The 83188-nt window shown below is 71.1% G+C and carries 76 protein-coding genes and 5 pseudogenes (1 of these 81 running past the window's edge); 35 read left to right on the top strand and 46 right to left on the bottom strand.

The window, feature by feature from the left end; all coding sequences use genetic code 11:
• Positions 1-206: 206 nt before the first annotated feature.
• Positions 207-1013: a glycoside hydrolase family 75 protein gene (locus ACIBK3_RS22040; RefSeq protein WP_399367793.1), complete on the bottom strand. Its 807-nt coding sequence runs from the start codon at positions 1011-1013 to the stop codon at positions 207-209.
• 366 nt (positions 1014-1379) lie between these two features.
• On the opposite strand from ACIBK3_RS22040, the gene ACIBK3_RS22035 reads away from it, so the two are divergent.
• Positions 1380-1925, top strand: coding sequence for a hypothetical protein (locus ACIBK3_RS22035; protein WP_399367791.1), 546 nt, complete (start codon positions 1380-1382; stop codon positions 1923-1925).
• A 30-nt stretch (positions 1926-1955) separates the two neighbouring features.
• Here ACIBK3_RS22035 and ACIBK3_RS22030 read toward each other — a convergent pair whose 3' ends face one another.
• The 3 genes and pseudogenes from ACIBK3_RS22030 to ACIBK3_RS22020 all read right to left on the bottom strand — a co-directional run bounded on the left by ACIBK3_RS22030 (position 1956) and on the right by ACIBK3_RS22020 (position 5352).
• Positions 1956-2507, bottom strand: a complete 552-nt coding sequence (locus tag ACIBK3_RS22030) for a PadR family transcriptional regulator (protein ID WP_399367789.1) — start codon at positions 2505-2507, stop codon at positions 1956-1958.
• A gap of 31 nt (positions 2508-2538) precedes the next feature.
• Positions 2539-4553 (bottom strand): annotated as a pseudogene (locus tag ACIBK3_RS22025) (FAD-dependent oxidoreductase).
• Between the two features lie 430 nt (positions 4554-4983).
• Positions 4984-5352, bottom strand: a complete 369-nt coding sequence (locus ACIBK3_RS22020) for a hypothetical protein (RefSeq protein WP_399367787.1) — start codon at positions 5350-5352, stop codon at positions 4984-4986.
• Positions 5353-5539: 187 nt separating this feature from the next.
• Between ACIBK3_RS22020 and ACIBK3_RS22015 the strand changes: the two genes are divergently transcribed.
• A complete protein-coding gene (locus ACIBK3_RS22015; protein ID WP_399367786.1) occupies positions 5540-5764 on the top strand; it encodes a hypothetical protein in 225 nt (74 codons plus the stop codon).
• Here the strand turns inward: ACIBK3_RS22015 and ACIBK3_RS22010 are convergent.
• Positions 5734-7018 (bottom strand): annotated as a pseudogene (locus tag ACIBK3_RS22010) (cation:proton antiporter). The gene ACIBK3_RS22015 and the pseudogene ACIBK3_RS22010 sit on opposite strands and share 31 nt — an antisense overlap.
• Positions 7019-7369: 351 nt before the next feature.
• Complete coding sequence (locus ACIBK3_RS22005) at positions 7370-8245, bottom strand: hypothetical protein (protein ID WP_399367784.1); 876 nt, start codon at positions 8243-8245, stop codon at positions 7370-7372.
• Between the two features lie 261 nt (positions 8246-8506).
• Between ACIBK3_RS22005 and ACIBK3_RS22000 the strand changes: the two genes are divergently transcribed.
• A complete protein-coding gene (locus ACIBK3_RS22000) occupies positions 8507-10594 on the top strand; it encodes a SpoIIE family protein phosphatase (RefSeq protein WP_399367782.1) in 2088 nt (695 codons plus the stop codon).
• A 144-nt stretch (positions 10595-10738) separates the two neighbouring features.
• Positions 10739-11461 (top strand): hypothetical protein, encoded by a 723-nt coding sequence (locus ACIBK3_RS21995; protein WP_399367780.1) that lies wholly within the window; start codon positions 10739-10741, stop codon positions 11459-11461.
• A gap of 12 nt (positions 11462-11473) precedes the next feature.
• On the opposite strand, the gene ACIBK3_RS21990 is transcribed toward ACIBK3_RS21995, so the two are convergent.
• Positions 11474-12730: an MFS transporter gene (locus ACIBK3_RS21990; protein ID WP_399367778.1), complete on the bottom strand. Its 1257-nt coding sequence runs from the start codon at positions 12728-12730 to the stop codon at positions 11474-11476.
• A gap of 169 nt (positions 12731-12899) precedes the next feature.
• On the opposite strand from ACIBK3_RS21990, the gene ACIBK3_RS21985 reads away from it, so the two are divergent.
• Complete coding sequence (locus tag ACIBK3_RS21985) at positions 12900-13826, top strand: LysR family transcriptional regulator (RefSeq protein ID WP_399367776.1); 927 nt, start codon at positions 12900-12902, stop codon at positions 13824-13826.
• On the opposite strand, the gene ACIBK3_RS21980 is transcribed toward ACIBK3_RS21985, so the two are convergent.
• Entirely contained in the window at positions 13710-14732 is a 1023-nt protein-coding gene (locus ACIBK3_RS21980) for a LysR family transcriptional regulator (protein WP_399367846.1), read from the bottom strand. The two genes, ACIBK3_RS21985 and ACIBK3_RS21980, sit on opposite strands and share 117 nt — an antisense overlap.
• Before the next feature lie 84 nt (positions 14733-14816).
• Here ACIBK3_RS21980 and ACIBK3_RS21975 point away from each other — a divergent pair, with 84 nt between their 5' ends.
• The gene (locus ACIBK3_RS21975; RefSeq protein ID WP_399367774.1) at positions 14817-15578 is read left to right on the top strand and encodes a sulfite exporter TauE/SafE family protein; all 762 of its coding nucleotides are present in this window, start codon (positions 14817-14819) and stop codon (positions 15576-15578) included.
• A gap of 238 nt (positions 15579-15816) precedes the next feature.
• Here the strand turns inward: ACIBK3_RS21975 and ACIBK3_RS21970 are convergent, their stop codons facing one another.
• Positions 15817-16668, bottom strand: coding sequence for a putative protein N(5)-glutamine methyltransferase (locus tag ACIBK3_RS21970; RefSeq protein WP_399367772.1), 852 nt, complete (start codon positions 16666-16668; stop codon positions 15817-15819).
• A gap of 244 nt (positions 16669-16912) precedes the next feature.
• Here ACIBK3_RS21970 and ACIBK3_RS21965 point away from each other — a divergent pair, with 244 nt between their 5' ends.
• Positions 16913-17356 (top strand): MarR family winged helix-turn-helix transcriptional regulator, encoded by a 444-nt coding sequence (locus ACIBK3_RS21965; protein WP_399367770.1) that lies wholly within the window; start codon positions 16913-16915, stop codon positions 17354-17356.
• 16 nt (positions 17357-17372) lie between these two features.
• Here the strand turns inward: ACIBK3_RS21965 and ACIBK3_RS21960 are convergent, their stop codons facing one another.
• Both ACIBK3_RS21960 and ACIBK3_RS21955 read right to left on the bottom strand, forming a co-directional pair.
• Positions 17373-18236, bottom strand: coding sequence for a GNAT family N-acetyltransferase (locus ACIBK3_RS21960; RefSeq protein WP_399367768.1), 864 nt, complete (start codon positions 18234-18236; stop codon positions 17373-17375).
• Positions 18233-19159: an NADP-dependent oxidoreductase gene (locus ACIBK3_RS21955; RefSeq protein WP_399367844.1), complete on the bottom strand. Its 927-nt coding sequence runs from the start codon at positions 19157-19159 to the stop codon at positions 18233-18235. The genes ACIBK3_RS21960 and ACIBK3_RS21955 overlap by 4 nt, the downstream gene beginning before the upstream one ends.
• 292 nt (positions 19160-19451) lie before the next feature.
• Between ACIBK3_RS21955 and ACIBK3_RS21950 the strand changes: the two genes are divergently transcribed.
• The 4 genes from ACIBK3_RS21950 (at position 19452) to ACIBK3_RS21935 (ending at position 22865) form a co-directional block, all read left to right on the top strand.
• Positions 19452-20057: a sulfite oxidase-like oxidoreductase gene (locus tag ACIBK3_RS21950; RefSeq protein ID WP_399367766.1), complete on the top strand. Its 606-nt coding sequence runs from the start codon at positions 19452-19454 to the stop codon at positions 20055-20057.
• Positions 20050-20820: a ferredoxin reductase gene (locus tag ACIBK3_RS21945; RefSeq protein WP_399367764.1), complete on the top strand. Its 771-nt coding sequence runs from the start codon at positions 20050-20052 to the stop codon at positions 20818-20820. The genes ACIBK3_RS21950 and ACIBK3_RS21945 overlap by 8 nt, the downstream gene beginning before the upstream one ends.
• A gap of 244 nt (positions 20821-21064) precedes the next feature.
• A complete protein-coding gene (locus ACIBK3_RS21940) occupies positions 21065-21646 on the top strand; it encodes a hypothetical protein (RefSeq protein WP_399367842.1) in 582 nt (193 codons plus the stop codon).
• 250 nt (positions 21647-21896) lie between these two features.
• Positions 21897-22865, top strand: a complete 969-nt coding sequence (locus tag ACIBK3_RS21935) for an acetylxylan esterase (RefSeq protein WP_399367762.1) — start codon at positions 21897-21899, stop codon at positions 22863-22865.
• 42 nt (positions 22866-22907) lie between these two features.
• Here ACIBK3_RS21935 and ACIBK3_RS21930 read toward each other — a convergent pair whose 3' ends face one another.
• The 5 genes from ACIBK3_RS21930 to ACIBK3_RS21910 all read right to left on the bottom strand — a co-directional run bounded on the left by ACIBK3_RS21930 (position 22908) and on the right by ACIBK3_RS21910 (position 27411).
• On the bottom strand, positions 22908-23585 hold the full coding sequence (locus ACIBK3_RS21930) for an HAD family hydrolase (protein ID WP_399367760.1): 678 nt from the start codon (positions 23583-23585) through the stop codon (positions 22908-22910).
• Complete coding sequence (locus tag ACIBK3_RS21925; protein WP_399367758.1) at positions 23585-24199, bottom strand: hypothetical protein; 615 nt, start codon at positions 24197-24199, stop codon at positions 23585-23587. Before ACIBK3_RS21925 ends, ACIBK3_RS21930 begins: the two co-directional genes overlap by 1 nt.
• 149 nt (positions 24200-24348) lie before the next feature.
• A complete protein-coding gene (locus ACIBK3_RS21920) occupies positions 24349-25722 on the bottom strand; it encodes an extracellular solute-binding protein (RefSeq protein WP_399367756.1) in 1374 nt (457 codons plus the stop codon).
• 43 nt (positions 25723-25765) lie between these two features.
• A complete protein-coding gene (locus ACIBK3_RS21915; protein ID WP_399367755.1) occupies positions 25766-26674 on the bottom strand; it encodes a carbohydrate ABC transporter permease in 909 nt (302 codons plus the stop codon).
• A 5-nt stretch (positions 26675-26679) separates the two neighbouring features.
• Positions 26680-27411, bottom strand: a complete 732-nt coding sequence (locus tag ACIBK3_RS21910; RefSeq protein WP_399367753.1) for a carbohydrate ABC transporter permease — start codon at positions 27409-27411, stop codon at positions 26680-26682.
• A 433-nt stretch (positions 27412-27844) separates the two neighbouring features.
• Here ACIBK3_RS21910 and ACIBK3_RS21905 point away from each other — a divergent pair, with 433 nt between their 5' ends.
• On the top strand, positions 27845-28588 hold the full coding sequence (locus tag ACIBK3_RS21905) for an MgtC/SapB family protein (protein WP_399367751.1): 744 nt from the start codon (positions 27845-27847) through the stop codon (positions 28586-28588).
• A gap of 196 nt (positions 28589-28784) precedes the next feature.
• Here the strand turns inward: ACIBK3_RS21905 and ACIBK3_RS21900 are convergent, their stop codons facing one another.
• Together ACIBK3_RS21900 and ACIBK3_RS21895 are read right to left on the bottom strand one after the other, a co-directional pair.
• Positions 28785-29837 carry a LacI family DNA-binding transcriptional regulator gene (locus ACIBK3_RS21900; protein WP_399367749.1) on the bottom strand — a complete coding sequence of 351 codons (1053 nt, stop codon included), beginning with the start codon at positions 29835-29837 and terminating at the stop codon, positions 28785-28787.
• Between the two features lie 210 nt (positions 29838-30047).
• The gene (locus tag ACIBK3_RS21895) at positions 30048-30773 is read right to left on the bottom strand and encodes a methyltransferase domain-containing protein (RefSeq protein WP_399367747.1); all 726 of its coding nucleotides are present in this window, start codon (positions 30771-30773) and stop codon (positions 30048-30050) included.
• A gap of 148 nt (positions 30774-30921) precedes the next feature.
• Here ACIBK3_RS21895 and ACIBK3_RS21890 point away from each other — a divergent pair, with 148 nt between their 5' ends.
• Positions 30922-31380 (top strand): nuclear transport factor 2 family protein, encoded by a 459-nt coding sequence (locus tag ACIBK3_RS21890; protein ID WP_399367745.1) that lies wholly within the window; start codon positions 30922-30924, stop codon positions 31378-31380.
• A gap of 28 nt (positions 31381-31408) precedes the next feature.
• Here the strand turns inward: ACIBK3_RS21890 and ACIBK3_RS21885 are convergent, their stop codons facing one another.
• The gene (locus ACIBK3_RS21885) at positions 31409-34717 is read right to left on the bottom strand and encodes a SpoIIE family protein phosphatase (protein ID WP_399367743.1); all 3309 of its coding nucleotides are present in this window, start codon (positions 34715-34717) and stop codon (positions 31409-31411) included.
• 146 nt (positions 34718-34863) lie between these two features.
• Between ACIBK3_RS21885 and ACIBK3_RS21880 the strand changes: the two are divergent.
• The 3 genes and pseudogenes from ACIBK3_RS21880 to ACIBK3_RS21870 form a co-directional block, all read left to right on the top strand.
• Positions 34864-35226, top strand: a pseudogene (locus ACIBK3_RS21880) (IS110 family transposase); the annotation flags it as partial.
• 307 nt (positions 35227-35533) lie between these two features.
• Entirely contained in the window at positions 35534-36673 is a 1140-nt protein-coding gene (gene rho, locus ACIBK3_RS21875; protein ID WP_399367741.1) for a transcription termination factor Rho, read from the top strand.
• Positions 36674-36783: 110 nt separating this feature from the next.
• Positions 36784-37611: pseudogene (locus ACIBK3_RS21870) on the top strand (D-alanyl-D-alanine carboxypeptidase family protein); the annotation flags it as partial.
• A gap of 83 nt (positions 37612-37694) precedes the next feature.
• Here ACIBK3_RS21870 and ACIBK3_RS21865 read toward each other — a convergent pair.
• Together ACIBK3_RS21865 and mptB are read right to left on the bottom strand one after the other, a co-directional pair.
• On the bottom strand, positions 37695-39056 hold the full coding sequence (locus ACIBK3_RS21865; protein WP_399367739.1) for a glycosyltransferase 87 family protein: 1362 nt from the start codon (positions 39054-39056) through the stop codon (positions 37695-37697).
• Positions 39053-40447 (bottom strand): polyprenol phosphomannose-dependent alpha 1,6 mannosyltransferase MptB, encoded by a 1395-nt coding sequence (gene mptB, locus ACIBK3_RS21860; protein ID WP_399367737.1) that lies wholly within the window; start codon positions 40445-40447, stop codon positions 39053-39055. Before mptB ends, ACIBK3_RS21865 begins: the two co-directional genes overlap by 4 nt.
• A gap of 102 nt (positions 40448-40549) precedes the next feature.
• On the opposite strand from mptB, the gene ACIBK3_RS21855 reads away from it, so the two are divergent.
• Entirely contained in the window at positions 40550-40906 is a 357-nt protein-coding gene (locus ACIBK3_RS21855; RefSeq protein WP_399367735.1) for a hypothetical protein, read from the top strand.
• A 9-nt stretch (positions 40907-40915) separates the two neighbouring features.
• Here ACIBK3_RS21855 and ACIBK3_RS21850 read toward each other — a convergent pair whose 3' ends face one another.
• From ACIBK3_RS21850 to ACIBK3_RS21795, 12 genes are all read right to left on the bottom strand, one after another.
• On the bottom strand, positions 40916-41839 hold the full coding sequence (locus ACIBK3_RS21850; RefSeq protein ID WP_399367733.1) for a glutaminase: 924 nt from the start codon (positions 41837-41839) through the stop codon (positions 40916-40918).
• A gap of 45 nt (positions 41840-41884) precedes the next feature.
• Positions 41885-43294, bottom strand: a complete 1410-nt coding sequence (aspA, locus tag ACIBK3_RS21845; RefSeq protein WP_399367731.1) for an aspartate ammonia-lyase — start codon at positions 43292-43294, stop codon at positions 41885-41887.
• Between the two features lie 134 nt (positions 43295-43428).
• Positions 43429-44445, bottom strand: a complete 1017-nt coding sequence (locus ACIBK3_RS21840) for an asparaginase (RefSeq protein ID WP_399367841.1) — start codon at positions 44443-44445, stop codon at positions 43429-43431.
• 29 nt (positions 44446-44474) lie between these two features.
• On the bottom strand, positions 44475-45917 hold the full coding sequence (locus ACIBK3_RS21835) for an amino acid permease (protein WP_399367729.1): 1443 nt from the start codon (positions 45915-45917) through the stop codon (positions 44475-44477).
• Positions 45914-46591 (bottom strand): FadR/GntR family transcriptional regulator, encoded by a 678-nt coding sequence (locus tag ACIBK3_RS21830; protein WP_399367839.1) that lies wholly within the window; start codon positions 46589-46591, stop codon positions 45914-45916. Before ACIBK3_RS21830 ends, ACIBK3_RS21835 begins: the two co-directional genes overlap by 4 nt.
• Positions 46592-46860: 269 nt before the next feature.
• Positions 46861-47697, bottom strand: a complete 837-nt coding sequence (locus tag ACIBK3_RS21825) for an undecaprenyl-diphosphate phosphatase (protein WP_399367727.1) — start codon at positions 47695-47697, stop codon at positions 46861-46863.
• A 96-nt stretch (positions 47698-47793) separates the two neighbouring features.
• Positions 47794-48168 carry a fluoride efflux transporter CrcB gene (crcB, locus tag ACIBK3_RS21820; protein WP_399367725.1) on the bottom strand — a complete coding sequence of 125 codons (375 nt, stop codon included), beginning with the start codon at positions 48166-48168 and terminating at the stop codon, positions 47794-47796.
• On the bottom strand, positions 48165-48545 hold the full coding sequence (locus tag ACIBK3_RS21815) for a DUF190 domain-containing protein (RefSeq protein ID WP_399367723.1): 381 nt from the start codon (positions 48543-48545) through the stop codon (positions 48165-48167). Before ACIBK3_RS21815 ends, crcB (ACIBK3_RS21820) begins: the two co-directional genes overlap by 4 nt.
• Positions 48542-49003 carry a fluoride efflux transporter CrcB gene (gene crcB / locus ACIBK3_RS21810; RefSeq protein WP_399367722.1) on the bottom strand — a complete coding sequence of 154 codons (462 nt, stop codon included), beginning with the start codon at positions 49001-49003 and terminating at the stop codon, positions 48542-48544. The genes ACIBK3_RS21815 and crcB (ACIBK3_RS21810) overlap by 4 nt, the downstream gene beginning before the upstream one ends.
• A 164-nt stretch (positions 49004-49167) precedes the next feature.
• Complete coding sequence (locus ACIBK3_RS21805; protein WP_399367720.1) at positions 49168-50130, bottom strand: SMP-30/gluconolactonase/LRE family protein; 963 nt, start codon at positions 50128-50130, stop codon at positions 49168-49170.
• Between the two features lie 164 nt (positions 50131-50294).
• A complete protein-coding gene (locus ACIBK3_RS21800) occupies positions 50295-50582 on the bottom strand; it encodes an ArsR family transcriptional regulator (RefSeq protein WP_399367718.1) in 288 nt (95 codons plus the stop codon).
• A 203-nt stretch (positions 50583-50785) separates the two neighbouring features.
• On the bottom strand, positions 50786-52807 hold the full coding sequence (locus ACIBK3_RS21795) for a beta-galactosidase (RefSeq protein WP_399367716.1): 2022 nt from the start codon (positions 52805-52807) through the stop codon (positions 50786-50788).
• Positions 52808-53208: 401 nt separating this feature from the next.
• Here ACIBK3_RS21795 and ACIBK3_RS21790 point away from each other — a divergent pair, with 401 nt between their 5' ends.
• Both ACIBK3_RS21790 and ACIBK3_RS21785 read left to right on the top strand, forming a co-directional pair.
• Entirely contained in the window at positions 53209-54240 is a 1032-nt protein-coding gene (locus tag ACIBK3_RS21790) for a LacI family DNA-binding transcriptional regulator (protein WP_399367715.1), read from the top strand.
• Between the two features lie 82 nt (positions 54241-54322).
• Positions 54323-54709, top strand: coding sequence for a MarR family winged helix-turn-helix transcriptional regulator (locus tag ACIBK3_RS21785; protein ID WP_399367713.1), 387 nt, complete (start codon positions 54323-54325; stop codon positions 54707-54709).
• Between the two features lie 72 nt (positions 54710-54781).
• On the opposite strand, the gene ACIBK3_RS21780 is transcribed toward ACIBK3_RS21785, so the two are convergent.
• Positions 54782-55630, bottom strand: a complete 849-nt coding sequence (locus ACIBK3_RS21780) for a LysR family transcriptional regulator (protein ID WP_399367711.1) — start codon at positions 55628-55630, stop codon at positions 54782-54784.
• Positions 55631-56007: 377 nt separating this feature from the next.
• On the opposite strand from ACIBK3_RS21780, the gene ACIBK3_RS21775 reads away from it, so the two are divergent.
• The 9 genes from ACIBK3_RS21775 to ACIBK3_RS21735 are packed head-to-tail and all read left to right on the top strand — an operon-like array spanning position 56008 to position 64731.
• The gene (locus ACIBK3_RS21775) at positions 56008-56712 is read left to right on the top strand and encodes an alpha/beta hydrolase (RefSeq protein ID WP_399367709.1); all 705 of its coding nucleotides are present in this window, start codon (positions 56008-56010) and stop codon (positions 56710-56712) included.
• The gene (locus tag ACIBK3_RS21770) at positions 56709-57548 is read left to right on the top strand and encodes a sulfurtransferase (RefSeq protein ID WP_399367707.1); all 840 of its coding nucleotides are present in this window, start codon (positions 56709-56711) and stop codon (positions 57546-57548) included. The genes ACIBK3_RS21775 and ACIBK3_RS21770 overlap by 4 nt, the downstream gene beginning before the upstream one ends.
• The gene (locus ACIBK3_RS21765; RefSeq protein ID WP_399367705.1) at positions 57545-58435 is read left to right on the top strand and encodes an ABC transporter permease; all 891 of its coding nucleotides are present in this window, start codon (positions 57545-57547) and stop codon (positions 58433-58435) included. Before ACIBK3_RS21770 ends, ACIBK3_RS21765 begins: the two co-directional genes overlap by 4 nt.
• Before the next feature lie 5 nt (positions 58436-58440).
• Complete coding sequence (locus tag ACIBK3_RS21760) at positions 58441-59157, top strand: ABC transporter ATP-binding protein (protein WP_399367703.1); 717 nt, start codon at positions 58441-58443, stop codon at positions 59155-59157.
• The gene (locus tag ACIBK3_RS21755; RefSeq protein ID WP_399367701.1) at positions 59154-60119 is read left to right on the top strand and encodes an ABC transporter substrate-binding protein; all 966 of its coding nucleotides are present in this window, start codon (positions 59154-59156) and stop codon (positions 60117-60119) included. Before ACIBK3_RS21760 ends, ACIBK3_RS21755 begins: the two co-directional genes overlap by 4 nt.
• Positions 60120-60142: 23 nt before the next feature.
• On the top strand, positions 60143-61240 hold the full coding sequence (locus ACIBK3_RS21750) for an LLM class flavin-dependent oxidoreductase (protein WP_399367699.1): 1098 nt from the start codon (positions 60143-60145) through the stop codon (positions 61238-61240).
• A 10-nt stretch (positions 61241-61250) separates the two neighbouring features.
• Positions 61251-62255, top strand: a complete 1005-nt coding sequence (locus ACIBK3_RS21745; RefSeq protein ID WP_399367697.1) for an ABC transporter substrate-binding protein — start codon at positions 61251-61253, stop codon at positions 62253-62255.
• Positions 62252-63358, top strand: coding sequence for an acyl-CoA dehydrogenase family protein (locus ACIBK3_RS21740; RefSeq protein ID WP_399367695.1), 1107 nt, complete (start codon positions 62252-62254; stop codon positions 63356-63358). Before ACIBK3_RS21745 ends, ACIBK3_RS21740 begins: the two co-directional genes overlap by 4 nt.
• Positions 63355-64731 (top strand): FAD-binding oxidoreductase, encoded by a 1377-nt coding sequence (locus tag ACIBK3_RS21735; protein ID WP_399367693.1) that lies wholly within the window; start codon positions 63355-63357, stop codon positions 64729-64731. Before ACIBK3_RS21740 ends, ACIBK3_RS21735 begins: the two co-directional genes overlap by 4 nt.
• A gap of 163 nt (positions 64732-64894) precedes the next feature.
• Here ACIBK3_RS21735 and ACIBK3_RS21730 read toward each other — a convergent pair whose 3' ends face one another.
• Positions 64895-65296: an SseB family protein gene (locus tag ACIBK3_RS21730; RefSeq protein ID WP_399367691.1), complete on the bottom strand. Its 402-nt coding sequence runs from the start codon at positions 65294-65296 to the stop codon at positions 64895-64897.
• A gap of 198 nt (positions 65297-65494) precedes the next feature.
• On the opposite strand from ACIBK3_RS21730, the gene ACIBK3_RS21725 reads away from it, so the two are divergent.
• A complete protein-coding gene (locus ACIBK3_RS21725; RefSeq protein WP_399367689.1) occupies positions 65495-66940 on the top strand; it encodes a glyceraldehyde-3-phosphate dehydrogenase in 1446 nt (481 codons plus the stop codon).
• 26 nt (positions 66941-66966) lie between these two features.
• On the opposite strand, the gene ACIBK3_RS21720 is transcribed toward ACIBK3_RS21725, so the two are convergent.
• The 7 genes from ACIBK3_RS21720 to ACIBK3_RS21690 form a co-directional block, all read right to left on the bottom strand.
• Complete coding sequence (locus tag ACIBK3_RS21720) at positions 66967-68001, bottom strand: 2-hydroxyacid dehydrogenase (RefSeq protein WP_399367687.1); 1035 nt, start codon at positions 67999-68001, stop codon at positions 66967-66969.
• Entirely contained in the window at positions 67998-68621 is a 624-nt protein-coding gene (locus ACIBK3_RS21715) for a histidine phosphatase family protein (protein ID WP_399367685.1), read from the bottom strand. The genes ACIBK3_RS21720 and ACIBK3_RS21715 overlap by 4 nt, the downstream gene beginning before the upstream one ends.
• Positions 68618-70105 carry an FGGY-family carbohydrate kinase gene (locus ACIBK3_RS21710; RefSeq protein WP_399367683.1) on the bottom strand — a complete coding sequence of 496 codons (1488 nt, stop codon included), beginning with the start codon at positions 70103-70105 and terminating at the stop codon, positions 68618-68620. Before ACIBK3_RS21710 ends, ACIBK3_RS21715 begins: the two co-directional genes overlap by 4 nt.
• Positions 70102-71610: an FGGY family carbohydrate kinase gene (locus ACIBK3_RS21705; protein WP_399367681.1), complete on the bottom strand. Its 1509-nt coding sequence runs from the start codon at positions 71608-71610 to the stop codon at positions 70102-70104. The genes ACIBK3_RS21710 and ACIBK3_RS21705 overlap by 4 nt, the downstream gene beginning before the upstream one ends.
• Positions 71611-71615: 5 nt before the next feature.
• Positions 71616-72740, bottom strand: a complete 1125-nt coding sequence (locus ACIBK3_RS21700) for a sugar ABC transporter permease (protein WP_399367837.1) — start codon at positions 72738-72740, stop codon at positions 71616-71618.
• Between the two features lie 122 nt (positions 72741-72862).
• Positions 72863-73708, bottom strand: coding sequence for an ATP-binding cassette domain-containing protein (locus tag ACIBK3_RS21695; protein ID WP_399367679.1), 846 nt, complete (start codon positions 73706-73708; stop codon positions 72863-72865).
• Positions 73709-73741: 33 nt separating this feature from the next.
• Complete coding sequence (locus tag ACIBK3_RS21690; protein WP_399367677.1) at positions 73742-74818, bottom strand: sugar ABC transporter substrate-binding protein; 1077 nt, start codon at positions 74816-74818, stop codon at positions 73742-73744.
• Positions 74819-75125: 307 nt separating this feature from the next.
• On the opposite strand from ACIBK3_RS21690, the gene ACIBK3_RS21685 reads away from it, so the two are divergent.
• Positions 75126-75932: a DeoR/GlpR family DNA-binding transcription regulator gene (locus ACIBK3_RS21685; RefSeq protein ID WP_399367675.1), complete on the top strand. Its 807-nt coding sequence runs from the start codon at positions 75126-75128 to the stop codon at positions 75930-75932.
• A 200-nt stretch (positions 75933-76132) separates the two neighbouring features.
• Here the strand turns inward: ACIBK3_RS21685 and ACIBK3_RS21680 are convergent, their stop codons facing one another.
• A complete protein-coding gene (locus tag ACIBK3_RS21680) occupies positions 76133-76378 on the bottom strand; it encodes a nuclear transport factor 2 family protein (protein WP_399367672.1) in 246 nt (81 codons plus the stop codon).
• Entirely contained in the window at positions 76366-77043 is a 678-nt protein-coding gene (locus tag ACIBK3_RS21675) for an ester cyclase (RefSeq protein ID WP_399367670.1), read from the bottom strand. Before ACIBK3_RS21675 ends, ACIBK3_RS21680 begins: the two co-directional genes overlap by 13 nt.
• Before the next feature lie 178 nt (positions 77044-77221).
• Here ACIBK3_RS21675 and ACIBK3_RS21670 point away from each other — a divergent pair.
• Positions 77222-78176 (top strand): annotated as a pseudogene (locus ACIBK3_RS21670) (GlxA family transcriptional regulator).
• 103 nt (positions 78177-78279) lie between these two features.
• Here the strand turns inward: ACIBK3_RS21670 and ACIBK3_RS21665 are convergent.
• Positions 78280-79068 (bottom strand): SDR family NAD(P)-dependent oxidoreductase, encoded by a 789-nt coding sequence (locus ACIBK3_RS21665; RefSeq protein ID WP_399367668.1) that lies wholly within the window; start codon positions 79066-79068, stop codon positions 78280-78282.
• A gap of 72 nt (positions 79069-79140) precedes the next feature.
• Between ACIBK3_RS21665 and ACIBK3_RS21660 the strand changes: the two genes are divergently transcribed.
• Positions 79141-79755: a TetR/AcrR family transcriptional regulator gene (locus tag ACIBK3_RS21660; protein ID WP_399367666.1), complete on the top strand. Its 615-nt coding sequence runs from the start codon at positions 79141-79143 to the stop codon at positions 79753-79755.
• Entirely contained in the window at positions 79752-80555 is an 804-nt protein-coding gene (locus tag ACIBK3_RS21655; RefSeq protein ID WP_399367664.1) for a maleylpyruvate isomerase family mycothiol-dependent enzyme, read from the top strand. The genes ACIBK3_RS21660 and ACIBK3_RS21655 overlap by 4 nt, the downstream gene beginning before the upstream one ends.
• A 207-nt stretch (positions 80556-80762) precedes the next feature.
• On the opposite strand, the gene ACIBK3_RS21650 is transcribed toward ACIBK3_RS21655, so the two are convergent.
• Positions 80763-81305, bottom strand: coding sequence for a hypothetical protein (locus tag ACIBK3_RS21650; RefSeq protein WP_399367835.1), 543 nt, complete (start codon positions 81303-81305; stop codon positions 80763-80765).
• Positions 81306-81586: 281 nt separating this feature from the next.
• Between ACIBK3_RS21650 and ACIBK3_RS21645 the strand changes: the two genes are divergently transcribed.
• Both ACIBK3_RS21645 and ACIBK3_RS21640 read left to right on the top strand, forming a co-directional pair.
• On the top strand, positions 81587-82888 hold the full coding sequence (locus ACIBK3_RS21645; RefSeq protein WP_399367662.1) for an extracellular solute-binding protein: 1302 nt from the start codon (positions 81587-81589) through the stop codon (positions 82886-82888).
• 7 nt (positions 82889-82895) lie between these two features.
• A protein-coding gene (locus ACIBK3_RS21640; RefSeq protein WP_399367660.1) for a carbohydrate ABC transporter permease crosses the window boundary here: on the top strand, positions 82896-83188 show its start. The gene runs 619 nt beyond the window's last position; only the first 293 of its 912 coding nucleotides appear in the window; the start codon lies at positions 82896-82898; the stop codon falls past the right edge of the window.

The raw sequence follows: 83188 nt of genomic DNA, 5'->3' as shown, positions 1-83188 counted from the left end.
AGCGGACGAACCACGCCCATCTCTCCCGCTGCCGACCGGAGTTCATGCCCACCCACCCGAACTAAACGATCACGTTCGGAAAGCGGATGGCGTCTCAGGCTGGCGATCCGGCGCGTTCGGCCGGTGCACGGGCGAACGCCGTCGCCCCGGGCCGGCCGGAGGAGGCCTCAGCCTTGTGTCCCTCGCCCCGGAGGTGGCGAGGAAGATCAACGGCGCGCGAACCTCCGCGCCAGCCGTTCCCCGATCGCCGCCGCCCTCGCCCGGTCCCCGATCGGGGTCACCCGGCTGTTCTTGAAGGCGATGTAGGTGACACCGGAGGCGGTACCGCCGCCGTGCGGGTCGGGGCGGATGCCGAGGGCCTTGGCGGTGGCGTAGGAGGCCTCGCCGATGACGTCGTACGTGCCGACGTCGCCGACCACCGCGTACCGCACCCGGTCGCGATAGAGAACGGCGACGACCGAGCCGCCTTGAACACCGCTCGCCCGGTGGTCCCAGATGCGGCTCGGGGCGGGCACGACGACGTACGGCAGGCGTTCGGCGCTCAACTGGGGGCCGTCGGACTGCTGGTAGGCCGTGGTGCCGGCGAAGAAGGGATCGGTACGGCGGTTGCACAGGCGGCCCGGGCGACCGTCGCAGTCGATGTCCATGTCGGCCTTCCAGAACACGGCGTCCCGGGTGCCGCAGACCGGAATCGTCGCGGGCGCTCCCTCGTCGGCGCGGTAGCGACCGCGGGAGACCGCCGTGCAGTCACGCACCTTGGCCAGCAGATCGGCGGCGCGAACCTCCCCCTGGTGCCGCTGATTCCTTGCCCGGTGGGTCACCGGTTGGCCGTGGGTCGCCGGTTCGCCGTGGGCCAGGGGTTGGCCGTGTGTCACCGGTCCGCCGCGGGCCAGGGGTTGGCCGGGGACCACCGGTTCGCCGTGAGCCAGGGGTTCGATGCCGGGGGCGGGCAGCGTCGTCGGGGCGAGCAGGGCGACGCCTGCCGCGGCCAGCGTCAGGGAGGGCAGACGCATGATCAGAAACCCTTTTCCTCTAGGAAACTGACGGGTACTCAGCCCAATCTGTTGCCGCCCGGCTCACGCGGCCACCCGCTACGGGGCCGGACGGTGCAACATCGTCACCACCCCGGCCGCCGACGACCCGCGTCAGCTGCCCCGGTCATATTGGTCCAGACCTTAGCCATGTGCCCTACCGGCGGCGGACGGGCCCGGCTGCGTCGAACGAAGGAACGCCGAAAGAACGCGTCACCTGAGCGGCGGCGGTCCACGTGCGGAGCGGGCCGGGAACGCATTGGCTCTCCCTGAGGGCAGCACGGGCGTTCCCCGACCTTCGGCGGCGCAAGGGATGTACCGCCAACCGTGCCGCCGGAGGGCAGTCCCATGCACACTACTCAGCCACTCCTCCGTTCCTGCCTGACCGGGGCGGCCGCCGCCGTGCTTCCGCTCGCCCTGGCCGCTGGTCCGGCCGCGGCCGCTTCGGGGATCTCCGTGACCACCAACGGGTCCACGGTGTCGGTCACGACCAGCGCGTGCACCAGCAACAACAACGGCTTCGGCAGGGCCTCCCTGCTCACCGGCGGTCAGTCCAGCTTCGCCCAGGGCCGCCAGGCCGACCTGTCCGGCACCAACGCCAGCCAGTCGGCCCTGTGGTCCAACGTGAGTCCGGGTACGCACACGGTGATCGTCATCTGCAACCGGGACGGCGCGGAGGCGGGCAGGCAGTCCGTGATCGTCTCCGCGGCACCGACGCGCACGCCCACGCCCACGGTCTCGCCCTCGCGCGGCGTCATGGGCGGCCTCGGCGGCACTACGAAGGACTACGGCACGCTCACTCTGGCGGTCGGCGGTGCGCTGGCCGGAACGGGTGTCCTGGCCGCGGTCTGGTTCCTGCGCCGCCGCTCGAAGCCCTACCGCTACCGCATCTGAGCGGTCCTGCCGCCTCCGGCCGTGCCTGCCCTATCGGCTGTCCTCGGCGGGCAGGTCGGCGAACTCCTCCAGCGCGCGTGTGAGCCACTGGGTCCAGAAGGTCTCCAGGTCGATTCCGGCCTGGAGCACCAGGTGCCGCAGCCGGTCCTGGGGGCTGTCCTTTCCTGCCGGGAAGTCGCGCTTCTCGATCTCCTCGTACTCGGCCAACTGCCGCCGGTGCAGATGGAGATGGCGGCGCAGGTCGGTCTCGATGCCGGCGGTTCCCACCACGGCCGCGGCCCGCAGCCGCAGCAGCAGCACGTCCCGCAGCGGCTTCGGGTCCTGGGCGGCGGCGCTCCAGCGGGCCAGTTCGGCGCGGCCCGCGGGCAGGACCTCGTAGCTCTTCTTCTGCCCGCGTGCCGGCTGTTCCGCGGGGAGCGCGCGGATGTAGCCCTCGGCCTCCAGTTTTCCCAGCTCGCGATAGATCTGCTGATGCGTCGCCGACCAGAAGTAGCCGATCGACCTGTCGAACCGGCGGGTCAGTTCCAGGCCCGACGAGGGCTTCTCGAGCAGGGCGGTGAGGATCGCGTGCGGGAGTGACATGGAGTCATCCTAGGGACGGCTTCGCGCGTCCCTAGAGCGTCGCCGCCAGCTCCGTGCCCTGCTTGATGGCGCGCTTGGCGTCGAGTTCGGCGGCGGCGTCGGCACCGCCGATGAGGTACGCGGTGCGCCCCGCGGCGACCAGTTCGTCGTACAGGTCGCGGCGCGGCTCCTGCCCCGTGCACAGCACGATGGTGTCGACCTCCAGGACCGTGGTCGTGTCACCGACGGTGACATGCAGGCCGGCGTCGTCGATACGGTCGTAGCGCACCCCCGGACCATGGTCACGCCGCGGTGCCTGAGCTCGGTGCGGTGGATCCAGCCGGTGGTCCTGCCGAGGCCCGCGCCGACCTTGGTGGTACTGCGCTGGAGCAGATGGACGGTGCGCGGCGGGACGGGCCGCTGCGGGGACGCGAGTCCACCTGGCGCCTGGTAGTCCATGTCCACGCCCCACTGGCGGAAGTACGTCGCCGGGTCCTCGCTCGCCTTGTCGCCGCTGTCGGTCAGGTACTCCGCGACGTCGAAGCCGATACCGCCCGCGCCGATGACGGCGACACGGTCGCCGACGGGCACACGGCCCCGCAGGACATCGAGGTAGCCGACGACGCTGGGGTGGTCGACGCCGGGGATGTCGGGGATACGCGGGCTGACGCCGGCGGCGACGACGACCTCGTCGTAGTCCGCGAGGTCGTCGCCGGACACCCGGGCGTTCAGCCGTACGTCCACCCCCTGCTCCTCCAGCCGGTGGCGGAAGTAGCGCAGCGTCTCGTCGAACTCCTGCTTGCCGGGGACCTTGCGGGCCACGTCGAGCTGGCCGCCGATCTCGCTCGCGGCGTCGAAGAGGGTGACCTCGTGGCCGCGTTCCGCGGCGGAGACCGCACAGGCGAGGCCGGCCGGTCCGGCGCCCACCACCGCGACGCGTTTGCGCAACCGCGTCGGGGACAGGACCAGTTCGGTCTCGTGGCAGGCGCGCGGGTTGACCAGGCAGGACGTGATCCGGCCGCTGAACGTGTGGTCCAGACACGCCTGATTGCAGCCGATGCAGGTGTTGATGGCCTCGGGACGGCCGGCCGCGGCCTTCGCCACGAAGTCGGGGTCGGCGAGCATCGGGCGGGCCATGGACACCATGTCCGCGCAGCCCTCGGCGAGCAACTCCTCGGCGAGCTCGGGGGTGTTGATGCGGTTGGTGGTGACGAGCGGGACGGTCACCTCGCCCATCAGCCGCTTCGTCACCCAGGTGTAGGCGCCGCGCGGCACCGAGGTGGCGATGGTGGGGATACGGGCCTCGTGCCAGCCGATGCCGGTGTTGATGATGGTCGCCCCGGCGGCCTCGACGGCCTTGGCGAGGGTGATCACCTCGTCGAGGGTGGAGCCGCCCGGGACGAGATCCAGCATGGACAGGCGGTAGATGATGACGAAGTCCTCGCCGACGGCCTCGCGTACGCGCCGGACGATCTCGACGGGGAAGCGCATGCGGTTCTCGTAGGAGCCGCCCCAGCGGTCGGTGCGGTGGTTGGTCTGTGCGGCGATGAACTCGTTGATGAGGTAGCCCTCGGAGCCCATGATCTCGACGCCGTCGTAGCCGGCCTGACGGGCGAGGCGGGCGGTGCGGGCGTAGTCGTCGATGGTGCGCTCGACGTCGGCGTCGGTGAGTTCGCGGGGCGAAAAGGGGCTGATGGGGGCCTGGAGGGGGCTGGGGGCGACCAGGTCCCGGTGGTAGGCGTACCGCCCGAAGTGCAGGATCTGCATCGCGATCCGGCCACCCTCGCGGTGCACCGCCTCGGTGACGACGGTGTGCTGTTCGGCCTCTTCCTCCGTCGTGAGCTTGGCACCGCCCTCGCCCGGCCGCCCCTCCTCGTTGGGCGCGATGCCCCCGGTGACGATCAGACCCACTCCGCCACGCGCCCGGGCCGCGTAGAAGGCCGCCATGCGCTCGAAACCCCGCTCGGCCTCCTCCAGGCCGACGTGCATCGAGCCCATGAGGACGCGGTTGGGCAGCGTGGTGAAGCCCAGGTCGAGCGGGGTCAGCAGATGCGGGTAACGGCTCATCGGGCCCTCCGTACGCGGCGGTGTCGTGCCTCTTGTTGTAGAGGACCGCCCGCTGATTATGCAACTAGTTGCACAATCGGGAGAGGTGATCCGGGCCACGTCGGCGACAGCGGGGCCCTGGCCGGGCCGCCGGGGTGTCGGGGGCGGGGCCCACAACGGCCGCGATGGAGGATGGTCGCCTGGGCCGAGCGGGAGGGCTCGGAGGAGAGACGCCCGACCCAGTGGCCCGTCGGCCGACTCCCCCACCCGGATCTCATTCAGGTGCTCCGCCCCCGGACTCGGCCGCCGCACACCGGCCGCGGCCTGGCTCGCGCCCCGCTCACCTGCACGCCCTGCACGACCTCGAACCCCGCGACACCGCATCACCATGGGCAGCGCACGCCCCCCTGGTGGAGCCGAGGTCCCACCAGAGGGGCCGGGCCAGGGTCACTCACCTGCTCTCGAGCCGTACGTGCAGCTCCTTCTCCTGGTCGCCGGAGGCGGTCGACAGGTCGTGTACGGAGAACAGGGAGCCCAGGGTGGTGCGGAAGCGTTCGATCGCCCAGTAGCCGCCCTGGACATCGGCGATGACGGAGGAGGAGAGCGGGCCGGGAGCGGAGCCCTCGTGCGCCTCGGCGACGTCGAACGTGCCGAGCCACACCGTCGGGCGGGTCTGCGAGAACTCCTCGGGCACGTCCTCGGCGCACCGGTCGGACGCGAAGCACCCGCACAGGGCGTCGAACACGATGCGGGCGTCATGCTTGCTGCACCCGCTGATCTCCACCGAGACGGATTCCGGATGCGGTCGGTGACCGTCCATCGTGATCGCTCCTCTCGTGGACCACGGCACGGTGCACGGACGTTCCGCGCGGCCGTCCCATCCCCCAGAAAACCACCAGCTCCGGCGGAGCACTACCGGCGCAGCCGAACCCGTCCGGGGGCGGGTGTCCTCCTGGATCGGCGTCCGAAGAGCTGCGTGACGGCCCGTCTCGGCGCATGGTGGTCCTATGGACGAGGATCCGCCCGTGGTCGTGCTCGCACCCTCGCCGGACGGTGGACGGCCGGTGACGGTTCGCGGTGAGCCCGCGGGCATCGCGTACAGCCTCTTCGACGTGCTGGAGTTCCTGCACCAGGCGGGCCTGCCCGCGCAGGACACGGCCGTCGACGATCCCACGCTGATCGAGTGGCGCGGCGGCGGGCCCTACGACTGGAACGGCACCGGGACCGAATGACCACGCGCCCGCCGGCACCGCCCGACCCGGCCGGCCTCACGGCACCCGCTCCCCGCACCGCGCGGGCTCACGTACCGGGCCCGCAGAGGTCGCCGGAGTACGGCGGGGGACAGCCGGCCCCGTGCTCCCCTGAGCGCGCGGGCGAGGAGAGGGACGCGGCCGGCGGCGACCGGGCCGAGGACGGCCAGGACGAGGACGTAACCGGCGATGAAGGGGGCGAGGCGCTCGTCGAGGCCCGCGCTAATGGCCATCGCGGCGAGGATCAGCGCGAACTCCCCGCGGGCCACGAGGGTCGTGGCGATGTCCGCGGCGGTGTCCGTGCCGTAGCGGTGGAGGCGGGCGACGAGCAGGCCCGCGATCACGTTCATCAGGAGGGTGAGGGCTGCCGCCACGGCGACGAGTCCGGCGACGGAGGCGATGACGCCGGGTCGATGAACAGTCCGAAGGCGAAGAAGAAGATCGCCGCGAAGGCGTCGCGCAGCGGGTGCACCAGGGCGCGGATGCGCGGCCCGGAGGGGGTACCCGCCAGGATCAGGCCCACCATGAACGCGCCGATCGCGTCGGCGACCCCGAGGACCTCGGAGACACCGGCGACCAGACCGCCGCGCCCAGGAAACTGATGACGAGCAGCTCGTCGTCGCGGACCTGGATCAGACGCCCGACCAGCCGGGTGCCGTAGCGCGCGGCGGCGGCCAGCGCCAGCAGGAACGTGAACGCCTTGCCCGCCTGGAGGGCCACCTCGCCCACGTCGTGGGCACCGCCGATGACCGGCTGCAGAGCGGCGAGGCAGAGCGCCAGGAAGATGTCCTCGACCACGGTCACACCCAGGATCAGGCGGGTCTCCGGACGGCCGACGCGGCCCAGGTCGATGAGGATCTTGGTGACGATCGAGGAGGAGGAGATGCCGAGGACACCGGCGAGCACCAGCGCCTCCCGCGTCCCCCAGCCCAGCGCGAACCCGAAGCCAAGGCCCGCGCCGACGTTCAACAGCAGATGGACACCGCCCGCGGCGAGCAGGCGGCGGCCGCCGTTCTTGAGGTCGTCCAGGTGGAACTCCAGGCCCAGGTAGAACAGCAGCAGCACCAGCCCGAGCGCGGAGAGCATCTCGAAGTCGTGGGGGTTTTCGACGAGGACCAGGCCCGGGGTGTGCGGGCCGAGCAGAATCCCGGCGAGCATGAACAACGGGATGGTCGGCAGCCCGATCCGGCCGCCGAGGCGGGCGAGGAACGCGGCGGCGTGGAAGGCGCCGCCCATCGCGAGCAGGGTGTCGGCGTGCCCCACGGTCAGCTCACCGCCTTCCGTCGCATCGAGGGCCTGGCGGACTGCGCTTCACGGGGGTGGATGCGGATACTCCTTCGTCCGAGGTGGTCGACTGGGGGCGCCTGGGGGTCATTTGAGGCGCCTGGGGTCGTCTGCGGCACCTGAGGTCGCCTGACGGTCGTCCGAGGTCGTCAGGCGTCGGTTCCGGCGCCGCCGGCCCCCGTCGCACGGACGCGGGGGCTCGGCGGTCCTTCCCCGCTCGCATCCGCTCCGCCCCCGCCACCATCGGTGCCGACACTCATTTCCGAGGCCGGCCGCCGGCGGTTCCCCGTGCCCCGGCGAACCTCAACTCCTGGTGAAGCGGTACGTCTTGCTGTCTGTCAGCACACAGAACCCCGGCGATACGACGATCACGCGCAGGGTGCCGGTACGGCGGTCGTAGTCGATGCCCTCCGCCTCGAAGGTGCCGGAGCAGGAGCTGCGCAGCGGGAGTTGACGCAGCGCGGTCACCTGGCCGGTGACGTCGGAGGCGCCGTTCGGTTCGGCGGACAGGTCGATCTGCAGCAGCGGCTTGGTGACGCCGAAGAGGGTGCCCGCCGGGTCGTCGGAGGAGCACAGCAGCCGGGTGGCGCTGACGAAGTCGCAGCCCTGTACGTCACGTACGTCGTGGTCGAGCCGGACCGTGCTCGCCTGCGGAAGGTCCGCCGACGGCGAGGTGCTCGGATTGACGCCCGGGGTGGGGAAGACGAGCAGCCGGTTCATGGTGCCCCACTCCCCCGACAGCATCCACTGCCCGCCGGGCGAGACGGCGGCCCAGGAGTTGTTCAGCGCCTCGCCGGGGCCGAGCGTGTGCACGTACTCCGCCCAGCCGCCGCCCGGCGACTGCACGCGGAACATCTTGGTGGTGCCGGAGTCCCGCTGGTACGGCTCGATGTAGTGGCCGTCGTAGGACGCGTCGGGGTCCCCCACGTGGTTCCAGCCCCGGCTGCTCAGTCCGACGGGGATGGTGCCGATGCCGGTGTACCGGTTGGCGGCGCCGGCGGGGACCTCGACCGAGGCGAGGCCCTGGCTCTCGGTCAGCGGGTCGGCCCGGTCGGAGCCCACCTCGGTCCAGGTGTCGGCGGCGGCGGCCGGCGGGGCGGAGGACAGCAGGGTGGCGGCGGCGAGGGAGACGAGGGCGGCGAGGACCGTGCGGCGAGGGTGCCGGGCGCGCAGGGGCATGGAGACGACTCCTCGGTGGGGGGTGAGTGTGGTCGGCGGCCAGTCTGGCCCGGCAAGATGGTCATGTACAGACCAATGGGAGAACGGTGGTCGTCGGCCCGGCCACGCCCCCGGGTGACGTCACCGGACGGCCGTCGCCGTGTTGAGGGATGGTGGAAGAAACCGACAGCGACGTCGCGATGTCGGTCGAACGCGGTAGAACATGGGGAGTCGGCACGGGGGAACGACGTGCCACGAGGACGGGCGAAGGATGTGCGTGGCATGGGAGCAGCCGGAGCAACCGGGATTCCCGCGCCGGAGGGTGACGAGCCGGTGCGGGCCCCGCTGCCGCCGAGCGGGCTGCTCGACGTGCTCGGCATGGCCTCGGTGGTGCTGGACGCCGAGGGCCGGATCGTGCTGTGGAGCCCGCAGGCCGAGGAACTGTTCGGCTACTCCGCGCGGGAGGCGCTGGGCGAGTACGCGGCCCGGATCATGGTCCACGAACAGCATCTCGACCTGGTCGTGAAGCTGTTCGCCGACGTCATGCACACCGGTCAGGGCTGGGCGGGGGCCTTCCCCATCCGCCGCAAGGACGGCAGCACCCGCCTCGTGGAGTTCCGCAACATGCGGCTGCTGGACGACCAGGGGGACGTCTACGCTCTGGGGCTGGCGGCCGACCAGTCGACCGTGCGGGAGCTGGAACGGGACGTGGCGCTGTCGACCCGGATGGTCGCGCAGTCCCCGATCGGGCTGGCCGTCCTGGACAACGATCTGCGGTTCGTCTCCGTCAATCCGGCCCTGGAACGGATCAACGGGATCCCCGCCGAGAAGCATCTCGGGCGCAGGCTGCGCGAGATCCTGCCGCACGTCGACGTCGACGCCATCGATACCGCGGCCCGCCAGGTGCTGGAGAGCGGCCGGCCTGTCGTCGACCAGCGCACCGTCGGCCGTACGTCGGCCGACCCGGACGAGGAACACGTCTGGACGGTCTCCTTGTACCGGCTGGAGGACGCGCTGGCCAACGTGCTGGGTGTGGCCGTCATGGTCGTCGACGTCACCGAGCAGCACCGGGCAGCCGTCGAGACGGAGGCCGCGCGGCGGCGCCTGGCCCTGGTCGCCGACGCCACCACCCGCATCGGCACCACTCTGGACCTTGAGCGCACCGCACGGGAGCTGGCCGACGTGGCCGTGCCGGAACTCGCCGACATCGCCGCCGTGGACCTGCTGGAGGCGGTCGTCCAGGGCAGACCCAGCACCCTCGGCCCCGCCGAACCGGCCGTCATCCGCGCCCTGGCCGTCGAGGCGGACCGGGCCCCGGACGCCCTCGCCGCCGCCGACCCGCCCGGACAGGTCGCCCGGTACGCTCCCGACCGGTTCGTCACCGAATGCGTCCGCACCGGCCAACCGATCCTGGTGCCGCAGGTCGATGCGGAGGCCCTGGCGCGCACGGCACGCTCCCCTCAGGCCGCCGAGCTGCTCGCGCGCGCGGGCGTCCACTCCTATCTGGCCGTTCCGCTGATCGCGCGCGGCGAGGTGCTGGGCGCCCTCGATCTCAAGCGCACCCGCAACGCCCTGCCGTTCGGCGAGGACGACCTGGTGCTGGCGCGGGAGCTGGCGTCCCGCGCGGCCGTGCAGATCGACAACGCGCGCTGGTACCAGAACGCCCGGAACACCGCCCTCACCCTGCAGCGCAGTCTGCTGCCCAGTCATCCGAGGGTGACGGGCGGGCTGGAGGTCGCCTCCCGCTACCAGCCGGCGGGAGCGACGGCCGAGGTCGGTGGCGACTGGTTCGACGTGATCCCGCTGGACGGCGGCAAGACCGCGCTCGTCGTGGGCGACGTGATGGGCAGCGGCATCAACGCGGCCGCGACCATGGGCCGGCTGCGCACCGCCACGAACACCCTCGCCTCCCTCGACCTCGATCCGGCCCGGCTCCTGGAACACCTCGACCGGATCACCGACGGCCCGGACCAGTCCATCGCCACCTGCGTGTACGCCGTGCACGATCCGCGGCTGCGGCAGTGCCGGATCGCCAACGCCGGTCACCTGCCGCCGGTCCGGCTGCGCGCGGGCCGCCCCCCGGAACTGCTCGACCTGCCCACCGGGGCGCCGCTGGGCGTGGGCGGGGTCGCCTTCTCGACGACCACCATCGATCTCGCCCCCGGCGACCGGCTCGTGTTCTACACCGACGGCCTCGTCGAGACGCGGCAGCACCCGCTCGACGAGCGCCTCGACGCCCTGCTGGCCCTCCTGGAGGGCCCCGACCGCCCCTTGGAGGAGGTCTGCGACCTGCTGCTGCGCACCCTGCACCAGCCGGACAACTCCGACGACGTGGCGCTGCTGATCGCGCGGGTGCAGATGCCCCAGTAGCCGCCGGGCCCCGCGTACAGGGCGCCTTGGACGGGCGAGGCGGCTTCACAGGAACGGATTATCTGGTTCTTACCTGCCGCATTCCACAATGAAAGGTAGGCAGCGCATCGCGTACGGCGGTGCCGAGGCCGAAGGGAGTGAGCCGTGACGCACGATCCGGACCAGGAACACACGGTCGGTGCCGAGCCGCCCACCGGTCAGGGCACGGAGTGGGAGGTGCTCGCGGGCCCCGGCGGGGCGGAACGCGAGCGTCCGCCGGGCGGCGGAGTGCGTGGGGTGTGGCAGCGGCGCTCCGCCCGCGCCCGGGCCGTCACCGCCGCCACAGCCGTGGCCGTTCTGGCGCTGGGCGGCACGGTCGCCTACGCCACCACATCCTCCCCGGCCGCCGGCAACGGAGCGCTGCCGGCGGCCTCCGGGACCGCGTCGGCGTCTCCGTCACCCGGCGAGTCCGGTGACGGGCACAGCCATGGCCCGTGGTCCGGGCTCGGCGTGATCGGGGTGCACGGCGAGTCGACCGTGAAGGACCGCGACTCCGGCACGTGGGTGATCCGCGTCTGGCAGCGGGGCACCGTCGAGAAGGTGGCCGGCGACCAGGTCACGGTCAAGAGCGAGGACGGCGCCGCGTGGACCTGGACCGTGGGTTCCGACGTGAAGGTCTTCCCCGACGAGGGCTCGGGCGCCGACGCTGTCAAGAAGGGCGACACGGCCTTCCTGATCGGTACCCGCGCCCACGGCACCAGGACCGCGCAGCACGTCCTCGCGGGCACATGGGAGAAGAAGGTCCCGGACTGGCTCGGCCGGCACCCGGGGCACAAGTTCCGGGACCGGGAGGCGCCCACCCCGTCGGGCAGCGGGGCCACGGCCTGACCCCGGCGTCGGTCAGGCCGGTCTGCTGACCGTGTCCCGCTCGTCCCGCTCGTCCTGGCGTCCCCGGTCGTGCCGTGGGAGCAGCAGCGGGGTCGCCAGCATCAGCGCACCGGCGGCCGCGAGGGCCGTCCGGGTGCCGGTGACGCCGGCCAGCAGCCCCCACAGGGCGGTCAGGGCGGCGATGGTGAGCTTCCCGGTGACCGACCAGGCGGAGAGGGTCCGCACGACCCGGTCCGTCGGGGTGTGCTCGAGCCGGTAGGTGGAGAGCACCGGGTTGTACACGGCGCAGCAGGTGATCAGCCCGAGCTCCACGGCCATGACCAGCACGAGCCCGCTCACCCCGGGCCTGACGAAAGCCAGCCAGAGCACCCAGCAGGCGCGCAGCGCCCCCGAGGCCAGCAGCACCCGGTGCTGGCCGAACCGGGCCACGAGCCGGCGGGCCAGGCGTGAGCCGAGCAGGCCGCCCAGGCACGGCACGGCGAAGGCCACGCCGTACTGCCAGGGGGCGAATCCGAGCCGGCCGAGCATCAGGACGGCGAGCAGCGGCGAGGTCGCCATGATCAGGCCGTTGACCAGGACCGTGTTGAAGAACAGCGGGCGCAGGGCGGGGCTCGCCAGGATGTGCCGCCACCCTTCGAGGAGGGCCCCCACCCGGAAACCCTCGGGCGGGCCGGTGCGCACGGTCTTCGTCTCCTTGCCGCCGATGGCCCGGATCCCCACGGCGGACAGCAGATAGCTCACGGCGTCGGCGACCACGGTCATCACCGGCCCGAACAGTCCGATCGCCGCGCCGCCGGCGGGCGGTCCGAGCACGGTGGCGGTCCACGCGGTGGCCTCGAACCGGCCGTTCGCGACGAGCAGGTCCTCGCCTCGCACCAGTGCCTTGAGGAAGGCGCCGGAGGCCGCGGTGAAGGTGATGTCGGCCGCCGCGACGACGACCGACACCACCAGCAGCTGGCCGAAGGTCAGCGCGCCGAACGCGTACGCGGCGGGGACACTCGTCAGGGCCACGCAGCGCACCAGGTCCATCGCGACCATCACCGGCCGCTTGCGGCGGAACTCCACCCACGGGCCGAGCGGCACCGCCACCACCGCCCCGACGGCCAGCCCGGCGGCGGCCAGCGCCGCCACCTCGGTCGGCCCGGCGTCCAGGACGATCACCGCGATCAGGGGAAACGCGTCGAACGCGAGGCGCGTACCGAACGTGCTGACGGCGTACGCCGCCCACAGCCACCCGAAGGGCCGCCCGAGCGACCGCCGCACACCCACGCGTGCCCCACCTCTCCCCCGCCGACCCCCCGCCGACCCCGCGTCGACCCCGCGTCGACCCCGCGTCGACCCCGCGTCATCAAAGCGGTCGGCGGGGCCGCCGGGCAAACAACCGCCGGGCCGGCCCGCCACAACCGGGCGTTGTGCCTCGCCGCATAGGCTGGTCGCCGTGGACCTCCATGCCGTACGCACCTTCGTCGCCGCTGCGGACGCGGGCCGGTTCCAGGACGCCGCCGTCACTCTGTCGATCACGCAGCAGGCCGTCTCCAAGCGGATCGCCGCGCTGGAGAAGGACCTGGGCGTACGGCTGTTCGCGCGCGCTCCGCGGGGAGCCCGGCTCACCGTCGACGGGCACGCGTTCCTGCCGTACGCCCGCGATCTGCTGCGGGCCGAGGAGCGGGCGGCGGCTTCCGTACGACCGGGCCGGCGCGCCCTGCGCGTGGATGTCATCGGCCGCCGGCTCGCCCCGGCGGCGCTCCTGCGGGACTTCCGCCGCGCGCACCCCGACACCGAGCTGGACGTCGTGACCCTCTTCGACGCCGAGGCCGCCGTCGCCGCCGTCCGGTCCGGCACGATCGACGCGTCGTTCCGGGCCGTGACCGTCCCGGCACGGCGGCTGCCCGACGGGATCGAGACGGTCCCGGTCCACGACGAGCCCCTGCACCTGGTCACCGGGCCGGCACATGTGCTGGCCGGGGCCCGTGCCGTCCGGCCGGACCAGCTGGCGGGCCACCGGATCTGGATGCCGGAGCTGGTCCCGGGTACCGAATGGACGACGTTCTACGACGACTTCGCCGCCGCGTTCGGGTTCACCATCGAGACGACCGGCCCCGACTTCGGCACCGAACCGCTCCCGGAGACGATCGCCCAGTCCCCGGCCCTGGCGAGCTTCGTCGGCGAGGGGACACGTGTCTTCTGGCCCCCGGAGCAGGGCCTGCGGCGCATTCCCGTACGCGACCCGACCCCGGTGTACCCGCACTCACTGATCTGGCGGAGCGACAACCCGCACCCCGTGCTCCCCGCCCTGCGCGCCCACCTCGTCTCCGCCCGGCCCGCCCGTGCCGCCGGGACCTGGACGCCGAAGTGGGCCGAGTAGATCCACGTCGGGGGCGGCCGGCTCGGGCAGGGCCGCCCGGCGCAGGTGCTCGGCGAGGGCCACGGCGGACGCGGGCCGTTCCTTGACGCCCCAGGCCAGCAGAAGCCGGCGCCGCGCCCAGGGATCCCGCAGCGCGCACACGTCGAGCGGCCGGTCCGGGTCGACGGCCCGCCGCGGTACCACGGCCAGCCCGACGCCGGCGGCCGCCAGGGCGACGAGGACGCCCAGGTCGGCGACTGTGGTCCGGTACCGGGCCACCGGGGCGTGCGGACCGAGGTGTTCGTCGATCCAGCGCCGCAGCGATGCTTCGCGGTCCAGCCCGACGAGCGGGTGTTCGGCGGCCTCGCTGTACGACACCCCGGTCCGCCCGGCGAGGATCCCGCCGCGCTGTCCGATCACGACCAGGGAGTCGTCGCCGAGGACTTCCGTGGCGAGCCCGCTGCCGCCTGCCTCGTCGTCGACGACGACCCCGAGGTCGGCCTCCCCGTCGGCGAGCGTGCGCACGGTGTGCGGGGTACGGCTCTCCCGGAGCGTGACGTCGACGTCCGGGTGCGCCCGCAGGAACGAGACCAGGGCCTGCGGCACGAGCCGGTGCATCGCGGAGCCGCCGCTCAGCAGCGTCAGCGGAGCGGTCGGGGACCGGGAGTAGCTCGCCACCGCGCTGTCGAGCCGTGCGGTGCGGTCGAGGACCTCGCGGGCGTGCCGGGCAAGCGTCGTGCCCGCCGGGGTCGGCCGCACGCCGCGTCGGCCCCGGATCAACAGGGTCACACCGGCGTGGTGCTCCAGCGCGCGCACCCGCGCACTGGCCGACGGCAGGCTCAGATGCATCCGCCGCGCGCCTGCCGTGATCGATCCCTCCGCCACGACGGCGAGGAAGAGACGCAGATCGTCCAGGTCATAGCGCACGGCCATGAGCCTATGGCACAGCCTTAGGCTGGGTGCGCCGATGGCGCATTGTGGGACGGCCGGTGACGGGGCGATGCTCGGCGGGTGTCCGAGACCGTGCTCGTCCTGCTGGCCGGTGTCGCCGCCGGTGCGCTGAACGCCGTCGGGGGCGGCGGTACGTTCGTGGCGCTCCTCGCGCTGGTCACAGCCGGCCAGTCGCCGGTGACCGCCAACGCGATGTCGACCGTCGCCCTCGTTCCCGGCGCGGTGGCCGGCGCCTGGGTCTACCGACGCGAACTCGCCCCCGTCGGGACGGCGTCCACCAGGACACTCACCGCGGCGAGCGCGGTCGGGGGCACGCTCGGTGCCGGGCTGCTGCTGGCGCTTCCGTCGGCGTCCTTTGAGACGGCGGTGCCGTGGCTGCTGGCGTTCGCCACGGTGCTCCTGGCTTTCGGCCGCCGTCTCTCCGGGGCGCTGAGCACCGCCTTGGGCCGACGTGTCCGGTTGAGTTCCCGGGCAGTCGTGGCGAGCCAGTTCTTCCTCGCGTTGTACGGCGGATACTTCGGCGGAGCCGTAGGCATCATGATGCTGGCGCTGTGGAGCATCGGCCTCGGCCTCGACACCGCGGCCGGCAATCCGATGCGGATCACCCAGCTCGCGGCCGTCTACCTGAGCGCGGCCGCGCTGTTCCTGGTCGCCTCGGACACGCTGAGCGCGCCGCTGACGCTCACCGCCCTGCTGGCCGGCGCGGTGGCGGGCGGCTTCGGCGGCGCTCACCTCGCCCGCCGGCTGCCCGCCCGGCTGCTGCGGGGCGTGGTCCTGGGCACCGCCGTGTCGATGACCGTCCTGTATTTCCTCCGCGGTTGAGCACCCCGGCGTCGCAGGCTCTGGCACGTACATCTGCCGCGTTGTCGGCACGCTCCCCACTCTCGGCTTCGCTCGAGCGGGAGGGGTCCCCATCGCTCCGCGTCGGCTCCCTCCTCCGCCTTGGGGCGCACGCTCCCCACTCTCGGCTTCGCTCGAGCAGGGCCCCCATGACCCCGCTCGGCTCGGCTCGGCCGAGAAGCACCGCGTCTCGCCGCCAGGCTGATCCCGACGACAGCCACTAAGGCCTCGACTCGGTGGGGCATGGCGTGGCGGTCGGACGTGCCTGGGGGCTGGTGCCGATCACGACGTTGGCGTACCCCTCCTCCGAGACGGCCGGCCGGGTCCGCAGGCCCGCCCGGGTGAAGGCCTCGACGGCTGTCGGGGCCTGGCGCTCGCTCGTCTCGATCAGCAGGCAGCCACCGGGCGCGAGCCAGCCGGGCGCCTCGCTCGCGACGCGCCGCAGGAGGTCCAGGCCGTCCGAACCGCCGTCGAGTGCGACCAGCGGCTCGTGGTCGCGGGCCTCGGCGGGCAGGAGGCCGATCTCGTCGGTGGGGACGTACGGCACGTTGGCCGCGAGGATGTCCACGCGACCGCGCAGGTCGCCGGGCAGCGCCTCGAACAGGTCGCCCGTGTGCACCTGGCCACCGGCGCCGAGGATGTTGCGGCGGGCGCAGCGCACCGCCGCCGGGTCGATGTCGGCCGCGTGCAGCTCAACGGAACCGAGCGCTGCGGCGAGGGCGGCGCCGACGGCGCCCGATCCGCAGCACAGGTCCACGACGACACCCGCGCCGGGAACGTGGGCGAGGGCCTGTTCGACGAGGAACTCGGTGCGGCGGCGGGGTACGAAGACGCCGGGTTCCACGGCGATGCGCAGTCCGCGGAACTCGGCCCAGCCCACGACGAGTTCAAGGGGCTCGCCGGCGATCCGGCGGTCCACCAGGGCGGCCAGCTCGTCCGGCGTGCGGGCGGCGGCCAGAAGGAGCTCCGCCTCGTCCTCGGCGAACACACAGCCGGCGGCACGCAGCGCGACGACGACCCAGGCACGGGACGACGGCGAGGAGGAGGGAGTGAGTGGAGAGAGTGGGGGCATGGAAGCCGGAAGCCTTTCGGGAGCCGTGGGGCGCTCCCGCGGTCACCTACGGCCGGTGATCCGCACCGGTTCGAGGGGAGAGCACCCGACCTGACACAGCGGCACTGGGTCTCACCTCCTCGGAACCTCATGGCTGGGACGGCCCGCAGCCGGACGGAACATTACCCCAACGACCAGTGCCGGAACGCCCGATCCCCCTCAAGTTGTATTATGCAACCAGCAGGTCAGGGCTGAGGGAGGTTCCGTGAACGCGACTGAGGCGGCGGTGGAGACCATCCAGCGGGAGATGACCGCGTTCGCACGCCGCGCCCGCGCCTCCGCCGGACGCATGCACCCCGAGTTGTCGCTGGTGTCGTACACCCTGCTCGGCCACCTGGAGGAGAGCGGCGGGTGCCGCGCCACCGACCTGGCCGCCCACTACGCCCTGGACAAGTCCACGGTCAGCCGCCAGGTCACCGCCCTGGACCGGGCCGGGCTGGTCGAACGGCGCCGGGACCCGGAGGACCACCGTGTGCACGTGCTGCATCTGACGGAGGCCGGCCGGCGGATCCTCGCCCAGGTCACCGTGAGCCGTCGCGCCGCTGTGAAGGAGCGGCTGGTGGACTGGGCGGAGGAGGATCTGCAACGGTTCGCCGCCTATCTCGTCCGCTACAACGCGGGGGCCGGTGCGGGGACCGGGGAGGACTGAGCGGGTGTACGTCCCTTCAGCGCCGTTGCGGTGACTGCGGCCGTTTTGGTGCCCGGGCAGCCCCGAAGGCCGTTGTGCGGCGCAGCCGGAAGCCCAGGGACTCGTAGAGCCGGATGGCGTGGGTGTTGCCGGCGCCGGTGTGCAGGAACGCTGTCTCGCCGCGTTCCCGGATGCCGTGGGCCACGGCGCGGATCAGCCGGGTGGCGAGGCCCTCGCCGCGGGCGGCGGGGTCGGTGCAGACCGCGCTGATCTCGGTCCAGCCGGGCGGGTGCAGTCGCTCCCCCGCCATGGCGACGAGGGCTCCGCCGCGGCGTATTCCCAGGTAGGTGCCGAGTTCTATGGTGCGCGGCAGGAAGGGGCCGGGCTGCGTGCGGGCGATCAGGTCGAGAATCTCGGGCACGTCCGCCGGGCCGAGCCGGACCGCCTCCGGGTCCGGGGCGGCGGCGAGGCCCTCGTCCACGTACTGCACGCCCTCGATCCGGAAGGTGACCTCCCAGCCGTCGGGGACCTGTCCCTGGAACCCGAGCAGCGGAACCTCTCCGCCGGGACCCACGAGTGCAGCAGCGTCCGCCCAGTCGTCGGCGTCGGGCTCATCGGGCAGCGCCAGCCACGGTGTGACGTCGACGGGGTAGCGCACCACCCGGCCGCGCCACTCGGCGAAGTGCGCGTGCGGACCGGTCAGCGCGGCGCGGGCGGGGTGGTCGAGGACGTGGGGCGGGTCGGTGGGCCGGGGCAGGCCGGAGGGCGGGACTGACGTCTGCCGGGCTGCCGGCTGCGGGCCTGACGTCTGCTGGTCAGCGGTTGCCTCTTGGCTCCCCGTGGGTCCCGGGATGTTCGACGTTACCGGGAGGTCCTTGGTCACCGGGATGTCCGTGGTCATCGGGAGACCTCGATCACGACCTTGCCGCGGGCGTGACCGTCCTCGACCGTGCGCAGGGCCTCGCCGGCCCGGTCGAGCGGGAACGTTCCGATGACGTGCGGGTCCAGGTCGCCGTTCACCACGAGTTGGGCCACCGCCTCCAGGACGGCGGCGTTGCGGGCGCGGGCCACGCGGGCGCCGCCGAGCCGCGCCGCCTCCTGGGGCGAGGCACCGGCGGTGATCAACCTGGTCCGGTCGGCGAGCAGTTCGGCGGCCTCGGCCAGTACCTCGCCGCCCACCAGGTCGTACACCCCGGCGACGCCGTCCGGCGCGGCCGCCCGCGCCCGCTCGGCCCAGCCCGGCCCGGACGGGACGTGCACGGCCCCGAGCGCCTCGACGAAGTCCTTCTTGCTGTCGCTCGCGACGCCGACGACACTCAGTCCGAAGGACCGGGCGATCTGCACGGCCGCCGCGCCGACGCCGCCGCCCGCGCCGGTGACCAGCAGGGTCGCCCCGGCCGGCAGTGCGAGTTGACGGATGCCGTCGTAGGCGGTCGCGGCGGCGACGGGCAGGGTCGCGGCGCGCGCGAAGGACAGGCCCTCGGGCTTGTGGGCGGTCACCTCGGCCGGCAGGAGGGCGTACTCGGCGTACCCGCCGGCGACCGTGTTGCCGAAGACCTCGTCCCCGGCGGCGAATCCCTCGACGCCGTCGCCGGTCGCCTCGACAACCCCGGCGACCTCGTTGCCGAACACGACGGGGAACACGCGCTCGCCGCTCTCACCGGGGCGGCGGTAGCCGGTGCGCTGCTTCCAGTCGATCGGGTTCACGCCTGCGGCCCGCACCGCGACCAGCATCTGGCCGGGGCCGGGGACGGGCCGGTCCACCTCTACGAGCGACTCGGCCTCCGGGCCGCCGTACCGGGTGAAGACGTACGCCTTGGGCACTGTTCCACTCTCCTTCGCTTCCGCCGGGACACCGGAGGCGGTCACGGCCCCAGGATGCCTGTACGCGCCACCGGATGCGGCACCAGTCGGCAAGGAGGACCGGCGCTCGGCTATTCCCGGGACGCGGGAGAGTTCATACGGCCTTCACGATCTGCCTTCACGGGGTGCCTTCGTGATCGGCCTTCGGGATCGGCCTTCGTGATCGCGTGGGGGGCCAGGGGTCAGGACATGCCTGACAGGCACGTACGGTTGACGGCGTAAGAAATCATCCCCGTAGTCACGCTGGAACCGCATGAACGTCTCCCGAGGCTTCACCGGACGCGCCCGTGTCCACAACCCAGGGCTGCCGCCCGGTCAGTACGACGCCGGCGACGACTGGCCCGTCCTGTCCGCCGAGGTCACTCCCGAACTGGCGCCCGCCGACTGGACGTTCCGCATCGACGGGCTGGTGGAGCAGCCGCGCACCTGGACCTGGGACGAGGCGCACACACTGCCCGCGTCCGCCTACGAGGGCGCCATCCACTGCGTGACGAGCTGGTCGAAGTTCGGCGTGCGGTTCGGCGGTGTGTCCCTGGACGCGTTCCTCGATGTGGTGCGGCCACATGGGACCGCCACCCATGCCGTCGCCTACTCGCACACCGGCTACACCACGAACCTCCCGCTCGCGGACCTGGTCGGCGGGCGGGCGTGGGTCGCCTGGGAGTACGACGGCAAGCCGCTGCCCTCCGAGCACGGCGGGCCGGCACGGCTGCTGGTGCCGCACCTGTACTTCTGGAAGAGCGCCAAGTGGATCGCGGGCCTGCGTCTCCTCGACCACGACGAGCCGGGTTTCTGGGAGCAGAACGGTTATCACGCGCGGGGCAACCCGTGGGAGGAGCAGCGGTACGCCGGTGACTGAGACCTCGACTCCGCCCGCCTTCACTCCCCCGACCCGGTTCGCCGTGCCCGGACGGATCGCGGTCAGCAACCGGACCGCCGGGCTGTGGCAGACCGCCACGCTCACCGAGATCCGCCGCGAGACGCCGCGTGCCTCAACGTTCCGGTTCGCGGTACCCGCGTGGGCGGGACATCTGCCCGGGCAGCACCTGATGCTGCGGCTGACCGCCGAGGACGGCTACGCGGCCCAGCGCCACTACTCGATCGCGTCCGCGCCCGACGACTCGGACCATATCGAGCTCACCCTCGACCATGTCGAGGGCGGTGAGGTCTCCGGCTGGTTCCACTCGGTGGCCGAGCCGGGGGACGAGGTCGAGGTGCGCGGCCCGCTGAGTGGCTTCTTCGCCTGGCCCGGCGACCGGCCCGCGCTGCTGATCGGGGCCGGCTCCGGGGTCGTACCCCTCATGTCGATGGTGCGGCACCACCGGGCGCGCGGGCTGTCCGTCCCGCTGCGGATGCTGGTGTCGGCGCGCAGTCCCGAGGAGCTGATCTACGCGCGGGAGTTGGGCGCGGAGACGACGCCGGTGTTCACGCGGAGTGCGCCGGAGGGTGTGCCGGTGGGACGTATGGCGGCCGCACATGTGGCGCCACTCCTGGCCGAGCAGCCTCCTGGTGGGTGGGAGGCCTATGTGTGCGGCTCCAATACCTTCGCCGAACACGCCTCACGGCTGCTGGTCGCGGGCGGTCAGCCCGTGGACCGAATCCGGATCGAACGCTTCGGCTGACCGAAGGCTCCGGCTGACCGAGCATTTCGGCTGACCGAATGCTTCGGCTGACGACCGGAGGCCGGACGGACGTCCTCCCGGCCGATTCCCCGCGTCCTGTGCCGCCCGGCGTTTCGCCGTACCCCGGCTGGGCACTCCGGACCGACGGCCCCGGACCCGTGAGCGGGGAGTGGGTGCACGTCGCCGGTGAAGGGGTACAAGAAACGTGTGGGCACTCGCAGGTGTGCGCGGTGCGGAGGTCGACATGCGAACCCGGGTGCGCGGCTGGCGTTGGCGGCGCAATCCGTTGCGGCGCCGGTCGGACGTCGTCGAGGCGTGGACGGTACTGACCGTCGCGTTGCTGTTGTTCGTGGGCGCACCCCTGGCCGGGGCGATCGCCGGCTGGTGGGCCCACCACGAGGCCCGCGCGGTCGCGCTGGAGCAGCACGCCGAACGTCACCGGGTGCGCGCGGAGGTCGTCGGCAGAATTCCCGACTCGCTGCCCTCGGTGGGCGGACGGGAACGCGTGTACACGGTGGCCGTGCGCTGGTCCGAGCCCGGCAGCGGGCCGCGGACCGCGACGGCGCGCGTCCCGGCGGGCACGCAGCGGGGCGACACGGTCGCGGTGTGGTTCGATTCCCGCGGCCGGAGCGTGGCCCCGCCGCCGGACGCGACCGCCATCTGGCAGCACGCGGTCACCACCGGCGCCTGCGCCACCGGCGGCACGGTCGCCGTCGTCCTGCTCGCCCACTCCGTCGTCCGCGGCCGGGCCACCCACCGCAGGATGGCCGAGTGGGAACGCGACTGGGCCCTCACCGAACCTCAGTGGACCCGCCGCAGGGCGTGACCGCCGACGAGGCGTCTTACCGGGGCCGGTCTCCGCCCCCGTGCAGACGTCCGCGTCACGCACCTCGTGTACGGCGGCCTGTTCACGCCCCTGGCGGCATCCGCCGCGCGCGGCTGTATCCGCCGTGATGCCCGCGTGTGTCCGCAGGCGTTCCTTCGGAACGTGACCGAGGCGGAGGCCTGGCGAGACGTCCGAGCACCCACGTACGGTGTGATCATCCGCACTCACCCTGTCACAAAGGCGGTCCCACATGGCCCTGTTCGACCTTCCGCTCGACGAGCTCCGGGAGTACCGCAGCGCGTCGACCGAGCCCGAGGACTTCGACGCGTTCTGGTCAAAGACGCTCGGAGAGGCCCGCGAGCACGACCTGGACGCCCGCTTCGAACTCGTCGACACCGGCCTGACGACGGTGAAGGTGTACGACGTGACGTTCGCCGGGTTCGGCGGGCACCCGGTGAAGGGCTGGTTCGTCCTCCCGGCCGAGGTGTCCGCACCGGTACCGGTGGTGGTGGAGTTCGTCGGGTACGGCGGCGGGCGCGGGCTGCCGCACGAGCATCTGCTGTGGGCGTCGACGGGCCGGGCGCACTTCGTCATGGACACCCGGGGCCAGGGCAGCGGCTGGGGCGGCGGTGGCGGCACCGCGGACCCGGTCGGCGGTGCGCCCGCGTACCCCGGTTTCATGACGCGGGGCATCGACGCCCCCGAGAACTACTACTACCGGCGCGTCTTCACGGACGGGGTACGGGCCGTGGAGGCGGCCCGCTCGCACCCGCTGGCCGACCCCGCCCGCACGGTGGTCCTCGGCGGCAGCCAGGGCGGCGGCATCTCGATCGCGGTGGGCGGACTGGTCCCGGACCTGGCGGCGGTCGCGCCGGACGTGCCGTTCCTGTGCGACTACCCGCGCGCGACGACAACGACGGACCGTCACCCCTACCGGGAGATCGGCCTCTACCTCAAGACGCACCGCGGCCACACCGCGGAGGCCCTGCGCACCCTCTCCTACTTCGACGGCGTGCACTTCGCGACCCGTGGCCGCGCTCCCGCGCTGTTCTCGGCCGCCCTGGAGGACCAGACCTGCCCGCCCTCCACCGTGTTCGCCGCCTTCAACGCCTGGGCGCACGAGGAGAAGGCGATCGAGGTGTACGACTTCAACGACCATGAGGGCGGCGGCCCTTACCAGGAGGCGGCCAAGGTGCGCTGGCTGCGGTCGTACGCCTGAGGGCGTGTGCCTTTCGGCGGGGGTGGAGAGCGAACGGGGCGGTTACTCGGCTGCGAGAAGCCCCAGGCCCTTCAGGAGCGTTGCGGTGTCTGCGCCGGAGGTCCACAGATGAGCGTTCCAGCCTGCGTCGAGCGCGGCTTTGACGTTCACCCGGCGGTCGTCGACGAACACGATGGTTCCAGCGGGAAGCCCCAGCTCGTCGGTCACGTGGCGGTAGAGCGCGGGCTCGGGTTTGGCCAGCTGAAGCTCGGAGGAGAAGAACCACTCGGTGACGTACTTCGCCCATGTCGTTGTGCGGGCGACCGTGGCCATCTCGAGTGTCGCGTTGGACAGGATGCCCACGCGGACGTCCCTCTCCGACAGGGCCTCGAGGAGGGAAACGGCGTCCGGGCGGATGGTCGTCCATGCCTCGGTGTCGATGCGGGTCAGCTCGCTGACGGTGCCGGGCACCGCGGGGAGGCCGAGGTCGGCGAGGACCGCGCCCCAGAAGGCCTGAGCCGTACCGCCGCGGTCGTATGCGTCCCGGTGGTCCCAGTAGGCGGCTTCCACGGCGTCGGGTTGTCGGGACAGACACGCCGCGAGGGACGAGTACAGGTCTGGCGGGGTGGCGAGCACTTCACCGAGATCGAAGATGACGATGCGGGGGGCGGTGTTGGCCCCGGGGCCGGACTGCGGCCCTGTGTCCGCGCCGGGCGAGGGGGTGGGTGGGGTCGGGGGCATCAGGTCACGTCCCACGAATGGAGATGGCGCCACGACATGTTCTGCCACCAGCGGCCGCTCCAGTCGGCGCGGAACTCGAACAGCGAGTACCACCGGGCGACGAAGGAGGCGGGCGCCTGGAGGGGAAGGCCTGCCAGGAACTCCCCCACCTCGTCGGTGAGACGGTCGTCGACCAACAGGTCATGCGCTGCCAGGCCGAGGTGCGCGGCGAACGAGTAGTCGGCCACCGGCGTCACCAGGTAGTCGTCGACGGGGACCGAGAGCGGGGCGACCGCCTTTGCGACCGCTGCGGCGACCCGGCCGAGCGGTTCGTTCGGCCGGGTCCCGGACGCGTCGAGATTGATGCCGTACTCGTAAGTGTCCGATCCTGTGCGGGAGATACCGCTGTTGTAGACGGGGAACGGGCCGACGTTCTCGAAGACCGGATCGAGCGCGGAGATGAGCTCGGCCTCGGTGGCGCGGGTGCACAGGTTCCCGATGAGGGTGGCGTGCGGCGGGAACGCTCCCGCCGACACGAGGCCGAACTGCTTGTTCAGGGCGAGCGTCACCTGGGTGACGGTCCAGCAGGTCGCCGGATCGGGGCGGAGGAAGATGCCATAACGGATGTCGGTCAAGGCCATCTCTTTCTGATCTGCTCGGTGTTCTGATCTGCTCGGTGTTCTGATCAGCCTGGGTTCTGTTCCGCTCGGTGTTCTGTCTTGCTCCTGTTCTGCCTTGCCCGTGTTCTGTTCTGCTGGGAGTCGGCGTGAGGCAGATCGGACCGCTACTGGCCGACTTGTTCCTGGTACGTCTTGATCGCCCTCTTCGCGTCGGCCGCGGCCTGGTCGAGTGCCGCGCCGACCGGCTTCGAACCCGAGAAGGCGGCCTGGAGCTGGTTGATGTTTCCGGTGCGGATCGCGGTCATCGCACCGGTCACGCAGCCTGCCGTGGCCGACACGGTCGGCGTGTTCTTGACCTGGCTGGTGAAGGTCTGGAAGTTCGGGTTCGCCTTGAGGTAGGCCTGCTGTGTCGCGGACGAGTCGGTCTCGGTGTTGATCGGGACGTATCCGGTCGCGTGGCTGAACTCCTCCTGGGCGGCAGGAGAGGTGAGGAAGGTTTCGAGCTTCCAGCCCGCCACCTGCTGCGCCTGCGTGGCGGTGCTGCTGAGCCAGAGGGCCGAACCGCCGATGATGCCCCCCGAGGTGCTCTTCGGTCCGGAGGTGGGGACCGGCAGGGCCTGATAGCTGAAGGGCGTACCCGTCTTGAGGACTCCGAGCAGGCCCGAGCTCTGCAGCAGGAGGCCGACCTTGCCTGCCTGGAACGCGGAGATGGAAGCGGAGCCGTCGGGAGCCCCGTCCACCGCCACACCCGTGCGGTAGAGGTCCGCGACCTTGGTGATGGCCGACTTCGCGGCACCTGTGTTGATGGTGATGCCCGTGGCTGCCGCGCCCTTGCGGCCGTTGTCGGGAGTGCAGAAGTCCTGGCCGGCGGTCGACGTGAGCTGCTCGACGTACCAGTCGTCGTCGGGCATCGTGAAGCCCTTCTGCCCGGTCTTCTCGGCTACGGTCTTCGCGGCGGCCACGACGGAGTCCAGCGTGCCCAAATCTGTGCCCTTGGAGATGCCGGCCTTCTTCAGCAGGTCCCAGTTGACCCAGAGCACCGGCGTGGACATGTTCATGGGCACGGCCTGGAGTTTGCCGTCGACCGTGTAGTAGTTCCGGCCGGCGGGCGAGAGCTCGTTCAGCTTCAGATCACCGGGGTTCGCCTTCGCCATGTCCTGAGCCGCGATGCTCTTCTTCACGTCGGTCATGAATCCGGTGGCGATGTCGCCGGCGAGGAGGACCGTCGGTGTGGACTTGCTGCGCAGCCCCGCCGTGTATTTGGCCAGCAGGTCGGGGTAGGCGCCCTGATAGGTGGCCTTGACGTGGATCTTGCCCGTGTTGGCGGTGTTGAACTCGTCGATCAGCTTGCCGAACGCGACACCGTTCGCGGCCCCGAGACCGTGCCAGATGGTGATCTGGGTGACGCCCTTGGCGTTCTTCAGTGCGGACGGGTCGGGCGCGGACGCACCGCTGCTGCCGCTCGAGGTGGAGCTGCAGGCCGCCGCGCCTGCCATGACCGCTACCACTGTTGCCGTGGTCAGGACTCTGTTCTTCATGAGGGTTCCTTGGATGGATGCGGGCGGAGCAGGTGGGCACGGCCTAACGGAGGACTCCGCGGGTCAGGCCGTTGATGAGGAAGCGTTGCGCGAAGACGACGAGGAGCATGGTCGGGACGACCACCAGAACGGCCCCAGCGAAGATCACGGACGGGCTGCCCGCTTCAGAGGCGGCGAGCTGGGAGATTCCCACCTGGATGGTCCGGGCGGCGGCCGTGTCGGTGATCAGCAAGGGCCAGAAAAAGCCGTTCCAGGCGGCCAGGGCGCTCCAGATGATGGCGTTGGTGACCTGGGGCCTGCAGGTCGGCATGATGATCGTGAACAGTGCCCGGATGTCGCCGGCACCGTCCAGCCTGGCCGCTTCCCAGATTTCGACGGGGACGGCCGCGAAGGCCTGCCGGAGCAGGAAGATCGGGTAGCCCGCGGCCAGGTACGGGATCACGACCCCGAGGATCGTGTTGCGCAGACCGATGGAGCCGACGAGCTCGTAGTTGGGGATGACGATGGTCTCGCCGGGGATCGCCAGCGTGACCAGGACGAGACCGAAAGCGATCCGGCGGCCGCGCCAGCGGGGGAAGACCAGGGCGTACGCGGCCAGCGCACCGGTCAGCAACTGTCCGGCTGTCTGCAGTGTGACGACGCCGATGCTGACCACGTATTCGCGCAGCAACGGGATGGCGGTTGCCGCGTCGCGGAAGTTGGCGAGCGTCCCATGGGCGGGATTCGGGACGATCCCGTTGCGTGCTATTTCTCCGTTCGGGGTGAAGGCGCTCAGGAAGGAGACATAGACGGGCAGAAAGACGATGGCCGCGAGGAACAGGACGACAAGGAATCTGGTGATCGTCCCGATGCCCGGAAACCGCACGGCACCGCCAGGCCTGCGGCGCAGGCCATGGCCAGGACGCGTCGGCTTGCCCGCACCGGCACGCGTCGGAGCCGGCCTGATGTCCATGGAGATCACGCTGTCTTCTCCCGTCCGAACAGCCGGAACTGCAGCGCCGTGATCGCGGTGACAATGAGGATGAGAACGATCGCGATGACCGATGCGCGGCCGAAGTCCGGTGTTCCGTTCCCGAAGGCCGACTGATAGAGGCGGTACACGAGGGTGGTGGTCGCCCCGGCGGGGCCGCCCCTGGTCAGGACCTGGATCTGAGCGAAGGACTGAAGGCCCGCGATGGTCTGTGTCACCACCAGGAACAGAATGCTCGGGCGCATGACCGGCACGAGAATGCGAGCCGCGAGACGGAAGCCGCCGGCGCCGTCCAGTTGAGCTGCTTCGACGACTTCCGGCGGAACGTCCCGCACGGCCGCGGTGAGTACCAGAAAGGCGAATCCGAACTCGTACCACGCGGTCGCGATGGCGATCGCCCATACCGCTGTGAACGGGTCAGACAGCCAATGTGGGCCCCCCACACCGAAATCGCCGAGAATGACGTTCAGCACTCCGACCGAGGGGGCGAACAGGCCCGCGAACACAGCGGATGCGGAAGCGGCGGAATACGCGAACGGAAGAGAGAAGATCACGTTGAAGATCCCGCCGCCCAGGAGCCGTCGGCGCAGCAGAAGCGCCGCGCACAGCGCGCCGACCGTGGCCAGGACCATGCCCAGCAGGGCGATGACGATCGAGATCGTGACCGTGTGGAGGAAATCGGAGTCCGTCAGCAGGGACACATAGTTGTCCAGGCCCACGAACCGCGTCGGATTCCCGATGAGGTCGCTGGCGTAGGTGCTGAGCTGCAGGGTCCGTACGAGGGGTCTGAAGACGAAGACCACCAAGAGGGCGAGCCCGGGCACTATCAGCCACGGGCCGACGCCGGTCCCGCGCCACTTGAGCGCCGGACGCGACGACGCGGTTGTGCGCATATCTCCTCCTTTGCCTGCCACTCGCCATGTCGGCAACGTACGGGAACGTTCCCGGGCTGGCAATGGCGTGAAAGTACCAGGGGCGGAAGAGGCGGATCAAGCAACGCACAGAAGAACGGCAGGTTGCCACAAAAATCCGGATGCGTAACCGGATTCCTTGCCCGTAGGAGACGACCGGCGTAGCGTGCATCGCCGGGAACGTTCCCGGTCCGCCGGTGTGCTGGGAAGCCTGGTGAACCCATCACGGAAGGACCGCCACGTGAGCGACCCCGGCACTCTGCTCGGACTCTCGTTCAGGATCTTCGTCGCGATCGCGCTGGGCGCGGCGATAGGTCTGGAACGCCAGTGGCGTCTGCGCACCGCCGGCATCCGCACCAACGCCCTGGTCTCCGTGGGCGCCTGTCTCTTCGTCGTCATGGGAGCCGTCGGACTCGGCCAGGACGCCGGCGCCGACCCCACGCGCGTGGCGGCGCAGGTCGTGTCCGGGATCGGATTCCTGGGCGCGGGGGTGATTCTGCGAGACGGGTTCGACATCAGAGGACTGACCACGGCCGCGACGCTCTGGTGCGCCGCCGCGATCGGCTCCCTCGCCGGAGCCGGGATGGAGATCATGGCGCTCATCGGCTGCCTGGCGATCATCGCGACCAACACGCTGCTGCGGCCGCTGAGCAGATTCGTCAACAGGCTCCAGCGGCGCGGCGGTTATCACTCGGACGAAGTGGAGGAAGACGACGCCCCGACCGATTTCCTGCTCGAGGTCGTCACCACGGACAAGAGCGAGCCGCGGGTCAGAGCGCTGGTTCTGCAGGCGGTCGATCGGCCCGAGTATGTCCTCCGGTCGCTCGACATCCGTCCCGGCAAAAGTGCGCGGACGACGGTGCTGGCCGGCGTGTCAGCGCACCACGCCGGCGACACGGCCGGGCTGGAAACCGCGGTCCAGCGGATCGGCCTGGATCCCAAGGTGACGTCCAGCCGGTGGTGGCCGGCCGAAACCGACGACTGACTGCTGACGACTGACGACTGACGGCTGACGGCTGACGGCTGACGGCGAAGCCGATGACCGACACCTGACAGCCGGCGCTGATGACGGACACCTGGCGACTGAGGGCTGATGGGCTATGGCTGACAGCTGACAGCTGACAGCTGACAGCTGACAGCTGACAACAGGCTGACGTGGTCAGACGTACAGGCTGACGTGGTCAGACGTTTGGCAGAACCTCCGCCGCCGTCCTGCCCTCGACCAGACTGCCTCTGAGTTCGACCAGCCGGTCCTGATCCGTCTTTCCCTCGATGCGGTCGAGCAGAAGATCGATCGAGGTCCTGCCGATTTCCTCCACCGGCTGACGGAATGTCGTCAGGCCCAGATAGGGAGTGGACAGGGGGCCGAATCCGTCGTAACCGGTCACGGCGAAATCCTCGGGGGCCGCTTCACCCCGCTGCCGCAGAAGCTCCAGGACGTCGACCGCCGCCGCGTCCGTGGGGCACATGATGGCCGTCACTCCGGCACCGTCGAGCTCAGAGGCGATCACTCGGGCCGCTTCCCTGTCCGAGGCGGCCTCCCACACCACGGGCGTTCGTCCCGCCGCTCGGATGCGGCCGATCATCGCAACGCCCCGGGCGTACTGGCTCAAGGAATACGACTGCTCGACCAGAACGACCGCGATGTGCTGGTGCCCGAGTTGCAGCAGGTGATCCGCCAGCACGTTACCGCCGTCGGCGTCATCGCAGAACACACTGGTGATGCCCCTGGATGTCTCGCGGCGCCCCGCCACCACGATGGGAACGCGGTCGATGAAAGGGACGATCTTCTCCGAGGGCAGCCGGGCCGATGACACGACGAGACCGTCCACCTGCAGGGACACGAGATTCTTCAGCGACTGCAAAGCGTCGGCGACCTCCAGGTCGCCCGCGCTCGTGACGGTGACGATCTGATAGCCCCGTTGCTCGGCCGCGCGCTGCATCGCGACCTGCAGCCAGGCATAGAACGGCCGCGTCACGTCCCGGAGCAGGACTCCGACCGTCTTCGTGCGCGAGCTGACAAGCCCCCTCGCCATGGCATTGGCCACGTACCCGAGTTCTCGCGCGGCGCGCTCGATCCGCTCCCGCGCTTCCGCACTGACCTCACCCTGACCCGACAGAGCACGTGACACGGCGGACTTGGAGACGCCCGCCTCCGCGGCGATGTCCAAAATCGTAGGAGCCTTGCCACGGGCCCTCGCCATCCGTTCCAACCCCTGTCCACGCTTGTCCACGCTTCGGTCGTCGGCTTCCGCCGGCTTCCCCCGGCTAACTGCTGTCCGGGAGCCTTCCGGGAACGTTCCCTGCCATGACTATAACCGTCGGCCCCAGTGACTGACCTGGGCGGCGACAGGAGCTCAGTGATCGGCTGAAAGGTGCCTCTCGAGGGTGAAACGGGCCGAGGACACCGGTCCTGTTCGCCGCTTCACGGCCCACCGGGCCGGCTACCGCAGCCGACGCGCCACGACCGTCCGGACCCGTGGACTGCCGTCGTATCGGCGCCCGAACTCGGGCAGCGCCTGCAGCTCGACACCGAACCCGGCACGCTCCAGCTCCCTGCGGACATCACCCATCCTGAAGGCCCGGTAGTACATGACGAACGGGGGCCGCCACACGGCGTTGCGCACCCGCATCACCGCGTCGAAGGCCAGCAGCATCCAGTAGGCGCGGGACGCGAGGCGCGGCGGGGCTACGACGGGGAAGGCGAAGCAGCCGCCCGGCCGCAGCACCGAGTGGACCTGGGCGAACAGGCCCGGCAGTTCGCGTGGCAGGAAGTGCCCGAACGCCCCGAAGCTCACGACCAGGTCGAAGGCGGGCCCGAACGGCAGGGCCCGGACGTCCGCGCGCACCCAGGAGACACGCGGACCGTCGGGACGTACACGCTCCCGGGCCACCGCGAGCATGCCGGCGCTGAAGTCGGCCCCGGTCACGCTGTGCCGGCACACCCGCGCGAGCACGTCCACCCCGGCGCCGGTGCCGCAGCACAGGTCGAGGCCGGTGTCGAAGGGGCCGGTGCGGCGCAGCGCCGAGGCGACGGCGTCGAGCACCGACTCAGGAGTACGGAAAGGCGTGTGGTCGAACTTCGGGGCGAGCAGGTCGTAGCCGCGCTCGACGGAGGACAGCGCCTGCACGGCGAGCTCACGGAGGCTGGGGCCTTCGGGGCTGAACATCAGCGACAGCTTAGGGGAGTCCGCCTGCCGAGGTTGTCCCGCGCCGACGTCAGGCGCTCCCGGTACAGCTGCTGGGGTGTGGAACAGGAGGGTGATTACTCTGCTCCACGTCTGTTCCATCAAGTGACCAGTGACTGTGGAGGACCCGATGCGCGCATTCCGCGAGGCGGTCGAGGCACGTGACCTCGATGCCGTCGAGGCGCTACTGGCCGAGGACGTGGTCTTCACGAGTCCGGTCGTGTTCGAGCCGTACGCCGGGAAGGCCATCACCGCGGCGATCCTGCGCGCCGTCATACGGGTCTTCGAGGACTTCCGCTACGTGCGTGAGCTGAGCGGCGCGGACGGGCGTGACCACGCGCTGGTCTTCACGGCCAGGGTGGGTGAGCGACAGATCGACGGCTGCGACTTCATCCACCTCGACGAGGACGGTCTGATCGACGAGTTCACGGTCATGGTGCGTCCGCTGTCGGGCACGCAGGCCCTGGCGGCGGCGATGGGGGCGCAGTTCGAGCAGATCGCGAAGGAGGCCGAGGCGAAGGAGGCGAAGGTGGCGGAGGCGAAGGTGGCGTCGGGAGGCGAGGCGGGGGCCGAGGCGCGGTTCAAGTGAGACCGCGAGGGCCAACGCCCTCCACGCGTCATGAGGGGGACGGCAGGGGCTGCTCGGTCCAGATGATCTTGCCGTCCGGGGTGTAGCGGGTGCCCCAGCGGTCGGTGAGCTGGGCGACCAGGAAGAGGCCACGACCGCCCTCGTCCTCGGTGCGGGCGTACCGCAGTCGAGGTGAGGTGCTGCTTCCGTCGGAGACCTCGCAGATCAGGGCACGGTCGCGGAGGAGCCGGAGCTGGACCGGGCCGGTGGCGTGCCGGATCGCGTTGGTGACCAGTTCGCTCGCGACGAGTTCGGTGGTGAAGGCCAGGTCGTCCAGATCCCAGGCGGCGAGTTGGCCGGTGACCGCCGCGCGGGACCGGGAGACGACCGCCGGGTCGCTGGGCAGCTCCCACTGGGCGACCCGTTCGGGGCCCAGGGTGTGTGTGCGGGCGACGAGGAGGGCCACGTCGTCGTTCGGGCGGGCCGGCAGCAGGGCGTCGAGGACGGCCTCGCAGGTGTCCTCCGGCGCCCGGTCGGCCTGCGCCAGGACGGTACGCAGCCGGTCGATGCCGGAGTCGATGTCCCGGTGCCGGTCCTCGATCAGTCCGTCGGTGTAGAGAACGAGGGAGCTGCCCTCGGCCAGCTCCAGCTCGACGGTCTCGAAGGGCATGCCGCCGAGTCCGAGCGGGGCCGCCGCGGGCAGATCGACGAACTCCACGCTGCCGTCGGGTGCGACGACCGCGGGCAGGGGGTGCCCGGCGCGGGTGAGGGTGCAGAGCCGGGACACCGGATCGTAGACGGCGTACAGGCAGGTGGCTCCCACGATCCCGGAGTCCGCCTGGGCGTTGTCCACCGCCCAGCCCTCACCCCGGTCGAGTCGTCCGACCAGGTCGTCGAGGTGGATGAGCAGGTCGTCGGGGGCCAGGTCCAGGGAGCAGAAGTTGTGGACGGCGGTGCGCAGCCGGCCCATGGTGGCGGCGGCGTGCAGTCCGTGGCCGACGACATCGCCGACGACCAGCGCGACCCGGGCGCCGGACAACGGGATGACGTCGAACCAGTCACCGCCGACGCCGGCCTGTGCGGGCAGGTAGCGGTAGGCGACGTCGACGGCACTCTGTTCGGGCCGCCCCCGGGGCAGCAGGCTGCGTTGGAGGGCGAGGGCGGTGTTGTGCTCGCGAGTCCAGCGGCGGGCGTTGTCGATGCTGATGGCGGCACGGCCGGCCAGTTCCTGGGCCAGCGAGAGGTCGTCCTCCTCGAAGGGCGCGGGCTTCTCGGAGCGGTAGAAGCTGACCACGCCGAGGGTCGTACCGCGCGCCCTCAGCGGCACTGTGATCAGCGAGTGGATCCCGGCCGCCAGGACGCGTTCGGTGCGTTGCGGGTCCTGGGCGAGCCAGCCGTCGGCCTCCACGAGGACGGGCTCGAGGACGGACCGCCTGCCCTCCATGCTGCGGGCCTGCGGGGTGGTCGGGACGTAGCGCACGGAGTCACCGACGGCGTATAGGTACGGCACCTCGTGGACGCAGCCCAGGGCGACCCGGCGCAGCGAAGTGTCCGAGCCGAGCGGTTCGGGCTCGTCGCCGTGCAGCACGGAGTCGGGCAGGTCGACTGCCGTGAAGTCCGCGAACCAGGGGACGGTCACCTCGGCCAGTTCCTCGGCGGTGCGCGTCACGTCCAGGGTGGTGCCGATCCGGGCCCCGGCGTCGTGCAGCAACTCCAGCCGCCTGCGGGCCAGCACGGCAAGCCGTCCGACACCTGGTTCTCCTACGAGGATGAGGTGGCCGTCGGTGTCGCCGTAGTCGGCGTCGGGGGTGGAGTTCGAGGCGGCGGCGGGTGGGATGGTCACGGGCGGCACGATGACCGAGGCCGAGGCCGAGGCCGGGGTCGGAGGGGCGGGGGCCGGGGTCGGCGGGGCGGGGGCCGGGGTCGGAGGGGCGGGGGCCGGGGTCGGCGGGGCGGGGGCCGGGGTCGGCGGGGCGGGGGCCGGGGTCGGCGGGGCGGGGGCCGGCCTGGCGGACAGGAGACCGCCGGTCGACGCGGTGACGGTCTTCGACGCGGTGGGCGGGGGCGTCGTGCTGGGCCGGGTCGAGGGAGAGGCGGCCGGAGGGACAGCGGCGGAGGGAGGGGTGGTGGCAGGCGGCGTTACCCGTGGCGCAGCCGTCCCGCCCACGCCCTCCTGCCCGGCCACCGAGGCTGCCGGCCCCGGCCCGGCCGTCCCGACCACAGCCTGCTCTCCGGACAGAACCCCAGTCGCCCCGACCACAGCCTGCTCTCCGGACAGAGCCCCAGTCGCCCCGACCACAGCCGTCCCCCCGGGCAGCGATCCTGCCGCCCCGACCACAGCCGCCTCCCCGATCACCGAGGCCGGCACCCCCCGCCCGGCGGACAGGCCACCGCCGCTCGGCATGCCGCCAGTCGTCGAACCGGCCTGCCGCAGTCGCGGACTGCCCAGGACTCTCGCCTCGACGACGACGCCCGTCTCGCCCGCCGCTCCCCTCACCGTGCGGCGCAGCAGCGTGGCGACGCGGCCGCCGGAGAGGACGACCTGGTCGAGGGTGCGCTGGGAGGAGGCGAGGAGTTGCTCGGCCTTCTCGCGCAGGACTGCGAGGTCGATGCGGCCGAGGTCGCCGTCGTCGCCTGCGCCGGGCGGCACCATGAAGCCGGGTTGCCGCGGCCGGCCGCCGGAATCACGGCCCGCCCGCCGGTACGCGGCGAGAAGGGCGCGCTCCCGTAGCGTGGACTGTTCCAGCAGGCGCGCCTCGATGCCGCGGGCGGCCTCGCGGACCAGCCGCAGCATCGTCGGGTCGCCGTCGTCGCGCAGACAGGTCAGGTCGAGGATGGCCTCGATGCGTCCGCTGAGGGGGTCGCGGACGGGTGCGCCCGCGCAGGCGAAGGGCTTGAGGCAGTCGGCGAAGTGCTCGCGGCCGACCACGTAGACGGGGCTGCGCTCGGCCAGCGCGGTACCGACGCCATTGGTGCCCGCGAACCGCTCGGAGGCGTCGAAACCGGGGGCGAAACGCACCGCGTCGAGGCGGTCGCGCAGCTGCCGGTCACCGCCGAGCCGCTGGACCATACGGCCCCGCCCGTCGCAGAGCGCCACCGTCATGCCGACGTCGGCGAGCGAAGCGGTCAGGTCCCGCAGAACGGGGTCGGCGGCGCCCAGAAACCGGTCCTCCAGCGTCACGTCGGGAGCGTAGGGGACCAGCACCTGGTGCGGCTGGAGTCCGGCGGACCTGCACCGTTTCCAGGAGTCGAGCACCGAGTCCCGGACCGCCGAATCGACGAGCGCACCCGCCGGAAGACGTTCGTGGGCATCGACGAGCCCGCCCACCTCGTCCCAGGCGACGGCCAACGGGATCACTTCCCTCACCCGGGGACGGCCCAGGTCGCGTGCCGCGATTCGGCACCCGGCCCGGTGGAGTCCTCCAAGCGCCTTCACCCTAGACCCTTTGTGACTCACATCACAACGGTCGGCACTCCATGAGCCGCATCTCCAGGAATCCCCCGGAACGCTACGGAGCTCCGGCAGCCCTGCACAAAGCCGGACGCGCAACCTGGTTGACGTGATCCGCCCCCCAAGCCCACGCATGGCCAAGCGACCCATGGCCCGGCGACTGTCGGCGACGCCTTCGACGCGCTCGACGAGCAGACCGTCATGGCGCCGGGAACCGGCACCCTCGATGTCGTGATCCCGTCCCCGGCCCGCTCGCTCAGCGCCGTCCACGAACAGCGACGAGCCCCGGAAACGCGGATCGGGAAGCTGCTGGAGGCCCACCTCCTTTCGAAGTGTCATGGGTGGGGGTAAGGACCGCCACCACCTTGCTGGTCACCGTCGGCGACGACGCCGGCTTCCCCACCGCCGCTCACCTGCCCGGCATTCGGTGAGTCCCATCTCACAGACGTGACCGCGCGTTCCGTGCTACATTGCGGCTGGCACTTGTGTACGCCCGTTCTCCGGGCGCCGGTGCCAGTTCCCTTCAGACAGCCGAACCGCCCGCCGATGCACCGGCCGGCACGTCGGCTTCCCAAGCACCACCTCTCCGAGGGCTTCTTCCGGCCTACCCGAGGTGCTGTTCCCGCCGCCGAGGCGCGTTCTTCCTCCGCCTCCCCTCGCGGCATCTCCCCTTCCTTCTTCCGCATGTCTCATGCAGTTCCGTCCGTGAAAGGACCACCCCTCATGACCACCACACTCGAACACCCCCCTGTGCAGCAGCTCCCGGCCCGGGTCGCCACCGGCGTCCTCGACATCGACGCGAACGGGAAGGGGCACCTGCGCCCCTTGGACCTGCTGCCCTCACCGTCCGACCTCCAGGTCCCTCCCCAGCTGATCCGGCGTCACGGCCTGCGCAAGGGCGACCTCGTCGACGGCGTACGCGGCACCCAGCGGGCCCTCACGGAGGTCGCCCGCGTCAACGGGCGCAGCCCCGAGGAGCAGCGCGGCCGTCGCCACTTCCGCGACCTGACGCCGCTTCACCCCCGTGAGCGGATCCGTCTCGAACACCCGGCGGCCGGGCTCACCGGCCGGGTCGCCGACCTGATCGCTCCCGTCGGCAAGGGGCAGCGCGGGCTGATCGTGGCCCCGCCCAAGACCGGAAAGACCGTCCTGCTCCAGCAGATCGCGGCCGCCGTCGCCGGCAACCACCCCGAGGCTCGCCTGATGGTCGTGCTGCTCGACGAGCGTCCCGAGGAAGTGACCGACATGCGGCGCTCCGTGCGCGGCGAGGTGTACGCCTCCACCTTCGACAAGGCGCCCAGGCAGCACATCGCTCTCGCCGAGCTCGTGATCGAGCGGGCAAAGCGGCTCGTGGAGGCGGGTGAGGACGTCGTCATCCTCCTCGACTCCCTCACCCGGCTGTGCCGGGCCCACAACAACGCGGCCGCCGCCGGTGGCCGCACCCTCAGCGGCGGCGTCGACGCGACCGCGCTGATCGGGCCCAAGCGGTTCTTCGGCGCCGCCCGCCTGGCCGAGGAGGGCGGTTCGCTGACCATCCTCGCCACCGCCCTGGTGGAGACCGGCTCCCGGGCCGACGACTTCTTCTTCGAGGAGCTCAAGAGCACCGGCAACATGGAACTGCGCCTCAGCCGTGAGCTCGCCTCCCGCCGTGTCTTCCCGGCGGTCGACATCAACCCGTCGGGCACCCGCCGCGAGGAACTCCTGCTGCCCGCAGCCGAGTTGGCCGCCGTGCTCGGGCTGCGCCGGGTGCTGCAGACCCGGGACGGGCAGACCAACCTGGAGACCCTGCTGGAGCGGATGCGCGAGACGCCGGACAACGCGACCTTCCTGCGTCGGATCCAGCCGACGCTGCCCACCGGCTGACGACCCGTCCGTACCGCCGGGACCACGTGGCGTGCGGCATCCGGGTGCTCGCCGGCGCCTCTCGGCCGGGGCACCGCCGTGGTCGACGACTCCCTCCCTACGTTTGCAGTATGACAATCGGATTTGCTTCCCGGGCTGCCGCGTCCACCTGCGTGCTCTGCGTCGCGGGCCTGCTCGCCCTCGCGCCCGCCGCCGCCGGTACCGGCTCGGACCCCGGTACCGGCGGCGGCCCACGGGTGGCGGTCCCGCAGCCCGCACTGCTGTACCGTCCCGGAACCCAGGTCCGGGCGCGCGCCGGGGTGCCGCGGCTGCCGGACGTCTCGGCGCTGTCGTGGCTGGTGGCCGACGCTCGCACCGGCGAGGTGCTCGCCGCGCACGACGCGCACCGCAGGCTGCCGCCCGCCAGCACCCTCAAGACGCTGTTCGCGCTCACCGTGCTGCCGGTGCTCCCGCAGGGCATCCGGCACACGGTCCGCGAGGACGAGTTGGCCGGGATCGGGGCCGGAAGCAGTCTGGTCGGGGTCGCCGAGGGACTCACGTACCGGGTCTCCGACCTGTGGCGCGGGGTCTTCCTCAACTCCGGCAACGACGCCGTGCACGTGCTGGCCGAGCTCAGCGGTGGCTGGCGTTCCGCGGCCACCCGAATGCAGGCCAAGGCCCGCGCCCTCGGCGCCCGTGACACCCACGTGCTGTCGCCCGACGGGTACGACACACCGGGCCAGGTGTCCTCGGCGTACGATCTCGCCGTCTTCGGCCGGGCTGGGCTGCGCAACGCGGAGTTCGCGCAGTACTGCGGCACGGTCGAGGCCAGCTTTCCCGGCCGCGGCGGATCGTCGTACCCGATCCGGAACACCAACCGGCTGTTGAGCGGGGCGAACGGCGTGCAGCCGTATCCAGGGCTGATCGGCATCAAGAACGGCTACACCAGCAACGCCGGAAACACCCTCGTGGCCGCCGCACGCAGGGACGGACGCACCCTCGTCGTGACGGTGATGCACCCTCAGGGCGGCGGATTCACCGTCTACGAGGAGGCTCGGGAGCTGCTCGACTGGGGCTTCTCCGCCGCCGGGCGGGCCGACCCGGTGGGGTCGCTGGACGCGTTGCGGGTGAGTTCGCGGCCCGCTCCATCCGCTCCGGTCGCGCTGCCCGCGGCCGCGCTGCCCGCCGAGGACGCGGGGACCAGGTGGCCCGAGACGGCCGCGATCGCGGGGGCCGCCGCGTTGGGTGCCGGTGCCGTCGCCCTCGTGCTGCGCGGCAAAGTCGATCCGCCGGAACGGAGTTGACCGATCGGAAGCCACAGCAGCAGGCCGAGCGTGATCCAGGTGTAGGCGTTGCTGCCGAGGAACCCGTCGATGCCGGACGCGTCGTCGAACCACAGCCACACCACGCTGGTGCACAGCACCGCGTACAGGGCACCCGCCACGCGTGGGCGACCGGCGCGGACCAGGACCGCGAAGGACGGCAGCAGCCATACGAGATGGTGCACCCAGGTGATCGGGCTGACCAGGCACGTGGTCAGCCCGGTGAGGGCGAACGCGGTCGCCCACTCCCCCACGGCGACCGCCCGCCGCACCCGGCTCGCCCACACGCACAGCACCAGCAGGACCAGCACCGCCCACACCGTGCGGTCCGGTGTGCCGAGCCGGGCCAGGATCCCTTGCAGGGACTGGTTGGAGACGTAGTCGAGCCGGCCCACCCGGCTGGTGTCCCACAACGCCACGGTCCAGTAGAAGCGGGAGGCGCCCGGGGCCAGGCAGGCAGCGAACGCCGTCGCGCCGGCGGCGACAGCGGTGGCCGCCGCGGCCTCCCGCCGGCGACCGGCGAGCAGCAGCAGTCCGATGAAGAGCGCGGGCGTGAGCTTGATCGCGGCGGCGAGACCGATCCCGGCACCCGCCCACCGCCCCCGGCCGGTGGCCAGCAGCCAGGCGTCGGTCAGGACGAGGGCCAGCAGCAGGAGGTTCACCTGGCCGAAGCTGATGGTGTCGCGCAACGGTTCGAACAGGGCGAGCACACAGAGGCCCAGGGCGCAGCCGAACCAGCCGTAGCGCCGCCAGGCCGGTCCGGTGAGGATGCGCAGGACCCAGGCCAGGGCCGCCAGGTTGAGCAGCAGCGCGACGGCGATCGCCGCGTGCAGTCCGAGCAGCGCCATCGGCAGCATGGCGACGGCCGCGAACGGCGGATAGGTGAAGCCGTACGGCGTCCCCGGCACCCGGTAGTCGTAGAGCCGTCCGCCGTGGTGGACCCAGGTGTCCACGGCCCCGTGGTAGACGCGCAGGTCGAACCAGTCGCGCAGCAGCGGCACGGTCGCGGTGAACGCGGTGACGGCGGCGGCGACACCGAGCACGAACAGCAGCCGGGCGCGGTCGGTGCGGGGCAGGGTCACGCCGTACGCCCCATTGCCGGAGCCAGTTCGGCCTGGTGGGCCTGCCACAGAACGACCACGGCGAGCAGCCCGCCGGAGACCGCCAGGACGAGTTGCGCGGGGTCGGCCGGGCCACCGCTGGGCAGGGCGGCGAGCGCGAGCACCCCGCTCACGGCGGCCACCCGGTGTCGTATCGAGGCGGTGGGCGCGGCGGCGGCGATGAGGAACAGTCCCCACAGGGCGTACCAGGGGCGGATCGCCGGGCCGAGGGCGGCCACCGCCGCCAGGCTCAGCCCCAGCGCGTACACCGGCCGGGGACGCAGCCGCAGCCATATGACGAGGACCGAGACCCCGGCCGCCACCACGCCGAAAGCGTGCCAGGCCGGTATGGCCAGGGGCGCCAGATCGCTGCCGAGCCGTTCCAGCAGCGCCCGGGTGGCGCGGCCGAGCAGGCTGGTCAGGGCCCAGTTCTGCGGGGAGACGGGGGTGTCGAGGGCGCCCACCCAGCCGTATCCGGTACCGGCGACGGCGGTCGCGGCGATCGTGGTGGCCGTCGCCGCGGCGGCGGTCGTGGCGACGGCCCGGGTCCGGCCGCGGCCCGCGCGCATCTGGAGCACGACGACCGCGACGAGTCCGAGTACGGCGGGTGCCTTGACCAGCGCGGCGAGGGTGACGAGGACGGCGCCCAGGACCGGCCACCGGCCCAGGGCCGCGACCAGGCCGAGCCCGAGCAGGCCGAGCATGATGGCGTCGTTGTGGGCGCCCGCGACCAGGTGCAGCAGGACCAGCGGGTTGAGCGCGCCGAGCCAGAGCGCCGCGGCCGGGTCGGCGCCGCTGTGCCGGGCGAGCCGGGGCAGTGCCGTCGCCATCAGTCCCACGCCGAGCAGGGCGACGAGCCGCATCCCGAACAGACCGGCGGGCAGTTCGCCGCGGGTCAGCGCGGACAGCGCGGCGGACAGCGCGAGGAAGACGGGGCCGTACGGGGCCCCGGTGTGCCGCCACAGCGGGGAGACCTCGGCGGCCAGCGGTCCCCCGAGGTGGGCGGGCCCCTGCGCGTAGACGTCCATGTGCGCGTCGACCATCGCGCCCTGCGCGAGGTAGCTGTACACGTCCCGGCTGAACAGCGGGGGCGCGATCAGCAGCGGTACCGCCCAGATCACCAGGGTCATCAGCAGCGCACGGGTGCTGGGCGGTCGCGGCCCGCGGATCAGTCTTCCCAGCAGGGCCCAGGCCGCGATCAGCAGGACGACACCGAAGTACGCGCCGACCAGGCCCAGCGCGGCCCGTCCGGAGGACGGGGCGAGGAGCTCGCGCACGGGCAGGGCGCCCGCGGTCTCACCTCCCGCCGCGACAAAGGTGGTTGCCACCAGGCCGAGGACCTGGCAGCGGCGGAGATCGACGGGGAAAGCCATGGCCAACACTCGGGAAGCGTGTCAACGACGGGTGACCGGGAAGCGACGCTTTGGTCTCCGGACGGGGGCCTGCGTGTGACCGGCATGTGAGGCCCCGATGAGTTGTCCGGGCCGCGCCGGTCCGCACTGCTGTCCGACCTCGCGACGGACCCCGCCAGAACGACAGAACGGATGTGGTCGGCGGTCGCACCCCACCCGGAGCACTTCCAGGACTTCCTCGCCAAGTGCTCGACCGCCGCCCATGCTCCCCTGCCCTGGACCTCCGACGACCTGCGCGCACTGTCCTCGCCCACTCTGCTGGTCATCGGCGACACCGACTTCGTACGAGTGGAGCACGCGGCCGAGATGCAGGGACTGATCCCCCACGCGCGGCCGGCCGTGCTGCCCGCCACCACGCACATGTCGCTCATACGGCGGACAGCCCTGCTGCTGCCGATGCTGGACGAGTTCCTGAGCTGAACCGCCGGCTCAGAACACCGACAGCCCCGTGAGCGTCGTGAAACGGTCGAGGGCCGCCACCCCCGCCACCGAGTTCCCCCGCTCGTCCAGTCCCGGGCTCCACACGCACAGGGTGCAGCGGCCCGGGACGACCGCGATGATGCCGCCGCCCACGCCGCTCTTGCCGGGCAGGCCGACACGGTAGGCGAAGTCGCCGGCGGCGTCGTAGGTGCCGCAGGTCAGCATCACCGCGTTGACCTGCTTGGCCTGGCTCTGGGTGAGCAGCCGCGTGCCGTCGGCGCGGATGCCGTGCCGGGCCAGGAAGGTGGTCGCCAGGGCGAGGTCGGCGCAGGACGCGGTGATCGAGCACTGGCGGAAGTACTGGTCGAGCAGGACCGGGATCGGGTTGTCGATGTTGCCGTACGAGGCCATGAAGTGGGCCAGGGCGGCATTGCGGTCACCGTGCGAGGCCTCGGAGGCGGCGACCTGCTGGTCGAAGTCGAGGGTGGGGTCGCCGGACTCGGAGCGCAGGAAGGCCAGCAGTTCGCCCGCCGCGTCTCCGGTACGGGTCTGCAGGCGGTCGGTGACGACGAGGGCGCCCGCGTTGATGAACGGGTTGCGCGGGATGCCGTTCTCGTACTCCAGCTGGATCAGGGAGTTGAAGGGGTTGCCGGAGGGCTCGCGGCCCACGTGCTCCCAGAGTTCGTCGCCCTCGCGGGCCAGGACGAGGGCGAGGGTGAAGACCTTGGTGAGGGACTGGGTGGAGAACGGCTCCCGCCAGTCCCCCACCCCGTACACCGTGCCGTCCAGCTCCGCGACGGCCATGCCGAAGCTGCGCGGGTCGCAGGCCGCGAGCGCCGGGATGTAGTCGGCAGGCCGGCCGCGGCCGGGGGTCCGTTCGATCTCGGCGGCGATGCGCTCCAGGACCGGCTGGAAGGTCATGGACGAAGTCATGATCGCTATTGTGCCTCCGGGACGGTCCTGATGCGCGGCCCGGGCTCAGGCCAGTGGGGAGCCGCTGCCCGCCAGGATCTCGGGGCGGAGCAGGCCCGTGAGGGTCTCGGCGGGCAACAGACCCTTCTCCAGAACGAGTTCGGCCACGCCGCGGCCGGTGGCGAGGGCTTCCTTGGCGATGTCGGTGGCCGCCGTGTATCCGATGTGCGGGTTGAGGGCGGTGACCAGGCCGATGGAGTTCTCCACGCTCGCGCGCAGCGCCTCGGTGTTGGCGGTGATGCCGTTCACGCAGCGCTCGGCGAGGGTGAGACAGGCGGCGCGCAGGTGGGTGACGGACTCCGACAGGGAGTGCAGGATGACCGGTTCGAAGGCGTTGAGCTGGAGCTGTCCGGCCTCGGCGGCCATGGTGATGGTGACGTCGTTGCCGATCACCTCGAAGGCGACCTGGTTGACGACCTCGGGGATCACCGGATTGACCTTGCCCGGCATGATGCTCGAACCGGCCTGCACCGGCGGCAGGTTGATCTCGCCGAGGCCCGCGCGCGGCCCGGAGGACAGCAGGCGCAGGTCGTTGCAGCTCTTGGAGAGCTTGACGGCGATGCGCTTGAGGACGCCGGACATCTGCACGAACGCCCCGCAGTCCTGAGTCGCCTCCACCAGGTTGGCGGCGGTGACCAGCTGGAGACCGGTGATCTCGGAGAGATGGCGGCGGGCCGACTCCGCGTATCCGGCAGGGGCGTTGAGGCCGGTGCCGATCGCCGTGGCACCCAGGTTGATCTCATGGATCAACTCGACGGCCTCGGCGAGTCGGCTGCGGTCCTCGTCCATCATGACGGCGTAGGCGGAGAACTCCTGACCGAGCGTCATGGGCACCGCGTCCTGCAATTGTGTGCGGCCCATCTTGAGCACGTCGCGGAACTCGACGGCCTTGCGCGCGAAGGAGTCCTGCAGGACAGCCATCGCCGCGAGCAGCCCGCGCACCGCGAACACCGTCGCGATCTTGACGGCGGTCGGGTAGACGTCATTGGTCGACTGCCCGAGGTTGACGTCCTCGTTGGGGTGCAGGTGCCGGTACTCGCCCTTGTCGAACCCCAGCAGCTCCAACGCCCGGTTCGCGATCACCTCGTTGGCGTTCATGTTGGTCGAGGTGCCCGCGCCGCCCTGGATGACGTCGACGACGAACTGGTCGTGCAGCTTGCCCTCGCGTATCTCCCGGCAGGCCCCGACGATGGCGGCGGCCTTCCTCGGCTCCAGCAGCCCGAGCTCCTCGTTGGCGAGGGCGGCGGCCTCCTTGACGGCGGCGAGGGCGTCGATCAGGTGCGGGTAGGCCGAGATCGAGGTCCCGGTGATGGGGAAGTTCTCCGTCGCACGCAGGGTGTGCACACCCCAGTACGCCTCGGCGGGGACATCGCGGTCGCCGAGCAGGTCGTGCTCGGCGCGGGTGGCTGCGGTCATGAGGGTGCGGGTCCTCTTTCTGAGGGGTTGAGGGTGAGCGCGCCCATGAGGGGCGCGGGGAACTGCGCGATCAACCGCTGACGGCCCGGAGGCCGGCGACGGCCCGCAGCCGCCTCGGGATTCGGCGCGGCGCGCTACGCACAAGCCGTCAGCGGAACCGGATCCAGCGCACGCACAGGACGCACGCACCCCACCGGTTCCCCTCCGCCGAGCAGCGGCTCGCCCGCGAACTCGGTGAGCAGGCCCGGGTCGACGCCCGCGCGGGCCAATGCGGCGGCAGCGACCGGGACACGAGCCCGATGCGCACCGTCGGCGATCTTCACGGCGACGGCGCGGCCGTCCGGAAGGGCCGCGGTCTGTACGCCCTCGAAGCCGTCCTTGGTGAGCAGTCCCGGTACGGCCCGCATCAGCGCGGCGACGTCCCGGCCGGAGCCCGAGGCCATCTCGGCGTGCTCGCGCATCGCGTCGGCCACCCGTGCCTCCGGTGTGCCGGTGGCGGCGGTGGTGATGCGGGCGGTGGCGCGGGCGAGGCCGTGCAGGGAGACGGAGAACAGGGGCGCTCCGCAGCCGTCGACGGTCACCTGGGCGATCCGCTGCCCGGTGAGGTCCTCGACGATCTCGGCGATGGCCTGCTGGAGCGGGTGCGCGGGGTCGAGGTAGTCGTCCAGGGACCAGCCGTTGAGCCGGCAGACGTAGAGCATGGCCGCGTGCTTGCCGGAGCAGTTCTGGGCGAGCCGGGAGGGCAGGCGGTCCTGCCGGATCCAGTCGTCCCGGACCACGGGGTCGAAGGGCAGGTCGCGGACGTTGCGCAGGTCGTCCTCGGTGAGCCCGGCGAGCTCCAGGACGCGGCGGGTGCCGGCGAGGTGGCGTTCCTCGCCGGAGTGGCTGGCCGCGGCGAGGGCAAGCAGTTCGCCGTCGAGCGGGAGTCCGGCCCGGACCATCGCGACGGCCTGGACGGGCTTGAGGGCCGAGCGGGGATGGAAGGCGGCCTCGATGTCGCCGAGCTGGAAGTGGACCTGGCCGCCGGTGTCGAGGATGACGACGGAGCCGTAGTGGATGCCCTCGACGAGGCCGCCGCGTACGAGGTGGGCGACGGGAGCGTGGACGGGCTCGCGGACCAGGGGTGCGTCCGCGACGGAGCTGCTGTACATCACTGCCTTCTCGGGGAGCGGTGCGCGGGTCACGCGTCGGCTCCGGTAGGGGACTTGCGTGCGACACGGCCCCGGATGCCGAACCATCCGAGGACCAGCACCCCGACGATCAGCGGGAGACACAGCACGGTGGTGCGTCCGGCGCCGCCGTCGGCGTACATGAGGACCAGGACGGAGGCGAGGAACGCCAGCGTCACCAGCTCGGTCCAGGGGGAACCCGGCAACCGGTAGCCGGGGCGGGCGAGTTCGCCCTTCTGGGTCTTCTGCCAGAAGAGCAGGTGGCAGATCATGATCATGCCCCAGGTGGAGAGGATCCCGATCGCGGCGAAGTTCAGCACGATCTCGAACGCGTCGGCGGGGACCACGAAGTTGAGGCCGACGCCGAGGACGCAGATGCCGCTGGTGAGCAGGATGCCGCCGTAGGGGACCTGGCTGCGGCTCATGACGGACGTGAACCTGGGGGCCGAGCCGGACATCGCCATGGAGCGCAGGATGCGGCCGGTGGAGTAGAGGCCGGAGTTGAGCGAGGACATGGCGGCGGTGAGGACGACCAGGTTCATCACGCCGCCGGCCGCCGGGATGCCGATGTTGGAGAGCACGGTCACGAAGGGGCTCTCACCGGCCGTGTACTTGTTCCAGGGGAGCAGCATGGACAGCAGGACGACCGAGCCGACGTAGAAGATGCCGACGCGCCACATGATCGAGTTGATCGCCTTCGGCATGATCTTCTCGGGGTTCTCGGTCTCGCCCGCGGTGACGCCCACCAACTCCACGGAGGCGTAGGCGAAGACGACGCCCTGGATGATCAGCAGCATGGGCAGCAGACCGTTGGGGAACACGCCGCCGTTGTCGGTGATCAGCGACGGGCCGGGGGCGGTGCCGTCCACCGGGTGCTGGGTGACCAGCAGGAAGATGCCGATGCACATGAAGATCACCAGCGCGCCGACCTTGACGATCGCGAACCAGAACTCCAGTTCGCCGAAGATCTTCACCGAGATCAGGTTCACGGTGAGGACCACGGCCAGGGCGACCAGCGCGATCGCCCACTGGGGGATGTCGGAGAACATCCCCCAGTAGTGGGTGTAGGTGGCCACGGCGGTGATGTCGGCGATGCCGGTGGTGGCCCAGTTCAGGAAGTACATCCAGCCCGCGGTGTACGCGCCCTTCTCGCCGAGGAACTCCCGGGCGTACGACACGAAGGCGCCGGAGGACGGGCGGTACAGGACGAGTTCGCCGAGGGCGCGGACGACGAGGAAGGCGAAGATCCCGCAGACCGCGTAGGCGATGAACAGGGACGGGCCGGCGTCGGCGAGGCGGCCGCCGGCGCCGAGGAACAGGCCGGTGCCGATGGCGCCGCCGATGGCGATCATGTTGACGTGCCGGGACTTCAGGGACTTGCTGTAGCCGGCGTCTCCGGCGTCGACGTGCGCGGTGGGTTTGCGGGTCTCCTCTTGGAGGTGCTGCTCGCTCACGCCTCGGGTCCGCCTTCCGTGGGGGTGTCCGTACGCGTGGGGCGCACGATGTCGGTGAGGGTGGTCTGGACGCGGTCGAGGTGGTGGGCCATGGCCTCCACCGCGTCGTTCTCGGAACCGTCGATCAGCGCCTCGACGATGGCCCGGTGCTCGCGGTTGGACTGCTCGCGCCGGCCGCCCAGTTCGTTGAGGAAGGCGGACTGGCGGGCCAGCGCGTCGCGGATCTCCTCGATCACCCGGCGGAAGACCGGGTTCTGGGCGGCCTCGGCCACGCCGAGATGGAACAGCGTGTCCATCGCCACCCAGGCGGTGGTGTCGGTCTCCCGCTCCATCCGCTCCAGCAGGTGGGCCAGGTGGTCGAGGTTCTCCGGGGTGCGGCGGCGGGCCGCGTACCCGGCGACCGGGATCTCGACGTGGCGGCGCACCTCCAGCAGGTCACTGGCCACGTAGTCGCCGAAGGTGGGGTCCTCGACGGCGCTGGCGACGACGAAGGTGCCCTTGCCGGTCTTGGAGACGGTCAGCCCCATCGTCTGCAGGGCCCGCAGGGCCTCCCGCAGCACGGGCCGGGAGACCTCAAGGGTGCGGCACAGCTCGGCCTCGGAGGGGAGCTTGTCGCCGATCCCGTAGTCGCCGCGCTCGATGGCGGCGCGCAGATGCCCGAGCACCGCTTCCATGGCGCTGACGCGCCGCGGGCTCTGACTGGCTGTCTGGCTGTCTGACAGGTTCACGGGAGTGATACTCCGGGTGCCGCGAGGCCCCTGTCAAGGCCCCTGAAAGGAGGAATTCAGGGGGTTCCGGCCCTGAAAATCAGGCCTGCGCGGACTGAAGGTCATCCGCGTGGGGCCTGAAGGGCCCTGGGGCGGGGCCTGGAGAGCCAAGGGTGCGGGGCCCGCAAGCAGCCTCACACCCCGCACGGTCAGATCGGTCAGATCGGTCAGATCGGTCAGCTGCTGAGGCCGCCCGTGGCCAGCAGCCCGAACAGCAGCACACCGACGATGATCCGGTAGACCACGAAGGCGTTGAAGGAGTGCTTGGCCACGAACTTCAGCAGCCAGGCGATCGACCCATAGGCGACCACGAAGGAGACGGCCGTCCCGACGGCGAGCGGAGCCGCGCCCACACCGGTGCCCAGGGCGTCCTTGAGTTCGTACAGGCCGGCGCCGGTCAGGGCGGGGATGCCGAGGAAGAAGGAGAGGCGGGTGGCGGCCACCCGGTCCAGGTCCAGGATCAGTGCCGTGGACATGGTCGCACCGGAGCGGGAGAAGCCGGGAAAGAGCAGGGCGAGGATCTGGGAACTGCCGACCAGCATCGCATCCTTGAGTGTGGTGTCGTCCTCGCCCCGCTTGTGCCGGCCCATCTGGTCCGCCGCCCACATCACCCCACTGCCGACGATCAGCGAGCCGGCCACCACCCACAGCGAGGCGAGCGGCCCCTCGATCAGCGACTTGGCGGCCAGACCGACCGCGACGATCGGGATCGTGGCGTAGATGACCCACCAGGCGAACTTGTAGTCGTGGTGGTACCGCTGCTCCTTGTCGGCCAGCCCGCGGCCCCACGCCGAGACGATCCGCACGATGTCCTTGAAGAAGTACACGAGCACGGCGGCGATCGCCCCGACCTGGATGACCGCCGAGAACCCGACGACGGCGTCGTCGTCGACGGGGATGTTCATGAGTCCCTCGACGATCTTCAGATGGCCGGTGGAGGAGACGGGCAGGAACTCGGTCACTCCCTCGACGGCTCCGAGGACGACGGCCTGACCGACGCTGATGACGCTCATGGGATCCAGTTTTCTTCTCGGGGAGGGCCAGTGCGGCGGGGACAGTCTTACTACACTCGGACGAGAACCGAGCGCCGGGCCCGCGCCGCCGACCGCCTAGGCCCAGACCGCCTGCGCCGCACTCACCCCCACGAAGGCCGCTCCCAGACCGGCCACCACGCTCGCGACCACGTTGGCCAAGGCATAGAACCCGGCGCCCGTCTCACCCAGCCGGAGTGTCTCGTACGAGAAGGTCGAGTACGTCGTCAGCGCCCCGCACAGGCCCGTGCCGAGGAGCAGCTGGAGGTGCGCGTCGGCGGCTCCGGCGGCCGCCGCGCCGGTCAGCAGGCCGAGGACGAGACAGCCGGTGACGTTGACCGCGAAGGTGCCCCAGGGGAATACGGAGTCGTGGCGGGACTGCACGGTCCGGTCGGTCAGGTAGCGAAGCGGGGCGCCGATCATCGCGCCCACGACCACGAGCAGCCAGTTCACAACGGATTCTTACCCTTCCTGCCCGGATCGCCCTTTTCGTCCTTCCGGCCGGCATACCGGATGACCTCGCAGTCGTCGAGGATCACCAGTCCCTCGGTGACGAGTTCGTCGAGCCGTGGCAGGAACGCCCGTACGCGCTCCTCGTCGTCGACGATCACGACGGCCACCGGCAGGTCCTCGCTCAGGGAGAGCAGGCGCGAGGTGTGGATCAGGGAGGAGGCACCGAAGCCCTCGATGCCCTTGAAGACGCTGGCGCCCGCGAGCCCAGCGGCGTGGGCACGGTGCACGATCTCGCTGTAGAGGGGTTTGTGGTGCCAGGTGTCGTGCTCGCCGATGAAGACGGTCACGCGCAGGGCGTGGCCGGTGAGCCTCGTCATGGCTGCCTCCACTTCAGGACGCGCCGGGTGACCGCGACCGCGAGCCACACCGCCGTGAGCGCCGCGAGCAGGGTCGCGGCCAGGTAGGCCAGCCCGGTGCGGGGGTGGCCGGAGTCGACCAGTTTCTGGATGTCGACGGTGTACGTCGAGAAGGTGGTGAAGCCGCCGAGGACGCCGGTGCCGAAGAAGGGGCGGACCAGGCGGTGGGCGGCCCACACGTCGGTGATGACCACCATGAACACACCGATCACGGCGCAGCCGACGACGTTGGTCCAGAACGTCGCCCAGGGGAATTGGCCGGGGTGGGCGGGCCACCCCAGGGAGAGGGCGTACCGGGCGGTGGCGCCGAGGGCGCCGCCGAGCGCGACCACCGCGACGACGGGCGCCTGACCGCGCAGGTCGGGCCGTCGGGTGGCGCGCGTGCGGGCGGGGAGACTGTCGGTGTCCGGGGCTGTCATGGCGTACGTCTCCTACTCGCCGGGGCCCGGGCAGCCGGGCGCGCGCCATCGCAAGTAGGGACCGTTGGCGGCACCTGCCGCGGTTCGGGTACGGCGGGCCCCACCGCCGCGCCGCGAGCGTGATCGCGGCCGGTCAACAGGGTAACCCCGGAGCCCGGCCGGGGTCATGTCGCCGCAGGCGCCTCACAGACCGCGACGCCGCGCTCCCACAGGCTGCCGAGGACGAGGTGGTCCCCGCTCGCGCAGACGCTGGTGACCATGCGGAAGCCGGAGCGGCGCCGGGTGAGGTGATGGCGGACGGTGCCGTCGTCGTCGACCGCCAGGACGCCGATCGCGGCCGTGGGGCGGAAGGGTGCGCGCACGGCCAGGCGGGCGGCGGCGCGGCGGGCGGCCGGGGTGCCACGGTGCAGGAGCTCCAGCGGGGGTACGCGGGGGCCGGCGAGCGACACCCAGACCGGGCCCTTGGGTCCGGCGCGCCAGATGTTGTCGGGCAGGCCCGGGAGATCCTCGACGAAGGGTTCACTGTGTCCCGCCCGCGATCCGGTGAGCCAGTAGCGGGTCAGCCGGTACGCGCCCGTCTCGGCGACGACCAGGAAGGACTCGTCGCCGCTCGGGGCCAGTCCGTTGGCGAACTGGAGCCCTTCGAGGAGGACTTCGGGTGTGTCACTGCCGGGGGCCAGGCGCAGCAGGCGACCGGTGCCGGTGTGCTCGACGATGTCGCCGATCCACTGGTCGAGCAGGTAGCGGCGGCTGGAGACGGTGAAGTAGACGCTGCCGTCGGACAGGGCGACGACGTTGCTGCAGAACCGCAGCCTCTCCCCCGCCACGGCGTCGGCGAGGACGCGCACGGCTGCGTCGGCGAGGTCGACGCTCAGCAGGCCGCGTTCGGCGTCGCAGACCAGCAGGCCGCCGTCGGGATGGAGCTCCAGTCCGAGCGGCCTGCCGCCGGTCTCGGCGAGCACCTCGACACGGGGGGCGGCGGGGCCCGTCAGCCGGTCCAGACGCAGGATACGGCCGTCCTCCACCCCGGTCAGGACGCGTCCGCGCGCGTCGGCCACGACGTCTTCGGGGCCGCGGCCGCCGACGGCGACGTATCGGCGGGGGACGAGAGCCGTGGGACGGTCCATGGGCGGTTCCCCTTCACTGACGGCGTGACGGCGTGACGGCGAGGACGGCGAGCGCGGCGCGGTGGCGAGGACGGCGAGCGCGGCGCGGTGGCGAGGACGGCCAGGTGGCGCGGCCGCGCGGACGGGTCGAGCGGGCGGGTATGTGTACCCGCGCAGGCCGGCGCCTACCAGCCCTTCTCGAACATGCGCGCCACTTCGGCGATGCGTATCTCGTCGCGCCGGTAGTGGGTCCGCCGCCGGATCCTCCGGGTGCGCAGCAGACCGATGTCCGCGAGGAGACCGAGGTGGGTCTCGGCGACCGAGCGGCGCACGCCGAGTTTCCGGGCGACGGCGCCCGCGGTGACGCCGTCCTCGACGAGGTCGCCGTGGCGCTGCGGTGGGAAGTGCGCGGCGGGGTCCTTCAGCCATTCGAGGATGTCGAGGCGCCTCTCGCCGGTGGGAGTCCTCAGCATGTTCTTCCCCTCCGTCCGAGCCTCCTCGTACCGCGTCTTCCCACTGTCGCGCAGCCGAAGCCACCCTGTCCGGCGAGTGGGCAAGCTTGTCCGGTACCGAACTCCACCGTGACGCAAGCCCGTTCGCCGCGCCCGGCCGGCCCGTCCACGGAAGGCCCCTCCGCCCGCGGCTCGTGTGCTCTCACGGGCGGAGGGGAGTCGGTTCAGCCGTCGAGTCGTACGACGCGTACGGCGCCCGCGGGCAGCGGCAGCCGGCCCGTCGCGCGTTCCCCGGTGAGCAGTTCGGTGCCGCCCGCCTCCAGCGGCACCTTCACGTCGGACGCGGTGTGGTTGATCGCGAACACATAGGTGCCCGACTCGCCGGTGCGGTGCACCACCTCGACGTCCCGGGGCAGGTCGGCGCGGGTGCCGACGCCCGCGTCCTCGATGGCCCAGCCCAGCAGGGCATCGAGGCCCTGGGTGTCCAGGCGGGTGGAGACGTACCAGGCGGTGCCCTCGCCGAGGGGGTGCCGGGTGACAGCCGGGTGGCCGGCGGTCGGACCGTCGGCGTACGTCCACACGGTCTCGGCGCCCTGCGGCACCACGAACTCGGTCCACACGTCACCGGCCAGCTCGGAGCCGTCGGTGCCGGTGATCCGCACCGACTGGCCCTGGAGCAGCGGCGAGAACTCCTCGACGGTCAGCCCGAGCACGTCCCGCAGCGCCCCCGGGTAGCCGCCCTCGTGGACGGCGTCGTGCTCGTCGACGATCCCGGAGAAGTACGAGACGACGAGGGTGCCGCCGTTCTCGACGTACCGCCGGACGTTGTCACCTGCGGCCTGAGTCATCAGGTAGAGCGCGGGGACGACGACAAGGGGATAGGCCGACAAGTCGGCTTCCGGGTGGGCGAAGTCGACCGTGAGGTGGCGGTCGTAGAGGGCCTCGTAGAAGGTGTCGGCTCGCTCGCGGGGGTCGTGGTCCTCGCTGGGGCGCCACTGGAGGTTCTGCGCCCACCAGGAGTGCCAGTCCCACAGGACGGCCACGTCGGCCGCGGTGCGCGTGCCGCGGATCGTGCTCAACGAGTCGAGGGACGCGCCGAGTTCGACCACCTCGCGCCAGACGCGGGTGCTGGTGCCGCCGTGCGGGACCATCGCCGAGTGGAACTTCTCGGCGCCGCGCCGCGACTGCCGCCACTGGAAGAACATCGCGCCCTCGGACCCGCGCGCGACATGTGCGAGGGAGTTGCGGGCCATCTGCCCGGGGGCCTTGGCCGGGTTGCGCGGCTGCCAGTTGACGCCCGAGGTGGAGTGTTCGAGGAGCAGCCAGGGGGCGCCGCCCGCGACGGAGCGGGTGAGGTCGGCGGCCATCGCGAGGTTGACGTGGGTGCGGCGGCCGTCGGTGATCAGGTAGTGGTCGTTGGTGACCAGGTCGACCTCGCGGCCCCAGGCCCAGTAGTCGACGGAGTCGCACTGGCTGAGCGCGGTCATGAAGTTGGTGGTGACCGGGATGCCGGGCGCGAGGCGGTGCAGGATGTCCCGCTCCGTACGGAAGTTCTCGCGCATGGTGGCGTCGGCGAACCGCTTGTAGTCCAGTGCCTGGCCGGGGTTGCCGACCGTGGGCGCGGTGCGCGGCGGGTTGATCTGGTCCAGGCCGGCGTAGCGCTGGCCCCAGAAGGCGGTGCCCCAGGCCTCGTTGACCGCGTCGACGGTGCCGTATGTCGTCTCCAGCCAGCGGCGGAAGTGTGCGGCGCAGGAGTCGCAGTAGCAGGCCGAGACAGGGACGCCGTACTCGTTGTGCACGTGCCACAGGGCCAGGGCCGGATGGTCCGCGTAGCGCTCGGCGAGCCTGGTGGTGATGTTCGCGGCGGCGGCGCGGTAGTCGGCGTTGCTGTGGCAGACGGCGCCGCGCGAGCCGAACTCGTACCGCACGCCGTCGGCCGTCACCGGCAGCGCGTCGGGATGGGCGCGGTAGAACCAGGCGGGGGGTACGACCGTGGGGGTGCCGAGGTCGACGCGGATGCCGTTCTCGTGCAGCAGGTCGAGGAGGCGGTCCAGCCAGCCGAAGTCGTAGGTGCCGGGCGAGGGCTCCAGCAGGGCCCAGGAGAAGATCCCGACGCTCACCAGGGTGACGCCGGCCTCCCGCATCAGCCGTACGTCGTCCTGCCAGACGCTCTCCGGCCACTGCTCCGGGTTGTAGTCCCCGCCGAAGGCGAGCCTGGTGAGGCCCCTGGGGGCGGTCTCCGGCATGGGTCTCTCCCGATTCAGATAGGTGGGAACGTGCACACACGGCGGTGGCAGCGTGCGGCCCAAGATAACCGCATGAGGGCGACGCTTGCCAAGTGCTTGGAGGCGGGGCCCGCTGTGCACGATCACAGCATGTTTGCGTCCGGCTGGTGTCATCCTGCGGTTCCGGCGGCCCTCCAGCCGCGTACCGGGGCCTCAGGGGTCCTTTCACTATGCCCGCCCGGGCCGCGCGGCCTGGCACCGCACCTCGCCGCGTTGCCGAAAAGCCCTAGTAGCTCCTCCCCCACTCTCGGCTGCGCTCGAGCGGGGGGACCCCCATCGAGGGCTTTCCGGCGCCTTGCGATGCACGGCACCGGACCACGCGGCCTGATCGGGCGCTCGTAGTGAAAGGACCCCTTAAAGTCGTGACCATGAACAATGCGGGGGCCCGGCGCAGACCGCCGACGATCCACGACGTGGCGCGGGAGGCCGGAGTCTCCCGCGGCACCGTCTCACGCGTGCTCAACGGCGGGCACTACGTCAGCCCGGCCGCCCAGGAGGCGGTCAACGCCGCCATCCGCAAAACGGGCTACGTGGTCAACCGGCACGCCCGTTCGCTGATCACCGGGCGTTCGGACTCGGTCGGCTTCCTGCTGACGGAACCGCAGGAGCGCTTCTTCGAGGACCCCAACTTCAACGTCCTGCTGCGCGGCTGCACGCAGGCGCTGGCCGCGCACGACATCCCCCTGCTGCTGATGCTGGCCGGCACCGAGGACGAACGCCGGCGCCTCACCCGCTACATCACGGCCGGGCACGTCGACGGGGTGCTGCTGGTCTCCAGCCACTCCGGGGACCCGATCGCGGAGGAGCTGCGTGAGGCGGGCGTCCCGCTGGTCGCGTGCGGCAAGCCGATCGGGCTCCGCTCCAGGGTGAGCTATGTGGCGGCGGACGACCGGGACGGCGCCCGGGACATGGTGCGCCACCTGCTCTCCCTGGGCCGCGGCCACGTCGGCGTGGTCACCGGCCCTCTGGACACCCCGGGCGGGGTCGAGCGCCTCGCCGGCTACAAGGAGGTGCTCGGCGAGGCCGGGATGGAGATCGACGAGCGGCTGATCGTCTCCGGCGACTACAGCCGCGTCAGCGGTGAGGCCGGCGCGGAGCGGCTGCTGGCCCAGGCTCCGGACCTGGACGCGGTGTTCGTCGCCTCCGACCTGATGGCCCAGGGCGTGCTGACGGCACTGGAGCGGGCGGGGCGGCGGGTGCCGCAGGACGTGGCCGTGGGCGGCTTCGACGACTCACCGGCCGCCCTGGCCTCCCGCCCCGAGCTCACCACCATCCGCCAGCCCTGGGACCGCATCAGCACGGAGATGGTCCGGGTACTGCTGGCCCAGATCGGCGGCGAGGATCCGGCGGCGGTGATTCTGCCCACGGAGTTGGTGAAGCGGGAGTCGGCGTAGCGGGCCCTGGCCCACACGTCCTGGAATCGTGATCGACTCCGCCGCTCCCCGGTGTCGATGCATGCGCATTAACATCGGGTGTATGGCAGTGAACGCGGCCGACAGCCGGCTCGAGGAACAGTGGCGGGACATCCTGTCCGTGCACGCGCGCACGATGTGCGAGATCGACCGTGTGCTGCACCCGCACGGACTGGGCGCGAGCGACTTCGAGGTGCTCGACATGCTGGCCGTCGCGTCTCCGCAGGAGGGTGACCAGTGCCGGGTGCTGGACCTCGTCGGACGGGTGCACCTCAGCCAGAGCGCGCTGTCGAGGCTGATCGGCCGGCTGGAGAAGGAGGGCCTGGTGGAGCGCTCTGTCTGCGCGGAGGACCGCCGGGGTGTGTCGGTCTGCCTGACCCGCAAGGGTCGTGACCTGGTCACGGAGGTACGGCCACTGCAGCGGGACGTGCTGGCCCGGATGCTGGGATAGAGACCTCGCCGGGTGGCCGCGCGAACTGCCGCTGCCGCCGGCGGCCCTCGGTGCGGGTTACGGGCCCCGGCCTCAGCTCAGCAGTTCCCGCACCGCGCTGAACGCGGCCTCGACGGTCGCCGGGTCCGCGCCCGGGCGGGCGAGAGCGCTCATCGCTATGGGGGTGACCGCGGGCAGGCCCGGGTACGGGGTCAGGCCGTCCGGGGCGGGGCCCACGGCGGCGAGCAGGGCCACGCCCTGACCCGTGCGGGCGATGTCGAGGACGCCCGCGAGATACCCGGCGTCGCCGACGACCGTGGCGGGCACGCCGTGCGCGGCCAGGGTCGCGATGGCCCGGCGGCGGATCGCGCAGGGGTCCTCGATGGCCACCAGCGGAACCGGGCCCGGTGCGGGCGGCGGTTGCCAGCCGGGGACCGTGTGCCAGGTGAGCGGGAGGCCGCCGACGGGGGTGCCCTCGGTGGCGGCGGCCTCCGTGACGTACACCGCGACATCGACGCTGCCGCGTTCCACGGCCTCGACGAGCCGGGCGGAGCGGTCGATCCGGAAGCGGACCCGGCAGCCGGGGCGCACGGCCTGGACGGCGGCGGTGAGCCGGGGCAGGAACTGGTCGGCGGCGTGCTCGGTGGAGCCGACGGTGACCGTGTCGCCGTCCGCGTCGAACAGGCTGCGTACGGCCTCGTCGTGCACGGCGAGGATCCGGCGGGCCTGCTCCAGCAGCAGCCGCCCCTCCGGTGTGAACCGGGTGCCGCGTCCTTCCCGCTCGACGACGGGCCGCCCGAGCGCCTTCTCCAGTTTGCGGACGTGCTGGCTGACCGCGGACTGACTCAGGGACAGCGTCTGCGCGGCGCGGTGGAAGCCGCCGCAGTCCGCGATCGCGGTCAGGCTGCGCAGGGCCACGATGTCGAGGACGGGTCGGGACATGTCCGCGACAGTAACCGTTCGGATCGACCGATCGCTATTCCTGATCGGTTTCGATGAGGAATCGTCGTTGGACGCGCACCGTCACGGCCGGTCATGATGGGCGCATGTTGCACGCGACCGCTTCCGCTGCCCTTCTGACGCAGCGCCGAGTCATTGACTTCGGCGTGGCGTGCAGCGCGCTCTGTCGCTGATCCTGCGCCGAACTCCGGCCTCTTTCCGCGCTCCGGCTCCCCGCTCCGAGCCGATCGCGTCTCCTTCTCACTGACACGTGGCAGTCGCTCTCCGCTGCTCCTGCCCCAGTCCTTACGCCCTCCCATGCGCCTTTATGTCCGCATTCCTCATGGATGTCCCTGCCCCGAAACGGGAGTTGCCCCCTCATGTCCTCATCCTTCTCGTGGGACGAACCCGAAGGCCTCGCCGCGCGCGGCACGCTGATCGTGCTGGCCGGGCGGGGCGAACACGGAGGTGTGTACGAGCGGTTCGGCCGCCGGCTCGCCTTCGACGCCTACCGCGTCCGTGCCCTCGGTGACGCGAGCACCGATCCGACCGTGCCGGACCAGGCGGCCAAGCTGCTCGCCGACGAGTCGCTGCCCGGTCCGAGGGTGCTGGTCGGCTCGGACGCCGGCGCCCTGTACGCCGCCCGTCTCGCCGCCGAGCAGCCCGCGGCCGTCGCCGCCCTGATCCTGGCCGGTCTCCCCACCGACCCCTGGACCTCGGGGGGTTGGGACGCCGAGGTCGAGGCCCGCACCGCCTGCCCCGCCCACCGGGGCCGGCTGACGAACGACCCGGATTTCCGGCGCGGCACCCTCGGCGACACGTCCGGTCTGCCCGGCCTCCGCCTCGACCGGGTGAGCGTTCCCGTCCTGGCCCTGCACGGCAAGGACGACGCGATCAGCCCGGTCGATCAGGCGCTGGACGCGTACGCGGGCCACCCTTCGGTACGGACGGTGACCTTCAACGGCGGCCGGCACGACGTCCTCAACGACGCCCTGCACCGCACGGCCGCCGCGACCGTCGTGCTGTTCCTGGAGCGGCTGCGCCTGTCCTCCGAGCTGCCCGCGATCGCGGAGGGCCTCGCATGACCGTGACGACGACCGTCTCCGAACTGCGCGACCTCCTCACCTCCGCCGCACCACCGGTCGTGCTGGATGTGCGGTGGGCGCTCGGCGATCCCCACGGCCGCGACCACTACGCCGAGGGCCACATCCCTGGCGCGGTCTACGTCGACCTGGACGCGGAACTGGCCGCACCCCCGAGTCCTGAGGGCGGTCGGCATCCGCTGCCCGACCTCGCCACGTTGCAGGACGCGGCGCGCCGGTGGGGTATCCGGCAGGGACAACAGGTGGTCGTGCACGACGACTTGGGCAACACCGCCGCCGCCCGCGCCTGGTGGCTGCTGCGGCACGCGGGCCTGGCCCGGGTGACGCTCCTCGACGGGGCGCTGGGCGCCTGGCGGTCGGCCGGGCTGCCGCTGGAGTCCGGGACCCCGGCCGCTCCCCCGCCCGGCGACGTCGTACTGGGCTCGGGCGGGCTGCCCGTGACCGATGCCGACGGCGCCGCCGAACTCGCCGGTTCCGGGCTGCTGTTGGACGCGCGGGCCGCCGAACGCTATCGGGGTGAGGTGGAACCGGTCGATCCACGGGCGGGACACATCCCGGGCGCGGTCAGTGCCCCCACCGGGGAGAACCTCGCGCCCGACGGGACATTTCTGCCGGCCGACGAGCTGCGCAAGCGGTTCGAGGAGAAGGGGGCCGCCCAGGCCGCGCGCATCGGCGTGTACTGCGGCTCCGGTGTCACCGCCGCCCACCAGATCGCCGCGCTGGAGATCGCCGGCTTCGAGGCCGCGCTCTTCCCCGGCTCCTGGTCCGCCTGGTCCGCCGACCCGGCCCGCCCGGCCGTGAAGGGAAACCACCCATGACGACGAAACCCCTGGACCCGGCGGTGCTGCCGCAGCAGACGGCATCCGAGTCTCCCTCGGACAAGGCCCCGCCACCCGCCCGCGTCACCATCCGCGGCACCGCGAGGACCGCGCGCCGCCTCACCGTCCCCCGTTCCGTCCGCCGTACCGCGGGCCCCGTGGGCCTGGTCCTGCTGTGGTTCCTCACCTCGGCCACCGGTGTCCTCCCGGAATCCGTGCTGGCCTCCCCCGTGGACGTCGTCCGCCAGGCGGTGGAGCTCACGAAGACCGGCGAACTGCCCGACGCCATCGCCGCGTCTGGCCGACGGGCCGCCGTCGGCTTCCTGATCGGGGCGTCCGTCGCGCTGAGCCTGTCCCTGCTGGCAGGGCTGTTCCGGCTCGGCGAGGACGTCATCGACTCCTCGATGGGCATGTTCCGGGCGATCCCCTGGGTGGGTCTGATCCCCCTGTTCATCGTCTGGTTCGGCATCGAGGAGACCCCGAAGATCGCGCTGGTCGCCCTCGGTGTCACCTATCCGCTGTACTTCAACATCTACGGCGGCATCCGCTCGACCGACTCCCAACTCGTCGAGGCCGCCCGGATGATGGGCCTCGGCAGGCTCGGCCTGATCAGGTACGTGATCCTGCCGAGCGCGCTGCCCGGAGCCCTCGTGGGTCTGCGCTACGCGCTGTCCACCGCCTGGCTGGCGCTGGTCTTCGCCGAGCAGATCAACGCGGACGCGGGCCTCGGCTATCTGATGAGCAACGCCCAACAGTACTTCCGTACGGACGTCATCGTGCTGTGCCTCGTCGTGTACGCGCTGCTCGGGCTGGCCTGCGACTTCGCCGTACGGATCCTTTCGCGCCGGCTGCTGACCTGGCGCGCCAACTTCGAGGGCGAGGCGTGAGCGTCATGACCAACAGCGTGGAGACACGAGGGCTTTCGCGGGCCTTCGACGGGAACACCGTCCTGCACGAGCTCGATCTCGACATCCGGGAGGGCGAGTTCGTGGCCCTGCTGGGTCACAGCGGCTGCGGCAAGTCGACGCTGCTGCGGATCCTCGCCGGGCTGGACGAGGAGATCGGCGGCGAGGTCACCGTGCCCGCCCGCCGCAGTGCCGCGTTCCAGTCACCCCGGCTGCTGCCCTGGCTGAAGGTGTGGCGCAACGTCGTCCTCGGACTGCCCGGCCGGCCCGACCGCACGCTCGCGGCGAAGGCCCTGGACGAGGTCGGCATCGCGGACCGGGCCGGCGTCTGGCCCAAGACGCTCTCCGGCGGCCAGGCCCAGCGGGTCTCGCTGGCCCGTGCCCTGGTACGGGAGCCCGAACTGCTGCTCCTGGACGAGCCGTTCGGGGCGCTTGACGCGCTCACCCGGGGCCGGGTGCAGCAGCTGGTCGCCGAGCTGTGGCAGCGCCACGGCTGCGCGATCCTCCTGGTCACCCATGACGTGGAGGAGGCACTGCTGCTCGCCGACCGGGTGCTGGTGATGGACGAGGGCCGCATCGCCCACGAACTCACCGTCGACCTGCCCCGCCCCCGCGACCTGACCGCCCCCGAGTTCGTCACCCTGCGCGCCCGCCTCCTGGACTGGCTCGGCGTGACCCGTACGTTGGAAGGAACCCCGTCGTGATCCGCCCCCTCACAGCCGCCGCACTGAGCTTCTCCGCCCTGCTGGCGCTGACCGCCTGCGGCGCGGACTCCTCGGCGGACGCCTCGTCGAAGGACGGCACCCTCGTCATCGGCGACCAGGCCAAGACCCTGCAGACCATCGTCGCCGCCTCCGATGCCCTCAAGGGCGCCAAGTACAAGGTGGAGTGGGCCGAGTTCGAGGGCGCCGCCCCGCTCTACCAGGCCGTGCAGGCGGGCGCCGCCGACACGACGTACTCCGCGGATCTCCCCGCCCTCCAGGCGCTCAGCGGTGGGGTGGAGTTCAAGAACGTGGCCGCGCTGAAGAACGACGGCCGGCATGTCGGCATCGTCGTGGGCAAGGACTCCGGGATCGACAGCGTCAAGGACCTCAAGGGCCAGAAGGTCGTGGTGTCCTCGGCGAAGGGCAGCATCGCCGAGTATCTGCTGGCCAATGTGCTCAAGCAGAACGGGCTCAGCTACTCGGACGTGAAGGTGCAGTACCTGCTGCCGACCGACGCGCAGGCCGCCTTCGCCTCCGGGAAGATCAAGGCCTGGGCGACCTTCGGCGTCTACCAGGCCGTCGGCCTGGAGCAGGGCGGCAAGCTGCTCGCGGACGGTGCCGACGGCCGGGTCAGCGGTTACGGCTTCGTCGGCGCCTCCGACCAGGCTCTCGCCGACCGTTCGAAGAAGGCGGCGCTCACCGACTTCCTCAAGCGCCTCGGTACGGCCCTGGAATGGACCAGCACCCACAAGGACGCCTACGCCCAGGCCATCGAGGAGCGCAACGGCGCCGACCCCTCCGTGGCGAAGACGCTTGCCTCGGCCGCGTACAGCAAGGTCCTGCCCGTCACCTCGGACGTGAACAAGACCGTGCAGGGCGTGGCCGACCTCATGAACGGGATCGGTGTGCTGGAGCCGAACGTCGACGTGGCCGGGTCGGCCGACACGTCCCTTCTCAAGTAGCCGTCACCTGCAGGGAGTTGCTCATGCCTGTCGAGTTCATCAGTGCCGTCCACACCGACGCCGGGGCCTCGGGTCCGGCCGCGGCGAGCCGTACCGGGCTCGACGTCGGCCATCTGCGCAAGTTCGCCCGCGCGCTGGACGACGGCGGTTTCGACCACACCCTGGTCGCCTACCACTCGGCGTCCCCGGACGCCTTCCAGATCGCCCAGTTCGTCGCCACCCACACCGAGCGGATCCGCCCGATCCTGGCGCACCGGCCGGGCGTGATCTTCCCGACGCACGCGGCCCGGGCGCTCGCCACGCTGGACCAGATCAGCGGCGGCCGCCTCACCGTGCACATCATCTCCGGCGGCAGCGACGAGGAGCAGCGCCGGGAAGGCGACTACCTCGACAAGGCCGAACGGTACGAGCGTTCGGACGAATACATCCGGATCCTGCGGAAGGTGTGGCAGGCCGACGGGCCCGTCTCGCACGAAGGCAAGTACTTCAGGTTCGAGGGCTATTACTCGGACGTGAAGCCCGTGAGCGGGCTGGTCCCGATCTCGGTGGGCGGGTCCTCGCAGGACGCCTACCGGGTCGGCGGGCAGCAGGGCGACATCTTCGGGCTGTGGGGGGAACCGCTGAAGGAGACGGCGGAGCAGATCGCCGCGGTGAACGCGGTCGCGGACGCCGCCGGGCGCCCCCGTCCCCGTATCTGGGTGTCGTTCCGCCCGATCATCGCGCCCACCGACGAACTGGCCTGGGAGAAGGCACACCGCACGCTGGGGGTGCTCAAGGACCAGGCCCGCAACACGGAGTTGCTGCGCCACTACCGCACCACCGGTCGTCCGGCCAACGTGGGTTCGCAGCGGCTGCTCGACATCGCCGAGCGCGGCGAGGTCCACGACCGCTGCCTGTGGACCGCCCCGGCGGTCGCCACCAACGCGGCCGGCGCCTCCACCGCGCTGGTCGGCTCACCGGAGACGGTGGCCAAGGCGCTGCTCGACTACGTCGACATCGGCTGCGACCTGCTGTCGATCCGCGGCTACGACCCGCTCAACGACGCCATCGACTACGCCCGTCACGTCCTGCCGCTGGTGCGTCAGGAACTCGCCCACCGCGCCACCGCCCACGCCGCCTGATGGAGAGCCCGTGTTGTTCCGCCGCACTCTGCGCACGTCCGCCGCCGCCCTCGTCCTGCTGCTGCCCTTCGCGGCGGCCTGCGGGAGCGAGGCACAGGCTGAATCCCCGTCCTCGTCCTCCGTCACCCTCAGGGTCGGCGCCACCGGCTGGAAGGTCGAGGAGGCCGTCCTGAAGTACGCCGGTCTCGACGACACCCCGTACAAGATCCGCTGGAGCCAGTTCCAGGGCGGTGACCAGCAGCTCCAGGCCGTCCGGGCCGGCGCGCTGGACCTCGCCTCCTCCAGCGAGATCCCACCGGTCTTCGCCGCCGCCGACGGTGAACCCAACTTCAAGGTGGTCGCCGTGCAACGCGCGGCGACCCTCAACCAGGAGGTCGTCGTCCCCAAGGGATCGAAGGTGACCGGCATCGCCGGCCTGAAGGGCAGGAAGGTCGGCTACGTCCAGAACACCACCGCCCACTACTTCCTGTACGAGCTGCTGAAGCAGGCGGGCCTGAAGTGGTCCGACATCGACGCCAAGCCGCTGCTGCCCAACGACGGCCTGGCCGCGCTGAACGGCGGCAGCATCGACGCCCTCGCCTCCTACGGCACCTCGATCATCACCGCCCACCAGCAGGGCGCCACCACGGTCGGATCGGGCCGGGACATCCTGTCCGGCAACTTCCTGTGGTCGGCACGGGACAGCGTCCTGGAGAGCCCGGCGCAGAAGGCGGCCGCGGCCGATCTCATCGCCCGGATCACCAAGGCGTACGCGTACGTCCGCGACGGGCACGAGGACGGCTTCGCCAAGATCACCGCGGACGCAACACACCAGCCCCTCGTCCAGGCACGCAAGGACCTCGTCGACGCCCAGACACAGCGCCCGACGCAGGCCCGGACGGTCGGCGCGGACGCCATCGCCTCGCAGCAGAAGGTCGCCGACGCCTTCACCGAACTCGGGGCGCTCAAAAGCCACTTGGACGTGAAGTCGTTCTGGACCACCGCACTGAACGCCGACCTGAGGAAGGCCCTGTGACCGAGCGCATCGCCGAACTGGCCACCACGTACGACCGGTCGGCGGCCTTCCCCGCCGAGTCCCTGCGGATCGCCCACGAGGCGGGCCTGCTCACCGCGACGATCGGCGAGCGGTACGGCGGCCGCGGCGCGGGTGTCGAGGAGACGGCCCGCATCCTCCACTCCCTGGGCCGGCTCGACCCGTCCGTCGCCCTGATCACGGCGATGACGCTGGGCACACACGCCCGGCAGGCCGACCGGCCGCACTGGCCCGAGGAGCTGTACGCGCGGGTGGTCAAGGAGTCGTTCACGCGTCCCGTGCTGATCAACCACGCGCGCGTCGAGCCCGAGTTGGGGTCTCCCGCGCGGGGCGGGCTGCCCGTCACGCGCGCCCGGCGGACGGCGGACGGCTGGGCCGTCAGCGGCACCAAGCGGTTCGTGACGGGCGCCGAGGGACTGGACTGGTTCCTGGTGTGGGCGAGCACCGACGAACCGGAGCCGCGCGTGGGCACCTTCCTGGTGCCCGGCGACACCCCCGGCATCGAGATCACCGGCCGCTGGGACCAGTTGGGGCTGCGCGCGAGCGGCAGTCACGACGTGACCTTCCGCGAGGTGGAGGTCCCGTACGAGCACGTGATCGGGATCGGTCCGCACGGACCGGCCGCAGAACAGGACAACCGGGCGGGTGCCGCCCTCCACCTCCCGCTCGCCGCCCTCTACCTGGGTGTCGCCCGCGCCGCCCAGGAGTTCTTCCACCACTTCGCCCACACCCGCGTGCCCGCCAACCTGGGTCACCCGGTGGCTCGTACCGAGCGCTTCCGGCGCACGGCCGGCGAGATCGAGGTGCTCCTGGCCGCCGCCGAGCAGTTGGTGTTCGACGGTGCCGCGAGACTCGACGCCGGCGACACCGCGTACTCCCCCGAACAGGCCCTGGGCGCACGGGTGCTGGCCGACCGGCACGGGGTACGGGCCGTGGAGTCGGCCGTACGGCTGCTCGGCAACCCGGCGCTGGCCCGCGGCAACCCGCTGGAGCGGCACTTCCGGGACATCCAGTGCGCGCCCGTGCACGCGCCCCAGGAGGACGTCTCCCTGCTCGCCATCGGAACGAAGGCACTGAACCCGTGACCGCGGCACCCGAAACGACCGCCTCCGCCCGGCTCCTCGGCCTGCTCGCCCGGGATCTGCCGCCCGACCGTCTGACCACCGATCCCGCGGTACTGGCCGCGCATGCCACCGACCGGTCCGGCACCAGGCCGGCCGGTGAACCGCTGGCCCTGGTGCGCGCCCGGCGCACCGAGGACGTCACCGTCACCCTGCGGCACGCCCACGCGCTGCGGGTGCCGGTGGTGCCGCGCGGGGCGGGCACCGGGCTGTCGGGCGGGGCCATCGCGCACGACGGCTGCCTGGTCCTGGACCTCTCCGGGATGGACGGCATCCTCGAACTGTCCGCCGACGACCAGCTCGCCGTCGTCGAACCCGGCGTGATCACCGCCGAGCTGGACCGGGCGGCGGGCGCGCACGGACTGCGGTACACACCGGACCCCGCGAGCGCGGCCCTGTCCACCATCGGCGGGAACATCGCGACCAACGCGGGGGGCCTCAGGTGCGCGAAATACGGCGTCACCCGGGACAGTGTGCTGGGGCTGGAGGCGGTGCTCGCCGACGGGACAGTGGTGCGCACGGGCCGCCGTACGGTCAAGGGCGTCACCGGCTACGACCTGACCGCGCTGCTCACCGGCTCGGAGGGCACCCTCGCCGTGATCACCTCGGCGACGCTGCGGCTACGGCCGATTCCGGTGGCGACGGCCACGCTCGCCGCGTACTTCCCCTCCTTCGAGGTGGCCGCCGAGGCCTCGTACGCGATCACCCGGGCCGGAGTCGAGCCCGCGCTGGCCGAGCTCGTGGACGGGCCCGTGCTGCACGCCATCGATCCGGCGCTGCGGGAGCGGGGCGCGGCGCTGCTGGTGGTGCAGTGCGACGGCGCGGGCGCGGCGGCCGAGGCGGCGGCGGTCGCCCGGCTGCTCACGCCCCTGGCCACCACGGTGGAGACGACCGAGGACCCCGCCGAGGCCGAGGCGCTGCTGGCCGCCCGCCGCCTGGCCCTGCCCGCCCTGGAGCGGCTGGGCCGCCCGCTCATCGAGGACATCGCCGTCCCACGCTCCCGGCTGGCTCAGGCGGTGCGCGAGATACGGGCCATTTCCGCCCGGCACGACGTGCCCGTGTTCACCCTCGCGCACGCGGCGGACGGCAACCTGCACCCGATCATCGTGGTGGACCCGTCCCTGGACCGGCTGCCGGACGCCGCGTGGGAGGCGGCCGGCGAGATCTTCGCGCTGGCGCTGCGGCTCGGCGGCACCCTGACCGGGGAGCACGGGGTGGGTGTGCTCAAGCGGCAGTGGGTCGCGGAGGAGCTCGGCCCCGCGGCACACGCGTTGCAGCGCAGGCTCAAGGATGTGTTCGACCCGAGGGGGATCCTCAACCCCGGCAAGAGCCTGTGAGAGGCGTGGGGCACGTCTCAGCGCTCGGCGCGCGTGCAGCCGGGGGACGGCTCAGCGTTCGACACGCGTGTGGTCGGGTGCGGAAGCGGCAGCCCCGCACCTTTCCCCGGGCCCGGCCGCTCTCCTTGCCGCTGCGTGGTGGCCGGGCCCGATCCGTTCGGTCCTACGGCCTGGCCAGCAGGGTGCGCACGCCCTCGGAGGTGAGGGTCAGCGGGTGCTCGGAGCTGGCGTCGATGGTGAGGGACAGGTCGTCGGCCGGCCACTGTGCGGCGAGCGCGCCCAGCGGTACCAGGCGATAGCGGGAGACGTACGGAAGCAACTCGGCCATCTCCGGTTCGGAGGTGAACACCGGCACCACCGGAGCTCCGTCCTTCTGTTCGAGGACGGGCAGTGCCACCATGCCGGGGTCACTGGCCTCCTCCTGGCCGGCGTCGTCGGGCACGGGCACGAGCACCTCACTGCTCGCGAGAGTGTCCAGCGCCGCCGTGTCCTCGGTGTTCTCGGCCAGCGCGTCCAGCGCCCGCCGGGCCGGGGTGACGTTGTTGTCGTACGCGGGTGTATCCATGACTGTTTCCCCTGGTAGCGGCGGTAGTGCGGGCCGCCCGGGACAAGATCGCCCCGGAAGCGGTCCTGATCGCGTACCCGACGCCGGCCAGAGCATTCATGGTGGCCTCAGGAGTTAACACAGGGTTCAACCCCTGTGCACGGTCCCCCGACCGAGAGGTTTAGCATATGAGCGCCACCTAGCTCGAAAGAGATACCCGTGACTGTCAAGGACGACTCGTTCGCCAACTGGAAGACCCGCGAGGAGATCGCGGAGTCGATGATCCCCCTCATCGGGAAGCTGCACCGCGAGCGGGACGTGACCGTCCTGCTGCACAGCCGCTCGCTGGTGAACAAGTCGGTGGTGAGCATCCTCAAGACCCACCGCTTCGCCCGCCAGATCGCCGGCGAGGAACTGTCGGTCACCGAGACGCTGCCCTTCCTGCGGACCCTCACCACGCTCGACCTCGGCCCGTCCCAGATCGACCTCGGCATGCTCGCCACGACCTACCGGAGTGACGACCGCGGCCTGTCGGTGGAGGAGTTCACCGCCGAGGCGGTCGCCGGCGCGACCGGGGCGGACAGGACCGAGCGCCGCGAGCCGCGGGACGTCGTCCTCTACGGCTTCGGCCGCATCGGGCGTCTCGTCGCCCGCCTGCTGATCGAGAAGACCGGCTCCGGCAACGGCCTGCGGCTGCGGGCCGTCGTGGTACGGGGCGGCGGAGAGCAGGACCTCGTCAAACGCGCCTCGCTGCTGCGCCGGGACTCCATCCACGGCCAGTTCCAGGGCACGATCACGGTCGACGAGGCGAACAGCACGATCGTCGCCAACGGCAACGAGATCAAGGTGATCCACGCGAGCGATCCGTCGGAGGTCGACTACACGGCGTACGGCATCAAGGACGCCATCCTCATCGACAACACCGGCAGGTGGCGCGACCGCGAGGGCCTGTCCCAGCATCTGCGTCCCGGCATCGGCAAGGTCGTGCTGACCGCGCCCGGCAAGGGCGACGTCCCGAACATCGTGCACGGCGTCAACCACGACACGATCAAGCCGGAGGAGCAGATCCTGTCCTGCGCGTCCTGCACCACCAACGCGATCGTGCCGCCGCTGAAGGCGATGGCGGACGAGTACGGCGTGCTGCGCGGCCATGTGGAGACCGTCCACTCGTTCACCAACGACCAGAACCTGCTGGACAACTACCACAAGGCCGACCGCCGGGGCCGTTCCGCGCCGCTCAACATGGTCATCACCGAGACCGGTGCCGCCTCCGCCGTCGCCAAGGCGCTGCCCGACCTCAAGGCGCCGATCACCGGCAGCTCGATCAGGGTGCCGGTGCCGGACGTCTCGATCGCGATCCTCAGCCTGCGGCTCGGCCGCGAGACCACCCGCGAAGAGGTTCTCGACCACCTCCGCGAGGTCTCGCTCACCTCGCCGCTCAAGCGCCAGATCGACTTCACCACGGCCCCGGACGCGGTCTCCAGCGACTTCATCGGCTCCCGGCACGCCTCCATCGTCGACGCGGGCGCGACCAAGGTCGACGGCGACAACGCGATCCTCTACCTCTGGTACGACAACGAGTTCGGCTACTCCTGCCAGGTCATCCGCGTCGTCCAGCACGTCTCCGGCGTGGAGTACCCCACCTACCCGGCGCCGGCGGCCTGACCTCGTCAGCCTCGGCTTCCAGCAGCTCACTGATGTCGGCCGAGAACGTCTGGATTTGCGCAGTGCGCGAGTGGCCGGCCTCGCAGGAATCCCGCTACTTCCGAGGCCACGATGGAGGCGGCGTTGAAGGCGGTCTGTTTGCTGGCGCCGGCCAAATGGGGTGTCATGACGATGTTGGGGGTCGTCAGCAGGCGTGAGCCCGCGGGGATCGGCTCGCGGGGGAAGACGTCGAAGGCCGCGCCGAAGAGTTTTCCGGCGTCCAGCGCGTCACACACGGCGTCGTAGTCGACGAGGGACCCGCGGGCGCAGTTGACCAGCACGCCGCCCGCGGGCATCAGGTCGATCATCTGCCGGGAGATCAGGCCCTCGGTTTCCGGAGTCGCGCGGGCGTGGACGGTGACGAACGTGGAGCGCCGCATGAGGTCCGCCAGGTCGGTGACCTCGGCCGGTGACACGTCGTCCGGACGGACAAAGGGGTCGGCGACGAGCACGTGTGCGCCGAAGCCGCGCAGGATCCGGGCGACCCGGGAGCCGATGGCGCCGTATCCCACGATGCCGACGGTGCTGCCTTCGAGCTCCGGCCCGACCTTGTCGAACATGTAGTAGTCACCTCGCCAGGTGCCTGCGGCGAGGTCCGCGTGGGTGGCGGGGACGCGGCGGGCCGCGGCCATCATGAGGGCGACCGTGTGCTCGGCGGTGGCGGTGGCGTTGCGCCCGGGGGCGAAGGAGACCGCGACGCCGTGCCGGGTGGCTGCTTCGAGGTTGGCGTTGACGGGGCCGCCGCGGCTGACGCAGAACAGGCGCAGATCGGGGCTGGCTTTGAGGATCCGTTCGGTGAGCGGTGCCATCTGGGTGACGCAGATGTCGACTCCGCTGAGGGCCTCGATGAGCTGGTCCTCGGTGCCCGATGCCTCCCGTACCTCGGCCACCTCCCCGAAGGGCTCGACCGGCCAGGGCAGGGTGAGTTCGCGGAACGTCGCGCCGGGTGCGGCCGGCCGGAGCCTGTCGATGAGCACGGAGTTGAGGACGAAGTGGTCACCGGCGGCGAGGATGGTGGTCACTTGAGTGCTCCTGGGGTCACGGGGCGGTTCAGCGTCAGCAACGACGGCACGCCGTCGTCGAGCATGACTTCGTTCAGGGCGCAGTTGGCCAGGAACGGGAAGGTCCGGCGGTACTGGCGCAGCGGCAGGCCGAGAACGCGGCAGAGCGCGAGCCGGATCGCTGTGGAGTGGCCCACGACGAGGACACGGCCTTCGCGGTGACCGACCTGGAGGTCGGTGAGGAACTCCAGATAACGGTCGCTGGCGGCCAGGGGGTTCTCTCCCTTGGGGAAGTGGTTCGTCACCGGGTCGGCCTTGAAGGCCGAAAGATGGTCGGGAAATCGCTGTTGCATCTCCGCGCGCGTGAGGCCCTCGGCGATACCGAAGTCGAGTTCGCGCAGCCGTTCGTCCACGGTCACTGTCAACCCGGTGCTCACCGCGCTGTCGCGTGCGGTTTCCTGCGATCGCGTGAGTGGGGAAGCGAAGATCGCGGTCAGGTCGGCCTGTTCCGCCCAGTTGGCGAGATCGCGTGATTGTGTGTGGCCGCGCTCGGTGAGCGCGATGTCGGTGCTGCCGGCGTACCGGTTTTCGGCGTGCCACAGGGTCTCCCCGTGACGGACGAAGATGACATGGAGGCTCAATGTGCCGTCCTTTCTCGTGCGTGGGTCGCGACGACGCCGGGGAGCCAGCCGCGTTGGACAAGCAGATCGAGCAGTCGGAAGTACCCCTCGTCATGCGGGTTTTTCTCTGAACGGCGTGGTTCGAGGGTCCGGTCGAGTCGCACCATCGCGGCGGCGACGCCGTCCAGAGCGTCACGGCTCGATGCGGCCAGCACCGCCATGCCGAGCGCGGGTTGTGCGTTGCGCGGAAGGCTCACCGGACGTTGCAGTACATCGGCGCGCAACTGGTTCCACAGGGGGTTACGGGTGGCCCCGCCGGTGAGGACGATCGCTCCGTCGGTCGGGGCGCCGAGCAGGTCCACGTAGTCGAAGCAGAGCCGTTCGACGTAGGCGGCGCCCTGCAGCAGTGCGGCGAAGGACTCGGCCCGGGTGGCCGGCTCGCGGCTGCCGAACGCGCGGGCGTCCGCAGCGACGAAGGGGAACCGTTCTCCCGGGGAGACCAGCGGATAGCGCAACAGGTCTGTGGGCAGCAGCGCCGCCGCCTCGCGGGTGAGCGTCTCCAGGTCGGCGTCCGCGAATTCGCGTGCGACCAGGCCGGCTCCGACACTGGAGGCTCCGCCGGGCAGCCAGTGGCCGGAGGGTGATCGGTGGGAGTAGACGACCCCGTGCGGATCATGAACGAGGTCTTTGGTGACGCCTTTGAGGACCAGGGTGGTGCCCATGACCGAGTTCCAACTGCCGACGGCCGTCGCGCCGGAGCCCAGTTGTGCCGCGCAGCCGTCGGTCATCCCGGCGACGACGGCGGTGCCTTCGCTGAGCCCGGTCTCCGCGGCGGCCGCGGCGCAGACCTGACCGATGACCGTGCCGGGGAGCACCAGGTCGGGCAGCATCGCGCGGGGAATGTCCAACGCGGCGAGAACGGGCTCGGGCCAGGTCACGTGTGCGGCGTCGGCGCCGGTCTTGAGCGCGTTGCTGGTGTCGGTGGGTACCTCGTGCCCGACGAGCCTGCGGTTGATGACGTCGTTCTGATGTGCCAGTCGCCAGCCGTTCTCAGCGGCGTGGGGATAGTGGTTGAGCAGCCATCGGAGCTTGGGCAGAGCCCAGGATCGCTGCATCCGCTGGTAGCCGGCCCTGGCCCACTGCTGCTCGCCGGCGGCGTTGACCTGTTCTGCCTCCGCCGCGGCGCGCCCGTCGTCGTACATGAGTGCCGGTGTCACACAGAGGCCACGGCGGTCCACCATGGTGATGGTGCCGGAAGTCGCGTCGACGGCCACGCCCTGGACCCGGCGCAGGTCGGCACCCGCGGTGCGTGCCCGGTCGATCGCCGTGAGGATCGCGCGCCACCACTGCTCGGGGTGCTGCTCATGGCGATCGTCCTCCCGGCGGCTGGTCAGCGGGCACGAGCCCTCGCCCAGCAGCGTGCCGTCGGACGCGGCGACGACCACGCGTACGCCCTGAGTCCCCAGGTCGATTCCCAGCCAGGCATCGCTTCCGAGGGCGGTCATGCGCCGACTCCACCGGTCGGGGTCAGACGTGTCTGTCCGCGGTCGCGTGTCCACAGGGGCCGGTTCAGTTCCCGCAGCCGCAGGAAGTCGGTGTACCGGTCGCTGAAGTCGTCGAAGGCCTGCGGATCGGGCTGGTACGTGGCGGCAACCTCCACGTACCGGGCGGCGGCGGTCGGGAAGTCCGGCTCACGTCCGGTGGCGACCAGGCCGGTCAGCCAGGCGCCGCGGGCCCCGACCTCCGCGGAGGCGGGAATGGTCACAGGAAGGCCGGTCACATCGGCGATCAGCCGCATCCAGAAGTCGCTTCTGGTGCCGCCGCCGCAGAGCGCCAGTCCGTCCGGAGAACCCGGGGCCGCGGCCAGGCAGTCGCGGATGGTCATCGTGACGCCCTCCACCAGCGCACGGGCCATGTCTTCGCGGCCGGCTTCCAGAGACAGGCCGGACAGAGAGCCGCGCGCCGCGGTGTCGAAGAACGGGGCCCGCTCTCCGGCAGGTGAGAGGTAGGGGATGAACCGCACCCCGGCCGTATCGCGTCTTCCCTGCGCTGCCAGAGCCATCAGATCGGTGACAGAGGTCAGTCCGAGCAGGCCTGCGCCCCAGTCCAGGACGTCGCCGCCGCTCATGGTGGGGAAGGCGCGAAGGTAGCGACCCGGGACGCCGAGCGTCACGGTGATGCCCACCGGTTCGTCGGTGACCACCGTGTCCGTGATGACCTCGGTGGCCAGGGTGGTGCCGAGGATGCAGCACGCCTGTCCCGCGGTCACCGCGCCGGCGCCAATGGCGGTGGCGCAGATGTCGTACGGCGCCATCACCACCGGAATTCCTGCGGGCAGGCCGGTTTCCGACGCTGCCGCGGTGCTGATCGTGGTGACCCGGTGGTCGTCGTCGCGAAGCTCGGGCAGGAGTTGTCGCGCCCACTGAAGGCCGTAGAGCTCGAACAGCCGGTCGGACCAGGCGCGCTGCCTGATGTCCATGAACGGTGCTGACGCGTCCGACTCGTCGACGGCGGGCTCACCCGTCAGCTTCAGGTGAAGCCAGCCACCGCAGGTCAGCAGGTGGCTCGATCGGGCCACCCGGTCGGGGTCGTTCTCGCGCAGCCAGGCCAGTACGGCGTTGGGCATGCCGGTGGACACCCGCGACCCGCCGATCCGGAACGCCTCCCGCGCCACCCCGTCGCGCTCCCACGCCGTGACCTGGGCGGTGGCCCGTCCGTCGTTCCACAGCACGGCGGGCCCGGTGGGACGACCCTGACCGTCGACCAGCCAGGCGCCGTCGCCCTGTGCGGTGACGGCGACCATGTCGGGTACGCCGGGCAGCGCGGCGACGACTTCCCGGACGGCGTCGGCGACCGCGGCCCAGACCTCGGACATGTTCTGCTCGGCCCACCCGTTACGGGGCCGCGTCACCTGGGTCGGCCGCCTGCTGACCGCCAGCTCCTTCCCGTCGTCGGCGTATCCGACCACCTTGATGGTGGTGGTGCCCGCGTCGATGGCGATCGCAGTCACTGGCTTCACCCCCGGCCGTGGGCCTGGCGCGAGCGCCGGGCGACGGAGTCCAGGCCGACGGCGATGAGCAGGACCGCGCCGGTGATCATGAACCGGTAGGAGGAGTCGAGGTTCAGCAGAGTCAGACCGCTGGAGATCGACTGGATGACCAGGACTCCGAGCAGGGCGGCGATGGCCGAGCCGCGGCCGCCGAACAGGCTGGTCCCGCCGATCACCGCGGCGGCGATGGCGTTGAGGTTGACGTCTCCGGTACCGGTGCTCTGGTTCGCCGCGGCCAGTCGCGAGGCGGCCAGGATGCCGCCGACCGCGGCCAGGCCTGAACACAGGACGAACGCCGAGGTGTAGATCCGCCGCACGTCGATGCCGGCCCTGCGGGACGCCTCGGCATTGCCGCCGACCGCGTAGATCGATCGTCCGAACTTCGTGCGGGACAGCACGTAGTTCATCACCAGCACCAGCGCGACGAAGAACACGAACATCCAGGCGACACCACGGGTGCGGTTCAGGTAGAAGACCACGAGCAGCAGCCCGGCCAGCAGCAGGAGCGACTGCATGACCAGCCACTGCGGCGACGAGGAAGACAGCCCGGCGCCGCGTCGGGTTCGGGCACGCACCCACCCGGTGGCCAGGAATCCACCCGCGGCCACCACCGCCAGTGCGTAAGCCATCCAGTGGGGGACGAACCACAGCTGTGCGAACTTCACCAGGGTGGAGTCGTAGGGCAGGTTGATCGCGTTCTGGCCTCGGAGCAGCCAGAGCTGGACGCCGAGGAAGGCCAGCAGCCCTCCCAGGGTGACCACGAAGCTGGGCACGCCGACGCGGTTGAGCACCTGGCCGTAGAGCCAGCCGATCAGGCAGCCGCCGGCCACGGCCGCGACGAGCGCCAGCCACATCGACTGCTCGTTCTTGACCATGATGACGGCCGTGATCGCGGCCGACACACCGCTCACCGATCCCACGGAGAGGTCGATCTGGCCGACCAGCAGGACGCAGACGATCCCCAGCGCGAGGACGCCCACCGGGACCATGTCGAAGGACAGGTTCACCAGGTTGGTGCTGGACAGGAAAGTCGGATTGAGTATCTGGAAGATCGTCCAGATCACCACGATGCCGCCGACGACGGGCAGCATGCCCAGGTCTCCGCCCCGAACGCGGCGGATCGTGGCCCTGATGCTGTCGGTGATGCCCTGCGGCGTCAGGAGACGCTCGTCCTGCAGGTCGGTGGCCGTTGCCACCGACTCTCCGGTGATGGTCACAGCTCTTCCTTCTCTTCCTGCTTTTCCTGCTTTTCCTGCTTTTCCTGCGGGGAAGTCGGCCGGCCTGCGGCTCGCCGCGAGACCACGTTGTCGGTCGCGCCGGTGATCGCGGCGACGATCTCTTCGGAGGAGACGTCCTTGGCGTCGTACACACCGTTGTTGCGGCCCAGCCTCAGCACCGCGACCCGGTCGGCCACCGCCCTGACGTCCTCCATGTTGTGGCTGATCATCACCACGCCGAGTCCGTTGTCCTTGAGCCGCTCGACCAGGTTGAGGACCTCGGCTGTCTGCGCGACGCCCAGAGCGGCCGTCGGCTCGTCGAGCAGCACGATCTTCGGGTTGCTCAGCAGGGATCGTGCGATCGCGACCGTCTGCCGCTGGCCGCCCGAGAGGGCGGCCACCGGGACGCTGAGTGAGGGGATCTTCGCGGACAGCTGTCGCAGCAACTGCCAGGAGCGCTTCTCCATGGCGACGTCGTCCAGCATCCAGGGCCGAAGTTCCTGGCCCAGGAACAGGTTCGCCTTGACGTCGAGGTTCTCGCACAGGGCGAGGTCCTGGAAGACCGTCGCGATACCCATCGCATGGGCAAGGGCCGGTGAGCCCAGAGACACCTTCTCGCCGTGAAAGAAGATCTCTCCCGCGTCGGGCGTGTACACCCCGGACAGGATCTTCACCAGTGTGGACTTGCCGGCGCCGTTGTCCCCGACGATGGCGACCACCTCACCGGACGCGACGTCGAGCTCGATATCGGTCAGCGCGGCGACCGCGCCGAAGTTCTTGCAGATTCCGCTCAGCGACAACACGGTGTCCGTGCCCGCACCGGTGACCGCGGTGCCTGTCATCGTGACCCTCTTTTCCTCAGAGACTTCAGACCGCTACTGGATGCCGAGGCGTCCGCAGGCGGCGGCGTACTGCGCGGTGCACACGTCCTTCACCTTGAGCACTGCATCGGAGCCGAAGATGACCTCCTTGAGGTTCTTCTGTGTCACGACGGTCGGCTTGAACAGCTGCGACGGGGTGTTGAACAGCTTGGTGTCCGCCTTGGGCTCCTTGCCCTGCATCAACTGGTGAGCCACGTCCGCGGCCGCCTCGGCGACGATCTTGATCGGCTTGGAGATGGTGTTGTACTGATCTCCCGCGATGATGCGCTGGATCGCTGCCAGCTCTGCGTCGTTGCCGGTGATCGGCGGGACTTTCACATCCGCGGCCTTGAAGGCCGCGATCGCTCCGCCGCCGGTGCCGTCGTTGGCGGCCACGACTCCGGCGATCTTGCCGCGGTACTGGGCGATCTGCCCGCTCGTCCACTGCTGGGCCTTCTCCGGAGCCCATCCCGGTGTGTCGTACTCGGCGAGCAGCTTGAACCCGCTGCTGTCGACGGCGTTGTGGACACCCTTCTTGATCAGCCCCGCGGCGGCGTCGGTGGGAGATCCGTTGATCTGGAGCACACCGCCCTGGGCCTTGGTCTCCTTCAGGTGATCGACCAGCGACTGGGCAATGGACTCGCCGATCGCCTCGTTGTCGAACGACACATAGAAGTCCGCGGGATTGTCCGGGATGGGCCGGTCGTAGGCGACCACCTTGATGCCCTGGGACTGCGCCGTCTGCACGATCGTGGCCGCGCCGGCCGAGTCCACCGGGTCGATCACGATCACCTTTGCACCCTGGGCCATCGCGGAATTCGCCTGCTGCTGCTGAAGCGAGGCGTCACCGTTGGCGTTCTGGTAGATGACCCCGCAGGCCAGGCACAGCTTGGCCATACGCTTCTTGAACAGCGGAGCGTCGTACTGCTCGTAGCGGGTGGAGGCCAGGTCGGGCATGAGGAACGCGACCTTGCCCGACTTTCCGTCCGCCTTGGCGGTCCCGGAGTTCCCGCCACTCGGTTCCTGAGCGCATGCCGTGAGAGCGCCCAGGGCGAGGATGCCGGCGAGAGCGCCAATGGCCAGTTTTCTCATGTTCGACTCCCTGATCCAGGACCGTGCAGCTGCCGGTTGGCCGCAACGACGTAACGCACAAGAAACGCGTGGCTCCTGCGGGTGTCAACACATCCTGAGAACTGAACACCGATGTTTGATCCTTTGATCAGCCTGGCTGTTCGTTGTCCTGGCATGGGTGAACATCGGTGTGCCATGCTCCTTCGGGGAGCGCGCCACAAACCCTGCTGTAACACGCTCGTTGCAGGTGAGCGCGCGCAGCGGACGAGATGAAAGCCCGACACAGGGCCTATGTGTTCCGTTAACAGAAAGGGAACAGAGGGACTTCATGGAGGAAGACAAAGATCCAGCCACCGGCGAGGGCGGACGCGGGCCGCGCGAGAGGCGGGAACGGATCAAGAGCCGTGTCGTCGACGAAGGCTTCGTCCGCATCGAGCGGCTCGCCGACGAGCTGGGCGTGACACCGATGACCATCCGCCGGGATCTCGACTACCTGCAGGGCAAGGGGTGGCTGAGGAAAGTCCGCGGCGGGGCGACCGCACAACCGTCGACGGCGTTCCACGGCGACATACGGCACCGCACCCAATCCATGGCACCGACGAAGAGCGCACTCGCCCGTGCCGCACTTGGCCTCGTCAAGCCCGGGCAGTCCCTCATGGTCGACGACAGCACCACCGGCCTCGCACTCGCCGGACTGCTCTCGCAGCGCGCACCGCTGACGATCATCACCAATTTCGTACCCGTCATCCAGGTTCTCGCCGGCAGTCCGGGAATCGAGCTCATCTCACTCGGCGGCGCGTACTACCCCGCCTACGACGCATTCCTCGGCATACGGACCATCGACGCGGCAAACACCCTGCGTGCCGACACACTGTTCGCCTCGACGACCGCCATCACCCGCGGCCACTGCTACCACCAGTCCCAGGAGACGGTGGGAGTGAAACGAGCCCTGATGGAAGCCTGCGACCGCAAAATCCTTCTGGTCGACCACACCAAGTTCCAACGCCGCGGCCTCTACCAGCTCGCACCCGTCACCGCGTTCGACCTCGTCGTCGTCGACGCCGGCATCTCGGCGTCAGAGCTGGACACACTGCAGGCCGGCGGTGTGGAAGTCCTCGTCGTCGACACGGAGTGAAACCCGGTTCGCGTGCGGCGGGGACAGGACGCCCTTGATCGTGCCCTGGACGGCCAGAGCCGGGACCTTGTCAAGGTCCCGCCGCCCGACCCGCCCACCCCGCGGTTTACGAAGGTGATCACCCGCCGTCGCGCGGCGAGTCCGTCGACGACACGCGGATCCCAGTTGTCCAGGTTCCCGGCAAGGTGAATGAAAGGCCGTCAGAACATCGTGTTGTCGTTGGCGGAGGTCTCCGGCACGTCCTGTACGGCGTCCCAGTGCTCGACGATCCGTCCGTCCCGCACCCGGAAGAGGTCAACGACGGCCTGGCCACGCGTGCCCGGTGTGGCGACGTAGTTGCTGTGGACGGCCACCAGGGCGCCTTCGGCGATGATCCGCTTCGGGGTGATCCTCAGCTGCGGGAACTGTGCGAAGTAGGCGCCCAGCCCGGCCTTCACCCCTGCCACGCCGGCGGGGATGTTCGGGGTGTGCTGTCATACTCGGGGCCCACGTACGCGTCGACGGCGGACAGTTCCCTGTTCACGAGGAGCCGGTCGACGAATGAGGTGACCAGCTTCTTGTTGTACGCGGTGAGCCACGCGGGACCCGGCGCCTCGGTCCGCGGCCGACTGACCGTGGAGAACATGTCGTTGCCGTTGGCCGTGGTCGCCGGCACTGCCTGCAGCACGTCCCAGTGCTCGGAGATCTTCCCGCCCTGGAAACGGAAGATGTCGAACGCGGCAACCCCGCGGGTGCCAGGGGTCAGGACGATGTTGGAGTGCACGAGCACCAGGTCGCCCTCGGAGATGACCCGCTTGATGTCGTACGCGAGGTCCGGGTACTGCTGCCGCTGGAGGGCACCGAAGTACTTGAGGGCCTCGGCGCCGTCGGGGGCCAGCGGGTTGTGCTGGATGCAGTCCGGCCGTACGAAACGGTCGACGACGGATGTGTCACCCCGCTCGAAGACACCCTTGAGAAGCTGGACGGCGACCGCCTTCTGATAGCCGAGCCGGGCGCTCTCGCCGTATCCGCCGCTGGAAGTTTCCGCGGCTCGATCGCGGCCGGGAGCTTCGCGATGTGCGGCGGAAGCGACGGCGGGCACGGCGGCGGCACCGGTGAGAGCTACGGCCATGAGTGCGGCGGCGGGCGGACGCGGTGGTGTTCACGGGGCTCTCTTCTCCGGACTCGGGGGATCGCAGATGTGCTGATCGGTGGGCCGCCTTGGTGGCGGTGTTCGTCATGTGTCGAGCCTGGCTGCCGCCGCCGCACCCAACAATGGCACGAATGCCACCTTTCGACGGGATCACGCCATGGCGCACCTTCACCGCGTCGCAGCGCTGGCCATCGACGGGGTGTACCCCTACGAACTGGGCATCCCCAGCCGGGTCTTCGGGACCACAGACGGCCGCTACGAGGTCCTCACCTGCACCGTCGACGGCCGCCCGGTCCGCACCAACTCCGACTTCTCGATCACCGTCGAGCATGGCCCGGATGTACTGGGCACCGCCGACACCGTCGTCACCCCGCCTTTCACCTCCACGTCAGCGACCCGCGAAGTGCCGGAAGCCGTGACGCAGGCGCTCGTGTCCGCGGCTCCGGGCAGTCGCCTCGTATCGATCTGCACCGGCGCCTTCGTCCTCGCCGCCGCCGGTCTCCTCGACGGCCGGCCACCACGCACTGGGTCGTCGCGGACCTCTTCCGCTCATGGTTCCCACAGGTCGCACTCGACCCGGACGCCCTGTTCATCGACGACGGGGACATCCTGACCTCAGCAGGCGCCGCCTCCGGGCTCGACGTCTGCCTGCACCTCATCCGCAAGGACCACGGCAGCGAAGTCGCCAACCAAGTGGCCCGCATGTGCATCGTCCCCCCATGGCGCGACGGAGGACAGGCGCAGTACATCCAGCACCCGGTAGCCGAAACCACGACCAGCGGAACGGCCACCGCCCGTCAGTGGGCGCTGGAGAACCTCACGAGCCGATGGTCCTGGCGGACCTCGCCGAGCACTCCCACATGAGCTTGCGTACCTTCGCCCGCCGCTTCACCGAAGAGTTGGGCATGAGCCCCGGACGCTGGCTGATCCAGCAGCGCGTCGACCGTGCACGGCACCTCCTGGAAACCACCGATCTGCCGGTGGACGAGATCGCCGGCCAAGTCGGCTTCGCCGGCGGCACATCGCTACGCGAACACCTGCACGCCGCCATCGGCGTCTCCCCCCTCGCCTACCGGCGCACCTTCCGCGGCGCCCTGACCCCCACGCACTGAGCACCACCACACCTGCGGTTCCGCGAGCGCGGCGATGGCGCTTGGCCGGGCGATCAGTGCCGCCTGGGACGTGGAACGGGTCGCCGAGAGCGGCGGCCTGCGGCTAGGGGCGGGCCATGCGGCCCATGAACCGGACGATCAGGCGGCGCGGCAGGAACTTGCCGGCGAGGGCGAGCGGGCGGCCGTTGGTGATCACCGACGGGGGCGCGGAGCGGCGGTCGAGCGTGTCCAGGGCCGTCCTGACGACGTGGTCGGGGGTGACCCGCTTCGCGCCGTAGTCGGCCGTCTCGCTGCCGGCGGCGTCGTAGAACTCGGTCTTCGTGGCGCCGGGGCACACGGCGAGGACGCGTAGGCCGGTGCCACGGTTTTCCTCCCACAGCGATTCGGTGAAGCTGAGGACGAAGGCCTTGGTGGCGCCGTAGACGCTCAGGTACGGGGTCGGCTGGAAGCCCAGCAGGCTGGCGACGTTGATGAGGATGCCGGTGTCGGCGGAGGCCAGCGGGCCGATGTAGGCGCGGCTGAGGTCGACCAGCGCGCTGACGTTCAGCGCGATCATGCTCTGCAGGCGGTCCGGGTCCTCGTCGGTGAGGGCGTTGTGGGTGCCGAAACCGGCGTTGTTGACCAGCCCGGTGGCGTGGATGCCACGGGATTCGAGTTCGGCGCGCAGTGTGCGGCCGGCGTCGGGCCGGCCGAGGTCGCGGGCGACGACGGTCACCGTGACGCCGTGGGCGCGGGTGAGTTCGTCGGCCAGGTCCTCGAGCCGGTCCGCGCGACGGGCGACGAGTACGAGATCCGCGCCGCGACGGGCCAGTTGGCGTGCGAATTCCGCGCCGAGCCCGGAGCTCGCTCCGGTGACGACGACGGTCTGACGGCGATAGTCGATTTCGCTCATGCCTGCACTCTACGCACGTACTTGCACTGAGTGCAAATACGTGCATTGAGCGAAGAGATGTACCATCGGTGCATGGCTCAGAAACCAGCACCGATTCGGGAGCAGACCCGCTCCGTGGTTCGCTCGCTCCTCACCCGGACCGCCCTCGAACTGTTCGCCGCCCAGGGGTACGACGACACGACACTCGATGAGATCGCCGCCGCGGCGGGTGTCTCCAAACGGACTCTGTTCAACTACTTCCGCAACAAGGAGGACCTCGCGCTCAACGGCCTGTCCGAGCAAGGGGAATTGATCGCCGCGCGGCTCGCCGGGCGCCCGGCCGACGAGGACCCGTGGACGTCGCTGCGGGCGGCGTTCCAGGTGCTCGAAGAGATCGACCTCACCGCCGAGCGCAGGCTCGAAATGACCACGCTGCTGTTCGGCAACGAATCCCTGCGCGCCGGCCACGCCGAGAAGCAGGCCCGCTGGCAGGACCTGTTCGCACCGCTGATCGAGCCGCGACTGCCCGAGTCCGACCACCGCCCCCTGCAGGCACGCGCGATCGCGGCCGCGGCGATCACCTGCCTCCAGGCGGCAACAGAGGAGTGGATGCGCCTGGGGGGACAGGCCGACACCTTCGACCTCTACGACGCCGCCGTACAGGCCATCCGCCGACCCGCCCCGCAATCAGAGAAGACGACGACATGAGCAAGCGTCTGCCCCCCGCCGGCCTGCCGAACATGGCCGCCGCCCTGCGCACCGAACGCACCGAGATGCTGAACTTCACCAACAGCCTCACCGACGACGAATGGACCGCGCCCAGCGCCGCGGCCGGATGGCGCATCGCCGACGTCGTCGCCCACATCGGTGCGACGGCGCGGAGCCTGTACACACCCGCCGGGCTGCGCACGAGCTTCGCCGCCAGCCTCGAACAGGCGAACGAAGACCCCGTCGACCGCCGACGGGACTGGAGCCGTGCCAAGGTGATGGCCGAGTACCGGCGCGCCGGCCGACGAGCCACCACGCTCCTCGACGTCGTCAGACGCACACCCGCCACCCGAGTACGGGCACAGTTGGCCGACCTCGGCCGCCACCCCCTGGGTCTGCTGATCGGCGGCGCACTCGTCTTCGACCACCACACCCACCTGCGCCATGACATGGCCCCAGCGCTCGGCCGGCCCGTGCCGTCCTCCGATGCGGACAGGATGCGCGCGGTCCTGACGTGGATGATCGCCGTACTGAGCAATCAGGTCGCGCAGGCGCCGGTCGCCGGGCTCGACGCCCGCGTCGCACTGACTCTCACCGGCCCCGGCGGCGGAACCTGGTGGTTCGACGAGGCGGGCGGCCTGGCTCCGTCCGACGGCTCGGTCGCCGCGCACGTCACCGCCCCCGCACTGACCTTCCCCGACTGGGGCACGCGGCGCTCTTCCTGGCGCGACAGCGACGTGACGGTCAACGGCGACACCGAGCTCGCCGCCCGCTTCCTCGACACCGTCAACGTCATCTGACCGGGGCGCGGGAAGCCCGCCTCCGCCCGCTCCTCATGACCGTGGCAAACGGCTCGCCAACACCGATCTCGACTTCCACTCGGACAACCGGTCCGGAACCCGTTGCGCACGTCTGCTGGAACGGCAGGTCACCGCTCCGGCGTTGCGCACGAACTCGCGCACCCTCCACACTGCGAGGCCTGGCCCGGCCCCCTTGAAGAGCGGGCGTCAGGACAGGCCCGCCGCCCACTGGGCCAGCACCGCGAAGTCGTCGGCGGTCAGGCCGCACCGGGGGTCGATCCAGTGCAGCAGGGCAGGGCCGTCGTGGTGGGCGTCCACCCAGGCGCGGTCCGCGTCGGTGATCTCGTCGTCGACCCAGGCGAACGGCCTGCCTTTCGCCCACGCGACGACCTCCGGCGTCTTCCAGAACACCCCGCCCCCGGGTGTCTCGGGCCGCGGTGCCTGCCACGCGATGAACGGCAGGGCGGGCAGTCCCAGGACCGGCGCGATGAACGTGTTCGCCTCTTCCTCCCAGGTGGTCGCCCACACCAGGTCGAAGGGCAGCGCGGCCAGCGCGGGCCCGTGGTCGGGGTTGAGCCACACCCGCAGCGGTCGCACCCGCTCGTCGGGCAGTCCCCACAGGGCCAGTCGGTAGCGCTCGGCGGCCTCCCAGCGCGGGGTCAGCAGCCGGTGCGTGCCGTAGCCCGCGGGCCGGCGGTGCGGCTTCGCGGCGTACGGATTCAGCGGCCCGTCCACGTCCACCAGCAGCACCGGTCGCACCGCCCCACCCCCCTTCGGTCCTGCTTCGCACGGTACCGACCGACGGACGGTCCGCCCAGCGATATTCAGGCGGGACCGGGGCGAACCGATTTCGCTACAAGTTCCGAAATTATTCGTGACCGGTGTGCCACGCCGGCGCAACACGGGATTCCTAACGTCGCTGTCAGCCACAAAGGCGCCATCACCCCCGTGGGGTTCACCGGACCGAAAAAGCTGCTTTCCCCGGAAATCGGCTTCCTGTCCATGGCGCCTTCATGAGACAGGAGCTCCGAGTGCCCAATCTCTCCCGACGCGGCGCCCTCAGACTGACCGCCGGCATAGCCGCCCTCGGCACCCTCGGTCTGACGGGCTGCGGGCGCGACGGTGACACCGCCGCCGCGAAAGCCTCCGCCAAGCCGATCGACGCCTCCCCGGCCACCGGAACCGTCACCGTGTGGGCCGCCCAGGGCGACGCCGACGTGCTGGAGAAGGTCATCAAGCCCTTCAAGGCGGCGAACCCGGACGTGACGGTCAAGTTCACGCTGCTGCCGAACGCCGACTACTACACGAAACTCCAGTCGGCGATCGCGGCCGGCAAGGGCCCGGACGTCGCCCAGTTCTTCCCCGAGTCGCAGGCGCAGTTCCTCGGCCAGTCCGTGCTGCAGCCCGTCCCGGACGGTCTGGTGGACCCGGGCAGCTTCTTCAAGAGCCTGTGGGACGCCGGTGTGGTCGACGACGTGGCCTACACGGTGCCCTGGTACGCGTACACGTACGCCCTGGTCTACCGCGCGGACCTCGCCAAGAAGGCCAAGGTCGCGGCACCGGCGACGTGGGACGACATGGTGCCGTTCCTGAAGGCGCTCCAGCGGGCCGGCGCCGGGCACGGCCTCGGCGCGGACATCGGCTGGGACATCTTCAACGGCCAGGACGTCGCCATGTACGCCTGGCAGGCGGGCGGCTCCCTGCTCTCCTCGGACGGCAAGTGGACCCTGGACAGTCCCGCGATGGCCGACGCGCTGCGCTACAACGCGTCGTTCTTCACCTCGGGAACCGCCGACACCGCAGGGCCCACGTTCCTCGACGCGCAGCCGTACTTCGTGTCCGGCAAGACCGCCATGATGATCACCGGCCCGTGGGTCGTCGGCCAGCTCGACACCGCCGCGAAGAAGGACGGCTGGACGGCCTCCCATGTCGCCACCGCCCCGCTGCCCGCCGGGCCTTCGGGCAGCGTCTCCTTCTCCGCGGGCGGCACCTGGGGCGTGCTCGCCGACAGCGGGAACTCGGAGGCGTCCTGGAAGTTCGTGCGGTACCTCACGAAGCCGAGCACCCAGGTGGCGCAGTACAAGGCGTACAGCTCGCTGCCGGCCGTCATCTCCGCCTGGGGCGATCCCGCCATCGCCGGGCAGCCGCTGCTGGACGCCTTCCTCGCGCAGCTGAAGAAGACCCGGGCGTTCCCGCAGGTGAGCACCTGGCAGCAGGTCGCGACCCGGCTCGGCAAGGAGATGGAGGCGGTGGCCAAGGGCAGGCAGACCGCCGAGAAGGCCGCCTCGAACGTCCAGGCGTACGCCGCGAGCCTCGGCACGGGCGCGAAGTGAGCCGCGGATGACCACCATCCTCGGCCCGAGGCCGTCGCGCCGCTCCAGGAGTACCCGTCGAACGGCGGTCGCCTGGCTGTTCCTGACGCCGTTCCTCCTGGTCTTCCTGCTCTACACGGCGGTCCCGACGGTCGCCGCGCTCGGGTTCAGCCTCACCGACCTGCGGGGCACGGACCTGCGGCATCCGTTCGCGGTGGACTTCACCGGCCTGGACAACTACGTCCGGCTGTTCCAGGACGACAGCTTCGTACGGGACATCCTCAACACCGGCCTGTTCGTGGTCGTGGGGGTGCCGCTGAC

Origin of the sequence: Streptomyces sp. NPDC050287 (genome assembly GCF_044459385.1) — a bacterium.
Classification (GTDB): Bacteria; Actinomycetota; Actinomycetes; order Streptomycetales; family Streptomycetaceae; genus Streptomyces.
Note: the sequence above shows the minus strand (reverse complement) of the source record. Positions and strands in the feature narration are given on the sequence as shown.

Excerpts from the sequence above, each read along its gene's own strand:
- ACIBK3_RS21710 (WP_399367683.1), bottom strand. The coding sequence starts at position 70,105 with ATGACCGCCCTCGGAAGCGATGCCTGGCTGGGAATCGACCTGGGGACT.
- rho (WP_399367741.1), top strand. The coding sequence starts at position 35,534 with ATGACCACCACACTCGAACACCCCCCTGTGCAGCAGCTCCCGGCCCGG.
- ACIBK3_RS22000 (WP_399367782.1), top strand. The coding sequence starts at position 8,507 with ATGGGAGCAGCCGGAGCAACCGGGATTCCCGCGCCGGAGGGTGACGAG.
- ACIBK3_RS21685 (WP_399367675.1), top strand. The coding sequence starts at position 75,126 with ATGGAGGAAGACAAAGATCCAGCCACCGGCGAGGGCGGACGCGGGCCG.
- ACIBK3_RS21840 (WP_399367841.1), bottom strand. The coding sequence starts at position 44,445 with ATGTACAGCAGCTCCGTCGCGGACGCACCCCTGGTCCGCGAGCCCGTC.
- ACIBK3_RS21700 (WP_399367837.1), bottom strand. The coding sequence starts at position 72,740 with ATGCTGCCCGTCGTCGGCGGCATCGTGGTGATCTGGACGATCTTCCAG.
- ACIBK3_RS21970 (WP_399367772.1), bottom strand. The coding sequence starts at position 16,668 with ATGCCCCCACTCTCTCCACTCACTCCCTCCTCCTCGCCGTCGTCCCGT.
- ACIBK3_RS22020 (WP_399367787.1), bottom strand. The coding sequence starts at position 5,352 with ATGGACGGTCACCGACCGCATCCGGAATCCGTCTCGGTGGAGATCAGC.
- ACIBK3_RS21960 (WP_399367768.1), bottom strand. The coding sequence starts at position 18,236 with ATGACCACGGACATCCCGGTGACCAAGGACCTCCCGGTAACGTCGAAC.
- mptB (WP_399367737.1), bottom strand. The coding sequence starts at position 40,447 with ATGGCTTTCCCCGTCGATCTCCGCCGCTGCCAGGTCCTCGGCCTGGTG.
- ACIBK3_RS21780 (WP_399367711.1), bottom strand. The coding sequence starts at position 55,630 with ATGTCCCGACCCGTCCTCGACATCGTGGCCCTGCGCAGCCTGACCGCG.
- ACIBK3_RS21930 (WP_399367760.1), bottom strand. The coding sequence starts at position 23,585 with ATGCCCCCGACCCCACCCACCCCCTCGCCCGGCGCGGACACAGGGCCG.
- ACIBK3_RS21655 (WP_399367664.1), top strand. The coding sequence starts at position 79,752 with ATGAGCAAGCGTCTGCCCCCCGCCGGCCTGCCGAACATGGCCGCCGCC.
- ACIBK3_RS21895 (WP_399367747.1), bottom strand. The coding sequence starts at position 30,773 with ATGTTCAGCCCCGAAGGCCCCAGCCTCCGTGAGCTCGCCGTGCAGGCG.
- ACIBK3_RS21690 (WP_399367677.1), bottom strand. The coding sequence starts at position 74,818 with ATGAGAAAACTGGCCATTGGCGCTCTCGCCGGCATCCTCGCCCTGGGC.
- ACIBK3_RS21765 (WP_399367705.1), top strand. The coding sequence starts at position 57,545 with ATGACGACGAAACCCCTGGACCCGGCGGTGCTGCCGCAGCAGACGGCA.
- ACIBK3_RS21660 (WP_399367666.1), top strand. The coding sequence starts at position 79,141 with ATGGCTCAGAAACCAGCACCGATTCGGGAGCAGACCCGCTCCGTGGTT.
- ACIBK3_RS21665 (WP_399367668.1), bottom strand. The coding sequence starts at position 79,068 with ATGAGCGAAATCGACTATCGCCGTCAGACCGTCGTCGTCACCGGAGCG.
- ACIBK3_RS21850 (WP_399367733.1), bottom strand. The coding sequence starts at position 41,839 with ATGACTTCGTCCATGACCTTCCAGCCGGTCCTGGAGCGCATCGCCGCC.
- ACIBK3_RS21915 (WP_399367755.1), bottom strand. The coding sequence starts at position 26,674 with ATGGACATCAGGCCGGCTCCGACGCGTGCCGGTGCGGGCAAGCCGACG.
- ACIBK3_RS21890 (WP_399367745.1), top strand. The coding sequence starts at position 30,922 with ATGCGCGCATTCCGCGAGGCGGTCGAGGCACGTGACCTCGATGCCGTC.
- ACIBK3_RS21775 (WP_399367709.1), top strand. The coding sequence starts at position 56,008 with ATGTCCTCATCCTTCTCGTGGGACGAACCCGAAGGCCTCGCCGCGCGC.
- aspA (WP_399367731.1), bottom strand. The coding sequence starts at position 43,294 with ATGACCGCAGCCACCCGCGCCGAGCACGACCTGCTCGGCGACCGCGAT.
- ACIBK3_RS21935 (WP_399367762.1), top strand. The coding sequence starts at position 21,897 with ATGGCCCTGTTCGACCTTCCGCTCGACGAGCTCCGGGAGTACCGCAGC.
- ACIBK3_RS21750 (WP_399367699.1), top strand. The coding sequence starts at position 60,143 with ATGCCTGTCGAGTTCATCAGTGCCGTCCACACCGACGCCGGGGCCTCG.
- ACIBK3_RS21785 (WP_399367713.1), top strand. The coding sequence starts at position 54,323 with ATGGCAGTGAACGCGGCCGACAGCCGGCTCGAGGAACAGTGGCGGGAC.
- ACIBK3_RS21795 (WP_399367716.1), bottom strand. The coding sequence starts at position 52,807 with ATGCCGGAGACCGCCCCCAGGGGCCTCACCAGGCTCGCCTTCGGCGGG.
- ACIBK3_RS21805 (WP_399367720.1), bottom strand. The coding sequence starts at position 50,130 with ATGGACCGTCCCACGGCTCTCGTCCCCCGCCGATACGTCGCCGTCGGC.
- ACIBK3_RS21950 (WP_399367766.1), top strand. The coding sequence starts at position 19,452 with ATGAACGTCTCCCGAGGCTTCACCGGACGCGCCCGTGTCCACAACCCA.
- ACIBK3_RS21730 (WP_399367691.1), bottom strand. The coding sequence starts at position 65,296 with ATGGATACACCCGCGTACGACAACAACGTCACCCCGGCCCGGCGGGCG.
- ACIBK3_RS21770 (WP_399367707.1), top strand. The coding sequence starts at position 56,709 with ATGACCGTGACGACGACCGTCTCCGAACTGCGCGACCTCCTCACCTCC.
- ACIBK3_RS22015 (WP_399367786.1), top strand. The coding sequence starts at position 5,540 with ATGGACGAGGATCCGCCCGTGGTCGTGCTCGCACCCTCGCCGGACGGT.
- ACIBK3_RS22040 (WP_399367793.1), bottom strand. The coding sequence starts at position 1,013 with ATGCGTCTGCCCTCCCTGACGCTGGCCGCGGCAGGCGTCGCCCTGCTC.
- ACIBK3_RS22030 (WP_399367789.1), bottom strand. The coding sequence starts at position 2,507 with ATGTCACTCCCGCACGCGATCCTCACCGCCCTGCTCGAGAAGCCCTCG.
- ACIBK3_RS21760 (WP_399367703.1), top strand. The coding sequence starts at position 58,441 with ATGACCAACAGCGTGGAGACACGAGGGCTTTCGCGGGCCTTCGACGGG.
- ACIBK3_RS21830 (WP_399367839.1), bottom strand. The coding sequence starts at position 46,591 with ATGGAAGCGGTGCTCGGGCATCTGCGCGCCGCCATCGAGCGCGGCGAC.
- crcB (WP_399367722.1), bottom strand. The coding sequence starts at position 49,003 with ATGACAGCCCCGGACACCGACAGTCTCCCCGCCCGCACGCGCGCCACC.
- ACIBK3_RS21920 (WP_399367756.1), bottom strand. The coding sequence starts at position 25,722 with ATGAAGAACAGAGTCCTGACCACGGCAACAGTGGTAGCGGTCATGGCA.
- ACIBK3_RS21815 (WP_399367723.1), bottom strand. The coding sequence starts at position 48,545 with ATGACGAGGCTCACCGGCCACGCCCTGCGCGTGACCGTCTTCATCGGC.
- ACIBK3_RS21675 (WP_399367670.1), bottom strand. The coding sequence starts at position 77,043 with ATGGCCGTAGCTCTCACCGGTGCCGCCGCCGTGCCCGCCGTCGCTTCC.
- ACIBK3_RS21695 (WP_399367679.1), bottom strand. The coding sequence starts at position 73,708 with ATGACAGGCACCGCGGTCACCGGTGCGGGCACGGACACCGTGTTGTCG.
- ACIBK3_RS21825 (WP_399367727.1), bottom strand. The coding sequence starts at position 47,697 with ATGAGCGTCATCAGCGTCGGTCAGGCCGTCGTCCTCGGAGCCGTCGAG.
- ACIBK3_RS22005 (WP_399367784.1), bottom strand. The coding sequence starts at position 8,245 with ATGCCCCTGCGCGCCCGGCACCCTCGCCGCACGGTCCTCGCCGCCCTC.
- ACIBK3_RS21940 (WP_399367842.1), top strand. The coding sequence starts at position 21,065 with ATGCGAACCCGGGTGCGCGGCTGGCGTTGGCGGCGCAATCCGTTGCGG.
- ACIBK3_RS21800 (WP_399367718.1), bottom strand. The coding sequence starts at position 50,582 with ATGCTGAGGACTCCCACCGGCGAGAGGCGCCTCGACATCCTCGAATGG.
- ACIBK3_RS22035 (WP_399367791.1), top strand. The coding sequence starts at position 1,380 with ATGCACACTACTCAGCCACTCCTCCGTTCCTGCCTGACCGGGGCGGCC.